The organism is Peribacillus sp. S4 (assembly GCF_046715815.1).
In the GTDB taxonomy this organism is placed as follows: Bacteria; Bacillota; Bacilli; order Bacillales; family DSM-1321; genus Peribacillus; species Peribacillus frigoritolerans.
The window spans coordinates 2,895,218-3,010,560 of sequence record NZ_CP175708.1; the positions used below are offsets into that span (position 1 = coordinate 2,895,218).

A 115,343-nucleotide genomic window follows, 5' to 3' on the forward strand; every position below is an offset into this window, starting at 1 on the left:
ATAAGAGACATCAACGCCTTCTCCGCGAATGAACGATTGCATGGCATCGCCAAATTCGTCATCACCGAGACGGCTAATCCAGCGTGAGCTATGACCGAGTCGGCTTAACCCGATCGCGACATTGGATTCCGCACCGGCAAACTTCATCGAAAAAGATCTGGCGTGGCGTAGCGGTCCTTCTTCATTCGGGGTAAACACTGTCATTGTTTCTCCGATGGTTACAACATCCATGTCATCATCTTCTTTCTCTTGTCATGCTATTACGTGATTAGAAAGCGTACCGATCTTCTCAATGCTGACGTTCATCCGGTCACCGTTTTTCAACCAGATTTTTGGATTCCTTCCCATTCCAACTCCTGGTGGCGTGCCAGTTGCAATCAAATCACCTGGCATTAGTGTCATGGACTGTGATAAAAATGAAATGATTTTCGGAACCGTAAAAATTAGGTTGCTTGTATTTGAATCCTGCATAATTTCACCGTTTAATTCAAGCGAAATCGCTAGATTGTGAGGGTCACCCACTTCATCTTTTGTCACGATAACAGGACCAAATGGAGCAAATGTGTCCGCCGTTTTGCCTCTTGACCACTGACCGTCCTGAAATTGCAAATCTCGGGCGCTGATATCATTCATAATCGTGTAGCCAAAGACGTAGTCATCCGCCTCTTCTTCTGACACACGTTTCGCTTCTTTTCCAATGACAAAAGCAAGCTCTGCTTCAAAGTCGACCTCTGTTGAATTAATTGGGATTTCAATCGGATCATTATGACCTGTAATCGCATTCGAATATTTTGAAAAAATGACTGGCGAAGCAGGCGGCTCCATCCCCGTTTCCTTACAATGATCAAAATAGTTAAGTCCTACGCAAATGATTTTATCCGGCTTTGCGATTGGCGGCAGGATTTTCACATCTGACGTTTTGAATATTGCATCCTCATTTATCCGTTGCTCGATTAACTGTTCAGCACGTGTGCGCAACTCGCTGCTTCGTTCTATAAATTTTTTCATGCATGCAGGAAATTCCTCTGGACAGAGAGCCGTTAAACTAATTATTTGATCATCTTGAACTAGACCGATGTGCTGTTCGGATTGCACGGAAAAAGTCGCTATTTTCATTTTTTTCCCCTTTCTTAGGTTAATGCGTATGGTGTTTTTTCCCCTTTTAAGACCTGAACGATATTTCTTGCTGCTTTTTGACGAAGTTCAACCATCGCTTCCTCAGAATACCAGGCGCTGTGAGGCGTAATGATGACATTGTCCATTGTGAGTAGCGGGCTATCGATGCTGACAGGCTCATTTTCTGTCACATCAAGTGCAGCACCTGCAATGATCCCTTTTTCAAGTGCATTGGAAAGTGCTTTTTCATCGATTATCGGTCCGCGTGCCGTGTTAATGATGACCGCGTTACTCTTCATCTGTTTAAGGCGCTCCTCATTGATCAGGTGGTATGTATCATCAATTAAGGGCACATGGATCGACAAATAATCGGCTTCGCCTATAATTTCGTCGAGATCCATTTTTTGAACCCCGACAGCAGCCATGTCTGCAGCCGATACGAAAGGGTCATAAGCAGCGGTTTTAAAGCCGAGCGGTTTCACCTTTTCAATGAAACGGCGCGGAATCCGGCCAAAGCCGAGAACCCCAACCGTTTGTTCGTTAAAACGGTGAATCGGGACACACACTTTAAAGTCCCAGTTACCTTTTTTCACTTCCTTGTTTAACAGAGTCACTTTCCGCGCCGACGAAAGTAAAAGTGCCAATGCATGATTCGATACTTCTTCCATGCCATAATCCGGTACATTGGCGACAGTTATCCCCTTTTCCTTAGCCGCATCGAGATCAATTGTATTGACGCCAACACCATAGCGGGAAATGATTTTCGTGTTTTCGAGCGACTCGATGACTCGTCTTGAGATAGGAGCATATTGATTTAAAATTGCATCCGCTTCTTTTGCATGCTCCATTACTTCCTCTTCAGTTTTGCATTGCGCTTTGATGAAATTGATATCCAGACCGCTTTCTTGAAAAATCTCTTCTTCATATTTCAAATGTTCAAATTCGTAATCCGTTAATAATATTTTAAAGGTCATTCGGGCTCCACTCCTTTATAGTAAGACCAGACATCTATTTCGCTGCTGCCTTTTCAATTTTTGCAATGCCGAGTCCTTCTGCACCGAGTTTCGATGTTATTGCTTCAGGATAGTATCGTTCGATCATTTGAATGCCAATTGCGGCACGGCGTACACGTTCTTGAGCGAGTGAGATGTTCGTACTTTCCCATTGTTTCCCTGAAGGGTATACATCAGGGTGATTACGCAGACCAAATTTAATGTATACTGGCGCCAATACACGGATAATTTCCGGTATTTCATAATAGCGAAGAAAGCCTCCAAAGGTATCAGGAACTTCAACATATAAATCAATGGGAATGTTTATTGATTGTCGGATCGCTGCAAGTTTGGACAGCGTTAATGCAGGTGGTACGTTGTAGGTATCCGCTCCGATGTCTTCCATTAATTTAACGGATACTGGATTGGCTGAACCCATTTGAACCGATACTTTAACAACAAAGTCTTCCGGAAGCTGTCCGTGTTTTTTCATTTCTTTCGTTAAAAGTAGGAGTCCTTCATCTGCAACTAACGCACCGCGAAGACCAAGTGCAGCTCCTCTTTTCAAGTCTTCCATGGCATAAACAAGCTGGTCCGATCCTTCATGGCGGATTCCCTGGGATTTACCTCCTGGCGTAAGCGGTCCCGCACTGACATCCCAAGAACCCCTGGGACCGACAAACAAACTGAGCTCCATACCGCGCTCTGCTGTCATTTCACACATTTCTTTAATTTCTTCATCCGTTTGAAGCATGATGCCGCTGCCCTGGGATATCCGGTGAATAGTCAGACCAAGCCGGTCAATTTCTTTCAATGTTTCTTTTAGGGCCGCTGGGCCTTCTACACTTGGCAGTTCAATGCGGTATTGAGCACCGTCCGGAAATGTTTTCGTTGATGTAGGAAGTTCTTTAAGATCAGTAGATGGGTAGCCTAACGTTTCGAGCAAGTCGCGTGATTCTTTCATTTTTGGACGCCTTCTTTCATATCTATATTTTTTAAGAGTGCAGCTACTTTGTCACCCAAATCAGCAGGGTATACATCGCATGGGGCACGGTGACTAGCAGCAACGTCAAACCAGCGCTGATGAACAGCTTCCTTCATGGCTGTAAAAAATGTCGGACCGTAATTGTACACATCCATCAGTTTTGAAATCACTTGATGATTTTTCTGGGCTTCAGCGAGATCTCCTTTATGATACGATTCATATAAATGTACGGATATTTCCGGGGCAAAGACCGCGCTTCCATTAATGCTTCCCGCTGCTCCAATCATTTGGGCCGGAAGCAAATGCTCGTCAAAAGCGGAGAAGACTTTGAAATCACTGCGAACTTTCTTCACTTCAGCCAGCACTTGACGAAGGTGGCCGAAATCACTGACCGTCTCTTTAATACCTGCAATGTTTGAATGATCTTCGGCTAATTTTTTAATCAGTTCGATGGATAAGTTTTGACCTGTCAAGAGCGGGATGTTATAAATGAAAACTTGCAGATCAGTATGGTTCGCCACACTGGAAAAATGTCGGTATAATTGCTCGTCAGACAGCTTCCAGTAATATGGGTTGACTACGAGAACACCGTTCGCTCCATGCTCTTCTGCATAAGAAGTCAGTTCTTGCACCTCTTTTAATGCGGTATGCCCGACTCCGACCATAACTGGCACTCTTCCGTTAATGTACTTTAACATTTCGCGTACATATAATTTCCTTTCTTCAGTTGTAAGTGAGGAGAACTCACCTGAACTGCCCATTAACAAAATACCGTCAATATTCCGTGAGATTAATAGGTCGATATACCTTCTGTTCAACTCCAAATCCAAGTTCCCCGTTTCATCAAATAAGGTGACTACCGGTGGAATGATGCCATGAAAGTCCATTATTTTACCTCCTTTTATTACCATTCAGCGATGCTCCCGTCCTCATTTCGCCAAATTGGGTTCTTCCAATCATGTCCGGTCTCTGCTGCCTGCATCACTTTTTCCTCATCGATTTCCACACCAAGACCCGGTTTATCAGGAATGTTCACATAACCATCTTCATAGTCGAATAATTCTGGATTTTTCATATAATCGAGAATGTCCATGCCTTCGTTATAATGAATACCAAGGCTTTGCTCCTGAATAATGAAATTCGGTGTCGTTGCGTCCAGATGAATGGATGAAGCAAGAGTCATCGGACCGAGCGGGCAGTGCGGCGCAATGGCTACATCATACGCTTCTGCCATTGCGGCAATTTTTTTCCCTTCTAAAATACCACCTGTATGAGACAGATCCGGCTGAATTATATCGACATAACCATCTTGAAGTAGCTGCTTAAAGCCCCAGCGAGTATACATTCTTTCTCCCGTCGCAATCGGACACGTAGTATGCCAGGCAATCTCACGAAGTGCTTCATTGTTTTCCGGGAGCACCGGTTCTTCAATGAACATGGGACGGTAAGGTTCCAGTTCTTTTACAATCGCTTTTGCCATCGTTTTATGAATCCTCCCGTGAAAATCCACACCGATGCCAAAGTCGTTGCCAACCGCTTCCCTGATTGAAGCAACGCGTTCGATGACCGCTTCTACTTTCGAAAAGCTATCTATGTAATTCATTTCTTCTGATGCGTTCATTTTGACAGCAAGGAAGCCCTCTTTCTGTTTTTCTATTGCGGCTGCAACGACATCCACAGGTCGATCTCCTCCGACCCATGAATACACTTTAATTTTTTGACGTGCTTTGCCGCCGAGCATTTGGTATACAGGAATATCGAAGTATTTTCCTTTTATATCCCATAATGCCTGCTCAATGCCGGAAATGGCACTCATTAAAATTGGGCCACCGCGGTAAAATCCACCTCGATAAAGCGTTTGCCAGATATCTTCAATGTCGTTCGGATTTCTCCCGATCAAATAATCAGTCAGTTCGTTAACTGCTGCTTTAACCGTTTCAGCACGGCCTTCCACGACAGGCTCTCCCCATCCGGAAATGCCTTCATCCGTATCGATTTTTAAAAACAGCCAGCGGGGCGGAACTTTGTATAAAGAAATTTTTATGATTTTCATCAAGCACCTCGCAATGTTTTTTTGAAGAAAGAGAGATTTTCAAACATGGAAACCTCCCTTGCACTTGTTATGAACCTTTAATAAAAACCGTTTTTATGGCTGTATAAAATTCTTTCGCCGCTTCACCTTGCTCTCGCGAACCCGTGCTTGATGCCTTCATGCCTCCGAATGGGGCTTGCAACTCTACGCCCGCGCTTTCTGCGTTAATGCGGACAAGACCTGCTTCAATTTCATCGATGAATTCCAAAATTGAACTAATATTTGATGTGAAGATTGATGCACTCAATCCGTACTTCGTATTATTTGCCAAGTCAATCGCTTCGACCAGATCTGTTGCTTTCATAAGCGCGATAACTGGTCCAAAAATTTCTGCCTGTGCAATCTCCATTTCGGACGTCACGTCTTCAAAAATCGCTGGTGTGATGAAAAAGCCCCTATCATAGTCTCCGCCAGTTAATATCTCCCCGCCATGTATGAGTTTTGCACCCTCCTGCTTGCCTTTTTCAATGTACTCTGTGACCGTTTTGAACTGGCTTTCGCTTGCACATGGGCCCATCCAAATACCCTCTTGAAGACCGTTGCCAACTGTAATTTCCGCTGCTGCCTTTACCAGTTTTTGTTTGAATTCATCATAGACGGACGATTCAACGACTACACGGCTTGAAGCTGTGCATTTCTGGCCGGAAGAACGAAATCCACCGCTGATGACCGCCTCGACAGCTTGGTCGATGTTTGCATCTTTCGTTACGATGACTGGATTCTTTCCACCCATTTCAAGCTGATATTTTATCCCGCGGGCTGAAGCTGATTTTGCGACGCTCTGACCGACACTTTCAGAACCGGTAAATGTGATCGCATTTAAAAGCGGATGATCGATGAGTCCTTGACCGATGATCGATCCTTTACCGGTAATAAAATTAACAACACCCTCAGGGAAGCCTGCTTTGGTAAAGCATTCCATGACTTTAGCAGCCGTAACGGCTCCCTCCGTAGCCGGTTTCCATACGATTGAGTTGCCATAAACAAGAGCTGGAGCCATTTTCCAGATGGGAATTGCAACCGGGAAGTTCCATGGCGTGATTATCCCGACAACACCTAGTGGGCTGCGTTTCGTGAACATTAGGGCATCTTTATCGGATGATGGTATAACATCGCCGTCTTTCCGCATTCCTTCCCCAGCATAGTAACGCAGGATTGCAACACCCCGTGCCGTTTCACCCTTTGCTTCAGGTAACGTTTTACCCATTTCGCGAGTCATGGTTTCGGCAATTTCATCTAGATTTTCTTCCAATATATTGGCCGTTTTGAAAAGGATTTGCCCACGTGCAGACTGGCCGAGCCTGCGCCAATCCCTTTTTGCCTTATGCGCTGCGGCTACAGCTTTATTCAAGTCTTTTTCGGTTGAGCTTTGTACGTAGCCAACCGGTTCTTTGTCCGCAGGATTAATGCTTTGGATTGTATTTCCAGAAGATGCATTCACCCACTCATTATTAATGAAATTTTTATATGTTTTCGTTGCAAATGTAGTTGATATCATAGTCTTTAGCTCCTTTTTCGTTTTAGAATGTCGGTCCAATTCTCCATATACCAAAGTCATGCTGCTTTAATATCTCCGCTTTTGTTAGTTTCCCGTTAGAAACATGTTGAATTTCTTCCATGATGCGCCTGCCCACTTCATCAACGGTTTCTAAACCATCAACGATCGTACCAGCATTTAAATCCATATTTTCATTCATCCTGTCAAACATTGGTGTATTAGTCGAGATTTTTATGACGGGTGAAATAGGAGAACCAGTCGGCGTGCCTCTTCCACTTGTAAAGAGAACGATTTGGGCACCGCCTGCGACCATACCCGTCAATTGCTCAATGTCATGGCCAGGCGTATCCATCCATACTAGCCCTTTTTTCGTGGGTACCTGGGCATAATCAATGACTTCTTCCAATCTGGTTGTACCTGATTTTGTCGCTGCCCCCAGGGATTTTTCTTCTAGTGAGCTGAGACCTCCCTCAATGTTTCCCGGACTTGGATTTCCGGTGCGGATGTCTACGCCCATTTGAATCGAGCGGTCTTCCATCATTTTAATAACCGCATACGCTTTTTTTGCTACCTGGTCATTTGCCGCCCTGTTTGCGATCAAATGCTCTGCACCGATGAGTTCAGTCGTTTCCGCTAATATTGCGGTTCCCCCTTGCTGAACTACCAAATCGCTAGTACGTCCGACTGCCGGGTTCGCCGATAAGCCGGAGCATGCATCCGACCCACCGCATTCTGTGCCGACAATCAGCTCGCTAAAATCACATAATTCCCGTTGCACCATCGAGGCATCCTGGACCATTTTGACTGCGATTTTAGATACTTCGGCAATGGTTTGAAGAGTGCCTCCATGATCCTGGATCGATACAGTTTTCACTGGTTTACCGCATTTGGCAATTTCATCCCCAATACGGTGCGCCTGATGTGTTTCACAGCCAAGTCCGAGTACTATGACACCATATACATTTGGATTCATACCCATTCCCGCATAGGTTCGGGCCGTTTGATCATAATCAGTGCCCACTTGCGCACAGCCATGCTGATGAATGAATGTGACGGTTCCGCTCACCAATTCTGTGACGCGCTGAGCTGTTTGAGTTGCACATGTTATCGTCGGCAAAATCAGTACATGATTCCGTACACCGACGCGGCCGTCCGGACGGCGGTAACCCCAAAACTGCATTTTTTCATTCAGCAATTTTGTCACCCCTTCCTCTTTTGCCTTCTAAATTGTGTACATGAACATGTGCACCAATGGGAATAAAAGCTGAGGCTGCACCTATGACTTCCCCATATTTAATTATGTCTTCTCCTTGTTTGATGGCCTTGACTGCGAACTTATGTCCAAAACGGATCGGTTCAAGAATGGGTACGACAAGTTCTTCAAGGTCTGACTTCACAACTACTGATGTGTTTGCAGGGATTTCGGATAAAGCGACAGCTACACTATCCTCCCTACTTAAGTAAAGTGTTTTATACTCGCTCATTTTGTCACCCCTTAAATGGTTTGAACTGCTTTACTTTGGATAACCGGATTGTTTAATACCCCTATCCCTGGTATTTCGATTTCAATCCGGTCATCGCCTTTCAATGTAAATTCATTTGGCGGAACCACACATGTACCTGTAAGTAAAACGGATCCGTCAAATACAGTATTATCTAAGACTAAATAGTCGACGAGCTCTTCCAATTTTCGTTTTAGTTGGTTTACTTTCGCTTCACCTTCAAATACTTTTTCTTCATTTCGAAAAATCCGGCACATGATTTTAAGCTCATATGGATCTGGAACAGCCTCTTTTAACAAGATGGCCGGTCCAATGGAACAAGAATTTTTCCAAACTTTTGCCTGTGGGAGATAAAGCGGGTTTTCACCTTCAATATCACGGCAGCTCATGTCATTACCTGCGATATATCCGAGCACCGTTCCCTTTTTATCGATGACAAGACCAAGCTCTGGTTCAGGAATTTGCCATTTTGAATCTGAACGCAAATATACCGGGTCATTCGGTCCTACGGTTCTTGCTGCAGTTGATTTAAAGAAAATCTCAGGACGCTCTGCATCATAAACTTTGTCATAGAAAGTTTGGCGGTCCAGCTTTCCTTGCGTTGCTTCGTAGTTACGTGCTTCCTTGCTTTTTTTATACGTAACGCCAGATGCCCATACTTCCGGTGCGTCGATAGGCGTTGTTAATTGAAGACCTTCCAATGGCAGCTTTTTCCCTTCAGCGACAATTTGTTTTACAATGTCAAACGGCGTTCTGTTTTCATGGCGTGCCGTTGTAATCAACGACATAAAATCAGTAAATGGAAGGTCCACCACATTGTTTTCGTTTGTCACGGCAGCAAGTTGTTTTTTGTTTTCATGTACATAGCGAATAATTCTCATTTGCTAGTTCCTCCTTAGGGCAAACCTTTTTTTATATTTTTTGATATTCATAACCGAGCTCCTGCGAAATTTTATTGCTGCATTCCTTTAAGAGACGTACATAATACTCTTGTGTTTCTTCGTTTACTTTCGAAGCAGGCATCGATACACTCATTGCAGCGATTACCTTTCCTGAATAATCTCTTATCGGTACGGCAAGACAGAAAATACCCGGTTCATTTTCTTCATTATCCATTGAATAACCATTAATGCGTGCTTTTTCGATTTCGGCTAAAAACTGTTCCTTGGATCTAATCGATTTTTCTGTCGGTCCCGTATAATCATAGCCGTCCAAGAGCAAATCCAGTTCACTATCCGTTTTGGTTGCAACAAGAGATTTGCCGACTGCACTTGTATGAATCGGAACACGACGGCCAATACGGGAATACAGGACCGTTACCCCAGTACCTTCAACTTTATCGACATAGACACCTTCCTGCCCGTCCAATATGACAAGGTGCAGCGTCAAATTCGTTTTTGCTGAAAGCCCTTCAAGATGTTTTCTTGCTACATTGCGCAAATCGAGATGGGTCACAACAACGCTTCCCCTCTCCAATAGCTTTAATCCTAGCGAGTATTTTCCATTTTCTTCGCCTTGTGAAATATAGTGATGCTCCTGTAAGGTTTTTAATAGTGAATGAACCGTACTTTTATGTAAATTCATTCTCTTACTTATCTCTGTAATAGTTAGTTCACGCTCACGCTCATCAAATAAATCCAATATTTTCAAGGCACGCTCCACCGATTGGATGATAGGCATCGTTCCTCACTCCTTTTCATTCTGTCTACCTTTATCTTATCGGATTTATGACGAGCATACCTCACTTTATTTCTACTTTTTTTTCATGGATTATAATATCTTGTTCATAATCAAGTACCGCATCCTCAATGACAGCGATTGGAACAACACCATTTGCTGCATCTGTATGCCCAAACATCCTGTTGCTTGCCGCAACCATTTTCTGTCTAACTTTCATCCGCTGCTTGCGTTCAGCTGCCAATGATTGTCTTTCTTCTTTAAAATGTTCCGCAAAATCATGAATAACCTTTCCAGAATGAAGTTTAGTAGAATCTACAAAATCAATTCGTCGATCACGAAGCTGAAGGTGAATTACATCCCCTGATTTAAGTAAACCTATGCCGCCACCTTCATACGCTTCCGGTGTCATATGCCCTATGGCAGCTCCATATGTGACTCCTGAATAGCGGCCGTCGCTAATGATTGTAGCGATTTTTTTCATAACACGATTTGCATTGATGTGTTGCATTGGTGTAAACATTTCCGGCATTCCGAATGCCACTGGCCCCTGCCCTGAGATAATAACCGCAATTTTCAATGTGCCGGCTTCAACCATCCTGTCAAATAATTCCCCATAGGTAGCGGTTTTTAGAAGAGACCATTCCGACTCATTGTTGTATTTAAGAGATTCTAGCAATAGATTATGTTCGAAAAGCTTTTGCTCTTTTATTTTTGAAAGCAGATTTGAATCGAGCAGGCTTTTATTTGCATCATCTTCATTTTCGTAATAAAGGACAAATGCAAGCTTATCGTCGAATTGGTCAAGCTGTGGTGTCGGCATTCCGCTAATTTTTACAACGGCGCTTTCAAAGAAGTTTCCTTTTAATACATCAACACCGCTGAATCCACGTCGTGGATTGGATAAAATGACCTGATTTTTCTTAACATTAACTGCTTTTAGGCTATTTGTGATCGAAAGACGTTCTTTCCAAGTTTTTGCTGCGACAGTCGGCGCATCCTGATCCATTGGTACACCATTCTCAATAAGTTCATGAAAAAGTGTTTCCATTCCTCTGCTTTTCCCGCTGCAACACTGCATCGCAAGTGAATAAATGTCCCTTCCTTCTGTCAAACTGTAATCAAATAAGTCAGGAATTGGATGTGAATGATGAATGCGGTCAAGGTCCCATAAACTGAATTTGAATCCTGCATAAAGCATGCCTGCGACAATATGCATCATTAAGTTAGTAGAACCACCCGATGCGCTGTGGATACGGATTGCATTTTTTATGTTCGCAGCGACAATGTTGGCCACGCCGTAGCGCTCTTCGTTTATCATGCCGGCAAAGCTATCAAGCACCGAGTTAATCTGGCGTTGTGTTGGCGGATCGGTCAACAGCTCCACTGCTGGATGTACGAGACCCATGCCTGCCACTAAATGACGTGAACTATTCCCCGTACCATTAAAGGCACATACACCTCCCTGCCCGTCACATGTTGCGACAGCAAGTCTCATTTCAAAGTATTTATGCTGTTCCTTCGTCAATATTCCTCGTTCATAGGCCCGTTCAAACACGCCCTGGAAAGCTGTATTCGATGAACATTGCAATATATATGCCATCGTATCTCGTAAATCTACGGCTACATCGGCTGCTCCTTTGCTTTCCGCATTTTTCGCAAGAGTTTCCAATTCTTCAATTACGTCAGCTGGAATCGAACCGCCTTCCAATACGTGAGCAGGAGCGAATGTTGCGAAAAAGGGTGCTTCACCACGGTTTCGGCGAACACGATCAACATGGGCGAGTGCACTTACAACACCAAGAGGCTGCTTATCACACCCTTGAATGACGAATGCACCATGATAACTGTGAGCTTCCAGCTGGTTGACAACCATTTGTGCAACCGCGTTTCGGCTCTGGAGAGAGTAACTCATTCCTTGATTGTTTTGTGCAGTGCCATCACACATTACCGGTGTCGAGAAATGAAACGGCACGCCGCCGTTTTGCCAAATGCGGATTGCTGCCCGTGCTAACGTTTGGTAATCCATTATATGGGCCGGATGATCGGACGAACCACCGATTATTGCGATACGCGGGGCATTCCTCTCGAGCCGCATATAAATTTCTTCAAGCGTCCAATCAGGCTTCCCCCCTTCATATGTGGTGCCTAGCGTCAGCTTCGAACGGTCCAACAGACCTGCAACCGTAATAGGTTCATTTGCTTTTCCCTGCACATTATCGCGGTAAGGGTTTATTTCGTTATCAATTAGTGGATATAGGTGTGTCATTTCAGCACTCCTTTTCTGAGTTCAAATCAATTCTTTCGTTCTATGAAAATAGTAAAGAAGATTTTTAGTCCAGTGCCAAGTCTTCTGGGTCTGACAAGATCTCTATATCTTCATTCTTTAAAGCTTCTTCCATCATGCTTTCAGAAATCCAAATTTCACCGATTTCAAGCGTGTTTTTAATTCTTACGATTCTCACTTTATTCAAATCGAAGGCATTGCATGTTTTGATGGCAGCTTTTACAGCCAATTCCTGCGTATCCAAAAACATCGGGAGCTTTACTACATCTGTGACTGTGCTGGTGAGTGCATTGGCATACCCTTTTTCCCATTTTATTTCTTTCATGACGGCTTTTGTCGTCATATCTGCCATGCCAATGCCATTCGCATTACCGTGAGTTTTTTCAGTAAGTCCAAGTACAACGGTCCGTTTAACGTCTGGCCCCCCGGTAGCATATGGTGTGGCGAAATTACCCGTTATGTTCGGGTCCATTCCATCCCCCGAAATGTCCTTTCCGAGTTCATTTACAATAAGTACGTCCATCGAATCGAAATGTATTTTCGGCATCAATGATTTTGCTTCAAGCAACAGTCCCGGTTCCACTACCTCCAGATCCTCCGCTGGAACTGCGACGATTTTCGCCGGTTTATCATAAGCGTTTTCAATCGACGCAAGACCAAATATGATAGGAGCTTTTGACAAGGAAACCTTAGCCATTTCAGGGACATGTTCCGCCATATACTTAAAGCTGTATGCATGTGCAGCTTCGGCTCCCTTTTGCTTTCCTAAACCGATAGTTATCATTTTCATAAGTCCGCTTTCAACCGGTCCGCGAAATGCTGTATGTGGTTTTATCCGATTAATGACTATGATTTTATCCGATTCGTAAGCAAGTTTATCAATATAGACAGGGAGGCCATTTGGCAACTCATCCAGTTTAATAACTTCCATCGATGACCTGATAGGCGCTCCAACCGCTTCTTCTGAAATACCCAGCTGAAGCAACACATCGATTTGCCCTTCCGCCGTGGCACCACCATGGCTTCCCATTGCAGGTACGATGAAAGGATTACCTCCCGCCTCCTTAACGGCAGCCACCGTTTCTCTTACTAATGTAGGAAGGTCCGCTACCCCTCTGCTTCCTACTGCAATTGCCACCCTGTCTTCTTCATTTATTCTTGATAAGACACCTGCTTCTTTTATCGCCTTCTTCACCTCACCAGCTACATCAGCAATTTGAGTTGTACGAAATTTCTGCCTCACTTGTACCATTTTCGGTAATTGGATTTCACGTAAAAGTTCAGAGATAATATCCATTTTCTTTCCTCCAAACAATTTGGATTATTTACCGCGTACTTTTTCAACTTCGCTCATCATTTCCTCTACAAGATCTGGTCCGAATTTCTTGGCATATTCGTCCGTCACTGGTTGGATGGCCTTCTTCATTTTTTCCATTTCTTCCGGTTCTACTTCATTGATTTTCATTCCTTCTTCTTTTAGATAATTAAGTGCCTTTTCATTTTCTTTTTGGTTAACTTCCCGTTGATACTTTCCAGCCTCTTGTGCGGCCTCACTCATGATTTCTTGTTCTTGTTCTGATAGGTCATCCCAGAACTTTTTACTTACAAGGAATACAAATGGTGTATAAACATGATTTGTAAGACTTAAGTATTCTTGCACTTCATTATATTTTTGCGTTTGAATTGTTGCTAGTGGATTCTCCTGACCATCAACAGTGCCTGTTTCCAGTGCAGTAAACACTTCTGAGAAAGCCATCGGCGATGGATTCGCCCCTAACTTTGAAAATGCATCTAAATGCACTTCATTTTGCATGGTACGAAGTTTAAGCCCTTTGAAATCCTCAGCCGTTTTAACAGGGTGTTTGCTGTTGGTTAAGTTTCGGAAACCATTTTCCCAGTATCCCAAACCTACTAAATCATGTTCCGGTAATTTATCCAAAAGTTTTTTTCCTACTGCACCATCAAGTACTGTATAAGCTTCTTCTTCATTATTAAAGACAAATGGGAAGTCATAAATTCCAAATTCCTTAATCATGCCAACAAGTGGTGAGGTTGAGGGAACAGTTACTTCCTGTAAGCCGCCTTGAAGAGCTTCTGTCATTTTCTGATCATCTCCGAGAGTGGCATCAAAAAAGTTTTGGACTTTCATTTTCCCGCCGCTTTTTTCTTCAACCAGTTCTTTAAATTTCTCCATTCCTTTTCCTTGTGGATGCATTTTACTATTTCCGATCCCTGCTTTGATTGTTCTTTTCTGAATACCGTCAGCTGAAGCGCTTTCATTTTGTCCGCTTCCGCAAGCGCTTAATAGTAGTAATGATGGCAGTAAAACTCCAACCGCCAAACGTTTGAAAAACTTATTCATTTTCATTTTCCTCCTATAAAATAAGATGAATACCAGCATACACACCCAAATACTTGTTTAATTCCGTTAGGAGGTAAACCATTCTAGAGGAACCAGCACTAAGGAAGGAAACAAAATCAACAAGATCAATACAATTACTTCCACGAGCAAGAAAGGCCAAATCCCCTTCATGATATCTTCCATACTGATCTTACTTATGCCGCACATGACATTTAACACGGTTCCGACTGGTGGTGTAAGTAAACCGATGGCGTTATTCAGGATAAACAGGACACCGAAGTAAACTGGGTCAATACCTGCAGCGACCACCAACGGCATCAATACAGGTGTTAGAATAAGGATTGTCGGCGTCATATCCATAGCAGTTCCAACTACGATGACCAATAGGTTTATCATTATTAATAGAAGGAATGGATGATCCATAAATGGCTCCAGCAATCCAATCACCTGACCAGGTAAATCCGCTACAGTTATCAGCCAGGAGGATACGAGAGCTGCAGCGACCAGAAACATGACAACGCTCGTCATTTTTCCTGCATGTACAAAGACCTCATACAAATCTTTCACTTTCATTTCACGATAGATTACAAGACCGACAAATATTGCATAGACTGCAGCCACCACTGCCGCTTCAGTCGGTGTAAATAAACCGAATTTCAATCCACCAATGATGATGACGGGCAGGAATAGAGCCCAAACGCCTTGACGAAGAGAAGTAAGAATTTCTTTTGTTGAAGCTCGAGGGTTAACGGCGACTTTATCTTTTCGTGCAACAATGGCCCAGGTAACCGTTAGTCCAACCGCTAGTAATATACCAGGAACTATTCCTGCCATAAACAGCTTTGTAATGGACACTCCACTTGCGACACCGAAAATGATAAAGCCAATACTTGGCGGAATGATCGGGGCAATGATACCACCGGATGCAATCAGCCCACTTGACCGGTTCACATCATACCCTGACTTCACCATCATTGGAATTAATATAGCCCCAAGCGCTGCTGTATCGGCAACAGCAGATCCTGATAAACTTGCAAACAACACACTCGCAATGATCGCAACATAGCCAAGGCCTCCCTTGATATGACCAACCAGGTTCATTGCCATCTCAACGATACGCCGTGATAATCCGCCCCTATTCATCGCCTCTCCTGCCAGCATAAAGAACGGTATGGCCATTAGAGGGAAGTTATCAGCGCCACTGATTAAATTTTGTGCGATTATTTGACTATCAAAAATGCCAAGGAAATACATTAACACTACACTACTCACAAGTAAGGCAAAGGCAATAGGTATTCCTAGTCCCATGGCTCCCAGTAAAGATCCGACAAATACACCTATCATCCCTGTTTCTCCTCCTTGACAATTCTAATATCTGAAGCAAATTCATCAGTATGGAGAGAAATTAGTTCTTCTGACTCACTTATCATCACCAATTCTTCGTCTTTAATTTTATTGAAGAAAATTCGATACAAATTGAAGATGATCATACTGCCCATTGACACACTCACAAGAATACCTGTCCCATATACAAATGCGAGTGGCATGCCAGTGGCCGGTGCAGTACTGTCAATGTTTATCAATGTCATTTTCCAGCTGCCATCCAAGATCAGGATAAGAACGAATAACATCATCAAATCACTAATAACTAGAACCACTTTTTTCATCTTATTCGGGAGCCGTTTGATGACCATGTCGACACCTAAGTGTTCTTTGTTTTTGAAAGCTCCGATGGCGCCAAGGAACGTCAACCAAATAAAGAGATACCTTGACATTTCTTCTGACCAAGTAATACCTGAATTAAAGAAGTATCGAAGAACTACATTACCAAACACGAGTACGACCATTATTGCTAAAGCAATTGCCATAATAATATTTAACGAATTTTCCAAGATTCTTGATATTTTATTCACCTACATCTCCCCCTTCCTATCTAGAGCGCCTGCTTCATTCTGCTTGTATTTTCCTGGCAAGCTCCTTCGCCCAGTCATTTTTCTCAAAGACTTCATCATAAACAGGTTGAGATGCTTTTAACATTTTTTGTGAAAAGTCTTCGTCAGGCTTTGTGAATTTGATTCCATTATCCATCAGATATGCTTTGTCATCTTCATAACTTTTTTCCATCAAATCAAACTCATATGCTGCCGACTCCTTTGCTGCTTTTTGAATGATTTTTTGTTGCTCTTTTGTTAGCCCTTTATAGAATTTGCTATTGATAATGTAAATATTGGGGCTGAACATATGCTTGGATTCTAGTACATCACTTTGTACTTCATTCCACCCTGAGGATCTCAGTGTGGCTATGGGATTATCCTGAGCATCAACAACTTTTTGTTCAAGTGCGGTAAAAACTTCTGAAATAGGCAATGGGCTAACGTTTGCCCCCAATGATTCACCTAATTTTATGTAATTCGGGATGTTCGGCATTCTAAGTCGAAGTCCATCAAAATCTTTCATACTCTTAATTGGACGATTACTCGAAAACATCCTAAAACCGTTAGCACTCCATGCGAGTGGTGTCACCCCATGCTTTGGATCAAGATCTTCTGTCAATTCCTCTCCGATAGGTCCATTCAATACCTTCTTTACATGATCGTAATCCCTGAATAGAAAGGGCCATTCCGGAACACCCATTTTAGGAATGTCCGACTGCATAATTAGCCCTGGAACACCCATTTCGATCGTTCCGTTTCTGACGCCGTCATAAAATTCTTTTTCTGCACCTAATGTACTGTTCGCATAAATCCGAACCTCTAGTTCACCATTACTCTCCTTTTCAACCAATTTTTTAAACTTTTCTTTCAAAGCAATGTTTTGAGGATGATTTTCAGCAAAATAATGTGCCACTTTTATAGTTTTCTTTTCAACTCCAGATCCACTGGTTTTTTCTCCCTCACCTCCACCACATCCTGATAAAAGGAATGTCAATGCAAGAGTTAAGCTTGTGGAAAATACAAATAGCTTATTTTTTTTCAATAAAAACCCTCCCCGATTTTTTGTAAGCGTTATCATTTAAGGCTGATCTTTAAAACCTCTACTCACCCTTGTATAAGCAAAAATCAAATCGTTTTATATTATAAAACTTGGTTTTTGTTTTATTCGGAGTGAGGAAAAAACACTTCACTTCTCATTACGTTTCACAAGTTGATTCACTTTTTAAGCCATTACCTTAATAAAATTAACGATTAATTTGTTCTATAATATAAAACTCAGTTTTCGAATTTTACATCTTACGTTGATTATAAGCTCCCATTTTTATTAATGTCAAACCATTTTTTGAATTTTATAACAATTTAACAATTTAACAAATTCTCCATTTCTCTAATTAATATTTACAGTTGAGATTTTTAGAAACAAAAAGGGAAAGATAAAAGTCGTTTTTTTCTATATTAGAATATTTATAGGATGGAAAATCAATATGAACCCCTCTTACAACAGATTGAAATCTGAAGGATAAAAACTCCACCCGAGGGTTTTAAAAAGGACTCATTAAATAAATTTAATTATTACCGATATATAACACATGGTAAATATATAACACGGGGAAGGAATAAACAAAGATGAATAAACTCAGTACGAAAATAGGTTTTGTTCTTTTAACAGGCATGATCATTACATTAATTGGAAGTTTATTATTAATGTATAAAAGTACAAATGATACGGTTGAGAAAACAATCGCTATGAGCAGCTTAGACATAGCAAGCAACATCTCTCAAGGAATAAATCCAACATCTTATGCTGATTTTTTAAGTAATCAATCCGAAACCTCTACATATTGGGAGATACGCGAGCAGTTAGACGATTATAGACAAAAAACTGGAGCATTATATGTATATACATTGGGAATTGACGAAAATAGCGAAAAAGTCCATATTCTTATAGACGGAATGGGTAAGGGAAATAATAAAGCATCTCCCATTTTAACACCCACAACTGCAACTTCATTTCAGGATGTAGAAAGCGTCATGAAGGGAAAGGCTTCAACTACTTCCATCGTTCATGATCCTGAATATGGTGACTATTTATCCGTTTTCGTTCCCATAAAGAATGGTAACGAGGTCATTGGAATTCTAGGGGTGGATATCGATGCCAGCAAAGTCGATGCTACGGCCAGCAAGGTTCTGGGTGGCATCCTGCCCCTGATGATAATAATCAATGTAATCTTAATGGCGATCGTGGTAGGTGCACTAATATGGTTCTTGACTAAAAAGTTAACTCCGCTTCTCAAGGTCAGCTTGGCTGCAAAGGAAATCTCAAATGGGGATTTATTAACAGCCAATAAACTGATTAGCAACATAAGGGTTAAGGGAAACGACGAAATCAAGGTTTTAGTGAAATCCTTTGAAGAAATGATCACCAATACAACTAGGATCGTCAATTCCATGAAAAGCTCATCATTCCAGCTAATGGAATCATCAAGTGATATCGAATACAAAATCAAAGAAATGGATACTTCCACACAATATATCGTCAATGGGATTCAGCAAGTTGCAGGAGCTGCGGAAGTACAATTGCACAGAAGTGAAGAATCATCGAGGGTCATCGAGGAAATGACCATAGGTATACAAAGAATTGCCGAAGCTTCTTCAGAAGTCAGCGAACAGACAAATCATGTTTCAACTAGGATGTCCATTGGAAATCAGGATATAAATGAACTCTCAAATCAAATTCTGCAAGTAAAAGATGTGATGCTGCAAACAAGTTCAAGAATAAAGAATTTGGACGATCAAGCAAATGAGATTGTGAATATTGTACATGTAATTACAGGAATTGCCGAGCAAACAAACCTGCTATCACTAAATGCGGCAATTGAAGCTGCTAGAGCCGGTGAACAAGGTAAAGGTTTTGCGGTGGTATCGAACGAGGTACGGAAATTGGCAGTGGGCACAAAGGAATCTGCAATCCATATTCAAGAGTCCCTGCTTCATTTTAAATCCATCATAAATGAATCAGTGAAAATGATGGAAACTGGAACTAATGAGGTAGAAGAAGGGACAAAATTTGTGCTGAATACAAGAGAAACTTTTAAACAGACTATAAAATCTTTTGAGCATGTTAGTGATCAGATTCAAGAAATATCAGCCATTACAGAGCAGATGGCAGCAAGTTCTCAGGAAATCAATGCGTCGATAGAAGATTTTGCAGGGTTGACAAGGGAAACGGCAGTGGCTTCAAAGCAAGTGGCACAATCAACCGATCAACAAGCCAAATCCATGGAGGACATTTCCTTCTCCACCTCCTCAATGGTAAAGCTCGCTAATGACCTGGAAACATCTGTTGAACGGTTTAACGCTTAAACATCTCTAACCAACACTCTATTACTATATCAAGAAAGGGATTTTGCTATTCACGCAAAATCCCTTTCTTACTATTTTACTTAGTTGATTTTAGTTTCAAATCACCTTTATAAGGTATATGTTCCACTGTTATCGTTATATCTTTTCCCTCTTTATCTTTACCGATTCGTTTATAAGTGAATTTATTTTCATTAAGCTCTGTAATTTCAAGAACTGCGCCATATTTATTTTCCCCTAGTGAAACATGTGCTCTTATCTTATTTCCGTGAACAACATCGTAATAGCCGTAATCACCACGGCTTTCACCGGTTTTAGCATCAAAAAATTCATACTTATTTGTTTTATCATCATATTTTGCAAGACCTAAATAATTCGTGTTATAGCTTGATACATCATTTCCCTTTTCATCCAATGCCACTGTTCCTTGCCATGGGGTGCTTGATAAAATTTTATCTCCATCAACATCTGTTTCTACGTCCCCTGTGTAAGTTTCCAAATTTTTGTCTGGATCTGTAAAGGAAAGTTCTGTTTCCGTATAAGGAATATGATCAACAAACACCTCTACGTCATTACCATTAGCATCTTTACCCATTCTTTTATAAGTAAACATATCCTTATTCAGTTCTGTTATTTCAACAACGGCCTGGTAACCCATCGATTCTGAAATTAGCACTCGCATCTTCCCATTGGTAATAAAGAAAGTTCCCTTATCACCACGACCTTCTTTTGTATTTTTATCAAAAAATTCATATCTGGATGTTTCATCGTCATATTTTGCGAGACCAATAAAGTTAGCATTCTCCTTTGTTAAGTCATTATTATTCTTATCATAAACTTTTGTACCTTGCCAATTCGTGCCACTAAGAATTTTAGTCAATTCCTGGCCTGCTGTTAACTTATTTTCTTGTTTACTTTCTTTGGCAGTTTGTTCCTGCTTCTGTGCATTATGACTGTCTTGTGCGTTTGTGTTATTACATCCTGTTAGGGCCAATGTTAATCCAAGTAGTATAGATGATGAAATTTTTGCTTTTTTGTTCATTTTTTCGTCTCCTCATAACTTATTGTGATTCTAATTAACTAGCGGTGCAATTGACATTACAAAATGAAAGTATAGCAATCTGGTTATTTTGCTCCTGCTGTTAATAAAATTTGTTCAATCTCTTTAAATCCTTTTTCGCGGGCATGTTGTAAAGGGGTCACATTATTATTATCAGGAATGTTGACACCTGCACCATGATCTATTAACAATTTCACTGTTCGCTGCTGTTTTCCATCACCATCATTCAAAATGATAGCTTCTAGCAAAGCTGTCCAACCGAGATCATTTACATGATTCACATCAATATCAGTTTTAGTTAGGAGTTCTTTAATAACCTCTACATATCCATGTTCCGAAGCAGGGATTAAAGCCGTTCCTCCATAACGGTTGGTTATGGATGGGTCGGCACCTGCTTCAATCGTAAGTTTAACTATATCTAGATAACCTTCAGCACCGGCATACAAGAAGGGGCTATTTTTCATTTCATCCTGAATGTTGACGTCTGCACCTGCTTCAATAAGGATTTTTGCAGACTCTGCATCGTTGTTATAAATCGCAATCATAGTGGCGGTTCGCCCTGCCGAGTCCTGTGTATTAATATTGGCACCTTCCTCAATCAAACTCCTTATTCTTTCCGTTTCTTTTCGTTCTACTGCTTGAATCAGTAATTCATTCATTCCCTTTCCTGACTCCTTTTGCTGATTATTTGGCTCTCTTTCGCTATCTAAGGCACACCCTTGAAGGATGAATAGGCATCCGATGACAATCGTTAGCCGTCTCCACATGAAACACACCATCCTTTCATCTGCCCAAATCGATTTTCCGTCATCTTGATGCACCAAAATGACTTGTGCTATAAATGTGTTTGAGGTTGCATGAGTATTTTTCTCCCTTTTATTTTTTAGTTCTTTTCTCAATCCGTCTCCATTATATTAGTGCTTAATCTTAAACTCCCTCTAAACAATTTCTTAAAAAATGATTAACTTATTCATAAAGTTTCTTAAGGTTTTATAAAAAAATCCCGTCACCTTCGTGACGGGTCATAAAATATACTATTTAAACATTAAAGCGATACCCCGCTCCCCAAACAGTTTCCAAAAATTTAGGATATGCAGGATTTCTTTCAATTTTTTCACGTAGTTTCCTGATATGGACAGTGACAGTCGAAACATCCGCAGCCGATTCCAATCCCCAAATATTTTCATAGAGCTGCTCTTTACTTAATACTTGATTAGGATGCATGACAAAAAACACTAAAGTATCGAATTCCTTTGTTGTAAACGGGACCACCTCCCCGTTTATGTGAACCCTGCGTGCTGACTTATCTATTGAAATTCCATGAACATAGATTGAATTAGATTTGGGGTGACTTCCTGATAAACGTTCATAACGCGCTAAGTGCGCTTTCACTCTTGCAACTAGTTCACTTGGACTAAAGGGCTTTGTAATATAATCATCCGCTCCTAGTCCAAGCCCCCGAATTTTATCAATATCTTCCTTTTTCGCAGATACAAACAAAATCGGGATATTTTTGACAGCACGTATTTGTTTGCATATCTCAAAGCCATTTAACCCCGGAAGCATGATGTCCAAAATGATTAAATGATAATTTCCTTGAAGGGCCTGTTGGAGACCTGCATCACCAGTGTGTTGAATATCGACACTAAAATCACTAATTTCCAAATAGTCCCTTTGCAATTCAGCAATACTGACTTCGTCTTCAATAAGTAATATCTTTTTCACATTTCCTCACCTTTCTTTATGGAAAAGAAAACACTTGTACCTTTTCCTATCTCACTGGTAGCCCAGATATCTCCTCCATGCTCGTCGATAATTTTTTTTGCGATCGCAAGTCCTAAACCACTTCCACCTGTCAGGGAATTCCTAGATTGCTCAGCCCGATAAAAGCGGTTAAAAATATAAGGCAAAGCGGAAGATTCTATTCCATAACCATTATCTGTTACTTGTACAACTACATCATATAGTCCTTCATGCAGAGAAATGGAAATGTGTTTTTCATCTTTATTCATATACTTTACACAATTGCTGATTAGGTTGGCCAATACGCGTTTCAGTTTCTCTCTATCCGCTGACACGTATATCGGTTTATACAGCTGTTGAAGTTCAATTTGGATTCCTTGTTGAAGTAAATCCAGTTGAAGCTCTTCTACGTAGTCTTTCAAATATTTATCCATTCTGACCGTTTCAAAAGTGAATAGTTCCTTTTTCAAATCCAACTTTGAAAATAAAAACAATTCATCTATCAATGAATCCATATCCCTTGCTTTCAGGTATACCGTCGATAAATACTTATCCATTTTCTGCGGGGTGTTTGCTACCCCGTCTTTTATCCCCTCAACATAACCCATAATCGAAGTGATGGGTGTCTTCAAATCATGAGAAATATTGGAAAGAAGTTCTTTGCGATTTTCCTCATACTGAAGCTGGAGGTTTATGGACTCTTTTAACTTTTTTCTCATTTCCTCAAATTCCCTATTCAATTGTCCGATTTCATCATTCGAAGTCGCTTTGATTTCAAAGTTTAAATCTCCTGATTTTATCCGCTCCGCTCCCTCTTTAAGTATTGAGATAGGTTTGATGATGCTTCTTGAAACTAAATAATTTAAAAGTCCAATAATCATTACAAACAATAATAACAATAGGAAGAATAAAATGGGAAATGACTCCCGAATCAGCTCGGCATAGGAACTTGCCTTTCTCATGACAAAAATGCTTCCTTCACTTTTATCCGAAAAATAAAAATCAAACTTCACATAAGTGAAAAAAGAGTCTTTCATTTTGATTGTGTCCCGTGTATTGATGTTCGTTTCTTCGAACATGGGAAGTGATTGAACCAAGCCTAGCTTATCAAGTGCGGGGGACGCATACTCAATGTCATTAACTTTTCTAACGACAATCTCAATATCTCCATGTTCAAGCTTCTTCAGCTGCTCTTCGTTCAGAAGCTGTTCAGGGTTATTTTTTGCCAAAAGCTTTAAATCGAGAAACACACTTTCTTCTGCTGCAGTCAAAGGTTTTTGGAGATAAGAGTTTTTATATAGATGCTCTATTGATTTTACATCACCTGTTATTGCAAAAATAAGTAAAAATCCAGCTGCTAAAAATAAAGTGATGGAAATAAGAATTACGCCAACATAGGACAACAGAAACCTCATTTTAATTGACAAATATTTTTCACCCCGTATCGATCTCTCGTTTTCTCTTTTATAGAAGAGTTCACCGTTTATCTGCTGTTCCTGCATTTCCATGAATAATTTTCTTAGAACTTAAAAAAAGATATCACACAAATCTTAAAATTTTCTAAAATACTTGGAAAAAATCCTATTCTATTTTAGATCTATATTTTTTTATTTGAAAAACTACATGCTAAAATCCGCCTTCCTTACCGCCTACTGTCTGTCAACCTCCCCGCCGCAAACATCTATCGGGGTATCGACTAGCCAATTATTAGGCAGGGGTGACCCATATTTTCTTCAATCCATTGGGTTTTCAGTATTAAACAATTAAAAATCATGCTGTATAACCAAGTCTTTATTTAGTGTACCTGTGGTTTTTTAATTTATGAAAGTTTCAGATGATTTCCGAAATCAGCGCCTTTTCGCCGACTGTTTATCAAGCTTCCTCTGACGCAAGCATCTAGCCGGGTCCCGGCTAAGCTTATTTTTTGTTAAAAATTTTTTTAAACACCTTTTATAATAATGATATTATTTATAAATTATCCAAGAATTATATATAGATGCACTTCAGTATTTTCATTAAAAATACGAAATTAATTAGGTGAAACCTTTATCAAGCACACGGAAAAGATCATGAAGGTTTATGAGTTTACTATTTGTCCCGAGTTTGTAAGACATAGAAATAAGCGAACTTCCCCTTAAGGAAAGTCCGCTTTTTATAAATTTCAAGAAAAGTTCACCTGTTCTTCTTATTAATTTGGCAAGATGATCATTTGGTCATCCAATCTAATATCGTCAATCGACCAAAACCAATTATTTTTCGCATTATGCATTCTCCATTGTAATTTCATAGAAGATGCATCTTCAGGAACCTTAATCGATTTAACTTCATACTTATTCAAAACATGTCCATTTTTATTATCCGAAGCTGCTTTATTGTCATAAACGAGAACTTGTTGTTTTTCCCCATTATCAAAGACAGCAGTTACTTCAGCTGTTTGTGTTCCTTCTTGTTTATAGTGAGAAGCAAATCCTACGTATAGATCTTTTGCACCCTCAACTTTTACAGAAGGGGAAGTTAATGTACTATCAAAAAAGCCTTTTGATGCTGGTGAACCGTTATCATCCCATTCATCAGGATCCGCTACTGCTATAACACCTTGTCCAAGTTCAAATTTGCTTCGATCTTGGTCTTCCGCTTTTGTCCAAAATTCCTTTGTTGTGAAGCTCCACCCTTGCCACTCCTCTGTACCAGCTGGCATATTCGAGCTATTTGTAACCGACCAGCCGTTAGGAGCTGTATGGCTCCAACCTAGAATGGAACTTGGAATGTTTTCACTCACTGCTGGCTTTAATGCAGAGTCCAATTGGTCAAAACTTTCTCCAAGCTTCATGTTGACGAATATATCTATATTCTTGGAGCCAATTATTTGGCCTCCCTCGTAAGCAGTAATCGTGAATTGTGAAGAACCAGAACTTTCTTTACTAGGTATAGCTTTTATTGGCAAATTCTTTTCTTCAGATCCTGAAAGCTCATATTCAAGTTCATTGTGCTCCACACTCCACCCTTCAGGTGCATCAACTTTAATTTTTCCTTTTACACTATCATTTCCAAAGTTTTTCATCTTCACTTGGAGTGTAGTCGATTCACCTGTCGTTACCAATGATGGAGAAGCTTGTGCAGAGACCATTTCCAGTCCTTTTGTCTGACCATCAGCCAGTAACACCATTTTACTGCTATTATTAAATGAATCCAGTGCTTGTACCTTAATTTCATAATCTGTTCCTGGCTTAAGTCCGGTTACAGGGAACTCTAAATTCTTTGGCACAGGATCAAGATAGAATTCAGAAAATGCGGTGAAATCTGCGTCTAGCTCCCCTGATTCCTTGTTTTTGGCCGTTATGTGATAAGAATGTACGAGCACGTTATCTTTCGCCTGGGGAAATGTCACATTTAAACTTCTTAGTGTCGATTTTTCTTTTACAATCGAAGCCTTGTCTTTACCTGCAAAAGACGGTGACAACTGATCTCGGTCGTCTGTATATTTAAATTTATTTTTTTTAGAAGGATTTTTTATTACCCATGGTTTTCCTGTCCAATCGTCTTTATGAAAGTCACGTTTTTTAATTATAACTTCATTATTATATACTTCTACAATCATTCCTTGACTAATATCCCGATATCCTTCTGGATGAAACCCTTGAAGTTTACCCGGTTCTAATTCCAAATAACTCACAGAAGACGTGCCAACAGACGTAAAGTCTTTTTGATGAATCGTTCTCGGGTCCTCAAGTGGATAATGAGAATGGCCTGAAAATGTAATAACTTGTGGATGTTTCTTTAACGTATCATATAAAAGTTCTTTGTTTTCCTGAGTCCCCCACAAGTCACTTCCATATACAGTGTCTTTAATGTGTTGATGAAGAAAAACAAAGATTGGTTGGTCCGGATTCTCTTTTTCTGCTGCAGCTAACTTTTCACCTAGCCAGTTAATTTGATTAACAGAATATAAACCATGCGTATTACCATTTTCGGGACTTAACGTAATAAAATCATATCCATTAACTTTTTTATGATAGTAAAGGGAATCCATTCCTGATTTCTCGAGAAAACGATCTTGTGCTTTTTCAACGGAAAGTCCATTCCAATAATCATGGTTTCCCATTGTAAACATGGATTGGACATCAGCTTGTTTCTTCTCATTATAAATGGAGAAGAACTTATCATATTCAGTAGCGTATCCATAGTCCGTTAAATCCCCAACGACCACAAAAGCATCCTGTTTAGGCGCAGCTTTGTTTAATTGATCCATGGCTGTTCTAAACTTGTTCATATCAGCAGTTGATCCATCATCAATATGTACATCACTGATTACAGGAAAAACGAGCTCCGGTTTACGTTTATTTTCTGAATTTGAAGATTCCGAGAATGCTTGTACACTTGATAAAGAAGTTGTTACTCCTACCGTTACAACTGTCAACATTGCAGCAATTTTATTTTTCGCTTTCAAAATCAATTCCTCCTATTTATCGTTTAGCCACTTACATTATGTAATCATTTTGAAAATAGACAAATATCCTCCTCATTTTTAAATTTTTGGGTATTAACAATTAAAATACTACCTTTGCATTATTAATAAAATATAAGAACAATGTAATTTATATATTAATAAATCAAAAAAAGGCCTATGGCCAGTATTCGTTCCATTAATGATTTAAAACAAAAATGACTCTAGGCAAAAGTGTTCTATCTAAAAGGTAAGACAAAGTTGATTGGAGCGGGTGTACGAGACTCCTGCGGGAAAAGCGCGTCTAGGGGAGACCCCGCAGGCGAAAGCCGAGGGCCGACCGCCCGCGGAAAGCGAGTGCCCTACGTTCCAATCAACCTCCAAATTGTACAAGCCATAAAAATAGACAAACTCGATTTTCATCGAGTTTGTCTACAGTCTGAGGCATTCGGAAAGAATCCCGAATGCCTTTTATGAATTTAATCGCATACCATGCTTTTTGAATCAGCGAAAATACGATTGCAGGTAACTACTTAGTTTGAACCAAGACAATTTCGTCAATGATCGGAATCTCCCTTTTTAATAAAGATAAGAAAGTGTCTTCAATTATATTGTCGATTTCACAAACCGTTATGGCAGCACCATTGATTTTGGAACGTTCATTGGCCATACGTGCTATATTGATCCCTTTTTGATAAAGAATATCCGATAATTCTGCAATAACCCCTTTTTGATCGGAATGACGAATCACAAGTGTTGGCCGTTCTCCTGAAAATTTAAATGGATATTCATCGAATTCCTGAACCTCCACTTTTCCACCGCCTAAAGAGCTGGCCAAAACCTTTACAGTACGTGCGCCCCCTGTCAATTCTACGAGAACGGTATTCGGATGATAGCTTCCAAGCACCCTTTTCGTGAATTCATATTGTAAGCCATTTTCCTCAGCAATTTTTTTTGCATTTGGAATGCCATCATCCATGGTAGATAGCCCAAGAACACCGGCCAATAAAGCTAGGTCTGTACCATGGCCTTGATAGGTTTCGGCAAAAGAGCCCATCAGCGAAAACTTTACATATATTGGATTTCCATTTAAAAGCTGGCGGGCAATATTCCCGATCCGAACAGCCCCGGCTGTATGAGAACTCGAAGGGCCAACCATTACGGGCCCGATGATTTCATACGCACTTTGGTATTTTGCCGGCCCACTGCCACTAGTTTTTCCGTTTAGAATCTGTTTCTTTAGTTTTTGCCCGGTCGGAGTTCCGGCAAGACCGCCAATCCCGGTTTCTCTCAACGATTCTGGCATATGCTGTCCGACTTCATGCATCACATGGATCACTTCATCCGGTGGGATGACGCTGGCTATCCCGGCTAAAGCCATATCTGCTGCGGCTTGGGCGGTAATTGCATGTAAACCGTTGCGGATGATGCACGGAATTTCCACCAGCCCTGCAACCGGGTCACAAACCAATCCCAATGAATTTTTCAAAGCAATTCCGACGGCATTTCCAACTTGCATTGGGGTTCCACCGGCAAGCTCCACCAGGGTGCCGGCTGCCATCGCGGTTGCTGAACCGATTTCAGCTTGGCACCCGCCGGCTGCCCCTGATATCGAAGCTTTATTTGCAACAACTAAGCCGAGGGCAGAAGCAGTGAATATGGACTGGACAATCTGCTTTCGGGTAAATTTCCCGCTGTCAAGGGCGTGAACAAGGACAGCGGGCAAAATTCCCGCTGAACCAGCTGTTGGCGTCGCCACTATCCGCCCCATTGCAGCATTTACTTCTGATACCGCGAGCGCATTTGCTGCAGCATTCAATGTTCTGGGATTGACAAAGGAATTCCCATTTTGGGCATACTGATGAAGTCGGTTTCCATCCCCGCCCGTTAAACCAGTACGCGACATGACTGGACTTAATGTACCTCTGCGGACAGCTTCCTCCATTACTGTAAATTGTTTCGACATTTTTTCGAAAATCGTCTCCCTGGAACAACCTTTCTGTTGTACCTCTGTATTGATCATTAATTCAGAAATAGTTGATTTTTCCTGCTTTGCTAGTTCTATTAACTCTTTTAAATTAGTGAAAGACATCCGATCACTCCTTTACAAGAAGAAGGTCCCCACGCCGCAAGCATAAGAACCATCCCCCCTTTTTTCCTTTTGTCTACTTCTGTCCAAAATATTCTGCAACAACAGCTGCCATTGCCTTTGCCGCGATGATCAAGCTGTCTTCATTAATGACGAATTTAGGATGATGGTGTGGATAAACCGGACCAACATCCGGCTTTGCGCCAACATAAAACATACTGCCTGGAATCTTCTGCAAATAGTATGCAAAATCCTCCGATCCCGACATTGGCGGCGTTTCCACTAATGCTTTGATTTCAGGAATTCCGGCCTTTTCAATCCCATTTACAACAAGTTCCGTCATGGCTTTATCATTAACTAAAACAGGGTAATCATGTGAGTATATTAAGTCATAGGTAATATCAAATTCTTGAGCAAGCCCCGCTAAAATTCGCTTGAATTCCGTTTCCACTGTAGCACGAACTTCACTGGACATGGTTCTAACGTCTCCTTCAAGTTCCACGCTGTCCTTTATAACATTAAATGATCCCTTTCCATCAAACGAGCCGATCGTTACTGTCGCCATATCAAAAGGATTGATTCGGCGACTGACGATCGTCTGGGCTGCTACAACAAAGTGGCTTGCTGCGACAATACTGTCATTGCTTGTATGCGGCATCGAACCATGTCCGCCTTTTCCTTGGATTTTCACTTTGAAATACGAGCGCCCGGCCTGCATTTCTCCAGCACGATAACAGACTTCCCCAGTCACCGATAGTGACATGAGGTGAATACCGAAAATACTATCCACACCTTCTAAACATCCATCTTCAATCATGGCAATTGCTCCACCTGGAGGCGTTTCTTCCGCAGGCTGATGCAAGATAACGACGTTTCCTCTTAATTGGTCTTTCATTTCGATTAATGCTTCGGCTAAAATCATTAAATAGGCAGTGTGCCCATCATGACCGCAGGCATGCATAACACCTGGATTGCTCGATTTAAATGGTACATCTGCTTCTTCCATAATTGGCAGTCCATCAAAATCGGCACGCAGGGCAACTGTTTTACCAGGGAGTCCGCCCTCGATTGTCACAACCACTCCATATCCGCCAACATTTGTCCGTATCATTACACTCTTATTTTTATAAAAATCAGCAATGTATTGAGCCGTTTTTTCTTCTTTAAAAGATAATTCAGGATGTTGATGGAGATATCTGCGAATTTCTATCATTCTTTCTTTTTTCTCATCAAGTTTTTGCAATAATTGATCTAACATCTTTTTCCCTCCAATTATTTTTCAGTTTTAACGGTAAGTAACACTAGACCGCATATTACAACGGCTATTGCCAAGGTGATAAATACGATGGAAAACGAGCCACCTGCCATGGAAATTAAAGCACCGAATGCCATAGGGGCAATAAAACCCCCAAGTGTTCCCCCCGTATTGACGATCCCAATAGATGACCCAATTACATTCTCAGGCAAAATTTTGTGCGGCCATGAGAAAATTCCCACAAAAATCGTAGTTAGTAAAAATGTGAGCACATATAAGAAAGCAATGGATAGGGCCAAGGAATTTGAGAGTACTAAACCAAGAAACAACAAGGATGAAAGGACTGAACATACCATTAACAGTAACTTTTCCTTGCCAGCGAAATATTTTGTCAACAATACACCTGCAAATATGGAGGCTAACGTTCCTCCAATAGCGTTCACTGCCAGAATTATCCCAACCGTACTAATGGATAGTGAAAATTTTGTCTTTAGGAAAGTTGGCAGCCATGACATATTTCCATAAAAAGCCACATTCGCCAGCAGCATGGCGACGAATAAAATAATTACATTTCGATTAGAAATCACTGACTTAAAACTAACTTGTTTCTTTTCAATTTTCGTTTTGGCAGTTGGTTGGCTATTAGGTACCAATAAAGCAACCATAAGTAAAGCAATGGCAAAAAATGTCCCCAGTGCATAGTAGGCATAGTGCCAATTTAAGTCAATCAGCCGTGCCCCGATTACAAACGCAAAAATCCCGCCAATTCCACTCGTTGACAAAATGAGCGATTGAATAAAAGTCCGTCTTGTTTTCGGGAAATTTTCAGCGATCCCTTTTGAACAGCTTGGAGGATAGCCTGCATGGCCAATACCAGCCAAGAAACGAATCAAAATAAACATCAATAAGCTTCCAGCAAGGCCAAATGCAAATGAGAATATCGTAATGAGCGAAAGCGAAAGCATTAGTACCTTTTTATATCCAATCCTATCTGCGAGCCATCCCCCAGGTATCTGCATTAACGAATAACCCAAGAAAAATAAACTCATTATCAAACCGGTTTGACTTGTTGTTAGATGGAATTGTTCTGCAATTGGGATAATTGCAGTCGAAATCATGTTTTTGTCCATGTAAATCATGGAATAACCAGCCATTAAAGCTGTAGTCAACAAAACCCCACCGGTATTCTTTTCCTTTGATACCGAAAGTTTTGCATCGCTTTGCTTCTTAATCGTTCCTTGAGAAACAGACATAAAAGGCTACCTCCGAATTAATATTTATGTAATCGCTTTCTTGTCTTCATTATAAATTTTTAAAGTATTGAAAACATTCCAATCATTGTCGAAAACATCCCCCTTCATTTGCCCTTTTTCATTATCTCGCTTAACCAAACAACAAAAAAAGACCATTACGTTTTAACCTAATGGCCTAATTTCAAAGAGATGAATGGCATTTAACGTCAAAGTGGATTGCAATAAGAGCTCCGAGGCAATGTTTTCCTCATAGATTTGCAAATCTGGATAGGCTCGCTGCTTAAGATACGTAATGATCTCTTGATCATAGATATACTGTTGGTTGAGATTGAGCCAATTAAAGTAAAATGCACCGTTATTTCTATCGAGAATGTATTTGCGAATTTGATAAGTGCCAGAAGGCAATCCTGAAATCATGATTTTCTTTTCCTTTGTTAAAGAGCTCAAAAAGAAACTTTCAACAGAATAAGTGGGATTAACATAGGAATTGTTATAAATTGCTACTTGGTACCCTTGTTTCCCCTTCGTCAGTACAAAGTCCTCCCCTTCAGCTAAAATCTCCAGTCCCATTTTCGCAATTAATTGGATGTTAAAAAACGCCGGACGTTTTATTTGATAATAATAAAGCAGGGCAATTCCATTCATAGCAATATCTTCGTTATCCATATTACTTTTTTCTAACGAATGGGTATCAATCCAAAATCCCAAACCTGAAATCTCTTTTACAACATCAAGCATGTCTTTAAAAATGAGAGCTGATCGAAAAAAAGTTCCGCTTAAATTTACTGTATTACCGTATAGTGTATTCCAGTTTGTCAGGTAAATGGGTGTGCCAGCCAAGCCAGCTGACGAAAGGTTCGCTTTTAATTCCATACACGATTTCTTTATATGATCTTTTACTCCCTTAAAGGAACTGTTATCCATATCGCTAAAGTCAACTTGTTCATTTGGATTGCAGCTAAAGCACACCAGATCAATTTGGTCCATTTGCTTTAAAAATTCAGTAACAGGGACTGATAAACCTTTTTCTAAGGAAAATGGCACATGAACTCCGACTTTTGTGGTGGAAGCCCACTTTTTCACAGTTTGAAAGTATTGTTGATAAAAAGTCCGTGCTGTTTGGTCCCACTTTGCGAAAACCAATTCAAATTGCCATTTCCCGACATAGGCATCGCCAAAATAACTGACAGAATGCTGTAAAAATTCATCTAACATCTTTATATAATCCGGACAGCTTACGACTTCCTTTTCAAATTCCACACTAATGAATGGAATTAAACCCAGTCTTTGAAACTCGTTAAATAACGCATCAATCTTATAATACGGCCCCCCTATCTGCAAAAGCGGGTCCATTATCGCAAACGAGGGGGAAAAAAGGTTCGTGAAATAGGCATATTCAAAATGCAGCTGCTCCTGAATTAGCCTTAATTCTGCTTGGACCTCTTCATTTAAGGCATATTCCAGCTGTCCCATCACCAGTAATCGCTGGGCTTTATCCCGGACAAGAACAGGTTCTTCCGGGAGGTTGATATGTACCGTCGAAACCCCCGATTCTTTCACCGTAACATTTTGGTCCTTTTGCGAAATATACTTGCTCAATTCAATTAAAAAGTGCGGTGAATTCACCAAGGTATATTGTTCGCTTATATTATTTACTTCCTGGAAAGGTTCTTTTTTATGAAGACCTCGATATTCGGCAGGTGTTTGATTGTACATTTCCTTAAAAGCCTTGTTAAAAGCTTTCACATTAGGAAAACCATTATTTAACGAGACTTTCATGATGTTATGATCGGTATATAATAGCTCATGAACAGCTGATTTCAAACGGGTTTGCTTTACATATTGTGAAAAACTGACACCAACAGCCTGCTTGAAATAACGGGACAAATAGTATAGTGATAAATATTGCCGTTTGGCAATCTCTTCCAAAGACATCTGTTTGCGATGATTTTTTTCAATATAAGTAAGGATGTCCCTAATTCTATCATCCTTCAATTCAATAAATCGATTGTGACCGAGATGTGTGGTTTTGAAATTCCGGATAAAGAGTGTAACTAACTTGTATATCAGGCTGTTGATTTCAAGTACACTTCCATCCTGCTCTTGGTAATGTGCGATTAAAATTTCAGCCAAGAGTTGACGGATTTGATCAAAAAGAAGATATAACCCATTATCCTCTTTGGATGAATGGCAGTCGAAATAACACACATGAATATCCTGATAAAGCTGCTCGATGGAATTAAGGGGAATTTGCAGCAATAGAACCACATTGTCTTCATGCCCCTTTACGGAATGGACATCATTGGCATTAATTAGCAGGAGATCATTTTCCGCCAAATGCCAGGAATCTTGATTGACCATGACCTCGACTTCTCCCCGGATTACGAAAAGAATTTCAATTCCTAAATGGATATGCTGAGAGTGATGGCGAATATTTTGCAAACTGATTTGATAAGAATCTTCTATTACTGTTCCAGACATGAACATTCACCTTTTTTACTGGGATTTTACCACTGCCCATCAAGCTTTAGTAAATCATTATCATACGTTACTTTTATGTAATAAGATGGTAAGTAAGGTTTTTAACTCTTAGAGTAAGAAAAAGCAGCTCCCCGCTTATTGAATTAAGGCAGTTAGAACAATAAAGGATGAGCCAAAACAGTCACATAAAAGCATGTGATATAAATTTTCATAACCAGTGTTTTGGATATTGTCTTGTTTGAAATAAATTATTATATATCATCGATATAAAAACTAATAATAAAGTGCCTATTACAATTGAAGTCAGGAATCCCCAACCAGCTTGAGAATTGATCGAAACAAGGGCACTAGCTGCTGCGGGCGGGTGAACAGTTTTTGTAAAAGTCATTATAATTAATACAATTGCCAATACGAGACCGATAATGAATAAGCTTTTACCAAAGATGCTCCAAATGATAAGAGCTATTGTTGTAGAGATAATATGTCCTCCAATAACATTACGGGGTTGTGACAAGAGACTTTTATGCGCACCAAAAACAATGACACAGCTCGCCCCAAGAGGAGCTAATGCCATCGGATACCCTAAATAGACAGCTATAAAACTAATAATGATTATAGCAATGAGCCCACCCATAGCTGAAACAAAGGAATCGATATAATCAATTCTATCCTTTTCCCTAGCTTCACCCTTCATTTTCTTTAAATATGCTGTTAGAGCTATGTTTTGTTGATTGCTCCAACTTTTTTCAACACTTTTTTCGAATTCCATAATTTCTATTTTCCTCACGTTTTCTAAGTAATCGACAAGTCACAGGTTTTTTATATATTGTTATCTTACAGGAAAACAATGAATTTTTAAATATATTTCTGAATATTCATTTATTGATTCCCGTAAAACAGTTATCATCCCCCACTTTTTTGTCTGTGAACCTTTCAATATTCATTGGCATACCATTAAGGATTTACAGTAAAAGAGAGTATAGATTAGTATCAAATGAAACATCATTTTGGTACAGATAATTTCTTAATATCCCTTCCTTTTTGAAACCTAAATTGATCAACAATTTGTTGGATGCTTTATTTTCAATAAAAACAATTGCTCCAATACGCGTTAGTTCAAGCTCTTTAAAACCATAAGAAATCACTTTACTGACAGCTTCTGTTGCATAACCATTACCCCAATAATTCGGAAAAAGTGCATAGCTCAGTTCTGCTCTTTTATGTTCATGAGACCATTCTTGAAATCCAATCGTTCCAATAATGCCCTCCTTTCCTTTCCATTCAATTCCCCATTTAATTCCATGTTTTTCTTCGTAACTCTTTGAAAAATTCCTAATGATTTGCTTCACCTGATCTGTATTTGTTAATGGAGTTTGCCCATAATATCTTAATACATCTGGATTGGAAAAACATTTTAAAAGATCTGCTGCATCACCTTCAACCAATTCTCTCAAGACCAACCGCTTTGTTTCTAAAATCGGAAACATTTTTTCACTCCCTTTGCTATAATTAGATCTATATCGTACCAGCGGCGCACCTCAATAACACCCGTACCCAATACTTCCTAAACCGGCTGCCTTATAATTTAGAACACACCCTTATCTTTTTAAGGGCTTCGTTGTTTTACCCATCAGGATTCCTCATTATGTTCCATAGTTATTACGACATTTCCCTTCTTGTGTCCTTTCTCAACATACCTATGGGCTTGAACTAATTCTTCAAACGCATAACATCTGTCAATGATCACTTTTAACTTCCCTGCTTCAACAAGCTCCTTGAGGAAGTTTAGAGCTTCGGGAGTTTCTGGTGAATTTTGACTCAATATCAGCTTCTTGCCGGTTGTCAATTTAGTCCATAGCATTCGAACACCAGGTACCGGTACAGTGACATTTAGATAGGTTCCGTCCTTCTTCAACGATTTCATACAAGCTGAAAACGTACTCTTGTTTACCGCTTCAAAGATAACATCATAGGTCTCACCATCTCTGGAAAAATCCTCTAAAGTGTAATCGATGACCTTATCGGCTCCAAGAGATTTTACCAATTCTACATTCGCGGTACTGCAAACCCCTGTAACTTTTGCTCCGAAATACTTGGCAATTTGTACTGCATAACTTCCTACACTCCCTGAAGCACCATAGACAAGAACCTTTTGACCACTATGAACGTTAGCTTTTCTAAGATAAAACAATGCTGTACGTGCCCCGATTGGAATGGCTGCGGCTTCCTCAAAAGATATATTATTAGGTTTTATGGAAACGGGCCCGTCTTCACGCAAGCACTTATACTCGGCATAAGCACCATAGCCCACTTGGGAAGCGGCAAAAATCTGGTCACCTGCTTTAAACAGCTTGACATCTTTGCCCACTGACTCAACTTCTCCAGATAACTCCAAGCCCAATATGGTTTTCTTGGGACGTCTTAATCCCATAATAATCCGAGCTGGCAGCCAAACAGAGAGTGGAACTGTAAAGCTCCGTGACCGAATATCCCCCATTGTTACCGTTGCCGCTTTTACTTTTATCAGTATTTCATTCTCCTTAGGATCCGGTTTTTCTACCTCTTTCAAATGAAGAACGTCAGGGGGACCGTACTTGGTGTACACGATTGCTTTCATTAATCCTCCTCCATTTCGTTATATTCACTTAAAATTCACTAACCTTCAATAACTGTACTTGAACTATCCTGCTCCATTCGGTTGAATAAAGAATACCGATTTGTAGAAATGGAAAATTGATTATTCCGGATACATACTCTACAAAAAGCAATCAACATTTGAATAATATCTTTAAACGCGTTTACATTAGCTTACTCGCCTTCATTTATCTTCATGCCACTAATAAGAACTCAGCCACCTTAGGTCGAGTTAACTAAAAAGTCGCGTTAAGTACCTCCCTGAGCATTTCCTGGCTTAATCCCATACATATTAATCTATCTTCATCTTTTGTATGGGGAGTTCTAACATTTTTCGCAGGAGAAACTGTGTTCTAAGAATATGGTTTTATTCCTATTTTCAGCGGATCGAACTGGCTAAAGATTTCTTCGGCATCATATGCCTAATAATCGGCTCACCCCCATCATCTCGACTTACATGTATTTAATGAAGTTTTACTCCAATTTATATTTCCATTTTAATTCCTATTATTATAAGAAAAAATCCATTCGTACCGAATGGATTTTAATCAATCATTAGCTTCCCTGATGCTTAATGATAAAATGTAATGCCCTTCGTACTTGCTATCAATCCACAACAGCTTTTTAGGTTGATTATCACCTAAAACCTAGCCACTCTGTCTATGAAGCACTGCACTTTTATGATGTTCAGCATATAATATTAGTCTGATTATCAAATTACATAAAGTTCTCCCCCCTAAACGATTATGCTTTCATGTTTTAGATTCAATAAAAGCAGCAGCTCCCGCCACAGCTAAGACCAATAAGATTGGAAAAGCAGCAGGAAAATAATAATAAGTAAGTACAGAAATAAGGGAACACCAAAACCCTACACACCAATAACAACTTAAAAGCGAACCTATGAAATAACGGAGTCCTGATCCTTTTATTTCAATGATTTCCTCCAGTTGTCCAGAGGCATTTTCTTTGATGGTGGCAGTCAAGAATGGTTTTCTGATGAATGAAGTGATTTCGTCAAATACAATTAAATGAGTTAACCGGAAGGTAGCCAATATTAAAATGATAAAATCAAGCCATTTAATAGCCAACACCTATTCGCCTCCTAATCTTCCTTTTAATATTTTATGATTTGAATTTAGATTATATAAATATACATTTATAAATCCCGTAATTTTATTAGCCCAATTTCCAAGAAAAATGTACCCATAAAAAGATATCCCCATAGTATGTTAATGTGTTCAAAACCTGATACTGAAGGGAAAGATGTTTGATGAAAAAAAGAAACGTTAAATCTATTCAGGGCCGACAAGTGGTACCGAACCCCATCGGACCTGAATGTATTCGTGTTACAAAAGTATATGACTGGGTTGTTCTAACAAATCGTGATCGCAATAAAGTTCAAATACCTGAGGCATGTTTTGCAGCAATTGAAGATGCACGTCATGATGGTAATACGATAACAGCTACTTGTTCGGAAGTAGCTGGTACACGAAGCTGTGATTTTATCGGAGCAACTCCAGCTAACATTCCTAGTGTTCCAGGTGCCCAAATTGTTTCCCTTGCCTTCCATGTCCATATCCGCGTTCAATTCTTTTGCAATGGAGAACCACTCCCAGGGTGTAATTTCGTAGTACCTGTTAGTTTCATGGATGAAGTAATCCTATGTTTCCCAGAGGGAACAGAAATCAACTGTAATATTTTCGATGTTCAATGTACAGTTGTTTTAAATCAAATGCTTGGTGACATGGTTGTACTTGATGTGACAATGTGTAAAGATGTTCAAGTCGAGGCTGAGGTTAAGCTAGAGGTCGAGGCTAAGTTCTGTGGACCACGTCCCGTCATTCCAATTGAAGAAGAAGGCTTCGTGTGCCCAACACCACGATTCCCTCAACAATGCCCGACCTTCTTCCCGACATTGAACTGCGACTGCCAAGGTGCAGCAGAATTCGATGGCGAAGCAACCATCCTTGTATTTGAGGACGGTCTAGGTGGTTCAACATCAGGAAACTTAGATTTGACTGCCCTGGTTTGTGACCAATGTACCCTTTCTGGTAGCAGGATTCAAGTTACCTTTATCGATACATTAGGACCTACTCCTACTCCAACTGGAACCCCAGGAGATGCTGATATTGACCAAAGCTTCACGTTTACAGCCAATGACTTTAACCAGCCTACATGTGCTACAGATGCTGCTGGAGTAGTTACTGGGCTTACTGTAACTGGTACTGGTGTTATAACCCCAGCCGGAGGTGTACCAGAAAACGCGACATTCACACTTATTCTAGCTGATGCTGATCCTTTAGGCGATACTGCTACACTTCTAATAACTGGCGCAACTTCAACTGTCACTATTGCTCTGACAGAAGTGGCTAACCCTGGCTTAGAGGTTGAAGCAGGAGATTGCGATCGTTTTCCTGTATAAAAATAAAAACCCGAGGGATGATACTCTCTCGGTTTTTTTTTGTAAAGAAACTTGGAAAGTCTGATACCATTATTTACTTCAACACTTAGTACATGTATCCCGCATTTTAGGCCACCCATTTATTAATTATTAGGTTACATATAGATTCATGTTTTCATATTTATAGAGCATACCTATAAAAGGAGAGAAAAAAATGGCATCTGATAAGCTAAAACGTAAAGTAAGAAGAAAATTAGGAATGCCTAACCTGCAGCCCGCTCAACAACATCAACAATTCACTCCCTCAGCCCTCCAGGTTCGGCCAGTACGGGCAAAAGGTTGTTGTGGAAAAAACAAATGATCAAGGTGTAATATCCGGTACTTTTTACATGACCAATCATGTTAGGCAAAAATTGATTTCTCATTGTAAACGAGAACTTCCTTATGAAGCCTGTGGACTGCTTTCAGGGGGAAATGGTATTGCAGAAACAATTTGGCCAATGGAAAATGTAAATAGGAGCTCCTTTTCCTTCTCGATGGATTTAGATCAAATTCGTCATGTATTTGAACTTATCGATAGGAGGAACGAAGATTTTATCGGTATCTACCATTCCCACCCAACAGATAGTGCTTATCCGTCAGAAGGAGATATTACTTTAAATAACTACCCTGAGGTAGGTCACCTTATTATTTCGTTTGCAAACTCGACCCCTGATTTAAAATGTTTCCAAATAACAGGAAAAAAAGTCTTTCCGATACAATTAAAATTCGTAAACTGAATTTAGTGAATAAGATACTCGCACCTCTTCCTTTATGAATTCAAGGTTGAATTTGCGAGTATTATTTTTTCTTTATTTCCTTACAATGTTAAATTAATTTTTGTTTTCCAATTTAGGAAAACTGATCATTCCACTTTTTTACTAAGTCGGAAAGTTTATATTCTTCTCCATCAAGAATCATATCAAGGGCATGCCCGAAATCAATGGCAACCTTCTGGGTCAATTTTGCAATTCTTGGAGCTAAAATGGTTGCCGGGATCCCAGCGGAAATTAATGCTATTTCCCACTCCTGATTAGACTGAAGCTCATTTTGTACTCTAATTAACTCGTCATACCCATCTAAACCTATACTGCCAGTAATTTGTATGCCTTGTTCTCTAAAAACGATTTCTGCTTCTTTTGAACGGCGTCCAACAAGAAATACCTTCTTATTACTCAGCCATGGCCATAATGTCCCCTCGTCCAAGAGGCTCTGCATGATCCAAGCACAACAAGCTTTCGTAGGCATGAACTTCAGTTGTTCAAGTACAGTTCGAGTTTGTTTTGCCCAAGGATCCAGTCGCCAAGGAGCTATCACCCCAGCAATATCAGTATCCCGCAATGACCGGACCAATTCCCTCCTAATTATCTCTGGTGCATGTGATACGCCCGCATAAGATTCATACCGTTTAAATTCCTGTACAAGTAATCCATTAGCTGGATAGCTTAAATAGCTTATTTCACCGATTCCAAAACGAGCAAGAGAAAAGCCTCTATTCTGTTTTATCGCATGGTCCAATAATTTTATCACTTTCCTATTATCTAATAAGTATTTCTCAAAGTGATAATTTCCTTCAATCACCCCACTCCCACCCCCGGTTTCCTATGCCATTAAATCTATCACCTTATTGTTTCTTCGTTAATAATAAGGAAATTTGATTGTTTGAACTGATTTCCAGATCTTGTTCTTTAAAAAATACAAAAGCCTCTACACGAATATTGCTGTTTTCTTCAGGTTGAAGGACGCTTATTTGTAAGTTAGTTAAAGATTCTGTTTGCCTAGGGTTTATATTTTTAGATTGAATTGGACATATCCAGGTTTCACCCTTCTCCATTTCTTCAAACCATTCCTCATTCATATATTGCCACCCTTTTGTTTCTTCATTTTTCATGACCCCCAAAGTTTCGGCAACATTGGGCGGCAATATTTGCCCAGATATTTTTATACTTTCTGAAGGGCTGGAACGCAGACAGATAACTGGATTCCGCAAAACCTCCGTACCTATATTTTTAATATGAAGATTTCCAATAAGCTTGATTTTGTTACGTTCTTCAAGTTCTTCAATAAAAATATGATAATCTAAAAACACTTCTGCTTCTTTTCTTTTAGTAATAGTTGGTTTCTTTAATAAAAACTTTTTCTTTTCTGGTAAACTTTTTTCTTTTTGCATGGCAGGCTCTAAATTTATCCCAGTTTTTTCAGAATGAATAAACATGTTTGAGAAAATTTCAATTGGAACTAATGACAAAACAGATAAAGGTGAGCTTTCGTGAAATCTAGCCAATATTCCTATAGTTATGGACATCGCATATTTCTCACCAAGTTTCCCCCAAAAATCTTCATCCGTAAAAACAGGATACATAATCTGTATATTAATAAAAGGGTTATTTGCTCTTCTGACTACCTCATTAGATTTAAATTTTGTTCCAGTCCTTTTACATTCATATTGAAAAATATCCAATAACTTTTTATTAGCAGATTTTGAATTATGAACTAATTCAAGAATGGGCTCTTTTATTCCTGGAATTTCAAAGAGTGAAAAGTATACATGAAAATCAGCCCTTTCTGATTCATTCTTTTCATCCATAATAATCACCTTTGCCCCGCATGCAGATAGGAATGTTTGAATATACTCCAACACCTTCCTTTCTAGAAGGTGCTTTCTAAAGGTGTTATATTTAACATCATAGTCGGATGAAATGACAATCCTTTTACCATGCAATGCAGAACATAATTGTACTTTTTGATTTTCAGTATCTGGCTGCACTTCAAAACCCAATTCCCTAAAAAGATAAGTAAATGCCGGGAGAGACTCATAGGGGATGGTTCCTGCCCCCTTATCTCCCACTTCTACTTTAATGTCCATTTATGTATCCCCCTTTTTGTTAATCCTGGTAGCAGCTTTACTATTTAATAGGATTAATTAATACCGTACGGCTCTTTCCCCACAACCCTTATATCACCCAATATTTATAATATGTAAGAGGAATGAAGAAATGATAAAGAATACACTCGGCAAACTCTAATTCCTTGTGTAAGTTTGTGTATACAATATTAAAAGGAAATGTAGTGCCTCCATCCATGTAAATGAATTTTATGAGGGGAATCAAAAGGTGATAAATATAATCACCTTTTTGAAATACGGTACATATAACTATTATGGAATCATTTATAAAGGGATCAATATTTGATTAAAACCAGTCACATGAATATTGAAAAATTGAAATCAAAGATTTTTCGGTCAAGATGATCATTTTATGAGGAGGAATTTTCTTTTGTTTACCATTACCCCTACAATGATTTGGATGTCGCAGTGTTCCTAATCATGAAGCAACACCAACACTCTGACGAACGGTACTCCACACCCATAAAAATCTTGATAAACATCTCCGCATAGGAACTTCTTGGTCATTTACAGTCGCTCAATCTCAACCTGTCTAATTGATTCCTTATTAGTAATGGCTGGAGATTGCGCCTGTTCACACGTGATCAAAAATAAGGAGTGGTTATTTTGTACACAGATGATGAAAAAGCCAATGAAATTCAAAAAAGCAAATTGAATAAAATAACTCCAGTTCAACTTCAGCAAATGATCATTCATCTTAGATCTGAACTTTCCCTATACAAATCAAAAGTTAATGAATACGAAGTCGATTATAGTAAAAAGAAAATAAGAAAACTAATAAAACACAATGAAGAAATGGTAAATGAACAAAGAACATATCAAGAACTAATCAATCGGAAGGAACATGAAAGAAAGAGTGCAGAAACCAAGGTTCAGAAATTGGAAGAAGAAATTAAGAAATACAAGGCTGAACTACAGTACTTTAAAGAAACCAAAACAAACGACGAAAAGAAAAATAACGACATAAAAACTCTTGGAGATAAGAATAAATTATTACAAAGTGAAATTGCTTCTCTTCAAAAGAAAGTTAAAGATTATGAGTCTGCTCAAAAACAATATGTTAAAAATGAGGAATTTAAAAGCCATGATGGTTTTCAAAAAATGGCGGATGGGCTTACAGAGGTGAAATCCCTTCTTGCTCCAGTCAATAAAAAAATAACTAACTTAGATGTACAAAGCATAAATTTAGAGATTGAGAAATTAGTTGAGAAAGTTATGTTTTATTTTCACGAGCAAAATATTTTCAAAAATGAAATTCAAGAGTTAAGAGGAACCATTCAATCTCTCAACGAAAAAGAAATGAATTATAAAAATGAAATGAATCAGCTTACTAAAACCATTGATCTTTTATACGATCAAGAAAAGCAATATAAAGTGGAGATGAATCATTTAGAAAAAGCACTTTCAGATAAGGAAGAGCATCATAAAAAAGATATAAAAAAATATAAGAAAGAAATTGATCATTACATTTCAAAGATTAGCCAACTATCCGAACAGGAAAGTCAATATAAATTGAATATTGAGAAATTGGAACAGATGATTTCCGAACTAAAGGAAAAAGAAAACTACCATCAACAAGAAATCGAGCAGTTGAATGAAACGATTAGCGATGCATCCCAACAAGAAAATAAATATAAAACGGAGATTGAAATTTTAGAGAAATCGATGATTGAGCTTACTGAAAAGGAAGCGCAGCAGAAACAAGTTATCGAAAACTTTAAACTTGAAATTGAAAATTATAACCAAATGATTGCCCACCTATCCGAACAGGAAAGTCAATTTAAGGTGGACATTGCTAATTTAGAACAGATGATTTCCGATCTAAAGGAAAAAGAGTCCTACCATCAACAAGAAATCCATCAGTTAAATCAAACGATTAGCGATGCATCCCAACAAGAAAATAAATATAAAACGGAGATTGAAATTTTAGAGAAATCGATGATTGAGCTTACTGAAAAGGAAGCACAGCAGAAACAAGTTATCGAAAACTTTAAACTTGAAATTGAAAATTATAACCAAATGATTGCCCACCTATCCGAACAGGAAAGTCAATTTAAGGTGGACATTGCTAATTTAGAACAGATGATTTCCGATCTAAAGGAAAAAGAGTCCTACCATCAACAAGAAATCCATCAGTTAAATCAAACGATTAGCGATGCTTCCCAACAAGAAATTAAATATAAAACGGAGATTGAAATTTTAGAGAAATCGATGATTGAGCTTACTGAAAAGGAAGCGCAGCAGAAACAAGTTATCGAAAACTTTAAAATTGAAATTGAAAATTATACGCAAACAATCGACCACCTATCCGAACAGGAAAGTCAATATAAAGTGAATATTGAGAAATTGGAACAGCTGATTTCCGATCTAAAGGAAAAAGAAAACGACCATCAACAAGAAATCGCGCAGTTGAATGAAACGATTAGCGTTGTAACCCAACAAGAAAATAAATATAAAGCGGAGATTGAAAATCTAGAGACATCCATGATCGAACTTTCCGAAAAGGAAGAACAGCAAAAACAAGTTATCGAAAACTTTAAACATGAAAATGAAAATTATACTCAAATGATCGATCAACTATCGGAACAGGAAAATAAATATAAGGTGGAAATTGCTAATTTAGAACAGCTGATTTCCGATCTAAAGGAAAAAGAGTCCCACCATCAACAAGAAATCAATCAGTTAAATCAAACGATTAGCGATGCTTCCCAACAAAAAAATAAATATAAAGCGGAGATTGAAAATTTAGAGACATCCATGATCGAACTTTCCGAAAAGGAAAATCATCATATACAAGTTATCGAAAACTTTAAACATGACATTGAAAATTATACGCAAACGATCGACCGCCTATCCGAACAGGAAAGTCAATATAAAGTGAATATTGAGAAATTGGAACAGCTGATTTCCGAACTAAAGGAAAAAGAAAACGACCATCAACAAGAAATCGATCAGTTAAATCAAACGATTAGCATTGTAACCCAACTAGAAAATAAATATAAAGCCGAAATTGAAAATTTAGAGAAATCCATGTTCGAACTTTCCAAAAAGGAAGAGCAGCAGACACAAGTTATTGAAAACTTTAAACGTGAAAATGAAAATTATACTCAAATGATCGATCAACTATCGGAACAGCAAAATATATATAAGGTGGACATTGCAAATTTAGAACAGATGATTTCCGATTTAAGAGATCAGGAGTCCTACCATCAACAAGAAATCGAGCAGTTAAATCAAACGATTAGTGTTGTATCCCAACAAGAAAATAAATATAAAGCGGAGATTGAAAATTTAGAGACATCCATGATTGATCTTTCCGAAAAGGAAAATCATCATTTACACGTTATCGACAACTTTAAACATGACATTGAAAATTATACCCAAACAATCGACCACCTGTCCGAACAGGAAAGTCAATATAAATTGAACATTGAGAATTTGGAACAGATGATTACCGATATAAAGGATAAAGAGAACTACCATCAACAAGAAATCGATCAGTTAAATCAAACGATTGCTCTTGTTTCGGAGCAAGAAAATAAATATAAAGTGGAGATTGAACGTTTAGAAAAAGCCATGATCGAACTTTCCGAAAAAGAAGAAAAACAGACACAAGTTATCGACAACCTTAAACATGAAATTGAAAATTATTCCCAAATGATCGGCCAACTATCGGAACAGGAAAGTCAATATAAGGTGGATATTGCGAATTTAGAACAGATGATTATAGATTTAAAGGAAAAAGAGAACTATCATCAACAAGAAATCGATCAGTTAAATCAAACGATTAGTGTTGTATCCCAACAAGAAAATAAATATAAAGTGGAGATTGAAAGATTAGAAAAAGCCATGATTGAACTTTCCGAAAAGGAAAATCATCATATACAAGTTATCGACAACTTTAAACATGAAATTAAAAATTATACTCAAACGATCGACCTCCTATCCAAACAGGAAAATAAATATAAAGCCGAGATTGATAACCTAGGGCAAATGATTATTGATTTTAAGGAAAATGAAGATAACCATCAACAAGAAATCGAACAGTTAAATCAATCGATTGCTCTTTTTTCTGGGCAAGAAAATAAGTATAAAGCGGAAATTGATAACCTGGAGCAAATGCTTATTAATTTTAAGAAAAATGAAGATAACCATCAACAAGAAATCGAGCAGTTAAATCAAACGATTGCTCTTGTTTCGGAGCAAGAAAATAAATATAAAGCCGAGATTGATAATTTAGAACAGACGATTATCAATCTAAAGAAAAATGAAAATCAACATCAACTAGAAATCGATGAGTTAAATCAATCGATTGCTCTTGTTTCGGAGCAAGAAAATAAATATAAAACCGAGATTGATAATTTAGAACAGACGATTATCAATCTAAAGGAAAATGAAAATCATCGTCAACAAGAAATCGATCAGTTAAATCAAACGATCGCTTTTGTTTCGGAGCAAGAAAATAAATATAAAGCCGAAATTGAAAACCTAGAGCAAATGATAATAAATTTTAAGGAAAATGAAAATCAACATCAACAAGAAATCGATCATTTGAATCAAACGATTGCTCTTGTTTCTAAGCAGGAAATTAAATATAAAACGGAGATTGATAATTTAGAAAAGACGATTATCAATTTAAAGGAAAATGAAAGCCAACATCAACAGGAAATTAAGAACTTAACCGGTTCCATAATAGATTTAAAAGATAAAGAAATTAATTATTTACAAAAAATAGAAAATATAAACAAAACGGTAAATGATCAAAAAGCAAAAGAAATACATGATAAAGATGAACGAACAAAATATATTAAACAACGAGAAAAAAATCATTTGCAAGCAACAGGAAAAATGGAAAAACCTTTTAATAATAATGGAATACAACAGCAAGTTGGAAATACTCGTGTTAATATGGAAAATTTCAATTCGCCTAATAACAAAGAAGTAATTAATCAACCAAGTGCGTTTCGATTCTCGAATGAAACAAACCAACAAAAAAACACAACCCAAAATTTTAATAGGCAAACATCAAATTGTCAAATATCCCCTCCCCTAAATAAACCGAGTTACCCGGAATTTGATCGAACTCAACAAAATTATAATTCCGGGATCATGTCATCCTATCAAAAAAAGGATTACCCAGAAACTAAATTTAACAAAACTAATACAGATTCATTTTCCTTAGATATGTTTTATAAAAATCATCCTTTATATAATTTACATTCCGGATCGCAAAAAACAGCGATAGATCCTTTTAAGAATTTTAGGAGGCATTAATAATAACCATTATTTTGAGTATATGTACCCTCACTTTACCTCATTGAACTACAAACAGAAACTTAAATACCACTTTCAACCGAAGATCAAGGATTGTGATACCCCCCTATCAATATCACATTCCTTGAATTTTTCTTACTAATGAAAAATCGCCACAAAAGGAGAGATAAATGAAGTGAAAAATCATCCTTTAATTTCAATAATTTTTCCTGCCAAAAATGAAGGGGAAAATGTGAAAAACACTCTCGATTCGTTATTTTCAGTTAATACAGATTATTCCTTCGAAGTGATTATTATAAACGATGGATCATCAGATGATTGCTGCAATTTTCTTACTACCTATAATCACGCAAACCAGGTTAAGCTTTTTGAAACAGATGGCATTGGAGCTGCCCGCGCACGAAATTTAGGAGCAGCAAAAGCTTCTGGAGAATTCCTGATTTTTTGCGACGCCCATTTACAGTTTGAAGATTTATGGATCGATCATATTGTAGAACCCCTGCTTACAGGAAAATCTGATGCAGTAACCCCAGCAATCGCTTCGTTTGGCAATTCCGATTTCATTGGCTATGGTCAGACCTTAAAGTCAAATCTCAGAATTAAATGGAACGCTAAACAGAATGGCCTCTTTGAAACTGCCGTATTACCCGGAGGATGTTTTATTATCTCAAAAAAAGTGTTTGAAGATGTGGGCGGATTTGAGACGGGATTTAAAACTTGGGGACATGAAGATGTAGAGCTTTCTATTAAGCTATGGCTGTTTGGGTTCCGCTGCCACGCTATGCCTAATGTAAAAATAATCCACTTATTCAGAAAAGCTCACCCCTATGAAGTTAGCTATGATGAAGTTTATTATAATTTATTAAGGATGGCCTACTCTCATTTTAATACCCACCGTATCCAAAAGTGCAAAAAACTCATGATACATGTAAAAGCAAACCCGATTGAATCCCAAGTGCTCCTTGATGGAGTTAAAAAGCAGCGACGGGCTTACTTTCAAAAACGAAAATATGATGATGATTGGTACTTTGCCAAATTCAAAATAGATTTCTAGATTTTACAGATCACCCTTTCGAGTCATGTCGTTTTATTTATTCCTTTATAAATTAACAAAATGATGTAAGGTGAGAATGTAAATGAAAGAGCTTTTAACTAATATATAAGAAAAATGCTCAAACCAAAACACTCATTCAGGAATTACCAAGCATAATAAAACAACTTCAGATAAAAAAATGATAGATGCACCATGTGGTGATTTTAATTGGATGAAGGAAATATACAAAATATTGGGATTGGGATTGATATCGTCGATGAGATAATTAAAAGAAATAAAAAAAATATCGATTAAACAATGTATAGTTTTTTCATATGGACATTACAAAAGATCGTCTACTACAATCTCGACTCTAAAAAATCACTAGCTTTATGGGATTAGGATATCATCAATTTTTTTAAAAAATATATATCTACTTCCGCTTGCTCATGATATTATCCCCTTAGTTAGACTGTATAAAAAGCCCATGAAATAACATGTTTGTTAAACTACTACTTGGATAGATCTTATTTTGCCTAAAAAAGGGGATACATATCAATTTTTCACCAAGGAATTAAAGATACAGGTTGTACAAATTTATTTGTATAATGAGGGTAACCAATGGATTGGTGCGAAAATAGTAAAATACAGACGGCTTTTCAGACTTGCTGTGGATAAAGCACTGTACCATACAAAGGCTTAATCCCCCTTGTAAAGGACCTCCTCGTATGATACTCGATAGGATAGTAGTTGTGCCTTTTGGTTAGCCTTCCCCTTTTTGCTTCATGCCCTTAATAAGTACTTCTGCCACCTCAGGGCGAGTAAATTCCGGTGGTGGAGTAATACCCTCATGCAGCATTTCCCGGACTTTCGTTCCACTTAAAATGAACCTATCGTCAGAATGAGGGCATGCCTTCAACGAAGCCATATTCATACATTTTCCACAGTAAAAGCTAAAACAATGGTTCAATACCTATTTCTTTAGGGTCAAACTTGCTGAAAATTTCTTGCGCATCATACGTTCAATAATATTTTCCTACCCCAGCATGATCACGGCCGACATTAAAGTGTGTACAACCATAATACTTTCGAACAAGCGCATGAAAGGCCGCTTCCCTTGGACCTGCAAAACGCATAGCTGCTGTGTAAATTGCAAGACGGACCCGGTCCAATGGATAGTAATATTTTAATAAAATTTGATAGCTTTCCATCCGGACATCAGCTGGTATAACATCCTTTTTCGTTGCACTCACTAGTGGATTCAACAGAAGTCCATCAACCGTTTCTAATGCCGTTTTTTGCAAGTATTCATGTGCTCGATGCACTGGATTTCTAGTTTAAAAACCGACCACAGTACTCCAGCCTAAGGAGTTGAACATTTTTCCAGTTTCGTTTGGACTCATATAAAATTCTTCAAACGGTTTATGTGAGGGCCTATTCACTAGAAAAATAGACCCAGCAATATAGATATCCCCTTGCTCAAATAGTTTTTTCACCCCAGGATGATTATCGTCTTGTTTTATAAACTAGTTTAGCTTCTTCCAGTTTATCGTATTCAATCATTTCTTCTACCTGAATGACCCCGCACAGTTCTCCCTCATCACTATATAGAGCCACTTCATCCCCCGCATTAATACTCTTCGCCTCTACCTTTGTTACAGGAAGAGTAACCGGAAGCGTCCATGGTAATCCGTTTGCCAGATGCACTATATTTTAAGACGCTCTGGTAAATCTTTTTCCGCCATAAATCCAATAAGCGGACTAAACCCACCATTTGAAATCATTTCCATATCCGAAATAATCCATTTTGAGATAGTAAGGGGCGAAAGGGATTTGCACTTTTCCAAATATTCTTCTCGATCAATTCCTGCTAATTCACGATTAATCAACTTGCCTACATGTGGTTCAATGATGGTTCTTTGAACATTTATATATTACACCTCGATCATTTGTACGTTCCATTGTCACCTTTTCAGGCTTAAATATTGCCATCCCCTAAGTGATCATTATCTTTTAAGAAGTTCATGATCTGCCGCGCACATTCTTCAATAGAATATTGACTTGTTTCAATAATGATTTCAGGGATTACCGGTTCTTCATAGGGGGCTGAAATCCCTGTGAATTGTGTAATTTCCCCAATTCTAGCTTTCTTATATAGCCCTTTGGGATCTCGTTTCTCACAGGCTTCTAAAGGACATTTGACATATATCTCAAGAAATTCACCCTGTTTCACCTTTTTTCTGACAGCTTCCCGGTCACTAATATAAGGAGAAATAAACGTTGCTAATACCACAATACCGCTATCCACAAAAATTTTGGCAACTTCTCCGATTCGGCGTATATTTTCCTTGCGATCTTCAGAACTAAATCCAAGATCTTCATTTAATCCATTCCGTAAATTATCTCCATCCAATATATATGTCGAGATCCCCTTCTCATGGAGTTTTCCTTCGACCATATTCGCTATGGTTGACTTCCCTGAACCTGATAAACCTGTAAACCAAAGAATCAAGCTTTTATGTCCATGTAAAGCTTGCCTATGTTCTTTCGTAATAGAAAATGAATGATGATGGATGTGCTCATCTTGACCCATAGAATCTCCCCTTTATTCTTAAGTTATGGAACAGGATTTTTGTTATTTCGGATGACATGGACTAAAGAAATTATCCAGCCAATTAATATGAGCATATAAATAACGAGAGACCAATGATCAAGAAACGTCCAAGTGTTAATCAACGTACGTGCATTGGTTAAAATAATAAATCCCCCTACAAGGACACCCAATAAATAAGATGGCAATTTTGTAACGATCCAGGCAGCGATGGGTGCTGCTATAATTCCCCCTGCCATAAGTGCAATGACCCAAAACCAGTTCACATCCTGCCAGCCTAATGCAATAAGAAACCCTAACGTGGCAGAAACAGCAATAGCAAATTCACTCGTATCGACCGTACCCACCACTTTTCTAGCAGGAACACCTTTTTGGGATAAAAGGACTGGAGTTGTAATCGGGCCCCATCCTCCCCCACCGGTTGCATCTGCAAATCCGGCTATTAACCCCAAAACGATTGATTTTTTTCTTGATATATTAATTGATTTCATTTCAGTTCTTGTGTTGGATATAATTAAAAAACGAAAAAGTACATATACGCCAAGGATTAACAAAAAAATCGAAATATAAGGTTTTACTGCATTTCCTGGTAAATTACTCAAAAAACACGCTCCTGCAAATGCCCCGATTGAACCAGGAATGATTAATTTTAAAAGCGCTTGACGATCAACGTTCCCGAATTTCATATGGGAAATACCAGAAGCAGCAGTAGTCACTACCTCGGACAGATGTACGGATGCTGAAGCCACAGCAGGGGCAATTCCAAATGTCAACAACATGGATGTTGAAGTAACCCCATATGCCATACCTAAGGATCCATCAATTAATTGAGCCAAAAAACCAATAAACGCGAATATGATGAGCTTTTTCATGTTTTCCTCCTACAAAACGATTCCTTTTTTTATTAAAACGACATTCTATTATCGTATAGGGATCTTGTCGCAATGTAGACAATCCAAAACCCATTGCTAATGGATTCTCGTCTTTTATTTGATTTAAGTAATACCTAACAAAAAATATTGCTTTTTCCAGACTTTAAAATCATGCTCGAAAAAAGGAAACAACCATATATTGATAAGATGGAGATTAATTTCTATAAGATATGCAAAAAAACCCTTACTTGCTATAGACTTATACATTTAGTCAAAAAATTCACATAACCGATTCCCATAGAATTGATGGCCAACCATTCCTGGATTCAACGGCTTAAATAAGACTTAATTTCCTAACCTGATAGTAAAAAAAAGCAATTAAATTTCTTCGATTAAAAAAGAAAAAAAGCCCTTGTTTAAACACAAGGACTTCCGACTATAGCAAATCAAGGCTAGGGGCACATTCAATCTGAATAATTATTGTTTTCCAAGTTGTTTTAACATTAATTGTTTCATTTTAGCTCGGTGTCGATTAACAACGATAAAAGTTTCTTTTTTGATACTAACTGCATGCTTGTTCGAGCCCATTTGTGGATGAACCCTATAAAGTAATAAAGGCTGAGACAAAAACTTTATGTCGAATTTTTGTAAGATCCTTAACCATAAATCATAATCGTGAGTATATGGAAGTGATTCATCAAACACTCCGATTTGATTAAATATTTTCCTATTCATCATTACAGTGCAGCCATTAATAATATTTCCCTTGCTCATTGCTTTAATCAAATCTAATTTATTAGGCAGATGTATACCTAAACTGGGAGTGATAACGTTCCCATTCTCATTTATACAATAATAAGAAGTATAACTAAATAACGCTCGATTTTTATTCATGAAGTCCAATTGAACTTCTGTTTTCTCAGGGTAAAAGATGTCATCTGAACTGAGCCAGCAAAAATAGTCGCCTGTCGCATTTTTGATGCCCATATTTAATGCGCTCGCTGTTCCACCGTTTCCCTTTTCGATGTATATAATTCTATCTAGATACGGAGTGATTTTATCTGAATATTTTGTAGAGCCATCATTCACAACGATAATTTCAATATTTTTATATGTTTGATTCATCAAACTTTCCAATGCTTCATCAATGTAGGGGCAATTATAAAACGGAACAACAATAGATACTTTTGACATATGTGAACCGCCTTCCTAATAATCAGCTTTATATTTTCTATACAAATAATTTCTCACTGTGTATTTTCATTCTTATGTTTATTTCTATCTTATTAAGATATGTAATATTCCTTCATATGACATGAACCAGAATTAAAATGGCAAGTATAATCTGAATAACTTAGATATAATCGCTCGTCGAATCATATATATAATTCATGTGTTTAAATTTCTTTAAAAAGGATGAATCAATAGAACCTTGTTGCCTTAATATGATTCAACCTTATCCCATAGTCCTGATGCTTCATTTTGTTTGAGGAGGAGGAAGAATGAATATACTGTTTGTTTTTTACGTTCCAAGCGGTGGGGTGGAAACCTTAAATCGACAACGATTTTCCGCTCTGAAAAAATTCAATATCAATGCTCATTTTCTTTATTATGAAAACAAAAGAAAACAAAAACTTTTAAATAATCACATTGGACCAACATTTATATCGAACAATGATAGCGAAATCAAAAAAATTTTAGAGGATGGAAAATATAGCGCTGTCGTTGTCGTTTCAGATTTCCAAGCTTTAGCAAGATTTAGAGCCTTGGGTTATAATGGAAAGATGATATTAGAAATTCAAGGATACGGTCCCAAACATGTAGCAAGAGGAGCGCTTTCAAATGCCATTCCACAGGTCAATGCCTATGCTGATGGATTTCTTAATCCAAAAACTCCACACATCATGCAATTATTAGATGAACTTTACCCTTCTGTTCCCAAATTCAGTTTCAATAATTGTTTTGATACAAGTCAGTTCTCATACCGATCATTACCTTTAGATGGCGTCAGGAAAATTGCATGGATCGGCAGAATTGAAGATAACAAAAATTGGAGGGAATTTCTTCAAATAGGGTATCAGCTAGTTCACAATTATTATCCAAATATACAGTTACTTATGTTTGAAGATCCCACTTTAAGTGTCCCTAATGAAAGAGTAAAATTTAAAAGATTAATTACACAATTAAATTTGAGCAAAAATCTTACCGTACACTCAAATGTCCCTAATTCCCAAATGGCCAATTATTATTCCCTAATCGGCGATTCAGGAGGCTTTTTATGCTCTACCTCAAAAGTGGAAGGAGCCCCATACGCCCTGTTAGAAGCGATGAGTTGCAGGTGCCCTGTGCTGACGACGGATTCCGATGGGGTAAGGAGCTCGATCATCCATAATCAAACGGGAAAATATTACACTTTAGGAAATATCGATAATGCAGTCAGAGAGGCAAAGGAATTAATGAATAACAAGGCATTAAGGGAAAGTATCCGGTCAAATGCCCTTGAACACGTCAAAACTCATTTTAGTCCTGATTTGTATGCTCAAAATTTCATCAATATGCTGGAATCCCTGGGAGTAAACTCCAAGTGAAAAAAACCGCCGGAATTTTTTCATTCCGACGGTTTCTTATTGACTGTCCAATCAGGAACTAGTTTAAGGCACTCTGTTCCAATTTGAACTTTGCCAATTGCCGTTGTTCCTCTGCTGTAAGTGATTGAAGTTTTTCGTAAAGTAGTTTTTATGCATAATCATATAATTCAAAATCCAATGCGTTATATTTTCTGATTAAATTTTTTAGGGGCGACGGCACTTCTTCTTTGGCCATGCGATTTTTAGTAATATTTTCCTTGTATAATGAATATCCCCACCAAGCATATTCATTTTAAGGCAAAAAAGTGTTTTATTGAACAACTCCGTGACTCCCACCACAGTAAGTGTCTTTAAGTTTTCCTTGGCTTTTGTAATGTCAGGATTTTCAGGATTCCCACATACCATTATTGTTTGATTATTTTGTGCTTCAGGTTCTTTTAATACAAATTCCTCTAGGGTCATGTCTCTTACTCTCTCAAATCCTGGATAGTTTTGTAAAAAGTAATATAAGGATATAACACGGTTAACTGGATCACGTAACATCGTAAAGTAATTAGAGGGTTTTGAAAAATGCTATTCCATAATTGTAATGACCCGCTACAGCTTTTATTTTTCTCTTTTCCTCTACCCCTAATTGATCAACTTTTTAATCTTGAATTCGTAAGAGTCCTGACCGAATATTTCATTAGCTTTAAATTGTTTTCTAAAGATTGCACTTAAGGTCGTTCCCCTAGTCTTTGGGATATGCATAGATATATCGAGAAGACCTTCAGACATAATGATTCCTCCATTTCCAGTTATAAAAGCCAGTATTATAAGTTCTTTAAATTTTTTTTAAGAATTGGCCGGTAATGAGTTTCAATCGTAAGGATATCTTTTAACATTTCAGGTTGGAATCTGCTTGTACCTGATTCTTCATGTATCCTGAACTTTGTTAAGACTTCATCCAAATAATACATTTTATATCCATTTACCAATAATCGAAGCCACATTTCATAATCATGAGTATAACGATGATATGGATTGAAGTAACCAACCGCATTAAATACATCTTTCTTCAAAACGACAGTACAGCCATTCACGGCATTACGAAGTAAAAAAGCATGATACACTCCGTTTTCAATATCGCTAAAGCGTTCACCTGTCCAAGAATGTATGACTTCATCATTTTTGTTTATACTATCAAAATTCGTAAAACTGACCTTTGCATCATGTTCGAGCATAAACGAAATTTGCAGTGACACCTTTTCAGGAAGAAAATAATCATCAGAACTTAACCAAGCTACATATTCTCCCGCAGCGGCACGTATCCCTTGATTCAATGCCGTAGCAGTACCCCCGTTCTCCTTTCTCAAATAACGAATCCTCTCCAAGAACGGCTGTATTTTCTCAGTATAAATTGTTGATCCGTCATCTACGACGATGACCTCTACATTCTTATATGTTTGATTAAGCGCACTTTGAATAGCCTGATCTACATAGGGACAATTATAAAATGGAATAATGATTGATACTTTCGGCTCCATTGCCTACCCTCCTGAAAAGTTTTTCATAGCGTATTGTTTCGACTGCCTGTAGTTGATTTCAGCACTTTTCCTTTAATTCGCGATGAAAGGTAAGGATATCCATTAAAGATGATTTAAGTGGGATACTTGGTTTCCACCCTAAATTCATTAGCTTTATAGGGTCGATTGCCACTTTATTTTCTATTTTTTCATTTTGTTGTGAGTTCACCTTTATATCTTCTGTTGTTACCGACCTGAAGCCTTCAATGATTTCTCCTAAAGAATGATTATTACCTGAAGCAACATCATACGTTTCCCTAGGCTGCCCCCTAGTCAATAGAAGGTCATAAGCCCTCACTGCATCTCTTACATCCAGAAAATCACGTTGGACTTCCAGATTTTCGACCTCAAGGACCTTTTCCATTCCCTTCTTTTCCATCTCTGCAATTTTCTTTGCGAAAATGGAACAAACACCATTGGACACTCCAGGTCCAATAAGATTGGATGGTTTTGCAATGATGATGTTCATGTTATATAAAAATGCCCATGATTGTGCTATAAGAACTTGAAGTGTTTTACTTAAACTATAAGGATGGGGAATTGATGAGATGGAACTGGGGTCAATTTGAAGAGCTGAGCCAACTATCACGATTTTACAATCCGGACTTTCTTTACGAATGGCATCAATTAAGTATGCAGTGGACATGGTATTCGCCTCCAGGGTTGAAACGGGTTCCGACCATGATTCCCCAACGTGGCTCTGTCCAGCTAAATGTAGAAGGTACTTGGGTTTGGTCCTTTTGATGAGGTTATATACGTCATTTCCATTTATCAGATCACAACATTCCGCATGGATCCTACCTTCGATATTCATCCTTTTTCGTGAAACCGCCGTAATATCATATCCTGATTTCAGGAAATGTGCACATGCATGTTGACCTGTAAACCCACTAGCCCCTGTGATTATTAATTTCCCTTGTTGATTCATAGATTTCTCATCCAATCGTTAATGATGTTAATATGCGTCTTTAATATCTTATGGTTAAAATGGCCTCAACTCATATAAATCACTTAATACTCATCATTCGACCGCTTCAACATCTTCCAATACATAGTAATTTTATTAATATTGGGTGCATCATGGACGCAGCCTTTTTATTACAATATGCCCGCTCCCCACCAGTTGCTATGGGCTGCTCCCTCCTTCTAATAACAAAAGGGCAAATTCTGCTGAGATTTATTAATTATTAAAACGTCTTCACATTAATCCAAATGTAAAGTCACCGGAATTGAATGTTTAGTCCATATCGATAAGTAGTTGATGCATACAATAATAACGAAAACATTGCGTACTACCTCTTCTTTATAATTATCATTCTTTAACATTTAGTACCTATCATAAAAAGGGGTAAGTGAGGAATTTTTTTATTTTGATTAGGTTATTTTCACCATATTTAATGAGACGGCCAAAATATTTTAAGCATTTCATTTAATTGTTGGTGTACGTAACGAGAAATTAAAAAATTTATATCTTAGGAGAGATAAATTTATGGCGAATGGATGTAATCAAAATCCTATTGGATTTTGTTCAGAAGCTGAAGGGATCGATACAATAGCCAACGGGGTGGCTTCCCATGCTGAAGGAAATGGGACAATCGCGGGCGGTGGTGCATCTCATGCAGAAGGGTTTCAGACAGAAACGACAGCTGATGTGGCTCATGCAGAAGGATCTAACACAACGGCTGCAGGGGTGGCTTCCCATGCTGAAGGATATTTGACCAACGCTAATGGAAGTTCTTCCCACGCCGAAGGTTCGACCACGGTGGCGGAAGGTGTAGCCTCACACGCGGAGGGATATTTTTCGATAGCTAGTGCGAATACGGCCCATGCAGAAGGTAGCTCAACCTTAGCTTCCGGTTATGCCTCCCATGCGGAGGGATCAAGCACAAGCGCCTTGAACCTCTATGCCCATTCAGAGGGAAATGTAACAACTGCTTCGGGTATTGCCTCCCATGCAGAGGGAGAAAACACAATCGCAAGCGGCCTAGTCTCGCATGCGGAGGGACAAGCTACTAGAGCTCAAGGTGAATCCTCGCATGCCGAAGGAGATCAGACTTTTGCTATCGGAAGAGCCTCACACGCTGAAGGAAATTTAACGATTGCCAGCGGTATTTTTGCGCACGCGGAGGGGCAGCGTACCATCGCTTCAGGAGACCTTTCTCACGCTGAAGGAAATCAAACTCAAGCGCTCGGCCAAAATTCTCACGCTGAAGGTGCTCTTACCATCGCGAATGGTTTCACCTCACATGCCGAAGGTGTAAACTCGGTTGCTTCTGGTTTCTTTTCCCACACAGAAGGACAATCAACAAATGCTAACTTTTTGGAAGGCGTCCATGTCATGGGACAATTCGGTGCAGCAAACGAACTGCCGTATTCTTGGTACCTGGCAAATGGCATTAATGCCTCAACTCCTGGTTTGGCTGCCAAGATTTTAAGCAACGGAAATGTAAAAGTTGACGGAACCTTCACAACTCCGGCAGCAGATTATGCGGAAATGTTCGAAACGACCGATGGAAACCCCATCGAATTCGGGTACTTCGTTACTTTGGAAAAGGATAAAGTCCGGATAGCAAATGGTCAAGATGATTTTATTCTGGGAATTTCAAGCGCAACCCCTGCCTTCTTAGCAGATGGTGGCGAGCTTCGTTGGAAACACAAGTACTTGACTACAGAATGGGGTGAAATTTTGTACGAAGAAACCGTACTTCCTCCTGTATTAGACGCTGAAGGCAATGCAGTCGTGCCGAAACGGACAGAACGCAAACCGGTATTAAACCCTGATTGGGATGCTACGCTTGAATACAAGCCCCGCAGTAGCAGACCTGAATGGATCGCCATAGGTCTGTTAGGAAAACTGTTAGTTAGAGATGATGGGAGTTGTGAAGTTAATGGCTACTGTATGCCAAATGGTGAAGGAATAGCGACAACAGCAAAACGAGGTTATCGAGTGCTCAAACGCACAGGTATAAATCAAATATTGGTTTTGTTTAATTCTGTACCAATAAATAATTCCACTAATTTAGAGGATCTTAGGAAGTTAGCAGAATTAAAAGAACAAGACTACCTTACTGAAGAAGAATTTCTAATAGAAAAACAAAAGCTATTAAACTCATGAGGGGCTGGCCTCAATTGTTTGTATACGAATAGGGCCCGTATACATTCACTCTCATTCTGCGAGGCTGAATTCGCTTTATTGGAGGAAACCCTTGATCGTGTAATATGTATCCTGCTTATCATGATTTGGAGCCATTGGACGATTATTACAATTCGAGGGAGATTTATAAATGTGACAAATAAATTTAATCTTTTAAAAACAGCTGGATAACTTGTCTATACAAAAACCTTCTCCAATAATATTATAGAGTATTCCATTAAAAGAGGTGTTATAATTTGGGAAAATTTTTAGATGCACAAACTTCACAGAATGCCAGTTTTAGGAGCTCCATCGCGATACCCGTAACCACTACACCGGCACTCTTCGGAACATTGGGCCTCAACACTACAGGTGCTGGACCGAATATTCGGGTAGAATTCACTTTCACCGCAACTCTTAGCTCCCTAGCTGCCTTATTAACTCCGGTTAACATTGAAGTTTATAGGGGGATAGGCGTTGGCAGGGTTCTTGTATATTCAGCACAACAAACATTGCCTGTTGCAGGTTTAGGAGTTGCCTCCGAAACGGTTATCACCTTAGCAGGTGCTGACTTTAATCCACCCTCCCCAAATAACTTTTTAATTTATCAATCGTTCATCAGCATACCTGGCGGAATTGTCATTGCACCGACCCGTACTGGGCCCGAAAGCTTTTACGCGGCCGCCTATTCCGACTAAATTCTACCCATGATTGAATGTCAATGCATATAGATTCCATTTATTTGGATGGCGAGTGCTTCTCATTGGACGAGTACTCGTTTTTTTAAAAAAATAATTGGATATCTCTTCAATAATCTACATAAAAGCATGTGATTCGTCTATAGCGTCATGTTTTTCCCGAATAGTTATAAAGAGATAAATAAAAAAGATAATCAAACGCATGAGTTAAGGGGAGATTGCCATGAAAATATTACTTGCCACTTTTTGGGTAACACCACATGTGGGCGGTGTATGGAACTATATGCAGCAATTAAAGGAAAAGCTTGAATCTCATGGTCATAAGGTCGATTTCCTAAGCTATGGTAAAAACCATGAATATGTTCATATCATTAACGAAAATCGTAGGATAGATAGGGGTTCACAGCCTCCGGAATTATTAATGAAACAACTTGACCCACCCCCCCATAGCGATCCAGTGATTGATTATTATGCTTCAAGGTGTAATTTTTTTCAGTTAGCAGCTAATATGTTAGGTTTGGATCAATATGATGTCATTCATACACAAGATATATTTTCGACTGTCTGCATTAACCGAATAAGATCCGAAAAAACTGCTCTAGTCGCCACCCTTCATGGTTGTGTCGCTCACGAGCTTAAGAGTGCATACTACAGCTCCAAAACTGTTAAGAGAAGCATCGCGAAACAAGGTTGTGAATATTTTGACCGGTTCGAATATGAGGGTGCGACATCGGCTGACTATACGATTGTAGCCAATAAATGGATGAAGAATATTTTAACGGATGAATTTCAAGTGCCGAAAGAACAACTTCATGTTTTTCATTATGGATATGATACAGAAACCTTCCTGAAGCGAAAGGACCAAAAAACCGAGATCCAACGCCCCCATGATAAGAAAGTGATTATCTATACTGGTCGGCTGAATGAGTTTAAAGGAGTGCATCACTTAATAAGCGCACTCAAGGAATTAAAAAAGACTAGAACTGATTGGGTTTGTTGGATTGTTGGGGAAGGTCCAAAAGAATTGGAGTTGAAAAACAAATGCAAAGCCGAGGGCTTGGAAGATGATGTGATTTTTATGGGAAGACGGGATGATGTTCCTTATTTGTTATCACTTTCGGATATCTTCGTTCTTCCAACATTGATGGAAAATCAGCCGTTGTCTGTAATAGAAGCGCAAATTTCCGGAAAAGCTGTCATTGCCAGTGATGTGGGTGGAGTGCCAGAAATCATTGAACATGGAATTACAGGTGTATTATCACCTGCCGGGGATGAACAGATGTTAACCATGCATATCCGATATTTATTGGAGAATGAGCCCTATATGAAAAACCTTGGATCCAATGCCCAAAAATGGGGACTGGAATATTGGTCACCCGATAAAGCTGTCCAAAAGGTGCTAGGTGTATATGAAAACGCAATTTTCACAAAGAGAAATAAATAATTCCAGAAAGATGCTACCCCTTGATGGTGTCAGCATCTTTTCTTTTTCCCATCTTTTTTAGAAAATGCTAGGTAACTGTTTAAGCCATTATTGACCGTATAACATACACTACTAAAAACATATAAAAGGAGTATGATGTATGAAGGCTATCGTGACAGGTGGAGCTGGGTTCATTGGTTCCCATCTCGTTGAAGAACTTATCTTAAATGGTGCCGAGGTACATGTATTGGATAACATGATATCCGGTCACAAGGAATATGTACATCCCAATGCCATCATCCATACTGAAGATATATGCAGCGAGGTCGCTGGTCAGATCATTGTTAAAGAAAAGCCAGATGTCGTCTTCCATTTGGCTGCACAGGCGGATGTGAGCCGATCCATTCTCGAACCACAATATGATGCTGATGTGAATATCAATGGAACGATCAATATTCTTCGGGCTTGTCATGAATCGGCTGTAAGTAAACTGATCTTTTCTTCTACCTCAGGGGTATATGGAAATTTACAGAAAGACTTGATTTCTGAAGATGACCAGACAGGACCCATTTCTTATTATGGATTATCAAAACTGACGGCCGAATCATATATCCGCTTGTTTAATCAGCTTTATGGGCTCCCCTACACGATTCTCCGTTATGGAAATGTTTATGGGCCGAGACAAACAGCAAAAGGGGAAGGCGGAGTCGTCGCAGTTTTCTTAGAAAAACTCAAAAAGGGAATGCCTTTAAGCATTCACGGTGATGGTGAACAAACTCGTGATTATATATATGTGAAAGATATAGTACATGCTAACATCGCTTCAGTGAATCGGGGAAATCAAGAAACGATCCAGGTCAGCACTGCTCAGAAAACGTCAGTGAATCAACTTTTGGATATGCTCACACAAATTCATGGTTCAAAAGTGAATACAGTCCATTCAGCCGCAAGAACAGGTGATATTAAACACAGCTGCCTTGATAACAGGAAAGCACGGCAATTACTGAATTGGTATCCAAAGACTGAAATTTTCCAAGGCTTATCCGATACCTATACCTTCTCGTGTAAGAAGTAGTTTATTTCTATAAATAGGTCAGTACAGCTAACGAGTTTAAGGAAAAGTGCACAGGCGGATTAGGCTTTTACATCCCCTTCACTTCATACAAGCTTGATATGGGTTAATATACCCTGTTATCCTACCCTTACAAATTAACATGTTTTATATGTTATCAATTCGTTCAGTTTTCTAAAGTATATAGATATTTTTGCCGTTTCTTATTACTAGGGAGCGGTTTTTTCTACTATATCATCCGATGAATCTGAAAATTTTCAAGGAATTTATTAATATGGAACGAATAATCACACTATTTTAAAAGCCTAGTGATAGTTATCGTACGTGATGACAAAGTTCACATGCTGCTGGTAATTTGTGAGCCAAACTGAAGAGCTAGGCACTCGAATTTTCGTGAAAAATATGTATCATTCATAGTAATTATTACTTGGCTGTCTTCTCGTCGTGATACTTTTTTAATGAAGAATCAAAAGCACGAAACTAATTACACTATCTGACGTAATATCTCGCACTATTTCTTATTAACTTAACGTCCGCATAGAAGGCCCAGTTTGAATCATCCCATGAATGCATTTAATGATCCAATCATTACCCATTAAATTCTGAACACATATTAGGGCTAGGAAAAATCCGTTGCTTAATAGGTGTCATGTAACGGTTATTTCCAATACACTCTTATTCGCTGCTTAATTATTATACCTATTTTGTTCTTACCATTTTTACCGACTTTATTTTCACGTTCCCACTGAACTTTACTTCATCTTAAAGTAATATGTAATATACTAATGGTCATAAGCATATTTCAACCTATCGTGACCATTAATATTGGTTATTTTCCGAGCTCCACCCTCTAAAAATGCAGCTAAAGACAATAAATAAGATTCTCTACATTATTTATTACTTCCATTTTGGTTAATACTTAAGTTAACCAATTTGTCCGTTAGTTTTTTGATATCTCATCCACTCTCTTAATTCTACTAACATCTTTTCATAAGTTGGAACTTGATATTTAAAATCGGATCTCCGATTCTTAATGGTTCGGTCCAGAACAATACTTGAATCCGGAATGATTTCTACATCATTTTTCTCAAAGATTTCAGAGATCAATTTTAATAAGGCTGACTTTGAGATTTTCTCCTCTGAACCTAGATGATATAACCCAGTAATATTCTTCTGAACCATCGTTTCCAGCGCCTTGGCCAGTTCAAGTGTCGTTACACCATTCCAAAGCACTTTTTCATATCCTTTTATTTCTCCCTTTTGCTTCATGAACCAAAGAAATAAACCAATTCCATCATCTTTTAGTTCCGGGCCTATTATGGAGGTTCGAATAGTCAAATGTTTTTCACTAATGATTTCTCCCAAGTGCTTGGATTGGCCATAAATTGTGGTACTATCAGGGATATCGTCCTCGGTATAATCCCCTTTTACACCTGAAAATACACAATCTGTACTGATATGAATCAATTTTCCATTATTGCGTTCGGTCAATTTAACAAGCTGATGGGGAAAAACACTATTAACCTGGAAAGCGAGTTTCGTATTATCACTTGCTCGATCATTTAAAATACCGATACAATTAATCGTAATGTCAGGTTTTACTTTATCCATAATTTCCTCAAGACTGGTTAAATCGGTTACGTCCAGATATAAAGCCTTTTTATCATTCGGATCTCTTGATGTATAAGTCACCTGATACTTTGGGTCCTCTGTGAAATACTCCTTTATTACATGGCCTGCCATCCCTTGTCCACCAAGGACTAGTACCTTCATGTTAAATAAAGCCCCCATTCTTTAACATTTCCGCAATCTGGGATTTATCCATTAGTCCAGTGCCAGAGTTATAGTCTTCTAAACTAACAGGCTGGTAATTAGCATAATGTTCTTTGATCCCATCTATGTTAATGGCTGGAAGTATTACATAATATTCATCATCATAGACAATCGCCGTTGTGCTTTCATATTCTGAAAGCAGGATTTCATGGAGTTTTTCCCCAGGACGGATGCCAAGGACTTCTACACCTATATTTGTTTTATTGGATGCTTCCATCAACACTTCAGCTAAGTCGATAATTTTACAGGACGGCATTTTCATTACGAATATTTCTCCGCCAATGCTTTCAAAAGTTGCTTTAAATACCAATTTAATCGCTTCTTCAATGGTTAAAAAGAATCTCGTCATGTTTAAGTCGGTTATGCCGATTTTTCCCTTTTCTTTAATCTGCTTTTTAAATACATGGATGACACTTCCGTTTGTTCCCAAAACATTTCCGCCTCGGATGCATACGAATCTTGTATTCGTTTTTAATGTATTAGCATGGATGATCAATCTTTCTGCCATCGCCTTTGAAAGGCCATAAAAGTTGGATGGATTTGAAGCTTTGTCTGTAGAAATGTTCACAACTGAATGAACATTGCAACTTATTGCAGCTTCTATGACATTCTGTGTTCCAATTACGTTGGTCTTTAATGCTTCAATGGGTTGATTTTCACAAACAGGCACATGTTTTAACGCAGCCAAATGAAAAATATAATCAACACCTTGGGATGCTTCGATTAATGCTTCCTTCTCTTTTATGTCTCCTATAATGAAATTCAATTTTGGGTTATTGTCAAATTCCTGCTTCATTGTAAATTGATTGGACTCATTTCTTGAAAAAATACGTATTTCCCTTGGCTCATAGTCAAGAAGCTGCCTAACCAATTCATATCCCCATGAGCCTGTTCCGCCTGTCACTAAGATGGTTTGATTCTTAATCAATTTCATGGCCTCCCAGTATTATTTTAAGTACTTTATCTGATACGTTTTTATGGTCGTAGCCTACTGGAAAAGTCCAGTCCTTTTGTTGGTTAACCATAACATTCACACAATTGACGATTTGTTTAGCGTTAATTCCTGATAATATATTGCTGCCCGACTCAATGGTTTCTGGCCTTTCGGTTGTTTTACGAATCGTAACGGTCGGTACATGGAACAAACAACATTCCTCTTGAACGGTTCCACTATCGGTCAGCACACAAAAAGCGTTTTTTTCAAGTTTTACGAAATCAAAGAAACCAAATGGCTCATGAAATTCAATTAATGGATGCACTTCTAATTTGGGACTTAATTCAATACGGGATTTTGTCCGGGGATGTAAACTGCATATGATTCTTTTTTGATAGGCTTCGGCAACTGAATTAATGCCTTTCATAATTTCCAGCAATCGGTCTTCATGGTCAACATTTTCAGCACGATGGGCTGTAACGAGGAAATAATCATCCTTATCCAGATTCAGTTTCTCCAAAATTACACTTTGCTCAATCTCATTGTTGTAATGGTTCAAGACCTCGCAAATTGGGTTTCCCGATAAATATATTCTTTTACTCGGGATACCTTCATTCAAAAGATTTTCTTTACTTTGAGGAGTATAAGGTAAATTAAAGCTTGAAACAGCATCAATAATACGACGATTTTTTTCTTCAGGCACTTCCAAGTCAAAACAACGGTTCCCTGCTTCCATATGAATGACTGGAATGCCCATTCTTTCTGCTAAGATGGAGCTGAGTCCGGAGTTTGTATCCCCCAACACTAATACTTTGTCGGGCTTTTCATTTAAAAGAATGGTCTCTAATTTACTAAATATGGCTGCTAACTGTTCACCGAGGGTTTGCTGTTGATTCAGCAAGACATAATCAGGGGTTCGAACCTTAAGCTGTTGGAAGAATATTTCACTTAAGGATGAGGTGAAATTTTGTCCAGTGTGCACTAGAATATGTGAATCGGCATATTGATCCAGTTTCTTTATGATTAGACTTAATCTGATAATTTCAGGTCGAGTCCCTAAAATAGTCATGACTTTCACGATTTACACTCCTTAATCTTTTCTGGTTTATGGCCTCACCGTCTACCCTTATTGTATGCACAGCCAATTCTATTGTTATAGGCTAACCTATTAGATTTCGCCTCAATTTGAAAGGATAACTGATTAATAAGCCGCCATTCCCCCCCCCAACCTGGATTTATTAAAAGACTTTTATTCCTTATTGAACTCAATATTGATTGAACTACTTTCCATTCTATTAAAAAAGCTATATGTCCTTGTTAGGACATATAGCTCAGACTGTAGACAAACTAGACAAGTTTGTCTCAGTTTTTTAAGTGGGTTTATAAAACCTCAAACATCGATTTCCACTACAGGCACCCGCTTTCCGCGGGCGGTCCATCCACGGCGGCTTGCGCCTGCGGGGTCTCCCCTTGACCGCTTTTCCTGCAGGAGTCCCGTACACCTGCTCCCATCAACTTTGTTTTGAAATATCAGGTAAAACCCCTTTAGTCAACCAAACTCAGCTTTCCTTGTTAGGACATATAGCTTTTTATCATTTTTGGAATTGTAATTGATGCAGATTGGCAAAAATGCCCCCCTGCTTAAGTAAGTCATCGTGACCGCCTTCTTCAGCAATTCCTTCTTCCGTAACAACCACGATCTTGTCAGCGTTGCGAATGGTTGCCAATCGGTGTGCGATGATTAACGTAGTTCTGTTTTCAGCTAGTTCCGTAAGAGCCTGCTGGATTATTCTTTCCGTCTCCGTATCGAGTGCAGAGGTTGCCTCATCGAGAATTAATATTGGCGGATTCTTCAAAAACATCCTCGCTATTGCAATTCGTTGTTTTTGTCCTCCCGATAATTTCAAGCCTCGTTCACCTATTTGAGTTTCATAGCCTTCTGGAAGTCCTTCAATGAAAGTCTCCAAATGGGCTTTCCTTGCGGCTTCTTGAATTTGTTCATCCGATGCTCCAAGCATTCCGTACGCAATGTTCTCTTTTACAGTTCCTGTGAAAAGGAATACATCTTGCTGGACTATGCCAATTTGTGAGCGCAATGACTTTTTCGTCATTTCACGAATATCAATACCATCAATGGATATTGAACCGGCCATAACATCATAAAAACGCGGGATCAATGAACATATGGTCGTTTTCCCAGCTCCTGAAGGCCCGACAAAAGCGATGGTTTCACCAGCTTTAATTGTTAGATCAATTCCTTTTAAAACCGGCTTTTTGTCTTCATAGTTAAAAGAAACATCTTTAAAGGAAATATCCCCTAAGAGGGTGGTCATCTCAATTGCATCCTTTTTATCCTCTACATCAGGCGCGACATCCAGTAGTTCCGTAAAACGCTTAAAGCCGGCCATCCCTTTTGGATAGAGTTCCATCAACGCACTGATTTTGTCAATCGGCTTAAATAATACGTTAACATATAAGACGAATGCAACCAGTTCCCCATAAGAGAGCTGCCCATGAAAAGTCAGCCAAGCTCCAATCACCAACACTGCAAGGGTCATGAACCTCGTCATCATGTAAATGCCTGATAAACTAAATGACATAACCTTATAGCCTAGTAGTTTCGCTTTACGGAATCTGCGATTATTAGTAGCAAATCTTTTCATTTCATATGTTTCATTCGTAAAGGATTGTACAACCCTCACTCCTGAGACGCTATCTTCCACACGGGCATTTACATCCGCAACCTCTGTATACATTTTCTTCCAAGCTTTATTCATCTTTAAATTACTTATGACAATCAATAACACGAGAAACGGTAAAATACAAACCGATACGAGTGCCAGTTTCACATTGATTGTCAACATAATCCAAAATGCACCTATAAAAGTCATGAAGGCAATGAATAAATCTTCGGGACCATGGTGAGCAAGTTCACCAATATCGAACAGATCATTGGTTATGCGGCTCATGATATGGCCGGTTTTCGTGTTATCAAAAAAACGAAAAGATTGTTTCTGCACATGCTCAAATAATTCCTCACGCATATCAGTCTCGATATTTATACCCAATTTGTGGCCCCAGTACCCTACTATGAACTGTAAGAAGGTACTAATGATATAAAGCAGGAACAAACCGACACTTACCGAAACTATGGCAGACCAATCGTCGCCAGGCAGCAGTGTATCAATAAACCACTGAACAGCTAGCGGAAATGCAAGTTCAAGTACAGCCACGACCACTGCACTGAAGAAATCAATAATGAATAACCGCTTATGCGGCAAGTAATATGAAGCAAAACGTCGAATCATCAAATTTTTCTCCTTTTTTACATATATTAAGGAGTATAATTCCATATTCCATATTGAGCAAGCATTTCAGAACGCCCACGTTCATATTATGGTAAAATCATTTATAAAAAAAGCCAACCCGGCTCATGCAATCTATTGAATCTAAGGAGTGAATCCAGTGTAAAAAAATAACCATTCTAAATATCCATGAACTTCATTTTCGTAAAGGATGGTATTCATGAAAAACACATCGTTTCGTTGCCTTTGGATTGGTCAGGCATTTGCAAATCTAGGGGATATTTTTTATGTAGTCGGGTTGATTTCACTATTATATAATTTGACGGGGTCTGCCTTCTATTTAAGTTTGCTCCCGTTCATTACAACGATTTTTCGGTTCATCAGCAGTTTACTTGCTCCCCTTGTCATCGACAGGTTTCCTTTAAAAAGAATCATCGTTCAATCTCAATGGTGGAAAACGATCTTACTCGTTTGCCTAGGAATCTTCATAATAAGTTTCGATCATGGTTTTTCCGTTGCCGTCATTTTCTTCATTGCTTTGATTTCATTATTGGACGGAGTCGCTGCCCCGGTTAGCGCAGCTTTGGTTCCTCAATTAGTTCCAAAAGTAGAGCGGATGAAAGCGAATGGTTTCTTGAATGTGATCACCCAGACCATCTTTGTAGCAGGATGGCCACTAGGTTCCGTCTTATTGATAAGTACCAACAGCAGTTTCATCATTTGGCTTACGGTCATGCTTTATGCCGTTTCAACGATCTATACAGGGAGAATCAAAGTCCCTGAACAAGCGACGGACCCTGTTGCTCCGTCAAACTGGGATTCGATTAAATCCGGATGGGTTGCGATTCGTCAAATCCCAACTATCCGTACCCTCATTTCGATTGATTTCATAACCACTTTAGCTTCAAGCGTGTGGGTGGCTGCCGTTATCTATATATATGTAGAACAGAACCTGCAACTGGGTGAGGAATGGTGGGGGTACATTAACACAAGCTACTTTGTCGGCATGATTTTCAGTGGATTGATCGTCATCCGTTTTGCCAAGTTACTAGAAAAATATATTGGATTCTTCATCACTTTCGGGCTATTTCTCAGTTCACTGCTGATCCTGCTTTTTGGAACTACCAGTATTCCTGCATTAGCTTTGCTGCTGGCATGCCTGTACGGGCTCCCAGAACAAATCCGGGAAGTGATCTATACCAAGCTATTCCAAGACCATGCTACGGAAAAGACTCTTGCAAAAATTCATGCCGTTTGGGGAGCAGTCATCAATCTTACATTTGCCGGCTCTGTCTTACTATTAGGCTTTATAACGGAAACATACAGTGTCAAAACAACGTTCCAATTTTCCTCCACGCTGATATTCCTTGCCTTTCTTTATGCAACTTTTAAAAGGAACGACTTAATAGGGAAGCAATGTGATCAATCGCTGTCAAGTAAGTCATCTAATTTTCCTAGATGATTTCGATTCACAAAAAAAAGGAGCCTTGGTTTTCCATGGCACCTTTTTTATCGTTTCAAGACCCGTCTAACAATATTGCCTCTCTTTAAAATCTTGCTCGGTATGATTGGCTTGCCTCTGTTGAAAGCTGCACAACAAAAAAAGGGAAGTAAATATATAAACCGCCTGCACCCATTCATTCTATTTGATAATCCAGATATTATTATTTATAAACTCCCAATTCTGCGGGAATTCCAAACCGATCTGCCAATAAGTTGCTCCTATCAGTTCATATCCATCAATCATTTCATATTTTGCACTTATCGATCGTATATCTTCAAACCAAACGACATGATTCGAATTCCCTCTTCGGTAGGAATAGGAAGGTGAAGCCGCTGAAGTGTCAAAAGTTATTTCAGCACCAGTTGCAATGGCAAGGTTTTGGGCATTTTGAGCTGATAAAGCTTTCGTCTCGTGGCTCGGTACTATCCAATCGTATCCATACATAGGAAATGCCGACTGCAGTTTATATTCAGGAATATTCAACAAAGCATAACGAAGAACCTCTCCCATCCACCAAAGTGGGGAAATGGGTTCAGGCGGTCCAGTCGGATACCCATAGTCAATGGTCATCACGGCAACAAGGTCAGCTGCCTCTCCGATCCCCCGATAATCATGCCCGCCTACAATTCGATTATCAGGATTATCCGCTGTTTTTGCATGTACGTTCACATGCAGGATCAGTTCGTTCAACCCTTCCTTTAATTCTTTTAAAAAAAGCACATAATCGGAACGCCTGGCAGGTGGGATGAATTCGATGTCCATGCTGACACCTCCATAGCCTTTCTCCCTAACGAAAGTCAGCATACTATTGATTAAATTCGTTCTGTATACTGAACTGGCAAGGACATCACCAGCCAAATCAGCGTCAAAATCACCATCTTGAAAGTTTCGGATCATCAGTAGCGGCTTCACCCCTGTCTGTTCGCATTTCGCAATAAGCGGGAGATCATCTCCATCAACGTACGCATTTCCTTCCCTTGTAAACGAATAAGCGACAATGGCTAAATAGGATAATTTATCACCATTCTGCTCAAGTGTTTCAAATACGACTCCACCTGAAGTCGGGAAGGCAAACCCCAGCGTAATCAATTGATTTTTGTAAGGAGACGGTATCAAAATTTCCGTACCGACTTTTAGCGAGTTTTCAGAGATTCCTGGGTTTGCCTCCTTGATTGCCGCTGCACTCGTACCAAAACGACTGCCGATTTTAGTAAGGGTATCCTGACTTTTAATTAGATACCTTCGATTCACCGCTTTTTCATTAGGTATATACAATGCCAGACCAGGAACCAAAGTTGTTGATTCCAATCCATTGACTTCAATTATCCTCGATGGGGCAACTTTATTTTTCGAGGCAATTTCCCAAAGGCTGTCACCTTTTTTCACAATAATAATCGTCATTCAAAACCCTCCAAACTCCCTCCAAAAAAGTTTATGTTATTCAGGTAATTGGTTAGAACGAATTATCACATTTCCTAATGATGATATTCTGGCTTTTTAGTCTTTTTTTAATGGAATAAAGGATCACAAAAAAAGAGGCTGTCCAAAGGGACACCCCCAAGCTATAAGCCATATTCTCCTATACATCAAAGTAAATTCTTAATGTCGTAGAACTTCCCATTCTCCAAATCTTCTGCTTCAAGCAGCTGCAAAAGTTTATCTGCTACAAATTCGGGGCTTCTTAATATGCCCTTCTCTTTATATTCATGAAATTTGTCTCGATCGGCAAAGTCCCGTTCGTCTGCTGATCGGATTGTCCCTTGCATCTCCGTATCCATTACCCCTGGTGAAAAAGAAATGAGAGACGTAGGAAAAGACATTTTATCCTGTTCCAGCCCTGCAACCCGTGTAAACATTTCCAGCCCCGCCTTAGTACTGCAATAGGCTGCCCAGCCATGATAAGGATTTTTTGCCGCTCCTGAAGATATGTTGACCAATACCTTCTTTCTGTTCCAGTCCTTTGTCTGTTTAACGAATTCATCAGCCAATACGATGGGTGCCATGAAATTCACCCGCATGCTCGTTTCCAAATTTACTATACCAAGGTTTCCTACCGGCTTAATAGGTTCAATGACACCTGCATTATTAATGAAATAAATATCACTAGTATCATCGACTTCAGTAAGAATCTCATTGACTAAGGAAGGCAACTTTTCAGTTTCATTCAAGTCCTGAGAAATAAATGTAAGTTTCGTCCCGGAACCGTCAGCAATCCGCTGCATTTCAGGATGGGCCGTACGGGAAACTAAAATGCAATGATCACTTGTCTGCAAACACCCTTTTGCGATTGCAGCACCTAAACCTTTTGAAGCTCCTGTGATTATAAACGTTTTCACAGCTTTTCCCCCTTTTCTGGATATAAACTATTGTACCAAAACGAGTTCGGAATGGTCTCACCACATATCGTGATTTTAGGATAAGACTACTGTTTTATGAAATCAAGCTCCGTACTTGGATTAAAAATGCAGGAAGCCTCAATCATTGACTTTGAGACAATAGAAGTTCCATCTAAAATAAAGCAAAGTTGATTGGAGTGGTGTGCAAGACTCCTGCGGGAAGAGCGCGTCCAAGGGAGACCCCGCAGCGGAAAGCGAGTGCCTGGAGAGGAAGTCAACGATTTTGCAAACTCAATGAATAACAATGGTCTACAACTGAAATGGAATGGATTTCTGAAGTCAAGCTCCGTACTATAAAAGCTGCAGGCAAACTCGATTTTTCGAATTTGTCTACAGTCTGAACAGACCATGTTGTAATGGTTCGTTTATTTAAAATATTATAATATCGGTGATACCAGCCTTGCAATGGACTCTTTAAAACGAATCCACTTTGATCGCTTTTCAAATTCTTCAATTGTAAGCTGCCTGCATACATCGATATCCTTATAAAAAATCCTGGTCAGTGTTTCGGCCATGCCTTCATCATAAATGAAGGCATTGACTTCAAAGTTCAATTTAAAACTACGGACATCAATGTTTGCTGTCCCCACCGAGGAGACCTCTTCGTCCACCACGATCATCTTCGCATGAATAAAGCCGTTATCATAGATGTATACCTTAGCACCCGCTCTTAATAACTGCCCTGCATTGAAAGTCGTTGCCCAATAAACAAAAAGATGATCAGGTTTATTCGGAATCATGATTTTCACATCTACCCCTGATAAGCTGGCAATCCTGAGTGCATCCAATAAACTGGCATCCGGTATGAAGTAAGGTGTTTGAATGAGAATCGATTTCTTTGCTGATGAAATTAATTTAATATAGCCATTTTTAATTTGTTCCCATTCCGAATCCGGCCCACTTGTCACTATTTGCAAATCAATATTCCCTTGAGTCTCTACAATAGGGAAATAATGAGGCTGATAAGTTATATCATGATGCTTTGATGCCTGATTCCAATCCAGGATAAACCGAGTTTGAATGGCCTTGACAGCCGAACCCTCTATACGAAGGTGTGTATCACGCCAATAACCGAATTTTGGATTAAGCCCTAAATATTCATCACCAACATTAAAGCCTCCAACATACCCTACTTTTCCATCTATGATGACGAGCTTTCGATGGTTACGGAAATTCAGTCGTAAATTAATAAATTTAAATTTGGATGGAAAAAATGCCTCCACTCGTCCTCCAGCCTGCCTAAATTCCCTGAAGAAACGTTTAGTCATCCCTCTAGATCCCAATTCGTCATAAAGCAGCCGAACTTTGACGCCTTCATTCGCTTTTTTAGTCAAAGCTTCAATGAATCGTTTACCCAGGCCGTCCCTTTGAATGATGTAATATTGTATATGTATATGGTTTTCGGCCGCTTCGATATCTTTAAAAAGCTGGTCAAACTTATTTTTCCCTTCCGTAAAAATATCGACTTTATTATCTTCAGTAAGTACGGCATCATTTTTTCGGAGATGCATATAAATCAAATCCCGATAATTACTCGAAGAAGCATTTCGAAAAGGAAAATGATTCGTTGAGAGCTCTTCCATCTGTTTATCAATGATTTCTTCGATCCCGATCTTCTTCTTATCCTCCCATTGGAATAAGTGTGCGTGCCTTAAACTTGTTCCAAAAAGCAGGTATAAAATAAAACCGACTACAGGCAAAAAATATAATACCAATAACCAAGCCCAGGTCGTGCTCGCTTCCCTTCTTTCAAAAAATATGACAATCGTTGCAAATAAAATATTTAGAATGATGACGAGGCCGAGCAAAACCGATGTAACATGCGTAAATTCCATAGCATACCCTCACTAAATTTTTATCCCTTTAAGGATACCATGCAAATTCTTTATATCAAAGGATTTGCTTATCAGAAATGAAAACAGAGAATTCACAAAAATGGACCTCTTCTTGTAGAGGTCCATTTTAAAAAATCCATCCACCCCGGACACTCAGATAGGCCAGGCAGTCTAATAATATTTGTCTTAAAAATTCCTATTTAATAAAAAAAATAATTGCTTACCGGCTTTTCACTAATAAATTCACAGCTTCTTTCACTAGCTCTTCGGGATTCTTTTCCCCGGATTCATTAGCCTCTCGGACGCATTCAACAAGATTGGAACTTACTATTACCCCAATTGTCCGGTCGATTGCAGATCTGGTTGCAGTTAACTGAGTTACTACATCCCTGCAATCTTTATTATCCTCCATCATTTTCAAAATCCCGCGAAGCTGTCCTTCAATTCGCTTCACTCTATTTTTAACCTGCTTATCGTACTCCATGTGAGGCCTCCTACCCTGCCTATTACTTATGAATCCTATCCAGACATCCATCATAAAACCCTTTCAGACGAAATGAAGGTTTGATAAAAATCTTACAATTTATAATACATACCACCTAGGTATAATTGTCAAGTGCCAATATCCAATAAAACTCCAATATGTAATTCCTATTTTTGTACAAGGAGACTTTGAGCAACTGCCTCAGAAAACTCGATCGTCATTTGGGGAACGTAGGTTTTTAACAGAGCATTGACGATAGGGGCTTTAGCGCCTTTTGCCGTAATCGCCAGGCAGCCTGTCATTTTAGTCTGTCCAATTCCGCAATCTTCTGCTAAAAAATAGCCATGCCCATCAAATTTTTCATTTAATCCCTTAAGCTTAAATGTTACCTTATCTGGTTCAATCCATTCCAATATATTCACTTCCAGTTTAATTTTCTTCTTCATTAATCCCAAATCGCTTTTAAACTCCCAAATAAGTGTCCGCTCATTTAACATCTCATGATTGATATATCCTGGGACTAGAGGTGCCCAACGATCTATGCTACTTACAAAACCCCATACCGTTTTTTTGGAAACAGGTAATATGATACTATGCACACCTTCTGACAAAGCAGTTCCCCCTTAATCATTCTATTTACATCTTTGTAATGTATGGCTGAACAATACTGAATAGAACGGTAAGGTTAGAATCTTGAACAAAATTCTAATTACGATTTCTTGTGTATTGGCAGTAGTGGTCTTTGCATGTACTTGGAATGTTCGAGGACAGGAAGTGGTAAAGGGCTAATACAGGCATATTATCGAGCTCAAGTTTCCCCATCCCCCTGGATATATTCTAAGGGGGATGGGTTTTCTACTGTCAGTTAAACCGATCCATGATTAGATTGATGCTCGCAATAACTGAATATTAAGTTATCTATGGCAAAAAGAAGTTGACGGACGTTTGTTTGACATACCTTATTGAAATGCATATAAAAAATGACCATGCCTTTATACCAACGGTCCTAAAGGCATGGTCATTATATCAAAAATCATATAGATTCATGTTTTCTACCAAAATACTGGTTATTGCCGATCAAAAAGAGAAGCCCCCGCTATTCCGGGTTTTGTCATCTCATAAGGATTTAGAATCAGATCCAATTCTTCTTCTGTCAACACATCATATTGTAAACAAAGTTCGCGAACTGATTTCCCTTTCAATATCGCTTCACGGGCAATACGTGAAACCACTTCGTACCCAAGGTGCGGATTGACTGCTGTAATCACTCCGACGCTTTGTTCGACATAATCTTTTAAATGCTGCTCATTAGCCTCAATGCCTTCCAAGCAATAATCTGTAAAGACATTGAAAGCATTGTTCATAATGCTGATTGATTGCAACAAATTGAATACAAGCACTGGCTCCATTACGTTCAACTCTAGTTGTCCCGCTTCTGATGCTAAGCAAATCGTATTATCGTTCCCGATTACTTGGAAAGCGACTTGATTAATTAATTCTGGCATGACTGGATTTACTTTACCTGGCATGATGGATGAACCTGGTTGACGGGCTGGAAGTGTGATTTCTCCTAATCCCGCTCTCGGTCCTGAAGCCATCAAACGTAAATCATTTGCAATTTTAGACATATTCATCATACATACTTTCAATGAAGCTGATACCTCAGTGTATGCATCCGTATTTTGGGTTGCATCTACTAAATGTTCTGCTCCTACAAGCGGCAAGTTACTGATTTCAGCTAAATATGTAACAACGTTTTCAATGTAACGCGGATCTGCGTTCAATCCCGTTCCCACTGCTGTTGCTCCCATATTCACTTCATATAAATGTTGACGTGATTGACTTATTCTTTTTATATCCCGATCCAAAACGCGACTGTAAGCCTCGAATTCTTGACCAAGGCGAATCGGCACTGCGTCCTGAAGATGTGTGCGTCCCATTTTGATAACATGATCAAATTGTTTTGCTTTTTTCTTTAAAACCGTACTCATCTTGGTCATTGTTTGTAACAATTGCTCCAAAAGACGCAATGTTGATAAATGAATGGCAGTTGGGAATACGTCATTGGTTGATTGAGACATGTTAACATGGCTATTTGGGCTAACATGTACATAATCACCTTTATTGTGTCCCATAAGTTCTAACGCACGGTTGGCAACGATTTCATTAATATTCATATTCATCGATGTCCCCGCACCGCCTTGAATTGGGTCAACGATGAAATATTCATGCCACTTTCCATCGATCACTTCTTCAGAAGCTTTGACGATAGCGCTTCCAATACCATCATATAACCGTTTGGTATCCATATTCGCTAAAGCGGCCGCTTTTTTAATCATGGCCAGTGCACGAATCATTTCTTCATTGACTTTGTAACCGGTAATCGGAAAATTTTCCACTGCGCGTAAAGTTTGTATACCATAATAAACATCTGCTGGAATTTCCTTTTCCCCAAGAAAGTCTTTCTCGATTCGGTATGTTTTCTCTTCTATCAACATTTCCTCTTGCCCCTTTGTTTGTTCTAGAATGTAATGTCCTCTGCAATCGGTGTTTCCATCATTTCCTTCACTTTTTTAGGATCCTGCGTCTTCGCTAATATCCACATCAACTTAGGAACGATGGCTTCTGTATTCATATTCCTGGAACGAATGATGACATTCTTGTTCACTTTTCGTCCCACTTCGTAAATATCCATATCTTCCCCTTCTTCTAAGCATTGGGTAGTAATGACAACGGATATTCCACATTGTACTAACTCATTCAATTTCTCTAAAATGTTTCTTCCTTGAAATGGAATACCACCGCTTCCATAACTTTCAATTACGATTCCCCGACATTGATTTTTCAGGAAATCAAAGAATTCAGGCTTAATACCGGGATGCAGCTTGACTAAAGCAACATCAGTACATAGGGAAGCATCCAGCTTAGCTTCCTTATTCTTTCGTGAATGAACTGGCTTTAGATACTCAATTTTATCTTTGAATATGGTCGCAATATAAGGATAGTTAATACTTTCAAACGAATCATAGCTTTTCGTTCTCAATTTAATGGCCCTCGTACCCTGAATGACTCTGCCATCAAAAACAACATATACTCCTCCAATATCTTCACAAGCAAACCGGATCGCATCAGAGATATTCCTTTTGGCATCTGTCTTTTTAAAGGCAATCGGGACCTGAGAACCAGTAATGACGATTGGTTTCCCTAAATCTTGTAACATATATGAGAGCGCAGCAGAAGTGTAAGCCATTGTATCTGTTCCATGGGTAATCACAAAGCCATCGTAATCATGGTAGTGCTTATGGATGGATTGTGCCATTTCTGTCCAATCTTCCGGCTGCATATTTGTACTATCAATATTCATCAAAGGCTTACTATCAATCTGACATAGTAAATCCAATCCCGGTAGGTGGCCTAAAATTTCGTCAGCTTTCATTTCTGGAACAAGTCCATTTTTTCCTTCTAACGATGCAATTGTACCACCTGTAGTAAGCAACATCAACTTCTTCATTTTTGATTTTAACTTTTCCAATATACTACCCCCTAATAAGCCTCCCTGTTTCACTATCATTCTAATATCTCAGAAAAGGATGTTTCCGCTGTAAATGTTCATGTAACGCGTACAACACATGTTATTATAGTCATGTTTCATAGTGAAATCAAGCGAAAGTTATTCATTACGCGTACACTTTTTTCAATATGATGTTATAATGGATTTATATAAAAGGAGAGTAATAATAATGATTTTAAATAGATTGACTACATTAAGGAAGTCCAAAAGATGGTCTTTGCAATATACCGCTGACAGGCTCGGAATCGCCAAAAGTACCTATGCCGGTTACGAATCGGGCCACCGCCGCCCTTCATTAGAAACGATTAATTTATTGGCAGGCTTATATGATACCTCAACTGATTACATTCTGGGTCGAGTAGATTATCAATCTAAGGATATGGATAATGAGTCGCCTCAAGTCATGGAATTAACGGATTTACCAGATATGAAGCTAGCTGTAGATGGAATTACCCTGTCTGAAGAGGAAACGATTCAATTTATCGCTTTTATTAGAGCTAAACGGGAAGTGGAAATAAATCGCGATAAACAAAATGAAACATAGGCAGACATTGAGTTTAAACTGGTATTTGGTAAAAGAAGCGTACTTCATCAGCAGGTTCTTATACTGCCTGACATGTTCATTTCATTATAACTGTAATATACCGCGGCTTTCATCAATTAGGATAGGTCGGTTCGCCCATTTTGACGGTTGCACGTAATTATTTCTGTGTTTAGAAATTTAAATTTCATTAACTAATATATAGAAGATAGTCGGTTTTTTTAAAAAATCATCCATCTTCATTTTCTGTTGTCCTCTTTAGACTTATTCATTTTCCCTCTTTATCTATTTGCAATGAAAGAAAAAACATGGCAAAGATCATGGTTTCCCCCGGTGAATTAATCAAAAAAGAAGCAACATGAAGTGAGCGTTATGTCTTAAATCATGTGCTTCTATTATTGGAATCCTTAAAGAAATGAAAATTCCTCAATATAATGTCTCAACAGATATGCTACATTTCCATTTTTTAAGGCATTTCATCTTCTTTTTCCCTATTCTTGAAAGCTTCATGAGTGACAATATCCTCAATCTGTTCATACTGGCGGCTGTGTTCCTTCTCTTCGCTAATTCTATTATTGGGTAAATTTCCTGGATGTCCTTTTTCTTTATGATTAAAATTTTTACCACGACTCATAACTCATTCTCTCCTTTCCATTCATTGTTTGTCTAGTTTTCCCAAGCACGAAAAAAATATGATTTAATTTCTCTTTTTACAGTTTTTGCAAAAGGGTTGGTTTACCTGTAATTTTCAGCTGATCTTGCGCGACTTATTTCTAAGTGCCAAGAAATTATTAATTCAATCCTTTCAAATTACTCGAATCTGAATAAAGAGCTCAAAAAGAACAGAAACCGCCAGATTCCTGTTCTTTTTGTTTATAGGTTTCCCGACTACTTACATATTTAATAACAATATTTTTGATAACAAAAAATGCTAGGAGAACGTTACCACGGAAGGTCGCCACTTTCTTGAAATGCCCGCAATATGATGAGGAGCGGTTCTGCAACATCCTCCAATTATATTTGCCCCCGCATGGTGCCAATCTTCAGATTTCACATCGAGCCTATTACATGATTCTGGACCATGCCATGTTTTAGTTTCTGGATTATATGATTCACCGGAATTCGGATAAACGATAATTGGTTTATGCGTGTTTGCACGCAACACCTGTATGGCTTCCGTGATAACTGATACAGGCGCACAGTTGATGCCAATTGCGGCAATTTGCTCACTGTCCCCAAACAATCTGGCACACTCCTCCAGCAATGTGCCGTCACTTATCGCTTTTTCATTTTTCAAAGAAAAGGACAGCCAAGCATAAACTTCTGGATAATCTTTCAATAATGAATGTAATACTTTTGCTTCTTGCAGGGAAGGAATCGTTTCAAATGCTAAAATGTCAGCTCCTGCTTCAATCAAAGCTGATATTCGTGAGCGATGAAATGCCGCCAAAGTTTCATCTGAAACACCATAATTCCCAACATACTCTGAACCATCTGCAAGATAAGCCCCATAAGGTCCAACTGATGCAGCAACCAATGGCTTAGGTCTAATCGTTTGATATTCTTCCTTCCAAAAGTCATCTCTTGCTTTTCTTGCTAGTAAAACCGTTTTCCTGATTAGATCCAATGCCTCTTTTTCTTGTATTCCGCGGAGGGCGAAACCTTCAACTGTTGCTTGATAGCTTGCCGTTATCGCACAGTCAGCACCAGCTCGAAAGTAGTCAGAGTGCACCTGGTAAATCACTTCTGGATTTTCAAGTAATACACGTGCAGACCACAGGGGATCGTCCAAATCACACCCATGACTTTCAAGCTCTGTAGCTAAAGCTCCGTCCAAAATCATAACTGAATGACCTTGTAAAATTGCTTCAATTGGGTTAATTTTATTTTTCATGGTCTACTCCTCTTTTCTTTATGGTTTGTGTCAGATAATAACTTCCATAGCAAAACAAAATAAACGGAATGCCACAATATAGTGCTATTCTTTGTGTAGGATCAAATGCAATTCCTATGCAAGAAGCAAGACATAGCATAAATGAAACGATTGGTACGAATGGATATAATGGTGTATGATAAGCCAAATCATTAACTGAGTTTCCTTCGTTTATATATCGTCTGCGAAATAGAAACTGTGACGCGCTAATACTCATCCAAACTATAACCACGGCTAGTCCAGAAATGGATACAAGCACTATATATACAGTATCCGGCGCAATAATACTCGAGAAAAGTGCTAAAACACCGCCCAGCATACTGAAAAGGACTGCATTCAAGGGAACACCCCGTTTTGTCAATTTTGCAAATATTGGTGAAATAGTTTTCTTATCTGCAAGTGACCAAAGCATCCTAGATGAGGCATATAGTCCTGAGTTCGCAGCGGACAAAATGGCAGTTAATATAACAAAGTTCATAATATCCGCTGCATATGGCACTCCAATTCGTTCTAGAACGGCAACAAAGGGGCTCTCTAATACGCTTGCATCCGAAACAGGCAATAATGCGGATAAAACAACGATGGTACCTACAAAAAAGATAATCAATCTCCATAATGTCATACGGATTGCCTTTGGAATCGTTTTTTCCGGATTCACAGTTTCTCCAGCTGCAACTCCGATCAATTCAGTTCCAGAAAATGCAAAATTCACCGCGAGCATCGTCATTAGAATGGCAAAAGCACCATTTGGAAATAAACCTGCACTTGTAACATTGGAAAATAACGGAGCTGATTGTGCGTTAATCATTGGAATGAAACCTATCATTGCCGCAGCTCCCAGAATAATGAATATTACAATAGCAAATACCTTTATAGACGCAAACCAGAATTCGGATTCAGCAAAAAACTTAACGGTCCACGCATTTAATGCCAAAACCAAAATGGCAAATAGAGCACTCCATATCCAGACACTGATTGATGGAAACCATCGCTGCATCAACAATCCTGCAGCCGTGAATTCCGAACCTAGTGCAACAGTCCAGGTTAGCCAATACAACCAGGCTACTGTATACCCTGTCCCTGGTCCGATGTATTTGGCTGCGTAACTATGAAACGCACCTGTCTCGGGCATATGCACTGATAGTTCACCTAGACATAGCATGACAAGATAAACCACCAATGCACCAATCAGATACGAAAGGATGGTTCCGAACGGACCAGCCTGTTGAATCGTATAACCCGAACTTAAGAATAAACCAGTTCCAATCACCCCGCCAAGCGATAGCATTATTATATGCCGTGCTTGCATTTGCCTTTGAAAATCATGCTTCCTTTTGTTATCCATTCTTACTCTCCTTAATCTTGCATCCAGAAAAAACGAAAACGCACTCTAAAAAAGAGTGCGTTACTGACAAATAAACACGTACGGTCTTATCTATCAAGGTTTCACCCCCTGGAATTAGCACAGTGTCTTTGTAGACCTGTTGCTGAGGTTTCATAGGGCCAGTCCCTCCACCTCTCTGGATAAGAAATTATTTTTTTATAACTGTATCAATCTATGAAAAATTTGTCAAGTTTTGTTTCGGAATGTAAAGACTTCCTTTTAAATGCTAACGATCATGGCGTCTGCGGCATTAATATTAAAAGGTTGCTTATTTTTGGAACAGGCGCTAAGCGTATTATAATGGCAAATAAAACTAACCGGGGTCATTTTGGTCTTAAAAATGGCAACATCTTAAAAGATGTCGCCATTTTTTTCTTTTTCCTTAAGGACGTTCTATTTCAAATAATTCCCCTAGTTTTGTATAAGTATGACCTGCTAATCTTGCTACAGGTTTTAGCCCATTCGGGTCAATACGGCCATTATGGTAAATATCTTGCTCTATATGATAGCAGACTATTTTCCCTATCAGTAAATCACAACCAGGTTCATTCTTGGAACCTGCCAATGGAATCGATTGCTCTAATGTACATTCAAAACGCACCTTCGCTTCTTCCAATCCTGGTACGGATACCCTATCACTAACAGCCAGCGTGAAATTAGTAAGACCCAATTCACTTTCTTCAGATGGGAGTTCCTTGGCCGTTCGATTTGCATCAGCAACATTATTTTCGTCAGTGATATGAACAACGAACTCACCTGTTTGAATTGCATTTCGGGCTGTATCCTTTGAAACTCCTTCTTTCCGTTGAACAGAAATGGAAATCATCGGAGGATTTGAACTGACTATGTTAAAAAAGCTGAACGGCGCTATATTGATTGTACCGGTTTCGGATTGTGTCGTAACCAGCGCTATAGGTCTCGGTATAATACTTCCAGTCAAAAACTTATAATTATCCCGTTCAGTCAGACTTTCAGGGTTAACAGAAATCATCTTCATTCCCCCTCATTCTTATAAAAAGTTCTTTTGAAACCATGAACCTGCTGCATCAACCTCTGAACGTGTCAACTGATGACCATAATTTTCCCATTGAACTTCAACTGTAGCGCCAGCTTGCTGTAAAAGTTGATTAAGCTCTTCAGTTTCTTCTGCCGGGCAAATCGGATCGTTTTTACCTGCAGCAATAAATACAGGTATATCTGAAAGGGGCGGCAAAGCAATCCCTCGTCTTGGAACCATTGGATGATGAAGAATTGCTCCTTGTAAGGCCCCCTCGTAATGGAACAGCAAACTTGCCGCTATATTTGCACCATTGGAATAACCTAATGCCACCACTCTGTCACGGTCGAAGTCATATTTTCCGGACGCTGATTCCAAGAAGTCATAAAGCTCCTTCGTTCGGAAAATCAAATCCTCTTCATCAAAAACCCCTTCAGCTAACCGTCGGAAAAAACGGGGCATTCCATTTTCAAGTACATTTCCCCGTACGCTCAGTACGGACGAACCGGGTGAAACCATTTCGGATAATGGCAAGAGATCTGTTTCCGTTCCTCCAGTGCCATGTAACAGCAGTAGTAACGGAGCTTCTGGATTACTTCCTTTTTGAAAAATATGTTTCATCATTTATCCTCCTCTAGTACTCTCGGCACTGCCGGCAGTAACGTTTTTTCCATAACTTCCCGCTTTTCTTCCAACCATGGCGGCAGCATTAATTTACTGCCCATCGTTTCCTTCGTTTCATCATGAGCAAAGCCAGGTGGATCTGTGGCAACTTCAAAGAGTATGCCTCCATCTTCCCTGAAATAAATCGCATCGAAGTATTGTCGGTCTGTAAAGGGGGTCACACCATAGCCATGGTTACCGATATGGTCCCTCCATTCTTTATGATCTTCCTTATCGCTCGCACGCCATGCAATGTGATGGACAGTTCCCACTCCGATTTTACCGTTTGGTAAAACCGTTTTTTTAACATCGATCAAATTGCCGATATCCGATGTGGATTTGAAGCGGATGAAATCGCCCTCTTCCCCAACCTTTTGAAGGCCCATCACTTCCTCTAATAGTTCCATCGTTTTGTTCGGTTTTGACGTCAATAATACAGCTCCGCCGAAACCCTTGACCGCCTTATCAGCTGGTACACCGCCGAATGACCACTCGCTATTTTTACCTTCTCTACGCTCAGCCAGTTCAAGTTGCAAACCATGTGGGTCTTGGAACTCAAGATATTCCTCACCGAAACGTGAAACCTTTTCAAAGTCTATATTAAATTTATCCAAACGATTTTCCCAGAAGCCCATTGAACCCTCCGGAACGGCATATGTTGTAATCCCCACTTGTCCGGAGCCAATTGTCCCTCGGTATGCCTCAGGCCAAGGAAAGAAAGTGATGATTGTGCCCGGTGAACCGGATTCATCTCCGAAATATAAATGATAGGTGCCTGGATCATCAAAATTAACGGTTTTCTTCACCATACGCATTCCCAATACTCCAGCATAAAAATCCACATTCTCTTGAGGATTGCCTACAATTGCGGTTATATGATGTATCCCTGCATTTTGTTTTTGCATGCCGATTACTTCCTTTCCCGTTGATTAATTAGTTGATTTTGTATTAAGTGGTTTTAAATTCGATTCAATATCCCTTCTTTTCGATTCCAAAAAAGGTGGCAGGGCAAGGTTCTCACCTAGATGCTGCTCAGCTTCATCCACTTCAAAACCAGGTCCATCAGTAGCTAATTCAAATAATATGCCATTCGGCTCCCTAAAATAGAGTGAACGGAAATAAAAGCGGTCCACATATCCCGAGTTCACGAATTTCGATTCACTAATCTTTTCTACCCATTTTCTCAATTCTTCTTCATCATCCACCCGAAAGGCAACATGGTGTACTCCACCCCTCCCCAGCCTTTCCCGAGGTATGTCATTCCTTTCTTCAATATGAAGTTCTGCTCCAGTTCCTCCTTCACCTGTCTCGTAAACGACTATCGGATTTTGCCCCCTGATTACGGATGGGTATGTGCCTGATTTCCTGAACCCCAATACCTCGATAAGAACACTTTCTGTTTGTTCAATATTGGGTACTGTGAGTTTTACTGGTCCTAATCCAAGTATGGAAAACTCTTGCGGGACTGGGCTTCCATCCCACGGAAATCCTCCATCAACGCCGTTATTATCCTGATCGGAAACCAGAAGAAGCCTCTGCCCTTCAGGATCTTTAAAAGAAAGCACCTTTCTTTCAAAACGGCTCGATATTTCATCGTGCTCAACATTGAATTCCACAAACCGTTTTTTCCAATATTCTAGCGCTTCATCATCCCTCACCCTTAAAGAAATTTCTGAAATGCTATTGTTTCCCTCATGAGTGCGGGCAGCATTCGGAATTTCAAAAAACGTCAATTCCGTACCCGGTGAACCAATTTGATCTCCATAAAATAAGTGATACACACGAACATCATCTTGATTCACCGTTTTTTTGATTAATCGCATCCCTAAGACTTTTGTGTAGAATTCAAAGTTATTTCCCGCTTTTGCTGTAATCGCCGAAACATGATGTAATCCTTTTAATTCCATCCGTACCACTCCTATCTTTATAAATCTCCCCTTACGGAGATGAATTAATCCGCTAATAATATCTCGAATTAAAGGTATTTAACCTAACATAATACTTTTAATGCAAATATCTTGATTTAAAGATAAACGACAGTGATAAAATTGTCAACCATTTTCATTCAAATAATTTCAACCGGATTCACTTATCATAAAATAAAAAATACAGGCCAAAATAAATCGGTATAAGAATGGAGGTTGTGATATATGGTTAAAGATTTTTTTAGTGCAATTGAAGATAGACGCTCTTATTATTCCCTTAGCAAGGAACATGTTGTTCCTGATAAAAGGATTAAAGAAGTTATCGATCATGCCGTTCAATACTCCCCTTCCGCTTTCAACTCCCAAAGTGCCAGAGTGATTGTATTAACTGGTCAAAGCCACGACCAATTATGGGATATAACGAAAGAAACATTAAAAAAAGCAGCCGATGGCAAAGATTTTACAAAAACGGAAGAAAAAATGAGATCATTTATAAATGGTTATGGAACGGTTTTATTCTTTGAAGACCAGGCCAAAATAAATAGGCTACAAGAACAATACAAAACGTATGCCGAAAATTTTCCGATTTGGTCGAACCAATCTTCTGCCATTTTACAATTTGTCGTATGGACTTCTTTGGAAATTGAGGGGTTTGGTGCAAGCCTTCAGCATTATAATCCTTTAATCGATGACGAAGTGAGAAAGACATGGGATATATCACGAGATTGGAAACTCATCGCACAGTTGCCTTTTGGAAAACCCACTGCAGAACCTGGCGATAAAGACTTCTCACCACTTGAAGAACGTGTGAAATATTATCAATGATACAATAGAGACTGGCTCTACTTAACGAGCCAGCCCTTTTATTTTATTTCGCTTTAGTAATCCGGAAATGTTGCAAAAAATTTTGAAAATATCAATGACGCAAAGCCTATATACTCAACAACCGGCATGATTTTGATATCCTCACTGACGTTTAACACGTACATTTCACATCCCCCTATTAATCTTATTGAATTGGTGAAGAACGCCCTGGCAGCCATTCCTTCAAATAATATGGGAGTACACCGGAATATTGTCTAGCAGCATGTCCACTTTTCAGTAGGCTATATGTCTTATCCTTACATGTTAAATGCTCCATTACCGGATAAATCATTTCCTGTGGGACCAGTCGATCATACTTACTTGCTATGACCAAAACACTAGCATCAATTTTCGATAGCTTCGCTTTTTTTCCCCTTACCTTAAAACCACCATTAACCAAGCTATTTTTTATCAATAAATCCTTGGTTATTTGTTTTGCGGCTGCTCCGGATAACGGTACATGCCCATTAGCCCAAGCATTGAAGCGGCGCCAGTTTTGAACGTATTTTTCATCATCCGCTTGATTCAATAAAGATAAATAAGGTGATATATAGACGGGCGATGTAATTAACCTGATACCATATTTAACTGCACTGGCCGGTATCGTTTGATAAATATCTATTGTCTCGTCAAAATCCGCTGTTCCTTCTTTTAACGCTCCCTGCCATTGATCAAAAAATTCCGAGGCACTGAAATCCACCGGGGTCACGGAAAGTATCAAATTCTTGATGGGCTCGTCTGCAATGGCAGCATATATTGCGGCTATTGTACCTCCGAGGCAAAACCCCATGACTGTAATTTCTGATGCTCCAGAGTGACGTAATGCACGCTGCACTCCTTTTTGAATATAATCGACGATATAATCTTCGATCGATATGTCACCATCTTCAAAGCCCGGGCTTCCAAAATCAAGCAAATACACATCAAAACCTTCATTTACAAAAGATTCTATTAAACTATTCCCCGGAGATAAATCAAGGATCAAAGGAGTATTGATTAGTGAATATATAAGAAAAACCGGTACATCATATTTTTTTTGTGCTGAGGGATAAAACCAAAGCGTTGATTTGTTTTTTTTCCACACCGCTATTTTCGGAGTCAGTCCCATTTCAGGCATTGGCTGATTGGGAATATCCAATAAATGTTGCCATTTAGTTTTGGATTCAGAGTGATTTTTCGGCACTTTCCGCTTAGCCATTTGAATTCTCCTGATCAACTGAATTGAACTCAGGCAGCTGTGAGCTTAACAATAAGGAGTTATTTATAAAATCAGATAACCTTTTTTTACTCCCTTCCTTTTCATTGGATGCCAATCTTGATTTCTTTTTGATGCTGCGGGATGAATTGGCATTGCCTTTATTGCGAATTGAAGAATTACCCCCGACATTCCCGCCCCTATTCTCTACTAGTATAGAGACCAATTCTTCCAACCCATCAATTTTTTCTTCGAGTTGGATGACTAATTTCGCTAAACTCGCCACATCTTTTTTTGTTGGATAATTCATGATGATGGACATTCTTTCTGAGGTTTCCTGAAGACTATTTATTCTTGGTACCTGCATTTGCGCATTATTGCTCACTCTTTCGATTAATTCGCGATTATTCAGCAGATTTTGAATTTTACTATTCAGCTGTTGCTCTTTTTGTGTGCCCAGTAATTTAAGCCCTTTATAAAAATTGGATTTTTCCGCCATATATTTCTTCCTTCCTTTCTCCTCTGTTTATACTAATGCTGATATTCCACCGTCAATGATCAAAATATGACCCACCATATAGTCAGAAGCCTGTGAGGCTAAAAAAACGGCGGCACCCTTTAAATCATCTTCATCGCCAAACCTGCCAGCCGGAGTTTTACCTAATATGTCATAGTTAGACTTTTCAAGAATTTTCTTTGTGATTTTAGTCGGGAAAAATCCAGGTGCAATTGCATTGACTTGAATGCCGTATCTAGCAAGTTTAACTCCTAAATCCTTGGTCATTGTAATGATGGCACCCTTACTGGTGTTATAAGCTATCGTATCCAAAAGCTCAGGAAACGTCCCGCCAAGACCTGATACCGATGCAATATTTATGATTTTTCCAAAATTTTGCTGCTTCATGACTTTCGCTACAGCCTGTGAAAACAGGAATGTACCTGTAACGTTAACATTCAATACTTTTTCCCACTTGTCCTTGGGAAGATCCAAAAGCGGACCTGACCAAGACGTACCGCTATTATTGACAAGAATATCAATCGTGCCGAATTGAGCAACCGTTTCCTGAACGACATGGTCAATGGCGCTCACATCGGTGATATCACATTCAAAGGCAACGGCATTAACACCCATCGATTGCAAGTCTTCACATACCTCCTTACATACAGGCAGATTTCGTGAAGCAATGACTATGTTTGCGCCAGCCTCTCCCAACGCCATGGCGATCTGTTTGCCCAGTCCTCTGCCGCCGCCGGTAATGATAGCCGTTTTATTAGTCAAATCGAACATATTACTCAATGTAGTCAACTTTTCAGCCCTTCCTTAATGAAGTATTATTTATATAAAACCGTCTATATCATTATAGAAAAGCCTATCCAATATTGTGCTTAAAATAGCCTAATGCCTCTGCCTTTTGTTTCATCAACATGTATCTTATATTTAATAAGCATGCTTCTGTCAGCTAGCAGAAATTGAGCCTGCTGGAAACGTAATTCGGCAGGGCGGTAATTTATTTGATCAATTCATTTCTTAGATCCGCACAGCGGTAATTTAAAAACTCTGGAAATCGCTGGATTATTTGACTGATTGAGCAAAATCGGATACTTAACCTGTTTTGTCGTTTACACTATAGAATAGTAAGGAGGTTAAAAAATGACAATACATCACTTTCATTTAACTGCGGAGTGGCCTGGCGGCAGAAATGATAGCGGCACGATTCATTCAGGGAATCTTCAAACACAGATAAGCATTCCTACGGAAATGGAAGGACCAGGGATTGGAACTAATCCCGATGAAATGCTGCTTGGAGCGGCATCGACCTGCTATATCATTACCTATGCTGCCATGTTAGAGCGGTCCCATATAGAAAAGGTGAGCTTGACCATGCAATCGGAAGCGTTAGTGGATGTTACGAATGGTGTATTCACCTATAAGAAAATCATTCATCGCCCAGCACTTATATTGGTGCCGGGTACTTCTGAAAAAGTGGTTGAAAAAGCGGGGAGACTTGCTGAAAAAGCCGAGACTTCATGTATGATTTCCCGGGCGATCAAAGGGAATGTAGCAGTGGAGTTGATTGCGGAAATTTCCATAGCACAGTAACCTTGAATAAACGGAAAAAGTGCCTAACCCTATATCGGTTTAGGCACTTTTTGAACTATTGAATGGTATTCACTTTATTTTCAACCTCGCGGCACACTTCATCAGCCGTTAAACCATTTGCCTCAATGATAGACGCTTTTAATGAAGTATCGCTTATACCCATCACATTACTTTCCAAACCTGTTACCACACAACAATCCACGTTTTTTGCGTCAGCTTCTTGTTTAATTTCCACAACATCAAAACCTTTTTCACGAAGTGCTTCCTGAATATTCGTTAATGATTCTTCAACACCGATTCTTGACATCAACACACACCTCCTCTACCTTCTAACCTGTCCTTATCCCCCTCAATATATGTATAGAATGCAAAGGAAATAGGAAAAGTAATATCGAGGTGATAAACATGAATGGAAAAAACAAGAAAGATGCTTCACAAACTCGTTTAGGTTCTTCTCAGGTAGAGGGGCAAGGTACTACTACAAAAGAAACCGGGTCCTTCACTCAACCCTCTTCACTTAAAAAGCAAAAGCGTACCTGATAAAAGTGAATCCTAAATCAACCATGAAATTCAAACCATGATACGAAAAAAACGCTTGGTTTATCCGCCAAGCGTTTTCCGCTGCATGATTCTTTTTTGTTTTACATTAAAATCAGGGACTTCTCTTACATATTTTGCTTTCTGATTTCCTCATGGATCTTTAGATCATTCAATTGATCTCCATCAATTGTTTTTGAATTCATTTTTCCTTTTCCGGCTCCATCTGGGTTTAAATCACTTGCCCTTAAATTATTATTGCGAGATGCTTGCTCGTTCCATTTGGTCATCTTGATCTCCTCCTCAGTCCTTTATCCTTCCCAAACCTAAGAATATTCATGAATACACCCCATCATTTATTGCAAAGATAAAAATGGAGGTGGTTTTATTGGAACCAAACAAACCCGGCAATAAGAATGTACCGGATTTTAAAGAGTTGAACGATCGTATCATAAGAGAAGCGTCACAGAGTCCCCGTTTAGTGATTAAAACCAATTTGGATGCAAAGAATGTAAATGATGAAAACCCTTATACAGATCGCATTAACAGTGAAGGTTTTTCTGATTTTTTTGAGGAATAAAACAAAAACATACTTGGCAGCATCAACCTAATGGTTCTCGCACCAGTTGAACTATAATTGGAACGTAAGGTGCGAGACTCCTGCGGGAAAAGCGAGTCCATGAGAGGCCCCACAAGCGCAAATGCGCCGAGGGCGGACAGCCCGCGGAAAGCGAGTGCCCTACATTCCAATCAATGTTCAAATTGCACAAACCCATAATAAAAACCGGCTTAATTAGCCGGTTAATCTTAAAAATATTTTTTCTTCCAAAAAATGAATGCAGTCGTCCCCGCCAAAGTGATGGCAATTAATAATGTAAAAATGAAAGCAAACCGATTATGTTCAAATGGCAGTTCCACATTCATTCCGTAAAAACTTGCCACCATCGTCGGAAGCGTTAATATAATGGTCACTGATGTTAGAAACTTCATGGCATTATTGACATTATTGGAAATGATCGAAGCGAATGCATCCATCATACCGCTAAGAATGGATAGATACACTTCTGCCATTTCGATAGCCTGAGCATTTTCGATGATTACATCCTCAAGCAATTCTTTATCTTCTTCATACATTTTCAGATAATTAAATCGGAGGATCTTATCAAGGACTACACGATTGGATTTCAATGATGTCGTAAAATAAACCAGGCTTTTTTCCAAAGCAAGGAAAGTGTATAATTCTTTATTTTTCATCGACTGATGTAATTCACGTTCGGCTTCATTAGTCATCTTGTTAATCTGTTTCAGGTAACGTAAATAATAGGATGAAATCTCGAATAATATTTGTAAAGCAAATCTCGTCTTCTTATTGGTGAAGAATCCTTTGATCTTATTGTTTTTGAAATTCGCCAATATCGGAGTTTCTTTCAGAGATACCGTAATGAAACAGTCTTTGGTAAAGATCATGCCTATGGGAATCGTTTCAAAAATCGGTAAGTCGGCTTCATCCCTGGTCAAATATGGGAAGTCGACAATTATTAAAACATTATCATCCTCTTTTTCGATTCGCGGTCTTTCCTCATCATCTAGTGGATCTTTCATGAAATTGATCGGTAACTTCAAAGTCGAGCATATATAATCTATTTCAGCTTCTGTGGGCGCGACAATGTTCACCCAGGAACCTTTTGTCATTTCCTCGATATTGTTCAGGTGACGGTTCTCATCCGTCTTGTAGATTTCAATCATTTTTTGACCTCCTCTTCTATAGAGAAAGCCTTATTTACCTTCTTCGAGCAGATACTCAGGGAGAATAACAGTCTCGACTTCTAGCATCATATTGGCTTCCTCTTGCTTTCTGGGTTCAGGATCATAAGAACTGCTGCTCACTCGTATCCACTTCCTTTCGATTCTTTTATCTTAATCCTTATTCATTTAAAGTACAATAAAGAATTTAATACCTTGAATCCTTGTTCAGATTTCGTAATCATCTGACTTTTATCAATTGATAAATAAAATGCCACTACAAAAAAAACGCCTGGGTAGCCCCAAGCGATAGTTAGTAGACAAAAAGGGTTCGGAAAACGTAACTGATGTTCCTAAACCACCTGATTCAAAACACACCTTCAACTCCTCGGGTATGGTTACAATTTTCAGATGTTGATTTCCACTCCAGTTTGTTTAAAATCATGGTTCGAAATGGTCTCATCCTGAATCATGATTTTAAAGAAGCTCCGGTTATCATTCATTTTTTTACTTTTTATATGGATGAAACCCTCATTAGATTGAAGAAATTTGCGACACTCCTGCCGAAGTACTGGCTAGCAGATACCACAGGCGATTGCTTTGAAACGGCTTGGCAGACAGTCTTGCGGAAAAGGTGCGGATTTCCAAATCAAAAGAACTTTTTAATTAAAAAAACGCAGACAAACTGAACAAGTTTGTCTGCAATCTTGGGTACTCCCAAGCGATCCTGATTGCTTTATCCATGCTTAGCATTATTATAATAGTGAACACCGTACATGGCGCCTTCGTCCACCATTTTATTGTCATCATGATCATATGGATCAGGGTGACCCGCCTTTTCAATTACAGGATCCAGCTCTGAAGCCGTCCTATTCCAAAAGCCTACCGTTTTTGCTTTTGCATTTGACCACATGTCCTTCACTTTTCCTCTGTTCGTTTTATTCGATAAAAATGAGACTCCGGCAACTCCGACTCCTAGTAATATCGCGTTTCTTCCTATTGCCATCATTACCTTCCCCCTTATTTATTTGGCTTACTGTATATATACCCGCCGCCAGTTCATGTAAACCTTTATTTATATGGAGGAATTTGATAAAAGAAATTAGGTTTCATTATTTCATTGTTATATGGCTGATGGAAAACATGGGTCGTGGCTGGTGACACCGGTGGAATTAACCAGGTCCAATCCCCCGTTACTTTCCGGTCATATGAGGCTTCTTTTTCTTCGAATTTCTTAAATTGCTTAGCTGCTGTATGGTGATCAACAATGCTGACTCCGTGTTTTTTATACGAATGAAGGACTGCTTCATTCAGTTCGATAAGGGCTCGATCTTTCCATAAACTCGAATCACGTTTAATATCCAGGCCCATCCTCTCACCGATTGCCGGCAGCATATTGTAGCGTTCTTCATCAGCAAGATTCCTAGCACCGATTTCCGTTCCCATGTACCACCCATTAAATGGTGCAGCTGAATAAGTAATACCGCCAATTTCCAGCCTCATACCAGATATGATTGGAACTGCGTACCATTTTAGTTTAAGATCTTCGAACCATGTCAGTTCAGGGTGGGTGATTTGAACCTCTTTAACGAGGCTTTCAGGTATATCATGAAAACTAGCGGTTTTTCCGTTCACTTGGACTACAAGGGGTAAAATATCGAAAGGTCCGAATTTCCCTTCCCACCCTAATGCCATACATCGCTTGGTGAATTCGATTGAACTTGAATCGCCGATTACACCATGTTCCGTCTCATATCCTGCATAACGAATAAGTTGATGATTCCAAATATCCACTTTTCGATCATGATCTTTCTGTTTGAAAATTGTAATCACAGGTCTGATATTCCCATTATTCGTAGCATATTCGATATGCTCGAAGAGGGCCGATACCATTTGTTCTTCGCTTTGAATCATTCTTTTATCAATCACCCTTAGTGATTCCCAAAAAAAGCGCCCAATGCAACGATTGCTATTCCGCCAAGCTAATTTAGCACCATACACCAATTCTTCATATGTATGTTCATATCTGCCTGTTTCATTTATTTCCTTTTTAATTTGTTCGATCCTGCCATTTATGTCCTCTTCCGTTTTCAATAATTCCGGATAACTTGTCCTGATAAAGGATACGGCCTCTTGCAGTAACTCACTCATCTTTCCCACGGATCCTTCCATTTGCAAAACTTTGACTTCAATATTAAAATAACATATTTTACATGGTATCTCTAAACAACACATTTTTTAAAAGCAAGCTTTTTTTTAAAATGTGGCAAATCCGAGGCGGAATCCTTTTCATGATACTTAAAGTAAGCTCGTGAATTTCTTATACTATAACATCTCTAGTAACTAAATAATTTTCGGTAAAGTTGTTACATATGAGGTAAATGCATTATAATATATTAATAATGAGGTGATATGATGAATAATACGACACTTTGTCCACGATTTGAAAAAGGAATGCAAATCTTGAGTAAACGCTGGACTGGATTGATTGTCAATCAATTACTTAATGGCCCTCAAAGGTTTTGTAATATTGAATCTGCATTCCCGATAAGCGGCAGGATTCTTTCTGAACGTTTAAAGGACTTGGAAATTGAAGGTATTGTTAAAAGGGACGTATATCCAGAGACACCGGTCAGGATTGAATATTCTTTAACTGATAAAGGCAAGGCCCTTGCACCGGTTATGAACGAAATTCAAAATTGGGCACAAGAATGGCTCGACCCAATACAGAATCAATGATATAGGCTAAAGATAAGGGAGGAAGATCTGCCAGATGCGGACTTCCTCCTTTTTTTGTTTAAGCTCCAGCGACTAGTGGTATATTTTTTACAGATAGAATAACACTAGGTTTATTCCAAATTTATGGGCGGTGAATTCATGAAACAAGCAGATTGCATTATTATTGGTGGAGGTATAGCCGGGATTCAGGCAGCCATCCAGCTAGGAAGATATAAACATGATATTATCGTCATTGATTCTGCTCAAGGCCGCTCCTCCATTGCCAAGGCATACCATAACATTCTTGGGTGGCCAGACGGGGTAAGCGGGAAACAATTAAGGACCCTTGGCAGGCAGCACGCTGAAAAATTCGGTGTCGAATTCATGGATGATACAGTGACATCTCTAGAAAAAAAGCAGGACAAGTTTTTTATCCAAACTAAAAATGACAGGGAATATCAAGCAAAAATGATTTTTCTTGGTACTGGCATTACCGATAACATTCCTCCAATCAAAAACATCTATTCAACTCTTGGGACATCCACATATATATGCCCTGACTGTGATGGATATGAGATCATGGATAAGCAAACCGTTGTTCTTGGTGGCGGAAATACGGGTGCAGGCATGGCGCTTACTCTATTATATTGGTCAAAAGATATCATTTACGTAAACCATTTGAAATCTAAAATTGATGATGAGTATAGAGATAAGTTAACGGCAAATCACATTCCCGTAATTGAAGAGGAAGTTTGTGAGGTTCATGTCGATGCCAATCAGGAGTTAACGGGCATAGAATTAGTATCTGGTAAAATTATCAGAACTGAAAAGGCATTTACGGCGTTTAAAGGGAACAAGCTTAATAATGGCCTAGCCTTACAATTAGGTGTGCAGGTCAATGAAAACAATCATGTCGTGGTTCATCCCCGGACTAAAGAAACGAATATTAAAGGAGTCTGGGCAGGCGGCGACCTCGTTGCCCATTCCGAACAAGTCACCATTTCCATGGGAGATGGCACCCAGTCAGCGATATGGATTCATAAGAGGCTGTTAGGCCATCCACTTCCTTATGATTGACAGTTTCCTGAATTAAAAGGCGCCCTGTTCACCAGGCCGCCTTTTACATTGGTATTTAAAAGCTTTTCCAGGTCAGTCATTCAATACACCTCTACATTCGATTCCTTCCCTTAAAAACCTTAACCAAAATGAGTATGACCGCGATGATAAGCAAGATATGTATAAAGCCTGCAGCCACTTTGAAGACTAAACCAAGAACCCATAATAATATTATTACACCAATAATCGTCCAAATCATGATAATCCCCCTTTCTTCCCTTTTAAAGGACTTTTTATTAATAAGAATTCCACTTACATTTAAAATACCCATATCTTTCTCTAACAAACCTCCCCCTTATTTTTTACATAAAACTGTAAATGCTGTAAATGATAATAAAGAAATAAGGAATCTTCCATATTGATTATCATTCACCATTAGGAAGAGACTTTCAGATTTTTAAAGGTTCTACAGTTCTTCATTTAGGCAGAAAAAATCATTAAAAAGAAGGAGTCGTTCATTCATGAAAAAGTTTTTCGTCATCTGTTTAACAGCCTGTTCCCTATTCTTAGTCAACCTTAATCATCCGGCTGCACAGGAAAATAAAGCAAAGACTGAAAGTGTACAATTCACTGATGCTCAAAAATCGGAAATCGCTAAGATCCAAAAACAAATACTTGCTGACAAAAAGATATTGATCGAAAAATATGTTGAGTATGGCGCGCTTTCGAAAGAAGAAGCCGATAAAATGGTTTCACATTTTGAAAAACATTATAAAATGATGGAAGAACATAATTTCCAAATACCGCCGCACCGTCCGCATACAGGACATATGCATAAGTAATTGTAAGTTTTTGCCGATATATCCAGATAATCCGACCTGATAAAAAGGCCGGATTATTTTCATTTCTTTCGTCCTTGATAAATAAACATGACGCGTTTACCATTTACTAAAGGATTTTATTTCTCTTTAGCGAAATACATAACTATGAGAAATGAAAGGGTGAAAAGGATGAACAAAATAGGTATAACAGCAAGAGACTTATTTCACTTGAAATCAGTAACCGATCCAAAGCTATCACCGGATGGCAGCATGGCGGTTTATGTCCAAACCAGAATAGATGAAAAAACGGAAAAATACATTTCCAATCTGTTTATGTTCAGCCTGATTACGAATGAAACAAAGCAATGGACGTTTGGGGATAATCGTGATACATCACCAGCCTGGTCCCCCGACGGCAAGCATATCGCCTTTATATCAGATAGATCAGGAAAAAAACAAGTCCACATTATCGGGAGTATTGGCGGGGAAGCTCGCCAGCTCACCCATTTCGTCAACGGCGCATCAAAGCCAATTTGGTCCCCTTGTTCCACCAAGTTACTGCTTTCTACCGGGTTAAAGGAAGGCGAAAACCTTAATACGGTAAATGAAAATGATCTATCCAAAGAAGTTAATAGGTATGACCGGATCAAGTACAAATGGGATGGGAGAGGCTATTTTGATCAGTTATATCAGCAGCTTGTAATAGCGGACATTTTTAAGGGAGAATTCACATTGCTGACGGAAAACAATATTGATCATCTTCCGAATGCGTGGTCTCCAGACGGACAACGTATTGCATTCATAAGCGGAGATGCAGAAAGAAGTGATGATGAACTTTTTTCAGATATTTTCATCATGGATCTTGATACGAAATCTTTAGAAAAAATTACGGATAGTACAGGTTTCTTTAGAGATCCTAAATGGTCTCCAAATGGCGAATATCTATCTTTCATAGGCCATAATAAAGAATTTGCCGGTGCGACCTTTTCAAATATCTGGTTATATTCCATCATGGACCAAACCACTAAGTGTTTGACCGACGGATGGGACGTGCAAATTGGAGATTCCGCAATAGGGGATTTCCAAATAGGAGCCGTCGACCCAGGTATTTTGTGGACAAACGATAGCCAAGGTTTTTACTTTTTAATAAGTGATTATGGTAATACCGGAGTATATTATGGTTCCATTGAAGGAGCCATGTATCCATCAATCCTTGACCCGCAGCATATATACGGCCTGACTATAGATCCCGAAAGCCACCGTGCTGTCGTGGCCATCAGTACACCTGTTCATCCTGGCGATCTCTTTGCTTATAACCTTACCAATGGTGATAAGGAACAAATCAGTTTTGTTAATGAGGAGTTTTTGAAGGATAAACATTTGTCCATGGCTGAACCCATTACTTTTCCATCAGTCGATGGGCTTACCATTCACGGCTGGATCATGAGACCGAACGGTTTTAATGGTAGTCAAAAATATCCGCTCATTTTAGAAATCCATGGCGGACCGCATATGATGTATGCTAATACCTATGTTCATGAATTCCAGACCTTGGCTAATGAAGGGTATACTGTATTGTTCACTAACCCGCGAGGAAGTGTAGGATATGGCCAGGACTTTGTAAACGCCTGCCGTGGCGACTATGGAGGCATGGATTATAAGGACTTAATGGCTGGAGTCGATCACGTTCTAGCTACGTATGATTTTATAGACGATGAAGAGTTAGGGGTATCCGGAGGAAGTTATGGAGGATTCATGGTAAATTGGATCATCGGACATACCAACCGCTTCAAGGCGGCTGTGTCTCAGCGTTGTATCAGTAACTGGCTAAGTTTTTATGGGGTCAGCGACATTGGCTATTATTTTACAGAGTGGGAAGTTGGCGGCGATATCATTAACTCTGCTGAAAAACTATGGCAGCACTCTCCATTAAAATATGTTTCCACTGTGGATACGCCTTTACTTTTACTTCACGGAGAAAAGGACTTCCGCTGTCCCATTGAACAGAGCGAGCAATTTTTTGTCGCTTTAAAACGGCAAAATAAAGAAGCCATACTTGTTTCATTCCCAAATGAAACTCATGAGGTATCGCGAAGCGGATCCCCAAAAATGCGCCTGCAACATGTTGAGGAAATCAAGGACTGGTTCAATAAGTATCTTTAAAAATCAAAACTCTGTTAGCAATAGCTAACAGAGTTTTGATTTTTAGTGCTGAATTTGATCTCTGTCTTCGGAAATTGAACTTAAAGCATCTCCAGCCATTGAATTTGTCTGTTGGTGTACAGCAAGATCACCTAATGCCACGACACCGACCAGCTTTTCATTCTCAATGATAGGGAGCCTTCTGATTTGTTCGGTAGCCATTAACTCCTCAGCTTCCTCCACTGACATATCAGGCGTACCTGTTACAAGATTGGTGGAGATGACATCGGTAATTCTAGTCGAATTTGGCTTTTTTTCGGCAACACAGCGAATGACGATATCCCTGTCTGTAATGACACCGATTAAATGGTTATTCTCCAATACAGGAATGACACCAACATCACCATTCTTCATTTTGACTGCTGCTTCATATATATTATCCTCCGCAGTGCAACAGTCAACGTCTGTTGTCATGATATCTCTTAAATTAGTCACGGAAATCCCTCCATTTTTCATAAGTTGCTTGTTTATTTTTGACTTTTGTAGAGAAATTATTCATTAAACACGGTCACCCTTCAATCCACATATTTCCCATGATCCGGTTTAGCTAATGAATCGAATTCCTTTGCAAGCTTCGCTAAACCCATTTCCAGTTCTTTCCCTTCAACAGGATACCCGTGCCCCGTTATGGCAACAGCAGGCTTCAGACTTTCCAATAGACGTACCGATTCTTTGGCAGCCTCCCAATCGGTTGTTAAATACCGCGGCGGTCCTGCTATTTCTTTCTCCTGAGTGATAACCTTGTATAGGGAATCTTGCCTGACATTCACAAAAGCATCTCCAGCAATCAAACTCCGGTCACTTTCACGGAAAAGTGAAATATGTCCTTTCGAATGGCCTGGGGTGTGAACCCATTTCCAATCACGAAGCCTGGGAACACTATGATCATCAGGCAATGGCTGAACTTTTTCATCAAGGTTGATTCCCTCATTCGGAAATATCGATGAGATTTTGGCGACCATCCCCCCTTCAACAGTTGGATCCGGTTCGGGATAATTTTCCTGTCCCGTTAAATAAGGCATTTCTTTAATGTGGGCATAAACAGGAGCCTCCCAATACTCCATTAACTCAATTAGTGCACCAACGTGATCGAAATGTCCATGTGTCAAAATAATTGCAGCAGGTGGTTTTTGCGGTCCGTATATTTCTTCAGCAGTATTCTTTATTGCCTCTGCTGAACGTGGCATCCCTGCATCTATCAATACCCATTTATCATCCTTGGGTGACCCTACAAAAATTACGTTAACGATTTGGACGGACAGACAATATATATCCTCATTTATAATCTGTACATCTCCACTGGAAACTGAAGTCATTGGCATGAATTTTTCATTCAAATGATTATCATCCATTTATAATCCTCCTATTTTGAACATACTTTTTTATAAAGGATACCCTGTACGAGAAAATAAAAAACAACCTATAATTTTTATAGGCTGTTCAGACTGCAGGCAAATTCGAAAGCGAGCCTACAATTTTTTTTTAAAAAGGTGGAGTTGATTTCAGAAATCCGCTCCCTTTCCGCCGACTTTCTGCCAAGCCTCCTCGACGCAAGCGTCTGTGGTGTCTCGGCTAGACAGTTATTCCGGCTGAGTGTCGCAAATTTCTTCCATCCAATGAGGATTACAGGTGAAAAACTTAAAGGATAAACTAGACTTACATATAAGTTGGGATGAGACCAGCCTTCAGTTTTTTCTAGAAAACATTCTGGCTGATTTCAGAAATCCGCTCCCTTTCCGCCGACTTTCTGCCAAGCCTCCTCACCGCAAGCGGCTGTGGGGTCTCGGCTAGCCAGTTTCTCGGCAGGAGTGTGGCAATTTTCTTCCATCCAATGAGGGTTACAGGTGAAAAACTTAAAGGATAAACTAGTCCTAAACATAATTCGGTGTGAGATCAGCTACAGTTTTTTCTAGAAAACATTCCAGCTGATTTCGGATTCCGCTCCCTTTCCGCCGACTGTTTGCCAATCGTCTCGCCGTAAGCATCTTTGGACTGACTAGACAGTTAAACCAATTCTTTTTTTTAAAATCATGGTTCAGGGCGCAGCACTTCCGAATTAATTATATCAACAAACAGAAACAACTTATAATTTATATAGGCTGTTTCTCAGTATACATCCCTCCGGGTAAATACTGTAAAAGATACAATTAAAGCAAGCGCCCACCAAACGAGCAGAGTAATGACGGAGGATAATAAAGTCATCCCTTCTATTGGCGGAGCCGTTCCGCTAATATAAGCGGTCAATTTCAAATTCACCATAAAGAAATATTTCGCTGATTCCCATGATGAAACCATATTGTTCAATATAGCCCCGGAAATCAATGCAGCCAGCATGATACCCATGCCTGCAGGGGTGCTTCTCACCAGTACCGAAAGCATGAAAGAAAGGGTCCCTACAACAACCGACACCAGCCAGACAAGTCCCAAATCCATCAATAGGAATTTCCATTGTTCCACTAGCCTTACTTGACTGACATCCACGTCAGCACCCTTCAATTCAAATCCGGTTATTACAGGGGCTCCCCAACCTTGATATCCGAAAACGATACCCGATAATAGGTAAGACAATAAGGCTGTCACCGCCACGATAATCGACACCGATAATAATAATGTTACATATTTGCTCAATAAGATTTTCCAGCGCTCCACTGGCCGTGTCAGTAAAAGCTTGATTGTCCCTTGACTATTTTCGGAAGAAACCATATCACTAGCCACAATCATGATTAACAGCGGAATGAACAAATCGATTGCATTTTCCAAAAACATGCGTGTAAAAGTGGCTGCGCCTGGTTCTGAGGGATTGATATCATGATCGAGATAATATTGCTGCTGCTTCAGACTAACTTGCAGCTGTTCACGCCATTCATCGAGCATCCTATTGGAGCCCAATCGATTTTGAGTATCAATGATTTGCTGCTGAAGAGCTGCACGCCAATCATCAGTTCCCAACTTCTTCCGCTGCTCTTCCACTTGTTTGTACTGGGCATATGTAAACATCAGGACTAAAATTCCAACGATGAGACCGATTATGATTAACCGTTTCTTTGCCAGCAACTTCATCATTTCATTTTGGACCAAATTATTCAATGCCCGCACCTCCCCCCGTAACTTGCAAAAACAATTCTTCCAATCCCGGGAGCTTTCGATTCATTTCATGCACCCTTACGCCTGCTTGGTTAAGAGCAGCATTCCATTCAGGTGTCTTGAGTTCATCATAGGCTGTAATGATATATTTTTGATCTAAGGTGATTTCGGTGAAGCTGCTAAGTATTTCCGCGCCCTTTTGAATAGGTTCCACCCGCCAAAATATCCGCTCCTGCGTGGATAATAAGTTCTCCACTGTATCCGTTTTAATAATTTCCCCACCTTTAATGATTGCGACTCGGTCACAAAGTTGCTGGATTTCACCTAACAAGTGTGAGGAAACCAGAACGCTCATACCATCTTTTTCAGCCAACTTTCTGATGAATTGCCGCATTTCACGGATTCCGGCAGGATCTAGCCCGTTAGTCGGTTCATCCAAAATCAATAGTTTAGGGCTATTCAGCATGGCCTGCGCGATTCCTAAACGCTGTCTCATTCCTAATGAATAAGTCTTCACTTTATCGTGAATTCTCGCTTGCAAACCGACGAGTTCAACAACCTCGTCCATTCTTGTTTCATCAACATCAGGTAACATTCTTGCAAAGTGGAGCAAATTATCCCACCCGCTCAAAAATGGATATAACTCTGGATTTTCAACGATGCAGCCCATTTGCTTCATAGCCTTTGTAAAGTCCTGACGAACATCATACCCGCATATATGGATGGAACCCGAGGTTGGCTTAATCAAACCGACCAACATGCGGATCGTCGTCGTCTTGCCTGCTCCATTCGGTCCTAAAAAGCCGAAAACTTCCCCTTCATTCAGCTCAAAATCAATTCCTTTAATAATTTCCCTTTTGCCAATCCTTTTTTTCAAGTCCCTGACAGACAATGTCACCTGTTTCATCGTTCCACATCCTCCCATTTTATTAAAGGAGCAACTCTATCAGCAATTAAACGATATCCCTTCTTATTAGGGTGAAATTTATCTGAATACAAATACTCATTTACCGACAATTGAAATAAATCAAAAGTTGGAACGAAAATGGCATTTTCATAAAGAGCCACGACTTCCGCCGTTTCATTATTCCAGTCCCGTACAATGCGGTTCGTATCAAAGTCTTCATCCAAATCTATAAACGGATTATACAGCCCAAGCAACAAAATGGTAGCTGTATCATTGACTTTATTGATATCTTTAAAAATTTCATGTAAATTTCCCAAGAAATTCTTTTGGGATACCGTAATAGCATCACGATCATATTCAAGCAGGGTCCTGCCTTTTTGAAATAAATCGTTACCCCCGATTGTAACTAAAATAACATCAGCAGCCTGGATTTGGCGCTTCACTTCCGGTTGTCTAACTTGCTGTACCAATTCTTTAGACACTTGTCCATTAATTCCCAGGTTATGAATGATTGGTTTTCTATTGTACTCACTCTTTAAATCTTCAATAACAAGTCCAACGTAACCTTTCCCTGTTTCATCACCTGTGCCGCGGGTCAATGAATCGCCTATCGCAACTACCGTAAAATCATCGGGAAAATCATTTTTTTTAATGGCGGTTTCTTCAATCACTTCCTTATCGGAAGTTCCCTTTCCATAATGGTCCAAAATCGCCCATCCAAGACAAAATAAAAAAAACAGGCCGATAAAAGCTGATGCGATGGTAATGGCCAACACTTTTGGTTTGCTCAAAAACACTCACCCTTCCATTCATTCTCTATCTTCCATTAAATCATATTATTTCCAAAAATAAAAAACTGATTGTTTTGGTTAAAATTCCCAATACATAAAAGCATATCTTTTATAAACTTACCGCGGAATGGGATTACAAAAGGGGTTCTCTCTAAATTTTAAACAAAGTTGATTGGAACGTGCGTTCGAGACTTCTGAGGAAAAAGCGTGTCCAAGGTTGACCTGGCAGGCTAAAGAACAGCGAAAAGCGAGTGCCTTTCATTCCAATCAACGTGTAAATTATACAAACCCTTATAAAATTGGAGACAAATACATTTTCACCGAGTTTGTCTACTGAGGAATTTTACTGAACCCCTGCGCCCTTTCAAAGTATGTTCATTCTGCTTGATCATTTAGCCTACGTTCTCTCGAATTTGTAAATAGAATAGAGAAAGACCTCTTCACCATGATAGGCAAAGAGGTCCCTCGCTTTATTTTCCTTCATTTTTCTATTATACCTATGGGTCTCCCCATAACTTTTAATTTTTTTTCATACCACATGAGCCATATTGTAAGCAGCATTCCGATCAGCGTGAGTAAACCATAAAATAAATAGACCGCATATATTCCTGATTTATCCAAGATTATTCCGCCGCTAAAGGTACTGAACCAGTTACCCAATCCATTGCCTATGGCGGAATAAAGCGTTATTGCCGTTACTGTTATACGTACAGGGACAACTTCCCTGATATATTGTAAAGCTGCAGGAATGAATAAGCCAAGTGAAAACCCTTGAATGATCGAAGACACATATACGGTAGCCAAACTTGGTTCGGTGAAGTATAAAACCCAGCGGACCAATGAGGCCGTTCCAGCCAATAAGGTAATTGGCAGCAGGCCTATCTTATGAATCCATGTACCTGCGATTCTCATAAAGGGGATTTCCGATAATACAGCTAAAAGGAACGCAATGCCAATTCCTGTATATGTCCCTCCCCTTGCCTCTACAAACAAACCGTAGTATACGTTATTTGCAAGATTAGGACCAAAAAGCAAGAACGTTATAGCAAGAAAGATAAGAAATCGTTTCATCGTGATCAATTCTTTCATTCCACCGAAAAGCTTCATCTTTTCCCCAGGCGGCTCTTCGGGCAAACGAAGAGCCAGACTAGCCGCGATCAAAAGGCCGAAGAAAAAAGCATAAAATATCACGGAAGGACCCATGAAGGATTCAGATAATTTCCCCATTACAAAAACGGCCACACCGTAACCAAGTGATCCGAATAAACGGATTTTCCCATAATTCGATTTGATTTTCGTTGTATATTGAAGGGTGATGCTATCTGAAACTGGTATTATCGCACTTTGAAAAATAGCCAATGCGACAGCAACGGACACTATAAGTAAATAGTGATCGAACAGCAAGTAACCTAAACCGAATACACCAGCAAGCAACGATGTCATTGCCAGTATTTTTGCCGGTCTCCCGCTCCAATCACATACAATCCCCCACAAAGGTTGAAAAACGATCATCACTATCGGTCCAACGGACATGATCGTACCTATTTCAATACCTGACAAACCTGCCTCATTGGCTAAATAAACGCTTAAAAGCGGTGTTAAACTTCCTACTGCAAAAAATGAAAAAAGGTAAAACACCTTCAAGCTAATGATATTGACTTGCTTTTGTTTTTCCAAATCCAGTTCCCCCATGCAGACATCTTCTACAATGTGTTGATATTTTTTCATTGCTCCCATTAGGCTAAATAGGGAGCACAATTTTAAAGACTGTACCTTTATTGACCTCGCTCTCGACAAAGACATTACCCAAATGGCTTTCTATGATTTTAAAGCTGATCATTAATCCTAACCCATTACCAGATTTTTTCGTTGTGAAAAATGGTTCTCCCAGTCTCTTAAGCTGCTCTGGCGGAATCCCAATTCCTGTGTCGGTAATGGATATTTGCACTTTATCCTCTTTAATTTCAGTCATGACTTTTATGAACCCACCGTCAGGCATAGCTTCCATACCATTTTTAATGAAGTTCAATATGACTTGTTTTAATCGATTCTCATCACAACGAACGAAGATCTCTTCGTCATTACAATCCGAAAACAGCGTGATGTTCTTCTTCCTGGCTTCAAATTCCGTCAAAGATACAACATTTTGAATGATTGGCACGAGATTCTTCATCTCCAAAGTCAAGGCCTGTGGTTTGGCCAATTGTAGGAACTCTTCAACTATCTCATTCACACGATTGATTTCTTCCATGATTATTTCCAGATATTCTTGCTTATTTTCGTCCGTTTCATCCAATTGCAAAAATTCAGTATACCCTTTCATGGAGGTCAAGGGATTGCGTATTTCATGTGCCACTCCAGCAGCAAGCTGACCGACAGCAGCTAATTTATCCTGCCGATGGAGCATCTCTTCCGATTGTTTACGCTCGGTTATGTCATATCTAATTGTTAAATACTGAAATGGCTTTCCTTCTTCGCTGAAAAATGGAACGATTGTTGTATCGACCCAATAAAAACTGCCATCTTTCGTCTTGTTTCTAATTTCACCTTTCCAAACTTTGCATTCACGGACGGTCTTCCACATTTTTTCAAAGAATTCCTTTGAGTGGTATCCAGAATTAACGATCTTATGGGTCTGGCCTATCAATTCACCTCTCCCATAACCAGAAACCTCCGAGAACTTTTCATTCACTTCGATAATGATTCCTTTATCATCGGTAATCGCCACAATCAAGGACTGGTTGATTGCATAATGCATATCTTCCAGTTCTTTAATTGACTCCTTTAAAGCATTTTCTGCTTTTTTACGACTGGAAATATCCGAACGGATGGAAATATATTGATATGGTTTACCCTTTTTCATAAAAGGAACGATAGTTGTATCCACCCAATATACATTACCACCTTTAGCCCGATTGCATATTTCACCATGCCATGTTTTCCCTTTGCTGATCGTTAGCCATAAGTCAGTGAAAAATTCTTTCGGATGATGACCAGAATTGATTATGGAATGATTTTTCCCTATTAGTTCATGTTTTTCATATTGTGATATTTCCAGGAATTTTTCGTTTACATATGTAATGATCCCATTTGCATCCGTGATGGCGACGATCGCCGATTGATCTAAAGCATAACGGATATCGCTTACAGTATTATCACTTTTTGCTAACCGCCGGCCCACGATCGTACTTGAAGCTATCAAGCTGGCAAGAATGAATAATGAAACGAAGCATGTAAGATAAAGCATAAATGGAGTGAGTGGAACAAATTCACCCGCTTCATTTTTCGCGTTCATCGGTAACACCCTTATAAAAAGATAATAGCCTTCAATGATTGCCCCACTCATCAAAAGAGTACTGACTGGTTTTAGCGAGGATTGACTTAATTTATTAAAATGAAATAAGATGGCAAGTGCTGCTACAAATAAAATAAAGATGCTGAAAAGTGTACTGAAGACCGATAATGGGTTAAAGTTCAATGAGTGGTTTAATGAAGATGTTCCCATTATATAATTGGATAATATGGCCATCGTAAACATGAAACCGCAAAAAACGATTTGCAGTACTTGTGTTTTATACGAAATGGCCAATAACCCAACCCCTGCGAGAGCGATGGCTAATGCTAACGAAAAAATTATTGTAGAAAAGTTGTTTGCTGCCATTCCTGAATTATCGAGGGTGAATATGACAACAAAATTAAGCGTCCAAATAGCCACTCCCATAGAGCAGCTGCTCCCTATATACACAAGGCGTTTATATCTCTTTATCGTCAGTAATGTTGTCAGTAAATCCAACGCCGTATAACAAGCCATTATTATCAAAAGTACTGCAATCATAAAGAGAACAGGATTTGATGCTACAATTGATTGTTCCATTTTTTTACTTGATCACCTCAAACGTTCTATTCTCCTATATTGTAAAGGAAATTCATAGTACCTCAAAGGTTTTTTATTTCCTTATTCCTATTTATTTACACATCGATTCTTTCGGTGCACCCCATATCTCAAGAAAATGCAGGTTTCTTTCATAAATTCAATAAAATTAGAAATACTATTGTTTTGTATGGAGTAGAATAAGAATACATGGTAATGACAAGCATTAACAACCCTGTTTCTTCATTCCAGGACGTTATCAATGATACCAATAATTATTCAGGAATATATGAATCAGAATGTTAATTTCTTTATTTAATTATACCTATAGGTTTATAATTACATAGAACCTATATAGAGAGAAGGAGTGGGTGGCATGATTATGTCAGACCTGGCAGGTGCAAGTACAACAGAAATTATGCAAAAGAAGACCCAGCATAAAAAATTAACACTGAGACAAATTTTACAGAGAGGTCTATTAATTACAATCGGTGCGGTTTTGATGGCTGTCGGCCTCGAGATTTTTTTAGTGCCGAATAACGTAATCGACGGGGGCATAACGGGTATATCGATTATGTTATCTTACATCACTGGATGGAAGCTCGGAATCTTTCTTTTCATTTTGAATCTTCCTTTCTTTTTTATCGGTTATAAACAAATCGGCAAAACCTTCGCATTATCTACCCTTTATGGAATTTTAATCCTTTCCATTACCACTACATTGCTTCATCATGTACCAGCTTTCACTCAAGATATCCTCCTAGCGTCCGCTTTCGGCGGAATGATTCTTGGCATTGGAGTTGGAATGGTCATTCGATATGGCGGCTCATTGGATGGTACAGAAATACTTGCTATACTCGCTAGTAAGAAGCTCCCTTTTTCCGTTGGGGAGATCGTCATGTTTTTCAATTTATTCATCCTGGGAAGTGCGGGCTTCGTATTCTCGTGGGATCGTGCCATGTATTCGATCATAGCTTACTTCGTGGCATATAAAACGATGGATATCGTCATCGCAGGTTTGGACGAATCCAAATTTGTCTGGATTATCAGTGATGAATTTAATGATATCGGTGAAGCCATAATGAATCGCCTTGGACGGGGCGTAACCTTTTTAGCTGGTGAAGGTGCTTATTCCGGTGATGATAAAAAAGTCATCTTTTGTGTAATAAACAGGCTTGAGGAAGCTAAACTTAAAGAGATAGTCAAAAGCTTCGATCCATCTGCATTTCTTGCTGTAGGGGATATCGCGGAAGTCCGAGGCGGCCGATTCAAGAAAAAAGATATCCACTAATCATTCATCTGCTTTTTGCTTCATCAAATTGGCAGAAAGATAAAAAAAGCTGAAGGGAATCCCCTTCAGCTTTTTTTATAGCCTTAATAGTTTCTTGGATTGTTAATTGCTTGAAGCATTCTGGTGCCGGGTTTCATCTCGCTGCTACATAACGGACAAACATGTTCATCATTACTTGTAAAGTTATCGCGAATCCAACCTTTGCAATCTTCTGATGTACATTCCCACACCTTTGTTTCTTCAGGAATGATTTCTTCCGTATTATTTCTTCTATACATATATCTCACTCCTTAGAATTGAATTGACTCCGTCCTGCATAACAGATCACAAGCCATAAAGATAAAAGAAGAATAGATGGCGTTTAATCTAAATTGTGAGTAAATAACCATTCGCAAATCTAAGTATGATTATTGTTCTTTCAACCAAACTTTTTGAATGGTAAGAACTTGAGATTACGGCATGAATTTTTCATATCTCAGTTACCATTATATCATATATATGCTTTATATATTTGAGGAAAGATTCTAAAAAAGAAAGTATTCCCCAAAATGAAACACAGTCCCTGACTTACCCTTCAGATAATCGAGACTGCGCCTGTTTAAGAATCCATTCCATATGGTTCTTCCTGCTCGTTCGTTGAACATTTCAAATCGAAGCGAGCACGAGAGTAATTTTTAATGCCAAAACCTAAAACAATGAAAGCCCTGCCTCTCTCCCATCCATACGGTTCCTAGACCGTGCCTGCGAGAATCAGATAAAAGCTTGTAAGTACATGTTTATTAATTAAAACCGTCCGTAATTCCAATTGGGTAGATTAAATTCCAAAAGACAAATGGTACATAGAAGTAAGTTAATGAAGAACAGAAATGGATCGAGGAAAATACTTGATGATAACATGTATTTCTTTTTTCTAAATGTGTTTAACTCGTTTCTACTTCATCATGAAAATGATGAAAAATTATTTTATTAATAAAAATGTTACTTTAAATTACCCTCCAGTGCATTCTTTTCATAACACTGAAATCTAATAATATCATACATATCTTTATATGTAAAGCATTAATCCCAGATAAAAACACTCCGCCATCCTTCCTTCTCAAAATAAAAAATAAAGAGGCTATGATTCACCTCTTTTATTTAAACGCATTATACTCATTTTCAATTTTTGGGAGCTCCCTGATTTCTTCAACCAATTGACTTCCACACATTGGGCAATCATAGTTTTCCGAGGCAAAATCTTTTCTCATCCAACCATTGCAATCCGCTGATCCGCATGCATATACTATCGTATCTTCCATAACTATTTCTGGTTCCTCTGAATTCTTTTTACCAAAATACATGAGCAACCTCCTCTTTTTTATAAAGACTCTGATTAAAGGAGCGAAATTTCACCTTTTTATCATTCCTAGTATACGCATTAAACCAAATTCTTATTTATTCAATGAAGAAATTATCCAAAAAACCTTAACACCTTTCGTTTTCCAGCCCTGCCTTAACCAAGATCGCTTTGATCATAAAGTAGGAAATATGTTCGGGCAAGGCTTCTTTAAGTGGTTTCAATTTTTCTGAATCCAATTGTTTCGCAGTTTCCAAAACAAGATTAAAATCTTTCTCCAAGAAAATCTCATCCCAATTGATATCCAAGTGTTCTTCTGCACACTTTAATAAATGATTTTCAATTGAAATGGCAGACAATCCTCTCAATGTCCCTATTTCCTTGATTGATTTGCCTTCCTGATATAAGCGATAGCTTTCTAAGTGAGATGGTTTAGTAGCTCTCTTTAGCGTTTCCTTTGTAACCATAGTATTCGTTTCTAATTCAGGGTGTGCCTGTACATACTGGGAAATCACTTGTAAAAATGCGTCTCCGAAGCGTTCGAATTTCTGCATCCCCACCCCTTTGACTTCCAGGAATTCCTCTTCCGTCCTCGGCAGTTTGACGGCCATATCTTTCAAAGATGCATCGGAAAAAATAATGAATGGAGGTACATTTTCCTTGCTTGCCAATTCTTTTCTTAACTGTCTTAGCTCTTCGAACAATCCATGATCTGCACTGATGCTGCTTACTTTTTTTATTTCCTTACGCAGGACTTTTTTCTGTCCCAAAAGCACTTCCCTGCCAGCATTGGTAACCTTGAGTACCGGAAACTGGCCGCCTGTCATTTCTATGTACTGTTTTGCTGTCAGGAAATCAATGAAATCACCAACATCCTTCGCAGTTTGATCATTGATGATACCATAGGTTGAAAGCTTCTGGAATCCGAACTCTTCAATTTTCTTATTGCGTGATCCCGTAAGCACTTGGGAAATCATCGTTTTACCGAATCGCTCCCCCATTCGCAACATACATGAAAGGACCATTTGTGCCTGTGTAGTTACATCAACAGAGTCACGTTTATCTGTACAATTTTCGCAATGACCGCAATCTTCAGGGTTTTCTTCTCCAAAATATCTAAGAATGAAGGCTTGCAAACATCCTTCGGTAAAACAATAATCCTTCATTCTGTTCAATTTCTTCAATTCCTGGGATTGCCACTCCTGAGAGGGATTTGATTGATCAATCAAGAAACGCTGTATCTGCATATCCTGTGGGGAATATAAGAGGATACACTCGCTATCCAAACCATCCCTCCCTGCACGGCCCGCTTCCTGATAATAACTCTCCATGTTCTTTGGAGTTTGGTAATGGATGACGTATCTAACATTCGACTTATCGATTCCCATCCCGAAGGCAGATGTCGCTACCATCAAGGGAACGTCATCACGAATGAATTGATCCTGCTGTTCCGACCGTTCTTTTTCATTCATGCCAGCATGATATCGACCTGTTTTGAATCCGGCTTTAATAAGCTTGGCATACAAGGAATCGACTTCTTTCCTGGTTGCTGCATATATGATCCCCGATTCATTTTTGTTTTTCTCCAAATAGCGCATTAAAAACCGACTGCGATTTTCTTCTTTCACAACGGAAAAGAACAGGTTATCTCTGGAAAACCCCGTGGATACTGTATGCTGTACAGATATTCCGAGCGACTGACATATATCATCGGTCACATGCGGTGTGGCAGTTGCCGTTAAAGCCAGTACAGTCGGAGCGGATGGCATGTTTTTCAATAAGGTTTTGATTTTTAGGTAGCTTGGCCTGAAGTCATGTCCCCATTGAGATATACAGTGGGCCTCATCAATGGCAACCATAGAAATTTCCACATTAAATAGATCCTGTTGAAATGCAGGATTTTCCAAACGTTCAGGTGCAACATAAACCAGCTTATATCTACCGTGCTTAATATCGTTCATTCTATTGGATGATTCTAACCCAGAAATGGAGCTATTAAGAAACGTGGCATCAATCCCATTTTGTTCGAGGGCATCTACTTGGTCCTTCATCAAGGAAATTAGTGGGGATATAACGAGTGTTACACCTGGTAACAGAAGGGCTGGAATTTGGTAACATATTGATTTACCTCCGCCGGTAGGCATGATTCCCGCTGTGTTTATTCCTCCCAACACCTGTTCGATAATCTGTTCCTGACCTTTTCGGAATGACTCATAACCAAAGTATTCTTGTAAATATTCACGTGCTTTTTCCATCAATTTACTATTCCTCCTATTTAACTTCTAAGGATTTATAAGGATCTATTTCTTCTATTGTACCTGCTTTTCCCGACAACCTAAAGGACAAAAAAGCAGACACAATATGTCTGTGTCTGCTTTTTCAATATATAAACATGTTTTGCATGGCTAAATTAATTCAGGATTTGCACTTTAACGTTTTTAACGCCCCAATTCACGGCATCCTGTTCGTTTGGAACAAATATGTCCACTCTATTCCCTTTGATGGCACTGCCTGTATCGGCTGCCGTTGCGTAGCCATAACCTTCAACATAAACCTTTGATCCTAGCGGAATGACTGATGGGTCCACAGCAATCACCTTTGCATCAGGATTAGCTTTCAAGTTCACTCCTGTTGCTGTTGTTCCGCTGCAGCCTTGACAATCAGCCGTATAGGCGGTTGCACTAACAGTAATCTCTTTTCCAGATTCCGCTTGATCTTGGGATTCATTGTTTGAATCTGCTGGTTCCGATTGTTCAACCGGCTTTGTTTGTTCTGCTGGCTTAGATTGTTCTGCTGGTTCGGATTGCTCTGCTTGTGCAGCTTGCTCTGATTTCTGTGCAGGCCCTACACTTGCAGCTTCGACTTTGTTAGCTGCCGGTTTAATGACAATTTCTTGACCAGGATGGATTGTATCTGAACTTAAACCGTTCCAAGATTTAATATCATTTACCCCTACATCATATTTGTGTGCAATTCCCGATAATGTGTCCCCTGACTTTACTTTATAATGCTCTTCTTGAGAAATATGTATGGTTTCTCCGGCATAAATCGCGTCTGAAGACAAATCGTTCCAAGACTTAATATCTTCTACTGATACTTTATATGTTTGAGATATCCCCCATAATGTGTCTCCATCTTTCACTTTGACATCTTCTGCTTGTACCGGAATTGTGAATGCACCGGATATAGCAGCCGCTGCCGCTAACGATAAGATTGATTTTTTCATATGTTGTTACCTCCTTGTGAGCTGCTTTATAAGCTACGAGTTAAATCTTAACATAGTTTTTTTCTATACAAAGAACAAACAGATAAAGAATAGATGACAAACATCACAGTAAGATAACGGGACTATAACAAGATTTTATAATATTCTGAAAAAATATCATTTTCCATTTAATTCCCTTTCCAGGCCACAGCAGTCATATTATGCATTACCGAGGCATAAAAATTAGAGGCTATATCTTTACAAAGGAGGTATTTTTTTGTGACTCGCGAAAAGACTTTTACCCTAGTTAAGTCATATAAACCTTTCCATAGTAAATTCGATCCGTGTCCGCCTATTGGGAGAAAGTATTACAGGACACCTCCTAATTTGTATATTAATTTTCAACCGCCCAATATGGAGCAGTTCACTCCGGAAGAAGCTTTGAAATACGGTACACTTTGGAAATTCTTTTATGATTTTTATGATAATCCATATCGGGAAAGGGAGACGTAAATGAATAAGAAACTGGATGATGAATATTATCAGTTGCTTGAACAAATACAGGCTGCCGATTTCGTACTTGTCGAGTTGACTCTTTATTTGGATACACATCCTAACGACCAGCAGGCTTTACAGCAATTCAATCAATTTCATGAATACTCCCAACAACTGAAATCGGTTTTTGAGCCTAAATATGGTCCATTATTGGGATTTGGAAACAGTCCAGGCGGTGAAAATAAATGGGAATGGGGCCAAGGCCCTTGGCCATGGCAGGTATAAGGAGAGATGAGCTATGTGGGTTTATGAAAAGAAGCTGCAATATCCAGTTAAAGTAAGAGACTGTAATCCCCGATTGGCTAAATATTTAATAGAACAATATGGCGGTGCTGATGGTGAGTTGGCTGCAGCACTCCGTTACTTAAATCAACGATATACAATTCCGGAAAAAGTCATTGGCCTGCTTACGGATATCGGAACGGAAGAATTTGCCCATCTCGAAATGATCGCCACGATGATCTATAAGCTTACAAAAGATGCCACACCTCAGCAGATGGCAGCCGCAGGGCTAGGGGATCATTATGTCAATCATGATAGTGCCCTTTATTATCATGACGCAGCAGGGAATCCATGGACCGCCACTTATATCCAAGCAAAAGGAGATCCGATTGCAGATTTATATGAAGATATCGCTGCTGAAGAGAAGGCCAGAGCAACCTACCAGTGGTTAATTGACATCTCGGATGATCCTGATATCAATGATTCACTCAGGTTTTTACGCGAGAGGGAAATTGTCCATTCGATGAGGTTCAGGGAAGCGGTGGAGATTTTAAAAGAAGAAAAAGGTAAAAAGAAGTTCTTTTAATGAAATTCACAATAAAAAAGCAGCGGATAAAATCCGCTGCCTTTTTCATTTACGGTCTGAAGAATATGTCCATCCATCTTCCTGGTAAATCTTTTCTTCTTTCATCAGTTTGCCGAGAGCACGCTTGAACGCTCCCTTGCTCAAACCGAAGTGGAACTTGATATCATCAGGTGGCGTTTTGTCACCATAAGGCATTGCACCGCCGCGATTCATTAAATAAGTGAAAATGACATCAGCATCTTCCCCCATTAAATCTTGTTTAAAGGGGATTAAAGAAACGTTAAGCGTTCCATCTTCTTTACTATCAATGACGCGCCCTTCAACTAATTCACCAAGACGGGGCTCCTCCTTGCGTTCACTTTCGTGAATGAAACAGCGGTACCCTTCTTCTGAAATAAAGAATGATCCAACCATAAGCAAACGATAGACATTTCCCTTAATACTGGTGTTACGAATCCCTTTTAATGGAGCTGTTACTGCAATCTCCTGAATGACATCTTCGGTTGCCAGTTTACCAAACAGGCGATCATGACGATCTGTCTTCAGGGATACATATAGACGATCACCAACCTCAG

General features: G+C 39.1%; 102 protein-coding genes, 1 pseudogene and 1 riboswitch (2 of these 104 running past the window's edge). Of the genes and pseudogenes, 24 read left to right on the forward strand and 79 right to left on the reverse strand.

The window, feature by feature from the left end:
* The 17 genes from ACJ9PY_RS13735 to ACJ9PY_RS13815 form a co-directional block, all read right to left on the reverse strand.
* Positions 1 to 231, reverse strand: the 5' portion of a protein-coding gene (locus ACJ9PY_RS13735) for a sugar kinase (RefSeq protein WP_411738353.1). It extends 726 nt beyond the left edge of the window; only the first 231 of its 957 coding nucleotides appear in the window; it begins with the start codon at positions 229 to 231; its stop codon lies beyond the left edge, outside the window.
* 21 nt (positions 232 to 252) lie between these two features.
* A complete protein-coding gene (locus tag ACJ9PY_RS13740) occupies positions 253 to 1,116 on the reverse strand; it encodes a fumarylacetoacetate hydrolase family protein (protein ID WP_063576090.1) in 864 nt (287 codons plus the stop codon).
* Between the two features lie 14 nt (positions 1,117 to 1,130).
* On the reverse strand, positions 1,131 to 2,090 hold the full coding sequence (locus ACJ9PY_RS13745) for a C-terminal binding protein (RefSeq protein ID WP_145505404.1): 960 nt from the start codon (positions 2,088 to 2,090) through the stop codon (positions 1,131 to 1,133).
* Positions 2,091 to 2,124: 34 nt separating this feature from the next.
* On the reverse strand, positions 2,125 to 3,072 hold the full coding sequence (locus tag ACJ9PY_RS13750; RefSeq protein ID WP_268565280.1) for a U32 family peptidase: 948 nt from the start codon (positions 3,070 to 3,072) through the stop codon (positions 2,125 to 2,127).
* Positions 3,069 to 3,980, reverse strand: a complete 912-nt coding sequence (locus ACJ9PY_RS13755) for a dihydrodipicolinate synthase family protein (RefSeq protein ID WP_411738354.1) — start codon at positions 3,978 to 3,980, stop codon at positions 3,069 to 3,071. Before ACJ9PY_RS13755 ends, ACJ9PY_RS13750 begins: the two co-directional genes overlap by 4 nt.
* Before the next feature lie 17 nt (positions 3,981 to 3,997).
* Positions 3,998 to 5,146 carry a galactonate dehydratase gene (gene dgoD, locus ACJ9PY_RS13760; RefSeq protein WP_191930135.1) on the reverse strand — a complete coding sequence of 383 codons (1,149 nt, stop codon included), beginning with the start codon at positions 5,144 to 5,146 and terminating at the stop codon, positions 3,998 to 4,000.
* Positions 5,147 to 5,213: 67 nt separating this feature from the next.
* Positions 5,214 to 6,683, reverse strand: a complete 1,470-nt coding sequence (gene gucD, locus ACJ9PY_RS13765; protein WP_098864357.1) for an alpha-ketoglutaric semialdehyde dehydrogenase GucD — start codon at positions 6,681 to 6,683, stop codon at positions 5,214 to 5,216.
* A gap of 22 nt (positions 6,684 to 6,705) precedes the next feature.
* On the reverse strand, positions 6,706 to 7,863 hold the full coding sequence (locus ACJ9PY_RS13770; protein ID WP_063592552.1) for a UxaA family hydrolase: 1,158 nt from the start codon (positions 7,861 to 7,863) through the stop codon (positions 6,706 to 6,708).
* A 4-nt stretch (positions 7,864 to 7,867) separates the two neighbouring features.
* Entirely contained in the window at positions 7,868 to 8,167 is a 300-nt protein-coding gene (locus ACJ9PY_RS13775; protein ID WP_063576084.1) for a UxaA family hydrolase, read from the reverse strand.
* Between the two features lie 11 nt (positions 8,168 to 8,178).
* A complete protein-coding gene (locus ACJ9PY_RS13780; RefSeq protein WP_034307150.1) occupies positions 8,179 to 9,066 on the reverse strand; it encodes a fumarylacetoacetate hydrolase family protein in 888 nt (295 codons plus the stop codon).
* A 31-nt stretch (positions 9,067 to 9,097) separates the two neighbouring features.
* Complete coding sequence (locus ACJ9PY_RS13785) at positions 9,098 to 9,865, reverse strand: IclR family transcriptional regulator (RefSeq protein WP_098864354.1); 768 nt, start codon at positions 9,863 to 9,865, stop codon at positions 9,098 to 9,100.
* Between the two features lie 61 nt (positions 9,866 to 9,926).
* Positions 9,927 to 12,131, reverse strand: a complete 2,205-nt coding sequence (locus ACJ9PY_RS13790; protein WP_411738355.1) for a dihydroxy-acid dehydratase — start codon at positions 12,129 to 12,131, stop codon at positions 9,927 to 9,929.
* A gap of 64 nt (positions 12,132 to 12,195) precedes the next feature.
* On the reverse strand, positions 12,196 to 13,446 hold the full coding sequence (locus ACJ9PY_RS13795) for a lactate racemase domain-containing protein (RefSeq protein WP_411738356.1): 1,251 nt from the start codon (positions 13,444 to 13,446) through the stop codon (positions 12,196 to 12,198).
* Positions 13,447 to 13,470: 24 nt separating this feature from the next.
* Positions 13,471 to 14,517 carry a TRAP transporter substrate-binding protein gene (locus tag ACJ9PY_RS13800; RefSeq protein ID WP_400449381.1) on the reverse strand — a complete coding sequence of 349 codons (1,047 nt, stop codon included), beginning with the start codon at positions 14,515 to 14,517 and terminating at the stop codon, positions 13,471 to 13,473.
* A 60-nt stretch (positions 14,518 to 14,577) separates the two neighbouring features.
* Positions 14,578 to 15,855: a TRAP transporter large permease gene (locus tag ACJ9PY_RS13805; RefSeq protein WP_063576079.1), complete on the reverse strand. Its 1,278-nt coding sequence runs from the start codon at positions 15,853 to 15,855 to the stop codon at positions 14,578 to 14,580.
* Positions 15,852 to 16,424 (reverse strand): TRAP transporter small permease, encoded by a 573-nt coding sequence (locus ACJ9PY_RS13810; protein ID WP_034307155.1) that lies wholly within the window; start codon positions 16,422 to 16,424, stop codon positions 15,852 to 15,854. Before ACJ9PY_RS13810 ends, ACJ9PY_RS13805 begins: the two co-directional genes overlap by 4 nt.
* 34 nt (positions 16,425 to 16,458) lie before the next feature.
* Complete coding sequence (locus ACJ9PY_RS13815; RefSeq protein ID WP_411738357.1) at positions 16,459 to 17,487, reverse strand: DctP family TRAP transporter solute-binding subunit; 1,029 nt, start codon at positions 17,485 to 17,487, stop codon at positions 16,459 to 16,461.
* A gap of 584 nt (positions 17,488 to 18,071) precedes the next feature.
* Here ACJ9PY_RS13815 and ACJ9PY_RS13820 point away from each other — a divergent pair.
* Positions 18,072 to 19,808, forward strand: coding sequence for a methyl-accepting chemotaxis protein (locus ACJ9PY_RS13820; RefSeq protein WP_411738358.1), 1,737 nt, complete (start codon positions 18,072 to 18,074; stop codon positions 19,806 to 19,808).
* A 76-nt stretch (positions 19,809 to 19,884) separates the two neighbouring features.
* Here ACJ9PY_RS13820 and ACJ9PY_RS13825 read toward each other — a convergent pair whose 3' ends face one another.
* The 13 genes from ACJ9PY_RS13825 to ACJ9PY_RS13885 all read right to left on the reverse strand — a co-directional run bounded on the left by ACJ9PY_RS13825 (position 19,885) and on the right by ACJ9PY_RS13885 (position 37,855).
* Complete coding sequence (locus ACJ9PY_RS13825) at positions 19,885 to 20,847, reverse strand: DUF4822 domain-containing protein (RefSeq protein ID WP_411738359.1); 963 nt, start codon at positions 20,845 to 20,847, stop codon at positions 19,885 to 19,887.
* Between the two features lie 83 nt (positions 20,848 to 20,930).
* Positions 20,931 to 21,632 carry an ankyrin repeat domain-containing protein gene (locus tag ACJ9PY_RS13830; RefSeq protein WP_411738360.1) on the reverse strand — a complete coding sequence of 234 codons (702 nt, stop codon included), beginning with the start codon at positions 21,630 to 21,632 and terminating at the stop codon, positions 20,931 to 20,933.
* Between the two features lie 271 nt (positions 21,633 to 21,903).
* Positions 21,904 to 22,590: a response regulator transcription factor gene (locus ACJ9PY_RS13835; RefSeq protein ID WP_063576075.1), complete on the reverse strand. Its 687-nt coding sequence runs from the start codon at positions 22,588 to 22,590 to the stop codon at positions 21,904 to 21,906.
* The gene (locus ACJ9PY_RS13840; protein WP_063577721.1) at positions 22,587 to 24,035 is read right to left on the reverse strand and encodes a sensor histidine kinase; all 1,449 of its coding nucleotides are present in this window, start codon (positions 24,033 to 24,035) and stop codon (positions 22,587 to 22,589) included. The genes ACJ9PY_RS13835 and ACJ9PY_RS13840 overlap by 4 nt, the downstream gene beginning before the upstream one ends.
* A 761-nt stretch (positions 24,036 to 24,796) precedes the next feature.
* Positions 24,797 to 27,055: a metallophosphoesterase gene (locus ACJ9PY_RS13845; protein ID WP_411738361.1), complete on the reverse strand. Its 2,259-nt coding sequence runs from the start codon at positions 27,053 to 27,055 to the stop codon at positions 24,797 to 24,799.
* A 526-nt stretch (positions 27,056 to 27,581) separates the two neighbouring features.
* On the reverse strand, positions 27,582 to 29,144 hold the full coding sequence (sdaAA, locus tag ACJ9PY_RS13850; RefSeq protein ID WP_411738362.1) for an L-serine ammonia-lyase, iron-sulfur-dependent, subunit alpha: 1,563 nt from the start codon (positions 29,142 to 29,144) through the stop codon (positions 27,582 to 27,584).
* Positions 29,145 to 29,217: 73 nt separating this feature from the next.
* Positions 29,218 to 30,399 (reverse strand): M20 family metallopeptidase, encoded by a 1,182-nt coding sequence (locus ACJ9PY_RS13855; RefSeq protein WP_278089487.1) that lies wholly within the window; start codon positions 30,397 to 30,399, stop codon positions 29,218 to 29,220.
* A 14-nt stretch (positions 30,400 to 30,413) separates the two neighbouring features.
* A complete protein-coding gene (locus ACJ9PY_RS13860) occupies positions 30,414 to 31,649 on the reverse strand; it encodes an MFS transporter (RefSeq protein ID WP_191930125.1) in 1,236 nt (411 codons plus the stop codon).
* A 162-nt stretch (positions 31,650 to 31,811) separates the two neighbouring features.
* Positions 31,812 to 34,130 carry a helix-turn-helix domain-containing protein gene (locus tag ACJ9PY_RS13865; protein WP_411738363.1) on the reverse strand — a complete coding sequence of 773 codons (2,319 nt, stop codon included), beginning with the start codon at positions 34,128 to 34,130 and terminating at the stop codon, positions 31,812 to 31,814.
* A gap of 208 nt (positions 34,131 to 34,338) precedes the next feature.
* Entirely contained in the window at positions 34,339 to 34,899 is a 561-nt protein-coding gene (locus ACJ9PY_RS13870) for an HPP family protein (RefSeq protein ID WP_057277470.1), read from the reverse strand.
* A 193-nt stretch (positions 34,900 to 35,092) separates the two neighbouring features.
* Positions 35,093 to 35,617: a GNAT family N-acetyltransferase gene (locus ACJ9PY_RS13875; RefSeq protein WP_411738364.1), complete on the reverse strand. Its 525-nt coding sequence runs from the start codon at positions 35,615 to 35,617 to the stop codon at positions 35,093 to 35,095.
* A 143-nt stretch (positions 35,618 to 35,760) separates the two neighbouring features.
* Positions 35,761 to 36,747, reverse strand: a complete 987-nt coding sequence (locus tag ACJ9PY_RS13880; protein ID WP_411738365.1) for an NAD(P)-dependent alcohol dehydrogenase — start codon at positions 36,745 to 36,747, stop codon at positions 35,761 to 35,763.
* Positions 36,748 to 37,516: 769 nt separating this feature from the next.
* Positions 37,517 to 37,855, reverse strand: a complete 339-nt coding sequence (locus ACJ9PY_RS13885) for a DUF1360 domain-containing protein (protein WP_328178156.1) — start codon at positions 37,853 to 37,855, stop codon at positions 37,517 to 37,519.
* Between the two features lie 218 nt (positions 37,856 to 38,073).
* Here ACJ9PY_RS13885 and ACJ9PY_RS13890 point away from each other — a divergent pair, with 218 nt between their 5' ends.
* Positions 38,074 to 39,186 carry a hypothetical protein gene (locus ACJ9PY_RS13890; protein WP_411738366.1) on the forward strand — a complete coding sequence of 371 codons (1,113 nt, stop codon included), beginning with the start codon at positions 38,074 to 38,076 and terminating at the stop codon, positions 39,184 to 39,186.
* Positions 39,187 to 39,509: 323 nt separating this feature from the next.
* Positions 39,510 to 39,944, forward strand: coding sequence for a Mov34/MPN/PAD-1 family protein (locus tag ACJ9PY_RS13895; protein WP_411738367.1), 435 nt, complete (start codon positions 39,510 to 39,512; stop codon positions 39,942 to 39,944).
* A 112-nt stretch (positions 39,945 to 40,056) separates the two neighbouring features.
* Here ACJ9PY_RS13895 and ACJ9PY_RS13900 read toward each other — a convergent pair whose 3' ends face one another.
* Positions 40,057 to 40,785 (reverse strand): GT-D fold domain-containing glycosyltransferase, encoded by a 729-nt coding sequence (locus ACJ9PY_RS13900; protein ID WP_411738368.1) that lies wholly within the window; start codon positions 40,783 to 40,785, stop codon positions 40,057 to 40,059.
* Positions 40,786 to 40,828: 43 nt separating this feature from the next.
* Positions 40,829 to 42,070, reverse strand: coding sequence for a hypothetical protein (locus ACJ9PY_RS13905; protein ID WP_411738369.1), 1,242 nt, complete (start codon positions 42,068 to 42,070; stop codon positions 40,829 to 40,831).
* Between the two features lie 645 nt (positions 42,071 to 42,715).
* On the opposite strand from ACJ9PY_RS13905, the gene ACJ9PY_RS13910 reads away from it, so the two are divergent.
* Complete coding sequence (locus tag ACJ9PY_RS13910; RefSeq protein WP_411738370.1) at positions 42,716 to 47,383, forward strand: hypothetical protein; 4,668 nt, start codon at positions 42,716 to 42,718, stop codon at positions 47,381 to 47,383.
* A gap of 166 nt (positions 47,384 to 47,549) precedes the next feature.
* Positions 47,550 to 48,437, forward strand: a complete 888-nt coding sequence (locus ACJ9PY_RS13915; RefSeq protein WP_411740283.1) for a glycosyltransferase family 2 protein — start codon at positions 47,550 to 47,552, stop codon at positions 48,435 to 48,437.
* A 742-nt stretch (positions 48,438 to 49,179) separates the two neighbouring features.
* On the opposite strand, the pseudogene sat reads toward ACJ9PY_RS13915, so the two are convergent.
* From sat to ACJ9PY_RS13935, 4 genes and pseudogenes are all read right to left on the reverse strand, one after another.
* Positions 49,180 to 50,347: pseudogene (gene sat / locus ACJ9PY_RS13920) on the reverse strand (sulfate adenylyltransferase).
* A 47-nt stretch (positions 50,348 to 50,394) separates the two neighbouring features.
* On the reverse strand, positions 50,395 to 51,009 hold the full coding sequence (gene cysC / locus ACJ9PY_RS13925; protein WP_283928629.1) for an adenylyl-sulfate kinase: 615 nt from the start codon (positions 51,007 to 51,009) through the stop codon (positions 50,395 to 50,397).
* A gap of 23 nt (positions 51,010 to 51,032) precedes the next feature.
* Complete coding sequence (locus tag ACJ9PY_RS13930) at positions 51,033 to 51,899, reverse strand: sulfite exporter TauE/SafE family protein (protein WP_411738371.1); 867 nt, start codon at positions 51,897 to 51,899, stop codon at positions 51,033 to 51,035.
* A gap of 477 nt (positions 51,900 to 52,376) precedes the next feature.
* Positions 52,377 to 53,093 carry a glycosyltransferase family 2 protein gene (locus ACJ9PY_RS13935; RefSeq protein ID WP_411738372.1) on the reverse strand — a complete coding sequence of 239 codons (717 nt, stop codon included), beginning with the start codon at positions 53,091 to 53,093 and terminating at the stop codon, positions 52,377 to 52,379.
* A 347-nt stretch (positions 53,094 to 53,440) separates the two neighbouring features.
* On the opposite strand from ACJ9PY_RS13935, the gene ACJ9PY_RS13940 reads away from it, so the two are divergent.
* On the forward strand, positions 53,441 to 54,487 hold the full coding sequence (locus ACJ9PY_RS13940; RefSeq protein WP_411738373.1) for a glycosyltransferase family 4 protein: 1,047 nt from the start codon (positions 53,441 to 53,443) through the stop codon (positions 54,485 to 54,487).
* A gap of 204 nt (positions 54,488 to 54,691) precedes the next feature.
* On the opposite strand, the gene ACJ9PY_RS13945 is transcribed toward ACJ9PY_RS13940, so the two are convergent.
* The 4 genes from ACJ9PY_RS13945 to ACJ9PY_RS13960 form a co-directional block, all read right to left on the reverse strand.
* Positions 54,692 to 55,030: a hypothetical protein gene (locus tag ACJ9PY_RS13945; protein ID WP_411738374.1), complete on the reverse strand. Its 339-nt coding sequence runs from the start codon at positions 55,028 to 55,030 to the stop codon at positions 54,692 to 54,694.
* 87 nt (positions 55,031 to 55,117) lie between these two features.
* Complete coding sequence (locus ACJ9PY_RS13950) at positions 55,118 to 55,264, reverse strand: hypothetical protein (protein ID WP_411738376.1); 147 nt, start codon at positions 55,262 to 55,264, stop codon at positions 55,118 to 55,120.
* Between the two features lie 35 nt (positions 55,265 to 55,299).
* The gene (locus ACJ9PY_RS13955) at positions 55,300 to 56,013 is read right to left on the reverse strand and encodes a glycosyltransferase (protein WP_411738377.1); all 714 of its coding nucleotides are present in this window, start codon (positions 56,011 to 56,013) and stop codon (positions 55,300 to 55,302) included.
* A gap of 58 nt (positions 56,014 to 56,071) precedes the next feature.
* Entirely contained in the window at positions 56,072 to 56,980 is a 909-nt protein-coding gene (locus tag ACJ9PY_RS13960) for an NAD-dependent epimerase/dehydratase family protein (protein WP_411738378.1), read from the reverse strand.
* Between the two features lie 561 nt (positions 56,981 to 57,541).
* On the opposite strand from ACJ9PY_RS13960, the gene ACJ9PY_RS13965 reads away from it, so the two are divergent.
* From ACJ9PY_RS13965 to ACJ9PY_RS13980, 4 genes are all read left to right on the forward strand, one after another.
* Complete coding sequence (locus tag ACJ9PY_RS13965) at positions 57,542 to 59,167, forward strand: peptidase G2 autoproteolytic cleavage domain-containing protein (RefSeq protein ID WP_411738379.1); 1,626 nt, start codon at positions 57,542 to 57,544, stop codon at positions 59,165 to 59,167.
* A gap of 275 nt (positions 59,168 to 59,442) precedes the next feature.
* On the forward strand, positions 59,443 to 59,883 hold the full coding sequence (locus ACJ9PY_RS13970) for a hypothetical protein (RefSeq protein ID WP_411738380.1): 441 nt from the start codon (positions 59,443 to 59,445) through the stop codon (positions 59,881 to 59,883).
* Positions 59,884 to 60,106: 223 nt separating this feature from the next.
* Positions 60,107 to 61,327, forward strand: a complete 1,221-nt coding sequence (locus ACJ9PY_RS13975; RefSeq protein ID WP_411738381.1) for a glycosyltransferase family 4 protein — start codon at positions 60,107 to 60,109, stop codon at positions 61,325 to 61,327.
* 139 nt (positions 61,328 to 61,466) lie between these two features.
* Positions 61,467 to 62,381 carry an NAD-dependent epimerase/dehydratase family protein gene (locus tag ACJ9PY_RS13980; protein ID WP_283928638.1) on the forward strand — a complete coding sequence of 305 codons (915 nt, stop codon included), beginning with the start codon at positions 61,467 to 61,469 and terminating at the stop codon, positions 62,379 to 62,381.
* A 921-nt stretch (positions 62,382 to 63,302) separates the two neighbouring features.
* On the opposite strand, the gene ACJ9PY_RS13985 is transcribed toward ACJ9PY_RS13980, so the two are convergent.
* The 4 genes from ACJ9PY_RS13985 to ACJ9PY_RS14000 form a co-directional block, all read right to left on the reverse strand.
* Positions 63,303 to 64,151 carry a dTDP-4-dehydrorhamnose reductase family protein gene (locus tag ACJ9PY_RS13985; RefSeq protein ID WP_283928639.1) on the reverse strand — a complete coding sequence of 283 codons (849 nt, stop codon included), beginning with the start codon at positions 64,149 to 64,151 and terminating at the stop codon, positions 63,303 to 63,305.
* Position 64,152: 1 nt separating this feature from the next.
* Positions 64,153 to 65,139, reverse strand: a complete 987-nt coding sequence (locus tag ACJ9PY_RS13990; protein WP_411738382.1) for a polysaccharide biosynthesis protein — start codon at positions 65,137 to 65,139, stop codon at positions 64,153 to 64,155.
* Positions 65,132 to 66,223, reverse strand: coding sequence for a non-hydrolyzing UDP-N-acetylglucosamine 2-epimerase (gene wecB, locus ACJ9PY_RS13995; protein ID WP_264638692.1), 1,092 nt, complete (start codon positions 66,221 to 66,223; stop codon positions 65,132 to 65,134). Before wecB ends, ACJ9PY_RS13990 begins: the two co-directional genes overlap by 8 nt.
* A gap of 514 nt (positions 66,224 to 66,737) precedes the next feature.
* A complete protein-coding gene (locus ACJ9PY_RS14000; RefSeq protein ID WP_063576044.1) occupies positions 66,738 to 68,453 on the reverse strand; it encodes an ABC transporter ATP-binding protein in 1,716 nt (571 codons plus the stop codon).
* A gap of 217 nt (positions 68,454 to 68,670) precedes the next feature.
* On the opposite strand from ACJ9PY_RS14000, the gene ACJ9PY_RS14005 reads away from it, so the two are divergent.
* Positions 68,671 to 69,912, forward strand: coding sequence for an MFS transporter (locus ACJ9PY_RS14005; protein WP_187049512.1), 1,242 nt, complete (start codon positions 68,671 to 68,673; stop codon positions 69,910 to 69,912).
* A 180-nt stretch (positions 69,913 to 70,092) separates the two neighbouring features.
* Here ACJ9PY_RS14005 and ACJ9PY_RS14010 read toward each other — a convergent pair whose 3' ends face one another.
* The 7 genes from ACJ9PY_RS14010 to ACJ9PY_RS14040 all read right to left on the reverse strand — a co-directional run bounded on the left by ACJ9PY_RS14010 (position 70,093) and on the right by ACJ9PY_RS14040 (position 78,180).
* Complete coding sequence (locus tag ACJ9PY_RS14010; RefSeq protein WP_278088895.1) at positions 70,093 to 71,355, reverse strand: LysM peptidoglycan-binding domain-containing protein; 1,263 nt, start codon at positions 71,353 to 71,355, stop codon at positions 70,093 to 70,095.
* 185 nt (positions 71,356 to 71,540) lie between these two features.
* Entirely contained in the window at positions 71,541 to 72,290 is a 750-nt protein-coding gene (locus tag ACJ9PY_RS14015; RefSeq protein WP_057277448.1) for a (S)-benzoin forming benzil reductase, read from the reverse strand.
* Between the two features lie 437 nt (positions 72,291 to 72,727).
* A complete protein-coding gene (gene cls / locus ACJ9PY_RS14020) occupies positions 72,728 to 74,185 on the reverse strand; it encodes a cardiolipin synthase (RefSeq protein ID WP_063576041.1) in 1,458 nt (485 codons plus the stop codon).
* Between the two features lie 220 nt (positions 74,186 to 74,405).
* On the reverse strand, positions 74,406 to 74,669 hold the full coding sequence (locus ACJ9PY_RS14025; RefSeq protein WP_063576040.1) for a metal-sensitive transcriptional regulator: 264 nt from the start codon (positions 74,667 to 74,669) through the stop codon (positions 74,406 to 74,408).
* A gap of 167 nt (positions 74,670 to 74,836) precedes the next feature.
* Positions 74,837 to 75,280, reverse strand: coding sequence for a CoxG family protein (locus ACJ9PY_RS14030; RefSeq protein ID WP_063576039.1), 444 nt, complete (start codon positions 75,278 to 75,280; stop codon positions 74,837 to 74,839).
* Positions 75,281 to 75,736: 456 nt separating this feature from the next.
* Positions 75,737 to 77,167 carry an aspartate ammonia-lyase gene (gene aspA / locus ACJ9PY_RS14035; RefSeq protein WP_034307227.1) on the reverse strand — a complete coding sequence of 477 codons (1,431 nt, stop codon included), beginning with the start codon at positions 77,165 to 77,167 and terminating at the stop codon, positions 75,737 to 75,739.
* Positions 77,168 to 77,190: 23 nt separating this feature from the next.
* Positions 77,191 to 78,180, reverse strand: coding sequence for an asparaginase (locus ACJ9PY_RS14040; RefSeq protein ID WP_063577719.1), 990 nt, complete (start codon positions 78,178 to 78,180; stop codon positions 77,191 to 77,193).
* A gap of 229 nt (positions 78,181 to 78,409) precedes the next feature.
* Here ACJ9PY_RS14040 and ACJ9PY_RS14045 point away from each other — a divergent pair, with 229 nt between their 5' ends.
* Positions 78,410 to 78,784, forward strand: coding sequence for a helix-turn-helix domain-containing protein (locus ACJ9PY_RS14045; protein ID WP_098865282.1), 375 nt, complete (start codon positions 78,410 to 78,412; stop codon positions 78,782 to 78,784).
* A gap of 463 nt (positions 78,785 to 79,247) precedes the next feature.
* Here the strand turns inward: ACJ9PY_RS14045 and ACJ9PY_RS14050 are convergent, their stop codons facing one another.
* The 7 genes from ACJ9PY_RS14050 to ACJ9PY_RS14080 all read right to left on the reverse strand — a co-directional run bounded on the left by ACJ9PY_RS14050 (position 79,248) and on the right by ACJ9PY_RS14080 (position 85,665).
* Positions 79,248 to 79,415, reverse strand: a complete 168-nt coding sequence (locus tag ACJ9PY_RS14050) for a hypothetical protein (protein WP_162878727.1) — start codon at positions 79,413 to 79,415, stop codon at positions 79,248 to 79,250.
* Between the two features lie 297 nt (positions 79,416 to 79,712).
* Positions 79,713 to 80,675, reverse strand: coding sequence for a homocysteine S-methyltransferase (mmuM, locus tag ACJ9PY_RS14055; protein WP_278088896.1), 963 nt, complete (start codon positions 80,673 to 80,675; stop codon positions 79,713 to 79,715).
* Positions 80,665 to 82,059 (reverse strand): S-methylmethionine permease, encoded by a 1,395-nt coding sequence (mmuP, locus tag ACJ9PY_RS14060; RefSeq protein WP_063576036.1) that lies wholly within the window; start codon positions 82,057 to 82,059, stop codon positions 80,665 to 80,667. Before mmuP ends, mmuM begins: the two co-directional genes overlap by 11 nt.
* Before the next feature lie 83 nt (positions 82,060 to 82,142).
* A riboswitch (SAM riboswitch) is annotated at positions 82,143 to 82,245 on the reverse strand.
* A 235-nt stretch (positions 82,246 to 82,480) separates the two neighbouring features.
* Complete coding sequence (locus ACJ9PY_RS14065) at positions 82,481 to 83,089, reverse strand: flavin reductase family protein (RefSeq protein WP_063576035.1); 609 nt, start codon at positions 83,087 to 83,089, stop codon at positions 82,481 to 82,483.
* Positions 83,090 to 83,107: 18 nt separating this feature from the next.
* On the reverse strand, positions 83,108 to 83,716 hold the full coding sequence (locus tag ACJ9PY_RS14070) for an alpha/beta hydrolase (protein WP_278088909.1): 609 nt from the start codon (positions 83,714 to 83,716) through the stop codon (positions 83,108 to 83,110).
* Positions 83,716 to 84,663 (reverse strand): ring-cleaving dioxygenase, encoded by a 948-nt coding sequence (locus tag ACJ9PY_RS14075; RefSeq protein WP_411738384.1) that lies wholly within the window; start codon positions 84,661 to 84,663, stop codon positions 83,716 to 83,718. The genes ACJ9PY_RS14070 and ACJ9PY_RS14075 overlap by 1 nt, the downstream gene beginning before the upstream one ends.
* Before the next feature lie 24 nt (positions 84,664 to 84,687).
* Positions 84,688 to 85,665, reverse strand: coding sequence for a ring-cleaving dioxygenase (locus ACJ9PY_RS14080; protein ID WP_278088898.1), 978 nt, complete (start codon positions 85,663 to 85,665; stop codon positions 84,688 to 84,690).
* Between the two features lie 243 nt (positions 85,666 to 85,908).
* On the opposite strand from ACJ9PY_RS14080, the gene ACJ9PY_RS14085 reads away from it, so the two are divergent.
* The gene (locus tag ACJ9PY_RS14085) at positions 85,909 to 86,508 is read left to right on the forward strand and encodes a nitroreductase family protein (protein WP_063576031.1); all 600 of its coding nucleotides are present in this window, start codon (positions 85,909 to 85,911) and stop codon (positions 86,506 to 86,508) included.
* A gap of 184 nt (positions 86,509 to 86,692) precedes the next feature.
* On the opposite strand, the gene ACJ9PY_RS14090 is transcribed toward ACJ9PY_RS14085, so the two are convergent.
* From ACJ9PY_RS14090 to ACJ9PY_RS14100, 3 genes are read right to left on the reverse strand one after another with little or no spacing between them, the layout of a single operon-like run.
* Positions 86,693 to 87,745, reverse strand: coding sequence for an alpha/beta fold hydrolase (locus ACJ9PY_RS14090; protein ID WP_411738385.1), 1,053 nt, complete (start codon positions 87,743 to 87,745; stop codon positions 86,693 to 86,695).
* Positions 87,738 to 88,241, reverse strand: coding sequence for a hypothetical protein (locus tag ACJ9PY_RS14095; protein WP_411738386.1), 504 nt, complete (start codon positions 88,239 to 88,241; stop codon positions 87,738 to 87,740). Before ACJ9PY_RS14095 ends, ACJ9PY_RS14090 begins: the two co-directional genes overlap by 8 nt.
* Positions 88,242 to 88,268: 27 nt before the next feature.
* Positions 88,269 to 89,030: an SDR family oxidoreductase gene (locus ACJ9PY_RS14100; RefSeq protein WP_328177041.1), complete on the reverse strand. Its 762-nt coding sequence runs from the start codon at positions 89,028 to 89,030 to the stop codon at positions 88,269 to 88,271.
* A 363-nt stretch (positions 89,031 to 89,393) separates the two neighbouring features.
* Here ACJ9PY_RS14100 and ACJ9PY_RS14105 point away from each other — a divergent pair, with 363 nt between their 5' ends.
* Entirely contained in the window at positions 89,394 to 89,843 is a 450-nt protein-coding gene (locus tag ACJ9PY_RS14105; RefSeq protein WP_063576028.1) for an OsmC family protein, read from the forward strand.
* Between the two features lie 55 nt (positions 89,844 to 89,898).
* Here the strand turns inward: ACJ9PY_RS14105 and ACJ9PY_RS14110 are convergent, their stop codons facing one another.
* Complete coding sequence (locus ACJ9PY_RS14110) at positions 89,899 to 90,150, reverse strand: YkuS family protein (protein ID WP_034307261.1); 252 nt, start codon at positions 90,148 to 90,150, stop codon at positions 89,899 to 89,901.
* Positions 90,151 to 90,248: 98 nt separating this feature from the next.
* On the opposite strand from ACJ9PY_RS14110, the gene ACJ9PY_RS14115 reads away from it, so the two are divergent.
* On the forward strand, positions 90,249 to 90,383 hold the full coding sequence (locus tag ACJ9PY_RS14115) for a YuzL family protein (RefSeq protein ID WP_095392115.1): 135 nt from the start codon (positions 90,249 to 90,251) through the stop codon (positions 90,381 to 90,383).
* A gap of 125 nt (positions 90,384 to 90,508) precedes the next feature.
* Here the strand turns inward: ACJ9PY_RS14115 and ACJ9PY_RS14120 are convergent, their stop codons facing one another.
* Positions 90,509 to 90,670, reverse strand: coding sequence for a hypothetical protein (locus ACJ9PY_RS14120; protein ID WP_411738387.1), 162 nt, complete (start codon positions 90,668 to 90,670; stop codon positions 90,509 to 90,511).
* A gap of 98 nt (positions 90,671 to 90,768) precedes the next feature.
* Between ACJ9PY_RS14120 and ACJ9PY_RS14125 the strand changes: the two genes are divergently transcribed.
* Positions 90,769 to 90,960: a hypothetical protein gene (locus tag ACJ9PY_RS14125; protein ID WP_063576027.1), complete on the forward strand. Its 192-nt coding sequence runs from the start codon at positions 90,769 to 90,771 to the stop codon at positions 90,958 to 90,960.
* A 227-nt stretch (positions 90,961 to 91,187) separates the two neighbouring features.
* Here ACJ9PY_RS14125 and ACJ9PY_RS14130 read toward each other — a convergent pair whose 3' ends face one another.
* The 3 genes from ACJ9PY_RS14130 to ACJ9PY_RS14140 all read right to left on the reverse strand — a co-directional run bounded on the left by ACJ9PY_RS14130 (position 91,188) and on the right by ACJ9PY_RS14140 (position 94,274).
* Positions 91,188 to 92,126, reverse strand: coding sequence for a magnesium transporter CorA family protein (locus ACJ9PY_RS14130; protein WP_403190887.1), 939 nt, complete (start codon positions 92,124 to 92,126; stop codon positions 91,188 to 91,190).
* Between the two features lie 733 nt (positions 92,127 to 92,859).
* Positions 92,860 to 93,132 carry a hypothetical protein gene (locus ACJ9PY_RS14135; RefSeq protein WP_098865271.1) on the reverse strand — a complete coding sequence of 91 codons (273 nt, stop codon included), beginning with the start codon at positions 93,130 to 93,132 and terminating at the stop codon, positions 92,860 to 92,862.
* 62 nt (positions 93,133 to 93,194) lie between these two features.
* The gene (locus tag ACJ9PY_RS14140) at positions 93,195 to 94,274 is read right to left on the reverse strand and encodes a nitric oxide synthase oxygenase (RefSeq protein ID WP_063577717.1); all 1,080 of its coding nucleotides are present in this window, start codon (positions 94,272 to 94,274) and stop codon (positions 93,195 to 93,197) included.
* 264 nt (positions 94,275 to 94,538) lie between these two features.
* On the opposite strand from ACJ9PY_RS14140, the gene ACJ9PY_RS14145 reads away from it, so the two are divergent.
* Complete coding sequence (locus ACJ9PY_RS14145; protein ID WP_057277432.1) at positions 94,539 to 94,862, forward strand: winged helix-turn-helix transcriptional regulator; 324 nt, start codon at positions 94,539 to 94,541, stop codon at positions 94,860 to 94,862.
* A gap of 138 nt (positions 94,863 to 95,000) precedes the next feature.
* Positions 95,001 to 95,918 (forward strand): NAD(P)/FAD-dependent oxidoreductase, encoded by a 918-nt coding sequence (locus tag ACJ9PY_RS14150; protein ID WP_411738388.1) that lies wholly within the window; start codon positions 95,001 to 95,003, stop codon positions 95,916 to 95,918.
* Between the two features lie 91 nt (positions 95,919 to 96,009).
* Here ACJ9PY_RS14150 and ACJ9PY_RS14155 read toward each other — a convergent pair whose 3' ends face one another.
* Complete coding sequence (locus tag ACJ9PY_RS14155) at positions 96,010 to 96,156, reverse strand: lmo0937 family membrane protein (RefSeq protein ID WP_106027466.1); 147 nt, start codon at positions 96,154 to 96,156, stop codon at positions 96,010 to 96,012.
* Between the two features lie 262 nt (positions 96,157 to 96,418).
* Here ACJ9PY_RS14155 and ACJ9PY_RS14160 point away from each other — a divergent pair, with 262 nt between their 5' ends.
* Positions 96,419 to 96,739, forward strand: coding sequence for a YckD family protein (locus ACJ9PY_RS14160; protein WP_048678029.1), 321 nt, complete (start codon positions 96,419 to 96,421; stop codon positions 96,737 to 96,739).
* A gap of 168 nt (positions 96,740 to 96,907) precedes the next feature.
* Positions 96,908 to 98,881, forward strand: coding sequence for a S9 family peptidase (locus ACJ9PY_RS14165; RefSeq protein ID WP_063576022.1), 1,974 nt, complete (start codon positions 96,908 to 96,910; stop codon positions 98,879 to 98,881).
* 42 nt (positions 98,882 to 98,923) lie between these two features.
* On the opposite strand, the gene ACJ9PY_RS14170 is transcribed toward ACJ9PY_RS14165, so the two are convergent.
* The 7 genes from ACJ9PY_RS14170 to ACJ9PY_RS14200 form a co-directional block, all read right to left on the reverse strand.
* Positions 98,924 to 99,355 (reverse strand): CBS domain-containing protein, encoded by a 432-nt coding sequence (locus ACJ9PY_RS14170; protein WP_096339657.1) that lies wholly within the window; start codon positions 99,353 to 99,355, stop codon positions 98,924 to 98,926.
* A gap of 80 nt (positions 99,356 to 99,435) precedes the next feature.
* The gene (locus tag ACJ9PY_RS14175; protein WP_411738389.1) at positions 99,436 to 100,272 is read right to left on the reverse strand and encodes an MBL fold metallo-hydrolase; all 837 of its coding nucleotides are present in this window, start codon (positions 100,270 to 100,272) and stop codon (positions 99,436 to 99,438) included.
* Positions 100,273 to 101,026: 754 nt separating this feature from the next.
* A complete protein-coding gene (locus ACJ9PY_RS14180; RefSeq protein WP_411738390.1) occupies positions 101,027 to 102,007 on the reverse strand; it encodes an ABC transporter permease in 981 nt (326 codons plus the stop codon).
* Positions 102,000 to 102,911 (reverse strand): ABC transporter ATP-binding protein, encoded by a 912-nt coding sequence (locus ACJ9PY_RS14185; RefSeq protein WP_411738391.1) that lies wholly within the window; start codon positions 102,909 to 102,911, stop codon positions 102,000 to 102,002. Before ACJ9PY_RS14185 ends, ACJ9PY_RS14180 begins: the two co-directional genes overlap by 8 nt.
* Positions 102,908 to 103,702: an SGNH/GDSL hydrolase family protein gene (locus ACJ9PY_RS14190; protein ID WP_411738392.1), complete on the reverse strand. Its 795-nt coding sequence runs from the start codon at positions 103,700 to 103,702 to the stop codon at positions 102,908 to 102,910. The genes ACJ9PY_RS14185 and ACJ9PY_RS14190 overlap by 4 nt, the downstream gene beginning before the upstream one ends.
* 480 nt (positions 103,703 to 104,182) lie before the next feature.
* Positions 104,183 to 105,430 (reverse strand): MFS transporter, encoded by a 1,248-nt coding sequence (locus ACJ9PY_RS14195; RefSeq protein WP_411738393.1) that lies wholly within the window; start codon positions 105,428 to 105,430, stop codon positions 104,183 to 104,185.
* Positions 105,431 to 105,443: 13 nt separating this feature from the next.
* The gene (locus tag ACJ9PY_RS14200; protein ID WP_411738394.1) at positions 105,444 to 107,576 is read right to left on the reverse strand and encodes a PAS domain S-box protein; all 2,133 of its coding nucleotides are present in this window, start codon (positions 107,574 to 107,576) and stop codon (positions 105,444 to 105,446) included.
* Positions 107,577 to 107,949: 373 nt separating this feature from the next.
* Between ACJ9PY_RS14200 and ACJ9PY_RS14205 the strand changes: the two genes are divergently transcribed.
* Positions 107,950 to 108,864 (forward strand): YitT family protein, encoded by a 915-nt coding sequence (locus ACJ9PY_RS14205; protein ID WP_222619851.1) that lies wholly within the window; start codon positions 107,950 to 107,952, stop codon positions 108,862 to 108,864.
* 83 nt (positions 108,865 to 108,947) lie between these two features.
* Here ACJ9PY_RS14205 and ACJ9PY_RS14210 read toward each other — a convergent pair whose 3' ends face one another.
* The 4 genes from ACJ9PY_RS14210 to ACJ9PY_RS14225 all read right to left on the reverse strand — a co-directional run bounded on the left by ACJ9PY_RS14210 (position 108,948) and on the right by ACJ9PY_RS14225 (position 113,426).
* Positions 108,948 to 109,142, reverse strand: a complete 195-nt coding sequence (locus tag ACJ9PY_RS14210) for a cold-shock protein (RefSeq protein WP_034307294.1) — start codon at positions 109,140 to 109,142, stop codon at positions 108,948 to 108,950.
* An 855-nt stretch (positions 109,143 to 109,997) separates the two neighbouring features.
* Positions 109,998 to 110,204: a cold-inducible protein YdjO-related protein gene (locus tag ACJ9PY_RS14215; RefSeq protein ID WP_034307297.1), complete on the reverse strand. Its 207-nt coding sequence runs from the start codon at positions 110,202 to 110,204 to the stop codon at positions 109,998 to 110,000.
* A 124-nt stretch (positions 110,205 to 110,328) separates the two neighbouring features.
* A complete protein-coding gene (gene recQ, locus ACJ9PY_RS14220) occupies positions 110,329 to 112,458 on the reverse strand; it encodes a DNA helicase RecQ (protein ID WP_411738395.1) in 2,130 nt (709 codons plus the stop codon).
* Between the two features lie 152 nt (positions 112,459 to 112,610).
* A complete protein-coding gene (locus ACJ9PY_RS14225; protein ID WP_411738396.1) occupies positions 112,611 to 113,426 on the reverse strand; it encodes a LysM peptidoglycan-binding domain-containing protein in 816 nt (271 codons plus the stop codon).
* 258 nt (positions 113,427 to 113,684) lie between these two features.
* Between ACJ9PY_RS14225 and ACJ9PY_RS14230 the strand changes: the two genes are divergently transcribed.
* Genes ACJ9PY_RS14230 through cotJC form a run of 3 tightly spaced genes read left to right on the forward strand, consistent with a single transcriptional unit; the run spans position 113,685 to position 114,768 of the window.
* Positions 113,685 to 113,918: a spore coat associated protein CotJA gene (locus tag ACJ9PY_RS14230; protein ID WP_048679115.1), complete on the forward strand. Its 234-nt coding sequence runs from the start codon at positions 113,685 to 113,687 to the stop codon at positions 113,916 to 113,918.
* Positions 113,919 to 114,185 carry a spore coat protein CotJB gene (locus tag ACJ9PY_RS14235; RefSeq protein ID WP_034307303.1) on the forward strand — a complete coding sequence of 89 codons (267 nt, stop codon included), beginning with the start codon at positions 113,919 to 113,921 and terminating at the stop codon, positions 114,183 to 114,185.
* 13 nt (positions 114,186 to 114,198) lie between these two features.
* Positions 114,199 to 114,768, forward strand: a complete 570-nt coding sequence (cotJC, locus tag ACJ9PY_RS14240) for a spore coat protein CotJC (protein WP_063576015.1) — start codon at positions 114,199 to 114,201, stop codon at positions 114,766 to 114,768.
* A gap of 45 nt (positions 114,769 to 114,813) precedes the next feature.
* Here the strand turns inward: cotJC and ACJ9PY_RS14245 are convergent, their stop codons facing one another.
* Positions 114,814 to 115,343, reverse strand: partial view of a S1 RNA-binding domain-containing protein gene (locus ACJ9PY_RS14245; RefSeq protein WP_048683447.1) — the 3' portion only. 343 nt of this gene lie beyond the right edge of the window; the window shows 530 of its 873 coding nt (coding positions 344-873); the start codon falls outside the window, past its right edge; its stop codon occupies positions 114,814 to 114,816.

Excerpts from the sequence above, each read along its gene's own strand:
- ACJ9PY_RS13860 (WP_191930125.1), bottom strand. The coding sequence starts at position 31,649 with ATGTCTGTTTCTCAAGGAACGATTAAGAAGCAAAGCGATGCAAAACTT.
- ACJ9PY_RS14085 (WP_063576031.1), top strand. The coding sequence starts at position 85,909 with ATGGTTAAAGATTTTTTTAGTGCAATTGAAGATAGACGCTCTTATTAT.
- ACJ9PY_RS14205 (WP_222619851.1), top strand. The coding sequence starts at position 107,950 with ATGATTATGTCAGACCTGGCAGGTGCAAGTACAACAGAAATTATGCAA.
- ACJ9PY_RS14150 (WP_411738388.1), top strand. The coding sequence starts at position 95,001 with ATGAAACAAGCAGATTGCATTATTATTGGTGGAGGTATAGCCGGGATT.
- ACJ9PY_RS14135 (WP_098865271.1), bottom strand. The coding sequence starts at position 93,132 with ATGATGGCAATAGGAAGAAACGCGATATTACTAGGAGTCGGAGTTGCC.
- ACJ9PY_RS13770 (WP_063592552.1), bottom strand. The coding sequence starts at position 7,863 with ATGCAGTTTTGGGGTTACCGCCGTCCGGACGGCCGCGTCGGTGTACGG.
- cls (WP_063576041.1), bottom strand. The coding sequence starts at position 74,185 with ATGGAATTTACGCATGTTACATCGGTTTTGCTCGGCCTCGTCATCATT.
- ACJ9PY_RS14050 (WP_162878727.1), bottom strand. The coding sequence starts at position 79,415 with ATGAGTCGTGGTAAAAATTTTAATCATAAAGAAAAAGGACATCCAGGA.
- ACJ9PY_RS13905 (WP_411738369.1), bottom strand. The coding sequence starts at position 42,070 with ATGGACATTAAAGTAGAAGTGGGAGATAAGGGGGCAGGAACCATCCCC.
- cysC (WP_283928629.1), bottom strand. The coding sequence starts at position 51,009 with ATGGGTCAAGATGAGCACATCCATCATCATTCATTTTCTATTACGAAA.
- ACJ9PY_RS13930 (WP_411738371.1), bottom strand. The coding sequence starts at position 51,899 with ATGAAAAAGCTCATCATATTCGCGTTTATTGGTTTTTTGGCTCAATTA.
- ACJ9PY_RS13875 (WP_411738364.1), bottom strand. The coding sequence starts at position 35,617 with ATGTTTCCGATTTTAGAAACAAAGCGGTTGGTCTTGAGAGAATTGGTT.
- ACJ9PY_RS14145 (WP_057277432.1), top strand. The coding sequence starts at position 94,539 with ATGAATAATACGACACTTTGTCCACGATTTGAAAAAGGAATGCAAATC.
- ACJ9PY_RS13775 (WP_063576084.1), bottom strand. The coding sequence starts at position 8,167 with ATGAGCGAGTATAAAACACTTTACTTAAGTAGGGAGGATAGTGTAGCT.
- ACJ9PY_RS13740 (WP_063576090.1), bottom strand. The coding sequence starts at position 1,116 with ATGAAAATAGCGACTTTTTCCGTGCAATCCGAACAGCACATCGGTCTA.
- ACJ9PY_RS13750 (WP_268565280.1), bottom strand. The coding sequence starts at position 3,072 with ATGAAAGAATCACGCGACTTGCTCGAAACGTTAGGCTACCCATCTACT.
- ACJ9PY_RS13855 (WP_278089487.1), bottom strand. The coding sequence starts at position 30,399 with ATGTTAGATCAATTATTGCAAAAACTTGATGAGAAAAAAGAAAGAATG.
- ACJ9PY_RS13790 (WP_411738355.1), bottom strand. The coding sequence starts at position 12,131 with ATGACACACCTATATCCACTAATTGATAACGAAATAAACCCTTACCGC.
- ACJ9PY_RS13805 (WP_063576079.1), bottom strand. The coding sequence starts at position 15,855 with ATGATAGGTGTATTTGTCGGATCTTTACTGGGAGCCATGGGACTAGGA.
- ACJ9PY_RS14070 (WP_278088909.1), bottom strand. The coding sequence starts at position 83,716 with ATGAAACATATTTTTCAAAAAGGAAGTAATCCAGAAGCTCCGTTACTA.
- ACJ9PY_RS13800 (WP_400449381.1), bottom strand. The coding sequence starts at position 14,517 with ATGAAAATGAATAAGTTTTTCAAACGTTTGGCGGTTGGAGTTTTACTG.
- ACJ9PY_RS14010 (WP_278088895.1), bottom strand. The coding sequence starts at position 71,355 with ATGACGATTATTATTGTGAAAAAAGGTGACAGCCTTTGGGAAATTGCC.
- ACJ9PY_RS14140 (WP_063577717.1), bottom strand. The coding sequence starts at position 94,274 with ATGAGTGAGTTACTGCAAGAGGCCGTATCCTTTATCAGGACAAGTTAT.
- ACJ9PY_RS14160 (WP_048678029.1), top strand. The coding sequence starts at position 96,419 with ATGAAAAAGTTTTTCGTCATCTGTTTAACAGCCTGTTCCCTATTCTTA.
- dgoD (WP_191930135.1), bottom strand. The coding sequence starts at position 5,146 with ATGAAAATCATAAAAATTTCTTTATACAAAGTTCCGCCCCGCTGGCTG.
- ACJ9PY_RS13795 (WP_411738356.1), bottom strand. The coding sequence starts at position 13,446 with ATGGATATTATCTCTGAACTTTTACGTGAAATCCAATTACCGAAAATG.
- ACJ9PY_RS13955 (WP_411738377.1), bottom strand. The coding sequence starts at position 56,013 with ATGGAGCCGAAAGTATCAATCATTATTCCATTTTATAATTGTCCCTAT.
- ACJ9PY_RS13975 (WP_411738381.1), top strand. The coding sequence starts at position 60,107 with ATGAAAATATTACTTGCCACTTTTTGGGTAACACCACATGTGGGCGGT.
- ACJ9PY_RS14200 (WP_411738394.1), bottom strand. The coding sequence starts at position 107,576 with ATGGAACAATCAATTGTAGCATCAAATCCTGTTCTCTTTATGATTGCA.
- ACJ9PY_RS14175 (WP_411738389.1), bottom strand. The coding sequence starts at position 100,272 with ATGGATGATAATCATTTGAATGAAAAATTCATGCCAATGACTTCAGTT.
- mmuP (WP_063576036.1), bottom strand. The coding sequence starts at position 82,059 with ATGGATAACAAAAGGAAGCATGATTTTCAAAGGCAAATGCAAGCACGG.
- ACJ9PY_RS14095 (WP_411738386.1), bottom strand. The coding sequence starts at position 88,241 with ATGGCGGAAAAATCCAATTTTTATAAAGGGCTTAAATTACTGGGCACA.
- ACJ9PY_RS13755 (WP_411738354.1), bottom strand. The coding sequence starts at position 3,980 with ATGGACTTTCATGGCATCATTCCACCGGTAGTCACCTTATTTGATGAA.
- ACJ9PY_RS13985 (WP_283928639.1), bottom strand. The coding sequence starts at position 64,151 with ATGAAGGTACTAGTCCTTGGTGGACAAGGGATGGCAGGCCATGTAATA.
- ACJ9PY_RS14100 (WP_328177041.1), bottom strand. The coding sequence starts at position 89,030 with ATGTTCGATTTGACTAATAAAACGGCTATCATTACCGGCGGCGGCAGA.
- ACJ9PY_RS14130 (WP_403190887.1), bottom strand. The coding sequence starts at position 92,126 with ATGATTGAAATCTACAAGACGGATGAGAACCGTCACCTGAACAATATC.
- gucD (WP_098864357.1), bottom strand. The coding sequence starts at position 6,683 with ATGATATCAACTACATTTGCAACGAAAACATATAAAAATTTCATTAAT.
- ACJ9PY_RS14105 (WP_063576028.1), top strand. The coding sequence starts at position 89,394 with ATGACAATACATCACTTTCATTTAACTGCGGAGTGGCCTGGCGGCAGA.
- ACJ9PY_RS13950 (WP_411738376.1), bottom strand. The coding sequence starts at position 55,264 with ATGTCTGAAGGTCTTCTCGATATATCTATGCATATCCCAAAGACTAGG.
- ACJ9PY_RS13745 (WP_145505404.1), bottom strand. The coding sequence starts at position 2,090 with ATGACCTTTAAAATATTATTAACGGATTACGAATTTGAACATTTGAAA.
- ACJ9PY_RS14000 (WP_063576044.1), bottom strand. The coding sequence starts at position 68,453 with ATGATTCGACGTTTTGCTTCATATTACTTGCCGCATAAGCGGTTATTC.
- ACJ9PY_RS14225 (WP_411738396.1), bottom strand. The coding sequence starts at position 113,426 with ATGAAAAAATCAATCTTATCGTTAGCGGCAGCGGCTGCTATATCCGGT.
- ACJ9PY_RS14155 (WP_106027466.1), bottom strand. The coding sequence starts at position 96,156 with ATGATTTGGACGATTATTGGTGTAATAATATTATTATGGGTTCTTGGT.
- ACJ9PY_RS14005 (WP_187049512.1), top strand. The coding sequence starts at position 68,671 with ATGAAAAACACATCGTTTCGTTGCCTTTGGATTGGTCAGGCATTTGCA.
- aspA (WP_034307227.1), bottom strand. The coding sequence starts at position 77,167 with ATGTTGATAGAAGAGAAAACATACCGAATCGAGAAAGACTTTCTTGGG.
- ACJ9PY_RS14110 (WP_034307261.1), bottom strand. The coding sequence starts at position 90,150 with ATGTCAAGAATCGGTGTTGAAGAATCATTAACGAATATTCAGGAAGCA.
- ACJ9PY_RS13960 (WP_411738378.1), bottom strand. The coding sequence starts at position 56,980 with ATGAATCAACAAGGGAAATTAATAATCACAGGGGCTAGTGGGTTTACA.
- ACJ9PY_RS13980 (WP_283928638.1), top strand. The coding sequence starts at position 61,467 with ATGAAGGCTATCGTGACAGGTGGAGCTGGGTTCATTGGTTCCCATCTC.
- ACJ9PY_RS13945 (WP_411738374.1), bottom strand. The coding sequence starts at position 55,030 with ATGTTACGTGATCCAGTTAACCGTGTTATATCCTTATATTACTTTTTA.
- ACJ9PY_RS14040 (WP_063577719.1), bottom strand. The coding sequence starts at position 78,180 with ATGAAGAAGTTGATGTTGCTTACTACAGGTGGTACAATTGCATCGTTA.
- ACJ9PY_RS13880 (WP_411738365.1), bottom strand. The coding sequence starts at position 36,747 with ATGAAAGCAATCGTGTACACCAAGTACGGTCCCCCTGACGTTCTTCAT.
- ACJ9PY_RS14165 (WP_063576022.1), top strand. The coding sequence starts at position 96,908 with ATGAACAAAATAGGTATAACAGCAAGAGACTTATTTCACTTGAAATCA.
- sdaAA (WP_411738362.1), bottom strand. The coding sequence starts at position 29,144 with ATGTCTTTCACTAATTTAAAAGAGTTAATAGAACTAGCAAAGCAGGAA.
- ACJ9PY_RS14090 (WP_411738385.1), bottom strand. The coding sequence starts at position 87,745 with ATGGCTAAGCGGAAAGTGCCGAAAAATCACTCTGAATCCAAAACTAAA.
- ACJ9PY_RS14215 (WP_034307297.1), bottom strand. The coding sequence starts at position 110,204 with ATGTATTTTGGTAAAAAGAATTCAGAGGAACCAGAAATAGTTATGGAA.
- ACJ9PY_RS14195 (WP_411738393.1), bottom strand. The coding sequence starts at position 105,430 with ATGAAAAAATATCAACACATTGTAGAAGATGTCTGCATGGGGGAACTG.
- ACJ9PY_RS14120 (WP_411738387.1), bottom strand. The coding sequence starts at position 90,670 with ATGACCAAATGGAACGAGCAAGCATCTCGCAATAATAATTTAAGGGCA.
- ACJ9PY_RS14210 (WP_034307294.1), bottom strand. The coding sequence starts at position 109,142 with ATGTATAGAAGAAATAATACGGAAGAAATCATTCCTGAAGAAACAAAG.
- ACJ9PY_RS13785 (WP_098864354.1), bottom strand. The coding sequence starts at position 9,865 with ATGCCTATCATCCAATCGGTGGAGCGTGCCTTGAAAATATTGGATTTA.
- ACJ9PY_RS13825 (WP_411738359.1), bottom strand. The coding sequence starts at position 20,847 with ATGAACAAAAAAGCAAAAATTTCATCATCTATACTACTTGGATTAACA.
- mmuM (WP_278088896.1), bottom strand. The coding sequence starts at position 80,675 with ATGAAAAATAAAATTAACCCAATTGAAGCAATTTTACAAGGTCATTCA.
- ACJ9PY_RS14045 (WP_098865282.1), top strand. The coding sequence starts at position 78,410 with ATGATTTTAAATAGATTGACTACATTAAGGAAGTCCAAAAGATGGTCT.
- cotJC (WP_063576015.1), top strand. The coding sequence starts at position 114,199 with ATGTGGGTTTATGAAAAGAAGCTGCAATATCCAGTTAAAGTAAGAGAC.
- ACJ9PY_RS13780 (WP_034307150.1), bottom strand. The coding sequence starts at position 9,066 with ATGAGAATTATTCGCTATGTACATGAAAACAAAAAACAACTTGCTGCC.
- ACJ9PY_RS13820 (WP_411738358.1), top strand. The coding sequence starts at position 18,072 with ATGAATAAACTCAGTACGAAAATAGGTTTTGTTCTTTTAACAGGCATG.
- ACJ9PY_RS13870 (WP_057277470.1), bottom strand. The coding sequence starts at position 34,899 with ATGGAATTCGAAAAAAGTGTTGAAAAAAGTTGGAGCAATCAACAAAAC.
- ACJ9PY_RS14080 (WP_278088898.1), bottom strand. The coding sequence starts at position 85,665 with ATGGAATTAAAAGGATTACATCATGTTTCGGCGATTACAGCAAAAGCG.
- ACJ9PY_RS13865 (WP_411738363.1), bottom strand. The coding sequence starts at position 34,130 with ATGTCTGGAACAGTAATAGAAGATTCTTATCAAATCAGTTTGCAAAAT.
- ACJ9PY_RS14065 (WP_063576035.1), bottom strand. The coding sequence starts at position 83,089 with ATGATTTCTGTTAACCCTGAAAGTCTGACTGAACGGGATAATTATAAG.
- ACJ9PY_RS14025 (WP_063576040.1), bottom strand. The coding sequence starts at position 74,669 with ATGGAGTACGATAAGCAGGTTAAAAATAGAGTGAAGCGAATTGAAGGA.
- ACJ9PY_RS13935 (WP_411738372.1), bottom strand. The coding sequence starts at position 53,093 with ATGTCAAAAGTATCTATTGTTGTTCCGTTTTATAATTGCCCCTACATT.
- ACJ9PY_RS14075 (WP_411738384.1), bottom strand. The coding sequence starts at position 84,663 with ATGCAAAAACAAAATGCAGGGATACATCATATAACCGCAATTGTAGGC.
- ACJ9PY_RS13830 (WP_411738360.1), bottom strand. The coding sequence starts at position 21,632 with ATGTGGAGACGGCTAACGATTGTCATCGGATGCCTATTCATCCTTCAA.
- ACJ9PY_RS13965 (WP_411738379.1), top strand. The coding sequence starts at position 57,542 with ATGGCGAATGGATGTAATCAAAATCCTATTGGATTTTGTTCAGAAGCT.
- ACJ9PY_RS14235 (WP_034307303.1), top strand. The coding sequence starts at position 113,919 with ATGAATAAGAAACTGGATGATGAATATTATCAGTTGCTTGAACAAATA.
- ACJ9PY_RS14185 (WP_411738391.1), bottom strand. The coding sequence starts at position 102,911 with ATGAAACAGGTGACATTGTCTGTCAGGGACTTGAAAAAAAGGATTGGC.
- ACJ9PY_RS14115 (WP_095392115.1), top strand. The coding sequence starts at position 90,249 with ATGAATGGAAAAAACAAGAAAGATGCTTCACAAACTCGTTTAGGTTCT.